General features: G+C 70.0%; 106 protein-coding genes, 3 tRNA genes, 1 other RNA gene and 2 pseudogenes (1 of these 112 only partly in view). 44 read left to right on the forward strand and 68 right to left on the reverse strand.

Going from position 1 to position 109,534, the window contains the following annotated elements:
- Positions 1–1,550 carry the 3' portion of a threonine--tRNA ligase gene (gene thrS, locus ACQUS7_RS10840; protein WP_435146956.1) on the forward strand. Its footprint begins 379 nt before the window's first position, so the window shows 1,550 of its 1,929 coding nt (coding positions 380–1,929); its start codon lies beyond the left edge, outside the window; it ends in the stop codon at positions 1,548–1,550.
- Positions 1,551–1,958: 408 nt separating this feature from the next.
- Here thrS and ACQUS7_RS10845 read toward each other — a convergent pair whose 3' ends face one another.
- Both ACQUS7_RS10845 and ACQUS7_RS10850 read right to left on the reverse strand, forming a co-directional pair.
- The gene (locus tag ACQUS7_RS10845) at positions 1,959–2,153 is read right to left on the reverse strand and encodes a cold-shock protein (protein ID WP_435129525.1); all 195 of its coding nucleotides are present in this window, start codon (positions 2,151–2,153) and stop codon (positions 1,959–1,961) included.
- 51 nt (positions 2,154–2,204) lie between these two features.
- The gene (locus ACQUS7_RS10850; RefSeq protein WP_435129528.1) at positions 2,205–2,831 is read right to left on the reverse strand and encodes a DUF6517 family protein; all 627 of its coding nucleotides are present in this window, start codon (positions 2,829–2,831) and stop codon (positions 2,205–2,207) included.
- Positions 2,832–3,129: 298 nt separating this feature from the next.
- Here ACQUS7_RS10850 and ACQUS7_RS10855 point away from each other — a divergent pair, with 298 nt between their 5' ends.
- Together ACQUS7_RS10855 and ACQUS7_RS10860 are read left to right on the forward strand one after the other, a co-directional pair.
- Positions 3,130–4,113, forward strand: a complete 984-nt coding sequence (locus tag ACQUS7_RS10855) for a transcription initiation factor IIB (RefSeq protein WP_435146960.1) — start codon at positions 3,130–3,132, stop codon at positions 4,111–4,113.
- Between the two features lie 188 nt (positions 4,114–4,301).
- Positions 4,302–4,481, forward strand: coding sequence for a hypothetical protein (locus ACQUS7_RS10860; RefSeq protein ID WP_435129534.1), 180 nt, complete (start codon positions 4,302–4,304; stop codon positions 4,479–4,481).
- A 14-nt stretch (positions 4,482–4,495) separates the two neighbouring features.
- On the opposite strand, the gene ACQUS7_RS10865 is transcribed toward ACQUS7_RS10860, so the two are convergent.
- Complete coding sequence (locus tag ACQUS7_RS10865; RefSeq protein ID WP_435129537.1) at positions 4,496–4,900, reverse strand: translation initiation factor IF-2 subunit beta; 405 nt, start codon at positions 4,898–4,900, stop codon at positions 4,496–4,498.
- A gap of 165 nt (positions 4,901–5,065) precedes the next feature.
- Between ACQUS7_RS10865 and ACQUS7_RS10870 the strand changes: the two genes are divergently transcribed.
- A complete protein-coding gene (locus ACQUS7_RS10870) occupies positions 5,066–5,299 on the forward strand; it encodes a UPF0058 family protein (protein WP_435129540.1) in 234 nt (77 codons plus the stop codon).
- A 126-nt stretch (positions 5,300–5,425) separates the two neighbouring features.
- On the opposite strand, the gene ACQUS7_RS10875 is transcribed toward ACQUS7_RS10870, so the two are convergent.
- The gene (locus ACQUS7_RS10875) at positions 5,426–5,950 is read right to left on the reverse strand and encodes a DUF555 domain-containing protein (RefSeq protein WP_435146963.1); all 525 of its coding nucleotides are present in this window, start codon (positions 5,948–5,950) and stop codon (positions 5,426–5,428) included.
- A 92-nt stretch (positions 5,951–6,042) separates the two neighbouring features.
- Here ACQUS7_RS10875 and ACQUS7_RS10880 point away from each other — a divergent pair, with 92 nt between their 5' ends.
- Entirely contained in the window at positions 6,043–6,972 is a 930-nt protein-coding gene (locus tag ACQUS7_RS10880; protein ID WP_435129546.1) for a sulfide-dependent adenosine diphosphate thiazole synthase, read from the forward strand.
- 48 nt (positions 6,973–7,020) lie between these two features.
- Here the strand turns inward: ACQUS7_RS10880 and ACQUS7_RS10885 are convergent, their stop codons facing one another.
- From ACQUS7_RS10885 to ACQUS7_RS10895, 3 genes are all read right to left on the reverse strand, one after another.
- Complete coding sequence (locus ACQUS7_RS10885) at positions 7,021–7,941, reverse strand: DNA-3-methyladenine glycosylase family protein (RefSeq protein WP_435146965.1); 921 nt, start codon at positions 7,939–7,941, stop codon at positions 7,021–7,023.
- Positions 7,942–7,991: 50 nt separating this feature from the next.
- Positions 7,992–8,219, reverse strand: coding sequence for a hypothetical protein (locus ACQUS7_RS10890; RefSeq protein ID WP_435146967.1), 228 nt, complete (start codon positions 8,217–8,219; stop codon positions 7,992–7,994).
- Positions 8,220–8,316: 97 nt separating this feature from the next.
- Positions 8,317–8,910 (reverse strand): SRPBCC family protein, encoded by a 594-nt coding sequence (locus ACQUS7_RS10895; RefSeq protein ID WP_435146969.1) that lies wholly within the window; start codon positions 8,908–8,910, stop codon positions 8,317–8,319.
- A gap of 117 nt (positions 8,911–9,027) precedes the next feature.
- Here ACQUS7_RS10895 and ACQUS7_RS10900 point away from each other — a divergent pair, with 117 nt between their 5' ends.
- On the forward strand, positions 9,028–10,302 hold the full coding sequence (locus ACQUS7_RS10900) for a hydantoinase/carbamoylase family amidase (RefSeq protein ID WP_435146971.1): 1,275 nt from the start codon (positions 9,028–9,030) through the stop codon (positions 10,300–10,302).
- 29 nt (positions 10,303–10,331) lie between these two features.
- On the opposite strand, the gene ACQUS7_RS10905 is transcribed toward ACQUS7_RS10900, so the two are convergent.
- From ACQUS7_RS10905 to ACQUS7_RS10935, 7 genes are all read right to left on the reverse strand, one after another.
- Complete coding sequence (locus ACQUS7_RS10905) at positions 10,332–11,171, reverse strand: ZIP family metal transporter (protein ID WP_435146973.1); 840 nt, start codon at positions 11,169–11,171, stop codon at positions 10,332–10,334.
- A 365-nt stretch (positions 11,172–11,536) separates the two neighbouring features.
- The gene (locus tag ACQUS7_RS10910) at positions 11,537–13,255 is read right to left on the reverse strand and encodes a tRNA uridine(34) 5-carboxymethylaminomethyl modification radical SAM/GNAT enzyme Elp3 (protein WP_435146975.1); all 1,719 of its coding nucleotides are present in this window, start codon (positions 13,253–13,255) and stop codon (positions 11,537–11,539) included.
- Positions 13,256–13,351: 96 nt separating this feature from the next.
- Complete coding sequence (locus ACQUS7_RS10915) at positions 13,352–14,986, reverse strand: sensor histidine kinase (protein ID WP_435146977.1); 1,635 nt, start codon at positions 14,984–14,986, stop codon at positions 13,352–13,354.
- Positions 14,987–15,161: 175 nt separating this feature from the next.
- Positions 15,162–17,342: a DHH family phosphoesterase gene (locus tag ACQUS7_RS10920; RefSeq protein WP_435146979.1), complete on the reverse strand. Its 2,181-nt coding sequence runs from the start codon at positions 17,340–17,342 to the stop codon at positions 15,162–15,164.
- A 77-nt stretch (positions 17,343–17,419) separates the two neighbouring features.
- Positions 17,420–18,055, reverse strand: a complete 636-nt coding sequence (locus ACQUS7_RS10925; RefSeq protein ID WP_435146981.1) for a YIP1 family protein — start codon at positions 18,053–18,055, stop codon at positions 17,420–17,422.
- A gap of 87 nt (positions 18,056–18,142) precedes the next feature.
- Positions 18,143–18,730, reverse strand: a complete 588-nt coding sequence (locus ACQUS7_RS10930) for a thymidine kinase (protein WP_435129575.1) — start codon at positions 18,728–18,730, stop codon at positions 18,143–18,145.
- Between the two features lie 181 nt (positions 18,731–18,911).
- Positions 18,912–18,996: transfer RNA gene (locus ACQUS7_RS10935), tRNA-Leu, on the reverse strand.
- Between the two features lie 173 nt (positions 18,997–19,169).
- Here ACQUS7_RS10935 and ACQUS7_RS10940 point away from each other — a divergent pair.
- Positions 19,170–19,769 carry a DUF420 domain-containing protein gene (locus ACQUS7_RS10940; RefSeq protein WP_435146984.1) on the forward strand — a complete coding sequence of 200 codons (600 nt, stop codon included), beginning with the start codon at positions 19,170–19,172 and terminating at the stop codon, positions 19,767–19,769.
- 99 nt (positions 19,770–19,868) lie between these two features.
- Here the strand turns inward: ACQUS7_RS10940 and purF are convergent, their stop codons facing one another.
- The 3 genes from purF to ACQUS7_RS10955 all read right to left on the reverse strand — a co-directional run bounded on the left by purF (position 19,869) and on the right by ACQUS7_RS10955 (position 22,037).
- The gene (gene purF, locus ACQUS7_RS10945) at positions 19,869–21,419 is read right to left on the reverse strand and encodes an amidophosphoribosyltransferase (protein ID WP_435146986.1); all 1,551 of its coding nucleotides are present in this window, start codon (positions 21,417–21,419) and stop codon (positions 19,869–19,871) included.
- Between the two features lie 223 nt (positions 21,420–21,642).
- Positions 21,643–21,819, reverse strand: a complete 177-nt coding sequence (locus ACQUS7_RS10950; RefSeq protein WP_435129583.1) for a 50S ribosomal protein L37e — start codon at positions 21,817–21,819, stop codon at positions 21,643–21,645.
- On the reverse strand, positions 21,816–22,037 hold the full coding sequence (locus tag ACQUS7_RS10955) for an LSM domain-containing protein (protein WP_435129585.1): 222 nt from the start codon (positions 22,035–22,037) through the stop codon (positions 21,816–21,818). Before ACQUS7_RS10955 ends, ACQUS7_RS10950 begins: the two co-directional genes overlap by 4 nt.
- 462 nt (positions 22,038–22,499) lie before the next feature.
- Here ACQUS7_RS10955 and ACQUS7_RS10960 point away from each other — a divergent pair, with 462 nt between their 5' ends.
- From ACQUS7_RS10960 to ACQUS7_RS10970, 3 genes are all read left to right on the forward strand, one after another.
- Positions 22,500–23,852: an RNase J family beta-CASP ribonuclease gene (locus ACQUS7_RS10960; RefSeq protein WP_435146989.1), complete on the forward strand. Its 1,353-nt coding sequence runs from the start codon at positions 22,500–22,502 to the stop codon at positions 23,850–23,852.
- A gap of 1 nt (position 23,853) precedes the next feature.
- The gene (gene idsA3, locus ACQUS7_RS10965) at positions 23,854–24,900 is read left to right on the forward strand and encodes a geranylfarnesyl diphosphate synthase (protein ID WP_435129591.1); all 1,047 of its coding nucleotides are present in this window, start codon (positions 23,854–23,856) and stop codon (positions 24,898–24,900) included.
- A gap of 219 nt (positions 24,901–25,119) precedes the next feature.
- On the forward strand, positions 25,120–26,028 hold the full coding sequence (locus ACQUS7_RS10970; protein ID WP_435146991.1) for a DMT family transporter: 909 nt from the start codon (positions 25,120–25,122) through the stop codon (positions 26,026–26,028).
- Here the strand turns inward: ACQUS7_RS10970 and bcp are convergent.
- Genes bcp through priS form a run of 3 tightly spaced genes read right to left on the reverse strand, consistent with a single transcriptional unit; the run spans position 26,019 to position 28,688 of the window.
- On the reverse strand, positions 26,019–26,486 hold the full coding sequence (gene bcp, locus ACQUS7_RS10975; RefSeq protein ID WP_435146993.1) for a thioredoxin-dependent thiol peroxidase: 468 nt from the start codon (positions 26,484–26,486) through the stop codon (positions 26,019–26,021). The genes ACQUS7_RS10970 and bcp overlap by 10 nt on opposite strands.
- A 54-nt stretch (positions 26,487–26,540) precedes the next feature.
- Positions 26,541–27,518, reverse strand: coding sequence for a DNA replication complex subunit Gins51 (locus ACQUS7_RS10980; protein WP_435146995.1), 978 nt, complete (start codon positions 27,516–27,518; stop codon positions 26,541–26,543).
- A 3-nt stretch (positions 27,519–27,521) separates the two neighbouring features.
- Positions 27,522–28,688 (reverse strand): DNA primase small subunit PriS, encoded by a 1,167-nt coding sequence (gene priS, locus ACQUS7_RS10985; protein ID WP_435129603.1) that lies wholly within the window; start codon positions 28,686–28,688, stop codon positions 27,522–27,524.
- A gap of 185 nt (positions 28,689–28,873) precedes the next feature.
- Between priS and ACQUS7_RS10990 the strand changes: the two genes are divergently transcribed.
- Entirely contained in the window at positions 28,874–29,722 is an 849-nt protein-coding gene (locus ACQUS7_RS10990; RefSeq protein WP_435129606.1) for a translation initiation factor eIF-2B, read from the forward strand.
- A 24-nt stretch (positions 29,723–29,746) separates the two neighbouring features.
- On the opposite strand, the gene ACQUS7_RS10995 is transcribed toward ACQUS7_RS10990, so the two are convergent.
- From ACQUS7_RS10995 to ACQUS7_RS11035, 9 genes are all read right to left on the reverse strand, one after another.
- Positions 29,747–30,799, reverse strand: a complete 1,053-nt coding sequence (locus ACQUS7_RS10995; RefSeq protein WP_435146998.1) for a hemolysin family protein — start codon at positions 30,797–30,799, stop codon at positions 29,747–29,749.
- A gap of 85 nt (positions 30,800–30,884) precedes the next feature.
- Positions 30,885–31,862 carry an aldo/keto reductase gene (locus ACQUS7_RS11000; RefSeq protein ID WP_435147000.1) on the reverse strand — a complete coding sequence of 326 codons (978 nt, stop codon included), beginning with the start codon at positions 31,860–31,862 and terminating at the stop codon, positions 30,885–30,887.
- 124 nt (positions 31,863–31,986) lie between these two features.
- On the reverse strand, positions 31,987–32,253 hold the full coding sequence (locus tag ACQUS7_RS11005; RefSeq protein ID WP_435129612.1) for an elongation factor 1-beta: 267 nt from the start codon (positions 32,251–32,253) through the stop codon (positions 31,987–31,989).
- A gap of 2 nt (positions 32,254–32,255) precedes the next feature.
- Positions 32,256–32,435 (reverse strand): HVO_2753 family zinc finger protein, encoded by a 180-nt coding sequence (locus ACQUS7_RS11010; protein ID WP_435129614.1) that lies wholly within the window; start codon positions 32,433–32,435, stop codon positions 32,256–32,258.
- 39 nt (positions 32,436–32,474) lie between these two features.
- Positions 32,475–33,728 (reverse strand): tripartite tricarboxylate transporter permease, encoded by a 1,254-nt coding sequence (locus ACQUS7_RS11015; RefSeq protein WP_435147003.1) that lies wholly within the window; start codon positions 33,726–33,728, stop codon positions 32,475–32,477.
- A 110-nt stretch (positions 33,729–33,838) separates the two neighbouring features.
- The gene (gene rpl12p, locus ACQUS7_RS11020; protein WP_435129620.1) at positions 33,839–34,174 is read right to left on the reverse strand and encodes a 50S ribosomal protein P1; all 336 of its coding nucleotides are present in this window, start codon (positions 34,172–34,174) and stop codon (positions 33,839–33,841) included.
- A 21-nt stretch (positions 34,175–34,195) separates the two neighbouring features.
- On the reverse strand, positions 34,196–35,242 hold the full coding sequence (locus ACQUS7_RS11025; RefSeq protein ID WP_435129623.1) for a 50S ribosomal protein L10: 1,047 nt from the start codon (positions 35,240–35,242) through the stop codon (positions 34,196–34,198).
- On the reverse strand, positions 35,242–35,880 hold the full coding sequence (locus tag ACQUS7_RS11030) for a 50S ribosomal protein L1 (RefSeq protein ID WP_435129626.1): 639 nt from the start codon (positions 35,878–35,880) through the stop codon (positions 35,242–35,244). The genes ACQUS7_RS11025 and ACQUS7_RS11030 overlap by 1 nt, the downstream gene beginning before the upstream one ends.
- A gap of 222 nt (positions 35,881–36,102) precedes the next feature.
- On the reverse strand, positions 36,103–36,591 hold the full coding sequence (locus tag ACQUS7_RS11035) for a 50S ribosomal protein L11 (RefSeq protein ID WP_435129629.1): 489 nt from the start codon (positions 36,589–36,591) through the stop codon (positions 36,103–36,105).
- A 183-nt stretch (positions 36,592–36,774) separates the two neighbouring features.
- Here ACQUS7_RS11035 and ACQUS7_RS11040 point away from each other — a divergent pair, with 183 nt between their 5' ends.
- Positions 36,775–37,221, forward strand: a complete 447-nt coding sequence (locus ACQUS7_RS11040) for a universal stress protein (protein WP_435147008.1) — start codon at positions 36,775–36,777, stop codon at positions 37,219–37,221.
- 50 nt (positions 37,222–37,271) lie between these two features.
- Here ACQUS7_RS11040 and ACQUS7_RS11045 read toward each other — a convergent pair whose 3' ends face one another.
- From ACQUS7_RS11045 to tbsP, 5 genes are all read right to left on the reverse strand, one after another.
- The gene (locus tag ACQUS7_RS11045; RefSeq protein ID WP_435129635.1) at positions 37,272–38,273 is read right to left on the reverse strand and encodes a biotin--[acetyl-CoA-carboxylase] ligase; all 1,002 of its coding nucleotides are present in this window, start codon (positions 38,271–38,273) and stop codon (positions 37,272–37,274) included.
- Complete coding sequence (locus tag ACQUS7_RS11050; RefSeq protein WP_435129638.1) at positions 38,270–38,689, reverse strand: universal stress protein; 420 nt, start codon at positions 38,687–38,689, stop codon at positions 38,270–38,272. The genes ACQUS7_RS11045 and ACQUS7_RS11050 overlap by 4 nt, the downstream gene beginning before the upstream one ends.
- A gap of 79 nt (positions 38,690–38,768) precedes the next feature.
- A complete protein-coding gene (locus ACQUS7_RS11055) occupies positions 38,769–40,277 on the reverse strand; it encodes a bifunctional metallophosphatase/5'-nucleotidase (RefSeq protein WP_435147011.1) in 1,509 nt (502 codons plus the stop codon).
- 102 nt (positions 40,278–40,379) lie between these two features.
- On the reverse strand, positions 40,380–42,071 hold the full coding sequence (locus ACQUS7_RS11060) for a YcaO-like family protein (RefSeq protein ID WP_435147013.1): 1,692 nt from the start codon (positions 42,069–42,071) through the stop codon (positions 40,380–40,382).
- A 111-nt stretch (positions 42,072–42,182) separates the two neighbouring features.
- On the reverse strand, positions 42,183–43,007 hold the full coding sequence (gene tbsP, locus ACQUS7_RS11065; protein ID WP_435147015.1) for a transcriptional regulator TbsP: 825 nt from the start codon (positions 43,005–43,007) through the stop codon (positions 42,183–42,185).
- 179 nt (positions 43,008–43,186) lie between these two features.
- On the opposite strand from tbsP, the gene ACQUS7_RS11070 reads away from it, so the two are divergent.
- Positions 43,187–43,369, forward strand: a complete 183-nt coding sequence (locus tag ACQUS7_RS11070) for a hypothetical protein (protein WP_435147017.1) — start codon at positions 43,187–43,189, stop codon at positions 43,367–43,369.
- 4 nt (positions 43,370–43,373) lie between these two features.
- Here ACQUS7_RS11070 and ACQUS7_RS11075 read toward each other — a convergent pair whose 3' ends face one another.
- The gene (locus ACQUS7_RS11075; protein WP_435147019.1) at positions 43,374–45,455 is read right to left on the reverse strand and encodes a hypothetical protein; all 2,082 of its coding nucleotides are present in this window, start codon (positions 45,453–45,455) and stop codon (positions 43,374–43,376) included.
- Between the two features lie 100 nt (positions 45,456–45,555).
- Here ACQUS7_RS11075 and glyA point away from each other — a divergent pair, with 100 nt between their 5' ends.
- Both glyA and ACQUS7_RS11085 read left to right on the forward strand, forming a co-directional pair.
- Positions 45,556–46,803, forward strand: a complete 1,248-nt coding sequence (glyA, locus tag ACQUS7_RS11080) for a serine hydroxymethyltransferase (RefSeq protein ID WP_435147021.1) — start codon at positions 45,556–45,558, stop codon at positions 46,801–46,803.
- A 278-nt stretch (positions 46,804–47,081) separates the two neighbouring features.
- Complete coding sequence (locus ACQUS7_RS11085; protein WP_435147023.1) at positions 47,082–47,969, forward strand: tetrahydrofolate dehydrogenase/cyclohydrolase catalytic domain-containing protein; 888 nt, start codon at positions 47,082–47,084, stop codon at positions 47,967–47,969.
- Between the two features lie 272 nt (positions 47,970–48,241).
- On the opposite strand, the pseudogene ACQUS7_RS11090 reads toward ACQUS7_RS11085, so the two are convergent.
- Positions 48,242–48,745, reverse strand: a pseudogene (locus ACQUS7_RS11090) (EamA family transporter); the annotation flags it as partial.
- Positions 48,746–48,787: 42 nt separating this feature from the next.
- On the opposite strand from ACQUS7_RS11090, the pseudogene ACQUS7_RS11095 reads away from it, so the two are divergent.
- A pseudogene (locus tag ACQUS7_RS11095) lies at positions 48,788–49,048 on the forward strand (aldehyde dehydrogenase family protein); the annotation flags it as partial.
- A gap of 75 nt (positions 49,049–49,123) precedes the next feature.
- On the opposite strand, the gene ACQUS7_RS11100 reads toward ACQUS7_RS11095, so the two are convergent.
- The 5 genes from ACQUS7_RS11100 to ACQUS7_RS11120 form a co-directional block, all read right to left on the reverse strand.
- A complete protein-coding gene (locus tag ACQUS7_RS11100) occupies positions 49,124–50,359 on the reverse strand; it encodes an ABC transporter ATP-binding protein (RefSeq protein ID WP_435129665.1) in 1,236 nt (411 codons plus the stop codon).
- Positions 50,356–51,117, reverse strand: coding sequence for a carbohydrate ABC transporter permease (locus ACQUS7_RS11105; RefSeq protein WP_435129787.1), 762 nt, complete (start codon positions 51,115–51,117; stop codon positions 50,356–50,358). Before ACQUS7_RS11105 ends, ACQUS7_RS11100 begins: the two co-directional genes overlap by 4 nt.
- Before the next feature lie 125 nt (positions 51,118–51,242).
- Positions 51,243–52,133, reverse strand: coding sequence for a carbohydrate ABC transporter permease (locus ACQUS7_RS11110; RefSeq protein WP_435129668.1), 891 nt, complete (start codon positions 52,131–52,133; stop codon positions 51,243–51,245).
- Between the two features lie 33 nt (positions 52,134–52,166).
- The gene (locus ACQUS7_RS11115) at positions 52,167–53,549 is read right to left on the reverse strand and encodes an ABC transporter substrate-binding protein (protein ID WP_435147026.1); all 1,383 of its coding nucleotides are present in this window, start codon (positions 53,547–53,549) and stop codon (positions 52,167–52,169) included.
- 249 nt (positions 53,550–53,798) lie between these two features.
- Positions 53,799–54,548, reverse strand: a complete 750-nt coding sequence (locus ACQUS7_RS11120) for a DUF7117 family protein (protein ID WP_435129674.1) — start codon at positions 54,546–54,548, stop codon at positions 53,799–53,801.
- Positions 54,549–54,818: 270 nt separating this feature from the next.
- On the opposite strand from ACQUS7_RS11120, the gene ACQUS7_RS11125 reads away from it, so the two are divergent.
- Complete coding sequence (locus ACQUS7_RS11125) at positions 54,819–55,217, forward strand: DUF7528 family protein (RefSeq protein ID WP_435147167.1); 399 nt, start codon at positions 54,819–54,821, stop codon at positions 55,215–55,217.
- 61 nt (positions 55,218–55,278) lie between these two features.
- Here the strand turns inward: ACQUS7_RS11125 and ACQUS7_RS11130 are convergent, their stop codons facing one another.
- Together ACQUS7_RS11130 and ACQUS7_RS11135 are read right to left on the reverse strand one after the other, a co-directional pair.
- Positions 55,279–55,773 (reverse strand): adenylyltransferase/cytidyltransferase family protein, encoded by a 495-nt coding sequence (locus tag ACQUS7_RS11130; RefSeq protein WP_435129677.1) that lies wholly within the window; start codon positions 55,771–55,773, stop codon positions 55,279–55,281.
- A complete protein-coding gene (locus ACQUS7_RS11135) occupies positions 55,770–56,255 on the reverse strand; it encodes a Mov34/MPN/PAD-1 family protein (protein ID WP_435147029.1) in 486 nt (161 codons plus the stop codon). The genes ACQUS7_RS11130 and ACQUS7_RS11135 overlap by 4 nt, the downstream gene beginning before the upstream one ends.
- A gap of 307 nt (positions 56,256–56,562) precedes the next feature.
- Between ACQUS7_RS11135 and ACQUS7_RS11140 the strand changes: the two genes are divergently transcribed.
- On the forward strand, positions 56,563–58,470 hold the full coding sequence (locus ACQUS7_RS11140) for a DHH family phosphoesterase (protein ID WP_435147031.1): 1,908 nt from the start codon (positions 56,563–56,565) through the stop codon (positions 58,468–58,470).
- Positions 58,471–58,503: 33 nt separating this feature from the next.
- On the opposite strand, the gene ACQUS7_RS11145 is transcribed toward ACQUS7_RS11140, so the two are convergent.
- Positions 58,504–60,435, reverse strand: coding sequence for a phospholipase D-like domain-containing protein (locus ACQUS7_RS11145; protein WP_435147033.1), 1,932 nt, complete (start codon positions 60,433–60,435; stop codon positions 58,504–58,506).
- 80 nt (positions 60,436–60,515) lie between these two features.
- Between ACQUS7_RS11145 and ACQUS7_RS11150 the strand changes: the two genes are divergently transcribed.
- Positions 60,516–60,755, forward strand: coding sequence for a hypothetical protein (locus tag ACQUS7_RS11150; RefSeq protein ID WP_435129686.1), 240 nt, complete (start codon positions 60,516–60,518; stop codon positions 60,753–60,755).
- Between the two features lie 179 nt (positions 60,756–60,934).
- Here the strand turns inward: ACQUS7_RS11150 and ACQUS7_RS11155 are convergent, their stop codons facing one another.
- Positions 60,935–62,248: a HEAT repeat domain-containing protein gene (locus ACQUS7_RS11155; protein WP_435147035.1), complete on the reverse strand. Its 1,314-nt coding sequence runs from the start codon at positions 62,246–62,248 to the stop codon at positions 60,935–60,937.
- Between the two features lie 199 nt (positions 62,249–62,447).
- Between ACQUS7_RS11155 and dpsA the strand changes: the two genes are divergently transcribed.
- Positions 62,448–62,996 carry a DNA starvation/stationary phase protection protein DpsA gene (dpsA, locus tag ACQUS7_RS11160; RefSeq protein ID WP_435129692.1) on the forward strand — a complete coding sequence of 183 codons (549 nt, stop codon included), beginning with the start codon at positions 62,448–62,450 and terminating at the stop codon, positions 62,994–62,996.
- A gap of 208 nt (positions 62,997–63,204) precedes the next feature.
- On the opposite strand, the gene ACQUS7_RS11165 is transcribed toward dpsA, so the two are convergent.
- Positions 63,205–63,378: a hypothetical protein gene (locus ACQUS7_RS11165; protein WP_435147038.1), complete on the reverse strand. Its 174-nt coding sequence runs from the start codon at positions 63,376–63,378 to the stop codon at positions 63,205–63,207.
- A 165-nt stretch (positions 63,379–63,543) separates the two neighbouring features.
- On the opposite strand from ACQUS7_RS11165, the gene ACQUS7_RS11170 reads away from it, so the two are divergent.
- From ACQUS7_RS11170 to ACQUS7_RS11185, 4 genes are all read left to right on the forward strand, one after another.
- On the forward strand, positions 63,544–64,644 hold the full coding sequence (locus ACQUS7_RS11170) for an NADH:flavin oxidoreductase/NADH oxidase (RefSeq protein ID WP_435147040.1): 1,101 nt from the start codon (positions 63,544–63,546) through the stop codon (positions 64,642–64,644).
- A 71-nt stretch (positions 64,645–64,715) separates the two neighbouring features.
- Positions 64,716–65,084 carry an AtzH-like domain-containing protein gene (locus ACQUS7_RS11175; RefSeq protein ID WP_435147042.1) on the forward strand — a complete coding sequence of 123 codons (369 nt, stop codon included), beginning with the start codon at positions 64,716–64,718 and terminating at the stop codon, positions 65,082–65,084.
- Complete coding sequence (locus tag ACQUS7_RS11180; protein WP_435147044.1) at positions 65,084–65,332, forward strand: hypothetical protein; 249 nt, start codon at positions 65,084–65,086, stop codon at positions 65,330–65,332. The genes ACQUS7_RS11175 and ACQUS7_RS11180 overlap by 1 nt, the downstream gene beginning before the upstream one ends.
- A gap of 72 nt (positions 65,333–65,404) precedes the next feature.
- Positions 65,405–68,632, forward strand: a complete 3,228-nt coding sequence (locus tag ACQUS7_RS11185) for a glucodextranase DOMON-like domain-containing protein (protein WP_435147046.1) — start codon at positions 65,405–65,407, stop codon at positions 68,630–68,632.
- Positions 68,633–68,671: 39 nt separating this feature from the next.
- On the opposite strand, the gene ACQUS7_RS11190 is transcribed toward ACQUS7_RS11185, so the two are convergent.
- A complete protein-coding gene (locus tag ACQUS7_RS11190; protein ID WP_435147048.1) occupies positions 68,672–69,631 on the reverse strand; it encodes a zinc-dependent metalloprotease in 960 nt (319 codons plus the stop codon).
- Between the two features lie 185 nt (positions 69,632–69,816).
- On the opposite strand from ACQUS7_RS11190, the gene ACQUS7_RS11195 reads away from it, so the two are divergent.
- Positions 69,817–71,211, forward strand: coding sequence for an NAD(P)/FAD-dependent oxidoreductase (locus tag ACQUS7_RS11195; protein ID WP_435147050.1), 1,395 nt, complete (start codon positions 69,817–69,819; stop codon positions 71,209–71,211).
- 73 nt (positions 71,212–71,284) lie between these two features.
- Here the strand turns inward: ACQUS7_RS11195 and ACQUS7_RS11200 are convergent, their stop codons facing one another.
- From ACQUS7_RS11200 to ACQUS7_RS11210, 3 genes are all read right to left on the reverse strand, one after another.
- Positions 71,285–71,554: a DUF7111 family protein gene (locus ACQUS7_RS11200; protein WP_435129712.1), complete on the reverse strand. Its 270-nt coding sequence runs from the start codon at positions 71,552–71,554 to the stop codon at positions 71,285–71,287.
- 115 nt (positions 71,555–71,669) lie between these two features.
- Positions 71,670–71,983, reverse strand: an RNA gene (gene ffs / locus ACQUS7_RS11205) — signal recognition particle sRNA.
- 119 nt (positions 71,984–72,102) lie between these two features.
- Entirely contained in the window at positions 72,103–72,516 is a 414-nt protein-coding gene (locus ACQUS7_RS11210; RefSeq protein WP_435147052.1) for a DUF7548 family protein, read from the reverse strand.
- 181 nt (positions 72,517–72,697) lie between these two features.
- On the opposite strand from ACQUS7_RS11210, the gene ACQUS7_RS11215 reads away from it, so the two are divergent.
- Entirely contained in the window at positions 72,698–73,471 is a 774-nt protein-coding gene (locus tag ACQUS7_RS11215) for a hypothetical protein (protein WP_435147054.1), read from the forward strand.
- Between the two features lie 49 nt (positions 73,472–73,520).
- On the opposite strand, the gene ACQUS7_RS11220 is transcribed toward ACQUS7_RS11215, so the two are convergent.
- The 3 genes from ACQUS7_RS11220 to ACQUS7_RS11230 form a co-directional block, all read right to left on the reverse strand.
- On the reverse strand, positions 73,521–74,984 hold the full coding sequence (locus ACQUS7_RS11220) for an RtcB family protein (RefSeq protein ID WP_435147056.1): 1,464 nt from the start codon (positions 74,982–74,984) through the stop codon (positions 73,521–73,523).
- A 151-nt stretch (positions 74,985–75,135) separates the two neighbouring features.
- The gene (locus ACQUS7_RS11225) at positions 75,136–75,567 is read right to left on the reverse strand and encodes an archease (RefSeq protein WP_435147058.1); all 432 of its coding nucleotides are present in this window, start codon (positions 75,565–75,567) and stop codon (positions 75,136–75,138) included.
- The gene (locus ACQUS7_RS11230; protein ID WP_435147060.1) at positions 75,564–76,913 is read right to left on the reverse strand and encodes a DUF502 domain-containing protein; all 1,350 of its coding nucleotides are present in this window, start codon (positions 76,911–76,913) and stop codon (positions 75,564–75,566) included. The genes ACQUS7_RS11225 and ACQUS7_RS11230 overlap by 4 nt, the downstream gene beginning before the upstream one ends.
- A gap of 184 nt (positions 76,914–77,097) precedes the next feature.
- Here ACQUS7_RS11230 and ACQUS7_RS11235 point away from each other — a divergent pair, with 184 nt between their 5' ends.
- Positions 77,098–77,586, forward strand: coding sequence for a GNAT family N-acetyltransferase (locus ACQUS7_RS11235; RefSeq protein ID WP_435129727.1), 489 nt, complete (start codon positions 77,098–77,100; stop codon positions 77,584–77,586).
- Between the two features lie 408 nt (positions 77,587–77,994).
- Here the strand turns inward: ACQUS7_RS11235 and ACQUS7_RS11240 are convergent, their stop codons facing one another.
- The 5 genes from ACQUS7_RS11240 to ACQUS7_RS11260 all read right to left on the reverse strand — a co-directional run bounded on the left by ACQUS7_RS11240 (position 77,995) and on the right by ACQUS7_RS11260 (position 85,752).
- Positions 77,995–79,689, reverse strand: coding sequence for a histidine kinase N-terminal 7TM domain-containing protein (locus tag ACQUS7_RS11240; RefSeq protein WP_435147062.1), 1,695 nt, complete (start codon positions 79,687–79,689; stop codon positions 77,995–77,997).
- A 98-nt stretch (positions 79,690–79,787) separates the two neighbouring features.
- Entirely contained in the window at positions 79,788–80,738 is a 951-nt protein-coding gene (locus ACQUS7_RS11245) for a D-2-hydroxyacid dehydrogenase (protein ID WP_435129733.1), read from the reverse strand.
- 81 nt (positions 80,739–80,819) lie between these two features.
- Positions 80,820–81,707 (reverse strand): GAF domain-containing protein, encoded by an 888-nt coding sequence (locus ACQUS7_RS11250; protein ID WP_435147065.1) that lies wholly within the window; start codon positions 81,705–81,707, stop codon positions 80,820–80,822.
- Between the two features lie 59 nt (positions 81,708–81,766).
- Positions 81,767–82,474 (reverse strand): fumarylacetoacetate hydrolase family protein, encoded by a 708-nt coding sequence (locus ACQUS7_RS11255; RefSeq protein ID WP_435129739.1) that lies wholly within the window; start codon positions 82,472–82,474, stop codon positions 81,767–81,769.
- Between the two features lie 197 nt (positions 82,475–82,671).
- Entirely contained in the window at positions 82,672–85,752 is a 3,081-nt protein-coding gene (locus tag ACQUS7_RS11260; RefSeq protein WP_435147067.1) for an FAD-binding and (Fe-S)-binding domain-containing protein, read from the reverse strand.
- 216 nt (positions 85,753–85,968) lie between these two features.
- Between ACQUS7_RS11260 and ACQUS7_RS11265 the strand changes: the two genes are divergently transcribed.
- The gene (locus ACQUS7_RS11265; protein WP_435129744.1) at positions 85,969–86,265 is read left to right on the forward strand and encodes a PRC-barrel domain-containing protein; all 297 of its coding nucleotides are present in this window, start codon (positions 85,969–85,971) and stop codon (positions 86,263–86,265) included.
- A gap of 783 nt (positions 86,266–87,048) precedes the next feature.
- Here the strand turns inward: ACQUS7_RS11265 and ACQUS7_RS11270 are convergent.
- Entirely contained in the window at positions 87,049–88,512 is a 1,464-nt protein-coding gene (locus ACQUS7_RS11270) for a DHH family phosphoesterase (RefSeq protein ID WP_435129747.1), read from the reverse strand.
- A gap of 123 nt (positions 88,513–88,635) precedes the next feature.
- On the opposite strand from ACQUS7_RS11270, the gene ACQUS7_RS11275 reads away from it, so the two are divergent.
- Positions 88,636–88,709 (forward strand) — tRNA-Lys (locus ACQUS7_RS11275).
- A 115-nt stretch (positions 88,710–88,824) separates the two neighbouring features.
- Here the strand turns inward: ACQUS7_RS11275 and ACQUS7_RS11280 are convergent.
- Positions 88,825–89,121: a hypothetical protein gene (locus tag ACQUS7_RS11280; RefSeq protein WP_435129750.1), complete on the reverse strand. Its 297-nt coding sequence runs from the start codon at positions 89,119–89,121 to the stop codon at positions 88,825–88,827.
- A 257-nt stretch (positions 89,122–89,378) separates the two neighbouring features.
- Here ACQUS7_RS11280 and ACQUS7_RS11285 point away from each other — a divergent pair, with 257 nt between their 5' ends.
- Entirely contained in the window at positions 89,379–90,644 is a 1,266-nt protein-coding gene (locus ACQUS7_RS11285; protein WP_435129753.1) for an MFS transporter, read from the forward strand.
- 52 nt (positions 90,645–90,696) lie between these two features.
- Here ACQUS7_RS11285 and ACQUS7_RS11290 read toward each other — a convergent pair whose 3' ends face one another.
- Both ACQUS7_RS11290 and ACQUS7_RS11295 read right to left on the reverse strand, forming a co-directional pair.
- Positions 90,697–91,167, reverse strand: a complete 471-nt coding sequence (locus tag ACQUS7_RS11290; RefSeq protein WP_435147071.1) for a universal stress protein — start codon at positions 91,165–91,167, stop codon at positions 90,697–90,699.
- Between the two features lie 147 nt (positions 91,168–91,314).
- On the reverse strand, positions 91,315–92,493 hold the full coding sequence (locus ACQUS7_RS11295; protein ID WP_435129759.1) for a pyridoxal-phosphate-dependent aminotransferase family protein: 1,179 nt from the start codon (positions 92,491–92,493) through the stop codon (positions 91,315–91,317).
- A gap of 111 nt (positions 92,494–92,604) precedes the next feature.
- On the opposite strand from ACQUS7_RS11295, the gene ACQUS7_RS11300 reads away from it, so the two are divergent.
- From ACQUS7_RS11300 to ACQUS7_RS11325, 6 genes are all read left to right on the forward strand, one after another.
- Positions 92,605–93,567, forward strand: coding sequence for an NOP5/NOP56 family protein (locus ACQUS7_RS11300; protein WP_435147074.1), 963 nt, complete (start codon positions 92,605–92,607; stop codon positions 93,565–93,567).
- Entirely contained in the window at positions 93,564–94,226 is a 663-nt protein-coding gene (locus ACQUS7_RS11305) for a fibrillarin-like rRNA/tRNA 2'-O-methyltransferase (RefSeq protein ID WP_435147076.1), read from the forward strand. The genes ACQUS7_RS11300 and ACQUS7_RS11305 overlap by 4 nt, the downstream gene beginning before the upstream one ends.
- A gap of 63 nt (positions 94,227–94,289) precedes the next feature.
- Positions 94,290–95,378, forward strand: coding sequence for a glutamate--cysteine ligase (locus ACQUS7_RS11310; protein WP_435129768.1), 1,089 nt, complete (start codon positions 94,290–94,292; stop codon positions 95,376–95,378).
- Positions 95,379–95,483: 105 nt separating this feature from the next.
- A complete protein-coding gene (locus ACQUS7_RS11315) occupies positions 95,484–96,200 on the forward strand; it encodes a helix-turn-helix domain-containing protein (protein ID WP_435129770.1) in 717 nt (238 codons plus the stop codon).
- 74 nt (positions 96,201–96,274) lie between these two features.
- The gene (locus tag ACQUS7_RS11320; protein ID WP_435129773.1) at positions 96,275–96,769 is read left to right on the forward strand and encodes a phosphopantetheine adenylyltransferase; all 495 of its coding nucleotides are present in this window, start codon (positions 96,275–96,277) and stop codon (positions 96,767–96,769) included.
- Positions 96,770–97,000 (forward strand): hypothetical protein, encoded by a 231-nt coding sequence (locus ACQUS7_RS11325; RefSeq protein WP_435147078.1) that lies wholly within the window; start codon positions 96,770–96,772, stop codon positions 96,998–97,000.
- Positions 97,001–97,048: 48 nt separating this feature from the next.
- On the opposite strand, the gene ACQUS7_RS11330 is transcribed toward ACQUS7_RS11325, so the two are convergent.
- Positions 97,049–97,357, reverse strand: coding sequence for a transcription initiation factor IIB family protein (locus ACQUS7_RS11330; protein ID WP_435129778.1), 309 nt, complete (start codon positions 97,355–97,357; stop codon positions 97,049–97,051).
- A gap of 83 nt (positions 97,358–97,440) precedes the next feature.
- On the opposite strand from ACQUS7_RS11330, the gene ACQUS7_RS11335 reads away from it, so the two are divergent.
- The 3 genes from ACQUS7_RS11335 to ACQUS7_RS11345 all read left to right on the forward strand — a co-directional run bounded on the left by ACQUS7_RS11335 (position 97,441) and on the right by ACQUS7_RS11345 (position 99,311).
- Positions 97,441–97,523, forward strand: a tRNA-Leu gene (locus ACQUS7_RS11335).
- Positions 97,524–97,643: 120 nt separating this feature from the next.
- A complete protein-coding gene (gene dacZ, locus ACQUS7_RS11340) occupies positions 97,644–98,453 on the forward strand; it encodes a diadenylate cyclase DacZ (RefSeq protein WP_435130249.1) in 810 nt (269 codons plus the stop codon).
- 3 nt (positions 98,454–98,456) lie between these two features.
- Entirely contained in the window at positions 98,457–99,311 is an 855-nt protein-coding gene (locus tag ACQUS7_RS11345; RefSeq protein WP_435130246.1) for a mechanosensitive ion channel family protein, read from the forward strand.
- A 33-nt stretch (positions 99,312–99,344) separates the two neighbouring features.
- Here the strand turns inward: ACQUS7_RS11345 and ACQUS7_RS11350 are convergent, their stop codons facing one another.
- A complete protein-coding gene (locus ACQUS7_RS11350) occupies positions 99,345–100,079 on the reverse strand; it encodes an acyltransferase (RefSeq protein WP_435147081.1) in 735 nt (244 codons plus the stop codon).
- Between the two features lie 151 nt (positions 100,080–100,230).
- Complete coding sequence (gene purD, locus ACQUS7_RS11355; protein WP_435147083.1) at positions 100,231–101,526, reverse strand: phosphoribosylamine--glycine ligase; 1,296 nt, start codon at positions 101,524–101,526, stop codon at positions 100,231–100,233.
- Positions 101,527–101,676: 150 nt separating this feature from the next.
- On the opposite strand from purD, the gene ACQUS7_RS11360 reads away from it, so the two are divergent.
- Both ACQUS7_RS11360 and ACQUS7_RS11365 read left to right on the forward strand, forming a co-directional pair.
- The gene (locus ACQUS7_RS11360; RefSeq protein WP_435147085.1) at positions 101,677–103,845 is read left to right on the forward strand and encodes a thioredoxin domain-containing protein; all 2,169 of its coding nucleotides are present in this window, start codon (positions 101,677–101,679) and stop codon (positions 103,843–103,845) included.
- A 179-nt stretch (positions 103,846–104,024) separates the two neighbouring features.
- Positions 104,025–104,480: a DUF5804 family protein gene (locus tag ACQUS7_RS11365; protein ID WP_435130235.1), complete on the forward strand. Its 456-nt coding sequence runs from the start codon at positions 104,025–104,027 to the stop codon at positions 104,478–104,480.
- A gap of 21 nt (positions 104,481–104,501) precedes the next feature.
- On the opposite strand, the gene ACQUS7_RS11370 is transcribed toward ACQUS7_RS11365, so the two are convergent.
- Entirely contained in the window at positions 104,502–105,467 is a 966-nt protein-coding gene (locus tag ACQUS7_RS11370; RefSeq protein ID WP_435130233.1) for a PLP-dependent cysteine synthase family protein, read from the reverse strand.
- Between the two features lie 156 nt (positions 105,468–105,623).
- Here ACQUS7_RS11370 and ACQUS7_RS11375 point away from each other — a divergent pair, with 156 nt between their 5' ends.
- Entirely contained in the window at positions 105,624–106,001 is a 378-nt protein-coding gene (locus ACQUS7_RS11375; protein ID WP_435130230.1) for a thioredoxin family protein, read from the forward strand.
- A gap of 170 nt (positions 106,002–106,171) precedes the next feature.
- Here the strand turns inward: ACQUS7_RS11375 and ACQUS7_RS11380 are convergent, their stop codons facing one another.
- Both ACQUS7_RS11380 and cyaB read right to left on the reverse strand, forming a co-directional pair.
- Entirely contained in the window at positions 106,172–107,371 is a 1,200-nt protein-coding gene (locus ACQUS7_RS11380; RefSeq protein ID WP_435130228.1) for a methionine adenosyltransferase, read from the reverse strand.
- Positions 107,372–107,444: 73 nt separating this feature from the next.
- A complete protein-coding gene (cyaB, locus tag ACQUS7_RS11385; RefSeq protein ID WP_435147088.1) occupies positions 107,445–108,014 on the reverse strand; it encodes a class IV adenylate cyclase in 570 nt (189 codons plus the stop codon).
- A 147-nt stretch (positions 108,015–108,161) separates the two neighbouring features.
- On the opposite strand from cyaB, the gene ACQUS7_RS11390 reads away from it, so the two are divergent.
- The gene (locus ACQUS7_RS11390; RefSeq protein WP_435130222.1) at positions 108,162–109,166 is read left to right on the forward strand and encodes an FKBP-type peptidyl-prolyl cis-trans isomerase; all 1,005 of its coding nucleotides are present in this window, start codon (positions 108,162–108,164) and stop codon (positions 109,164–109,166) included.
- Between the two features lie 23 nt (positions 109,167–109,189).
- A complete protein-coding gene (locus ACQUS7_RS11395) occupies positions 109,190–109,450 on the forward strand; it encodes a hypothetical protein (RefSeq protein WP_435130219.1) in 261 nt (86 codons plus the stop codon).
- The last annotated feature ends 84 nt before the right edge of the window (positions 109,451–109,534 follow it).

Genomic DNA, 109,534 nt, shown 5'->3' on the forward strand with positions numbered 1-109,534 from the left:
ACATCATCGAGGCGGACTACGACATCGAGCGGCGGGACGTGCCGCGCGAGGAGGCGCTGGAGACGTTCGAGGACAACCCGTTCAAGACCGACATCCTCCACGAGGAGGCCGCCGGCGACGACCCGGTGTCGTTCTACGAGCAGGACGACTGGCGGGACCTGTGTCGCGGCCCGCACGTCGAGTCGACCGGCGAAATCGGCGCCGTGAAGCTGCTGAACATCTCGTCGGCGTACTGGCGCGGCGACGAGGAGAACCAGCAGCTCACCCGCGTGTACGGCACGGCGTTCGAGACGGAGTCCGAACTGGAGTCGTTCCTCGAGATGCGCGAGGAGGCGAAAGAGCGCGACCACCGCAAGATCGCCCAGGAGATGGACCTGTTCTCCATCCCGACGGTCACTGGCCCGGGGCTTCCGCTGTACCACCCGCCGGGGAAGACGGTGCTCTCGGAGCTCGAAGGCTACGTGAACGACCTGAACGACGAGGCGGGCTACGGCGAGGTCGAGACGCCGCACGTGTTCCGGACGGAGCTGTGGGAACAGTCGGGCCACTACGAGAACTACGAGGACGACATGTTCCTCTTCGACGTCAACGAGGAGGAGTACGGGCTGAAGCCGATGAACTGCCCGGGGCACGCCACGATATTCGACCAGGGGAGCTGGAGCTACCGCGACCTGCCGGTCCGGTACGCCGAACACGGCAAGGTGTACCGGAAAGAGCAGCGCGGCGAGCTCTCCGGGCTGTCGCGGACGTGGGCGTTCACCATCGACGACGGCCACCTGTTCGTCGAGCCGGACCAGATCGAAGCCGAGGTCCGGAACATCATGCAGATGATCGAGCAGGTGCTCGAGACGTTCGACCTCGACGTCTCCGTCGACCTCGCGACCCGCCCCGAGAAGTCCGTCGGCAGCGACGAGGTGTGGGAGCAAGCCGAAAGCCAGCTCGAAGCCGTGCTCGAAACGTCCAGCCTGGAGTGGGGGCTCGAACCGGGAGACGGCGCCTTCTACGGGCCGAAAATCGACTTCTCGTTCGAGGACGCGCTCGGCCGGTCGTGGGACGGCCCGACGGTCCAGCTCGACTTCAACATGCCCGAGCGGTTCGACCTCACCTACACCGGCGAGGACAACGACGACCACCGCCCGGTGATGATTCACCGCGCGCTGTACGGCAGCTACGAGCGGTTCTTCATGGTGCTCATCGAGCACTTCGCCGGGCGGTTCCCGCTGTGGCTCGCCCCCGAACAGGTCCGCATCCTCCCGATTTCAGACGACAACCTCGGGTACGCCCACCGCATCAAGAACGAGCTCGGCGACTTCCGCGTCGAGGTCGAAGACCGCGACATGACCGTCGGCCGCAAGATTCGGGCCGCCCACGACGACCGCGTCCCGTACATGGTCATCGTCGGCGGCGACGAGGAGGAGAGCGGCACCATCTCGGTCCGCGACCGGTTCGAAAACGAGGCGGACGACGTCGACCCCGCCGCGTTCCGCGAACACCTGGAGTCCGAGCGCGCCGAAAAGCGCACCGAGCCGGACTTCATCGACGCCGAGTAGCGTCCGAACCACACGGCCCGCGCTTTTCTCGCGATTCCTGGAGTAGAGGGCGGGACTCGACAGCGCGTCGGTTCTCTCCGGCGGTCGCCGTCAGCGATGGCTCGCGTTCAGCGGCGGCAGCGTCGGGCGGCACCACCCCTACCCGTGGTAACATTTAACACATCCGGGTGCGATTCTCCGACCGGATGGTGAGACGTTCGTTCGTCTGTGACGAGTGCGGCGAGCCGGTCAGCGTCCTGTCGTACAGAGCCACCTGTCCGGACTGCGGCGGCCCGCTCGCGACGGCAGTTCACGCCTGAAGACGCAGGCGCCTTCTCGGAGTTGCAACTCACGAGCCGCGTCGTCGCCGAAAAATACCGAGTGTCTTGTTCGTGCCCCTGGTCGCGGTGACCGGGGCGGTGTCGTGGATTACAGCCGTTCGAGGTTCTTCGCGCGCGGGCCTTTGTCGGCCTGCTCGATCTCGAACTCCACCTCCTGTCCTTCCTCAAGGTCGGGGCCGCCGACGTCTTCCATGTGGAAGAAGACGTCCTCGTCCGCGTCCTCACTTTCGATGAAGCCGTATCCGCCCGTGTCGTTGAAGAATGCAACCGTTCCTGTCGCCATTCGCACTAACCTCGATTTTGGTAACGGAGCACCCACGTAAATAATTGTGGGTCAGTTCGAGCCGAGCGGGTGAACGACGTTCTTCAGCAGCGTCATCGTGTTCGGCCGCTCCTGCTCGGCGTTCTGCTTGGGGTAGACGCCGATGGGGACGACGAAGTCCGAGCCGTCCTCGATGGCCGGGGCGACGTGGATGTAGACGTCAAGTTCCTGGCCCTGGAACGTCGCCGTCGCCTCGTACCGCGCGACCGTGTGGCTGCTCCCGAGAATCGTGACCTCCGTCTCACCGGCTTTCGTCGGGTTCTGTATCGACTCGTACTGGCTGGCGAGGAGGCCGACGAGCTTCTTCGTGCCGTACGACTCGACAGGGTTGAACGTCTGCCCCGCGAGTTCGACGGCCGGCGTCGACACCGTCGCGAACACGCCCGCCCGAACCGACCCGAGAATCGTGTCGATGGTCTTCTCGTACGTCGTCACCTTGTTCACGACCTTCACTTTCTGGCCCGCGAACGTCCGCGAGATGGTCCGGTCGTTCGTCCCCTTCTTCTCGTAGCCGGTCTCGTTGACGGCGGACTGCTCGACGCCCGCCGGTTTCGCCCGAAACGTCGTCGCCCCGCTACACCCTGCCAGTGCGGCGACCGACGCGCTCCCGACCGTCGCCAGCAACGTTCGACGTCGCATACGGACGGCTTCCGGACACGGCCGCATAAACGACGTGGCCGGTCCCCGAGAGACGTTCATCCACGACTAAGCACCGGTACTTCCACGCGTGGACAAACATTTATATTGTGTGACGGGCCTGACCGGCTCCCGGCGGCGACGGCGAAAGCCGCGATAATCGGCGATATTCAACCACATGAGACAATTCAGGCACCCCATCGGAAGAAAGGTTTAAATACTTTCGACGATTACAGTAGGTAAGGACAGTCTACGTCGGCCGCCGTCGAGCGCGGGACCGCGTCGTCAGTCCGGAGCCACCATGACCGAGACCGAAACCACAATCAGGAGCTACGGGACAGAGCGGGAGGAGACGGAGGCCGCCGGACGCGAGTCCGAACTCGTCTGCCCGGAGTGCGGCGGGACCCTCCGCACCGACGAGGAGCACGGCGAAACCGTCTGTGCGGACTGCGGACTGGTCGTCGAAGCCGACGCCATCGACCACGGGCCGGAGTGGCGGTCGTTCAACGACAGCCGCGGCGACAAGTCGCGGGTCGGCGCCCCGGCGACGAACATGATGCACGACAAGGGGCTGTCGACGAACATCGGCTGGCAGGACAAAGACGCCTACGGCAACGCCCTCTCCTCGGAGCGGCGTCGGCAGATGCAGCGGCTGCGGACGTGGCACGAACGCTTCCGGACGCGCGACTCGAAAGAGCGGAACCTGAAGCAGGCGCTCGGCGAAATCGACCGGATGGCGTCCGCCCTCGGCCTCCCGGACAACGTCCGCGAGACCGCCTCCGTCATCTACCGCCGCGCGCTCGACGAGGACCTCCTCCCCGGACGCAGCATCGAAGGCGTCGCGTCGGCGTCGCTGTACGCCGCGGCCCGACAGGGGAACACGCCGCGGAGCCTCGACGAGTTGACCGCGGTGTCCCGGGTCGACCGCATGGAACTCACCCGGACGTACCGCTACGTCGTCCGCGAACTGAAACTCGAAGTCGCGCCGGCGGATCCGTCGCAGTACGTCGGGCGGTTCGCCTCCGAACTCGGGCTCTCTGACGAGGGCGAGTGGCGGGCGCGCGACCTCATCAAGTCGGCGCAGGAGGCCGGCGTGACCAGCGGGAAGTCGCCGGTCGGCCTCGCGGCCGCCGCGATGTACGCCGCGTCGCTGCTCACGAACGAGCAGCTCACGCAGAGCCAGGTCGGTGCAGTCGCCGGTATCAGCGAAGTCACAATCCGGAACCGGTACAAGGAGCTGCTCGATGCCGCCGAATCCGTCGGGGATCAGGACGCGGATGCCTGAGCCGGGACGAGGACTGATTCGGGACGTGGCTCCCGGACGGACGGATCGACGCGGGCGGAATGCCGACCAGAGGTCGCCCGAACTCTCGGGCGGACCGGCGGCCGGCGCTGCGGGGACGCCCCCGCGGTCAGCTACTTAGTCGTTTTCGCACAACGCTTTATTGGGTGGCCGGAGTACCCGAGTGCAGCATGGTCGACGCATTCGTTCGACTGGTGTGCCCCGAGTGTTCGAAAGACTGGGAGGAGAACCCCACCGAGCTTCCCGAGCACCGCGACGAGTTCACGTGCCCGTCGTGCGGGGAGGAGCGCCGGATGGCGGAGTTCATGCGGACCGAGCGCGATCTCGACACGCTGAAACAGTTCCAGTAGCGGGCGAGGCGTCGTTACTCTTCGATGGCCGACAGCGCGCCGCAGGCGTCGCACTTCAGCATCTCCGTGCCGCGTTCGTCCACGATCCGCGTGTCCGGCAGGCCGCACTCCGGACAGATGACGTAGGTGTCGGTGAACGCCTCGACCGCGTCGCCGACGCGGCGCTGCTTGAAGTCGCCGGTGAGTCGCGCGCGGCCCCGCTCGTCGATGTGAGCGGCCGTCCCCAGTTCGTCCTGCAGGAACTTGAGCAGGTCCGACTCGTCGCGGTCGAGTCGGTCGACGACGTCCTGGAAGTTCTCGAACACCGTGACGTTGCCCTCGGGGCGGACGTCCGGGTCGGGGACTTCGAACCGCGACTCGCCGTTCTCGATGTCGGGCGACTCCTCGATGGCGCGATCGAGCATCTCGTCGTACTGCATACGACCGCGTCCGGGCCGCGTCCATAAAACGTTCGTGGCATTCGGCGGACCGATTCGAGAAGCCGCTAGCCTATCCTGAACGCCGCGTATGAAAGCCTGTCGGGCAGCATGCTAACGACCCTCAAGATAAGTCTTTAACCCTACGGTCGCAACCCGAATTCGTCCATGAAGAAGCAGGAACTCATCCACCTGCACGGCCTCCTCAGTGAAGTACGAAGCGAATGTGCAAACTGGGACACCGAACTCGACCTCTCCGAATACGAGGAACTCGGCGTGAAGCCGACCTCGATTCACCGGTCGAAGACGGACCACAAGGCGGCCGTGTTTAAACTCGCGAAAGGAATCACATCGTCGATGGAAGACGACCAGACCGAGCGCGTCGCTGCGCAGGCTGACTGAACCAACTCTCTACTCCTCGCTGCAGCCAACTTCGGGAGCCACGGCCACGGCGCTCGGCCGGTTCCGACCACCGCGTGTCCCGGCACAGACTCGTCTCCGGCTCGGGATGAGTGACTGTCGCGGCCGCTAGCCGTCGTCGACCATCTCTTCGAACTCCGGCAGGAGGTCGTCCCCGTCCGTGTCGTCGCCGTTCGCCGATTCCTCGTCGTTCCCCATTTCGTCTCTTCCCCCGACTTCGTCGCGTCTCGCTTCGTCTCCGTCCTCCGCTTCGTTCGCCCGGTCCGTCTCGTCGGGCTTCTCGGACGCGTCCTCGTCGTCGGGGACGTCCTCGACGCGGAGGACGGACAGCGGGATGTTCTCGAGTCGCTGGCCGATTTCCTTGCGGGCGATTCGGGAGGCGTGTTCGTCGCGTTCGACGTTGAACACGGTCATCGACAGCTCCAGCGCGACGAGCGCCTCGTCCGCCGCGACGAACGCGGGCGGCAGCTCCTCGCCGGACGGCGACTCCCGGCTGCCCATCGAGATTTCGACGTAGTTGAGGTCCGGATTCAGCATCTCGCCCGTCTTCGAGACGGCGATTCGGAGCGCCTCGTCGGCCGTCTCGACGTCGTAGACGGGGACTGCGGCCTCGACGACCACCCTCCGATCCATGCGCACAAGTAGCATGGCCGGCTGTATGAAGGTTCGGCCGGCCACCCCGGGAGAGCAACGCTTATAATTTAGTAATATTACTAGGTATTCGCATGCGTTTCGACGGATTCAGCGACGCGAGCGAGGCACAGGTCACCCGCGCAATCGCCGACTCGTGGCACGACGAGTTCATGGCCGGCACCGAGACGGACGTCATCGTGGTCGGCGGCGGACCGTCCGGGCTCACGGCCGCGAAAGAGCTCGCGGACCGCGGCGTCGACGTCACCGTCGTCGAGAAGAACAACTACCCCGGCGGCGGCTTCTGGCTCGGCGGCTTCCTGATGAACAAGCTCACCGTCAGGGAACCGGCCCACCGCATCCTCGACGAACTCGGCGTCCCCTACGAGGAGAGCGACGAGGTCGACGGGCTGCAGGTGGCCGATGCGCCGCACGCGGCGTCCGCGCTCATCGAGGCCGCCTGCGCCGCCGGCGTCCGCCTCCAGAACATGACGGAGTTCACGGACGTCGTGGTCCGCGAGAACCACCGCGTCGCCGGCGTCGTCCTGAACTGGACGCCGGTGCACGCGCTGCCGCGCGAACTCACCTGCGTCGACCCGGTCGCCGTGGAGGCCGACCTCGTCATCGACGCGACGGGCCACGAAGCGGTCGTCGTCTCCAAACTGCACGAACGCGGCGTCGTCGACGCTCCCGGCGTCGAACACGCCGAGACGCACGACGCCGGCATGGACGCGACGGCCGGCGACCAGTACGGCGCGCCCGGCCACGACTCGCCCGGCCACGACTCGATGTGGGTGTCCGACAGCGAGGACCGCGTCGTCGAGGAGACCGGCGTCGTCCACGACGGCCTCATCGCCACCGGGCTCGCGACCGCCACTACCCACGGGCTCACCCGGATGGGGCCGACGTTCGGCGCGATGCTGGTCTCCGGGAAGCGCGCCGCGGAGGTCGCGCTCGACGAACTCGGCGTCGACGCCTCCCCGGTCGAACTCCGCGGGCCACAGCCCACCTCGGCCGACGACTGAGTCGGCGGCGTCGAAGATCCAGCGGTTCAGCGGCTCCGTTCCCTGCTCCTATTCACCGTCTTCGCCGACGGTGCGGAGGTAGTGGAACAGGTAGGTCTGCGTGTAGCCGGCGTAGTCGCCGCCGAGTCGCGCTCGAATCGCGCGGGACGTCTCGGCGTAGGCGCCGCGGTCGCAGTCGGGGAAGTGGTCGGCGATGGCGGACCGAATCCAGGTGTCGAGCGGGACGGCTTCGAGGAAGCCGAGCGAGAACAGCAGGACGCAGTCCGAGACCTTGTCGCCGACGCCGACGAACCGGGTCAGGTAGTCGCGCGCGTCCTCGTAGGGGAGCGTCGCGGCGGCCGCCGGGTCCGCGTCGCCGTCAGCGACCATCTCCGCGGTGCGCCGGACGTACGGCGCCCGGTAGCCGAGCGAGAGGCCGCGGAGGTCCGACTCGGTGGTCGCCGCGAGCTGTGCCGGCGTCGGGAACGCCTCGTACTCGTCGCCGTTCATCGTCACGGTGTCGCCGTAGGCGTCCGCCATCGCGCGCTGCATCCGGTGGATGCGCGAGACGCGCATCTGCGCCGAACAGATGAACGAGACGAGGCAGGCGAACGGCGGGTCTCTGACGAGCCGCATCCCGCGGAACTCCTCGATCGCGCGCTCGATGACCGGGTCGTCCGGGGCGGCGTCGAGAATCGCGTCGAGGTCGTCGTCGAGCCTGAGCAGGTGCGTCAGAATCGGGACGGCGTCGGTCGTCGACTCCCACTCAAGCCGGCCGTCGGTCTGCCGCACCCGGACGACGGCGCGCTCGTCGCTGACGCCGTCGAGCGGCGGCACGACGGTTTCGTACCAGTGGTCGCCGCCGTAGGCGGCCGCGGTCTCGTACATGCCGCCGTCGGCGCGGTCCCAGAGGTACGACTGGCCGCTCTCGACGGTCGACTGCAGGTCGAACGCACCGACGTCCGCCAGCGGAATCGCGCCCGTCTCCATCACCGAACCGGAGTCGCCGCGCGGGGTTCCGGTTTACGGTTCGGGTCGGCTCAGCCGGTGAGTTCCGCGAGCGACAGCAGCACCTGCGGGACCACGGCGAGAATCACGCCGGCGACGATGAGGACGGCAGGCACCCACAGCAGCCCGGCCTCCGTGAGCAGCCACAGCCCGAGGCCGCCGAGCACCAGCAGCGCGCCGACGATGCGGAGCAGCCAGACGACCGCGCCTTCGAATCCCGAGTCCGCGACGAGTTCCGCCGCTTCGAGCACTTCGTCCATCAGGAAACCACCGACGACCCGTTTGCGCGCGTCCCTCTTCGGTGCTGTGGCCGCGCCGCGCGGACGACGCGCCGGTTCGACTCGGGCCGCGGCCGAGTCAGTTCCCGCTGACGTCGAGGTCGTCCCGGTCGACGTCGACCGAGTCGGGCGTCTCGTGGACGTGCAGCGCCGGCGTGCGCTCGCGGCCCTCCAGGTCGGCGACGACGCGCCGCAGCACCTGCCCGGCCTGCTGGGCGACGAGCGGCTTCGCCCGTTCGAGCACCCAGTCGAGCGAGACGAACAGCGGCAGGTCCAGCGCGTCGGAGCCGACAGACCCGGCGTCGAACGAGACGTCGATGCTGACCCGCGTCGCCGCCGTCGCGTCCGACGGGACCGGGTCGTCGATTTCGTCGCGGTCGGCGTCGAGGTCCAGCGCCTCCAGCCGCCACTGTCCGTGCGCGTCGACGTCTTTCACGATCTCCCAGCGGATGCTCGACGGCGGGTCGACGTCGACGACGCGCGACCGCGCCGTGTACGTGAGCTTCCACCAGCCGAACGTGATGGCGTACTCGGTGCCGACGTCGCCGTCGCCGTTCACGTCGACGTCGCGGACGTGCTCTGAGTACTTCCCGTACCCCTCGAAGTCCCGCAGGAACTCGAACACCGCTTCCCGGTCGGCGAACACGACCGCGCTCATGCTGACGGCGTCCATCTGCCGGGGAGTCGGTCGGCCGGCTACTTCACGGTTCCCACCGCCTCCCGGGCGGCCGACACCGGTCGTCGCCGCCGGTGCGGAAAGGCCCAAGCGTCCGCCGGCCGGAGACGACGCATGGACATCACAGCCGACGAGGACCGGCTCAGAGCCGACATCGAGGCGAACGGGGGGTTCGGCGACGTCGACGCCGCGGCGGGGCGCGGCCGGACGGTGCTGTGCGGAACGGAACCGAACCGGGCGGCGCGGTCGCGGCTCGTCGACCGGATGGAGGACGCCGGGCTCGACGTCGCGGTCGACGCCGTCGGCAACGTCGCGGGGACGTGGGCGCCGGAGTCGGCGGACGCGGACGCGGCCCCGGTCGCCGCCGGGAGCCACCTGGATTCGGTGCCGGAGGGCGGCATCTTCGACGGGCCGCTCGGCGTCTACGCGGCGCTCGAAGCCGTCCGGGCGATGCAGGCGGCCGGCGCCGAACCGGACCGGCCCGTCGTCGTCGTGTCGTTCACGGAGGAGGAGGGGCAGCGGTTCGCGGACGGCCTGCTCGGGTCGTCGGTCGCCGTCGGTGACCGCAGCGTCGACGACGCGCTCGAACTGACCGACGACGACGGCGTCACGCTCGCGGCGGCGCTCGACGACATCGGGTTCCGCGGCGACGGTCGACTCGACGCCTCCGAGTGGGACGCCTGGTACGAACTCCACGTCGAGCAGGACACGCGGCTCGAAGCCGCCGGCGTCCCGGTCGGCGTCGTCGACACCATCACCGGAATCATGCACTGTGAGGTCGCAATCGAGGGCGAGGCGAACCACGCCGGCGCGACGCCGATGGACGAGCGGACCGACGCGCTCGCGGCCGCGGCCGAACTGGTGTTGGACGTGGAGAGCGCCGCGAACGACGTCGTCGCGACGACGAGCGACTCCGCGGTGGGGACCGTCGGGTCGCTGTCCGTCTCGCCGAACGCGACGAACGTGGTGCCCGGCCGCGTCGACGCGGGCGTCGACGTCCGCGACGTGGAGTACGAGTCGATGCAGACGGTCGTCGGGGCGGTCCGGGAGACGCTCGACCGCCTGGAGCGCGAACGGGGCGTCGAAACGTCGTTGGCGCGGCCGTTCGACCTGGCGCCGACGCCGCTCTCCGAACGGCTCCGGGACGCCGCCCACCGCGCCGGCGTCGCCGCCGGCGTCGACACCATGGACCTGCACAGCGGCGCCGCCCACGACACGATGCACGTCGCGGACGTGACCGACGCCGCGCTGCTGTTCGCGCCGAGCCGCGACGGCGTCAGCCACAACCCCCGCGAGTGGACGGACTGGGCGGACTGCGCGGCGGCGACGACGGTGCTCGCGGGGGCGCTCGCCGACGCGGCCGGCGCAGTCGACACCGGCGAACCGTAGAACGGCTTCGGGCGGCCGCGCCGCGTCGGTCAGGCCGCGAGGGCGACGTCGAGGTACAGCATGACGCAGACGCCGAGCATCGTGCCGGCGGTGGCGAGCCGCTCGTTGCCGCGGGCGTGCGTCTCCGGGACGATTTCGTCCGAGATGACGAACAGCATGCCGCCGGCGGCGAACCCCATCGCGTACGGCAGAATCGGGGCTGCGACGGCGACGGCGTAGGCGCCGAGGACGGTCAGCGGAATCTCGACGAGCCCGGAGCGGACGCCGGTCAGGACGGCGTACCGGGTGCGGTCGAAGCCGGCGTTGACGGCGGCGACCGACACGGCGAGCCCCTCCGGGATGTTCTGGAGGCCGATGGCGAGCATCAGCGCCATCGCGTTCTCGATGTCGCCGGAGCCGAACGCGACGCCGACGGCGAGCCCCTCGGGCATGTTGTGGATGGTGATGGCGACGATGAACAGGATGACGGAGGCGACCTTGGCCTGACTGACGGTCTGGTCGGCGCGCTTCCGGCCCGTGATGAGGACGTGGACGTGCGGCACCCAGTGGTCCGCCTGGTCGAGCAGCAGGACGCCGGCGACGATGCCGACGACGACCGGGAGCGGCTTCAACAGCCCCGTGGCGGCGACGCCCGGGACGACAACCGAGGTCGCGTCGATGCCGGGGACGATGAGGCTGGTGAACGACGCGGCGAGCATGACGCCCGCGGCGAAGCCGAGCGCGCCGTCGAGCGCGCGGTCGGTCGGGTCGCGGAAGACGAGAATCAAGAGCGCCCCGAGCATGTTGAGCGAGGCGATGACGACGCCGCCGGCGAGCCCCTGCACCACCGGGTTCGTCCCGACGAGGTCGACGAACAGCTGTTCGAGCATACCCGACCCACGTAGTACGTCGTATCAAAGTTTCTGATTAGACTTGTCTAAAACTGTTTTGTCCAGCAGTCAGACCGAACGGTTCCGGCGCGCGGACCGGAGGCCTTTTGCGGCGACGGGCCCGAATTTGATTCGGACGGCACGGTCAGGCAGCACCCTTTCAGCACGCGTGGTTTCCACGCGTGTCACCGCTGAATGACCTACCCCGTCTTCTCTACTACTCGCGAGCCGCGGCTGTGGGGTCGCAGCGTCACACAGTGCCGGAGAGCGTCGGCGTCGGGCAGCCGCCGGAAGCCGTCGAGCGTCGGCAAAACCGCCGAGCTGCGGGTGGCATCGGTCGGCGGGAGCGGAGAATCTGGTCGGGGTCAGAGCCGTTTGCTGACGTACGGCCCGTCCTGGTGGTACCCGAACTTGTCGCGGTAGTAGCCGCGGACGCCGATTCCGGAGATGACCGAAAGCTTGTCGAAGCCGGCGTCCGCGGCGAGGTCCTCCGCGGTGCGGAGCAGGCGGCGGCCGTACCCGCGGTGTTGCCAGTCGCCCTCGTCTTCGCCGTCGAACGTCGCCGGCGACCCGTACACGTGGAGTTCGCGGAGCAGCGCGGCGTCGCCGAGTTCGCGGCGCACCGGGTCGTCAGCGGCGGCCGGCGTCCCGGGCGCGGCGTGCGAGTACGACGGGAAGCGAAGCCGGCAGAAGCCGACGAGGAGGTCCTGTTCGGTGTCCTCGAAGCTGATGAAGTGCTCGACCCCGCCGCCGGCCTCGTACTGCATCACGTCGAGTTCGACGTCGCTCGGGTTCGGGTCGGCGTCGTTGTGGCCGACCTCCCGCGCCCGGATGTCGTTCAGCGTGTACCCCTTCTCGTCGGCGCGCTGCTCGGCGAGCTGCCGGAGGTTCGACTTCCAGACGCCGCCGTCGATGAAGTCGGCCGGGATGTCGCGCTGGACGCGCTGGAGCCGGCAGTACTTCGGGATCTCGTTCATCGCGTCCGCGACGAGGTCTGCGGCCTGCTCGTTGTCCAGCGGCTCGAAGTCGCCGTTGTGCCACTGGTCGTACACGCGGGTGCCGCGGACGACGAGCGTCGGGTATATCTTCAGGTAGTCCGGGCGCCAGTCCGGGCTGTCGAACAGCTGCCGGAAGTCCTCGCGGCACATCTCGGCGGTCATCCCGGGCTGGCCCGGCATCATGTGGAAGCCGACCTTGAACGCGGCGTCGCGGAGCCGCCTGTTCGCGTCCTTCGACGCCGCGGTGCCGTGGCCGCGGTGCATCTCGCGGTTCACGCGCTCGTAAGTCGTCTGGACGCCGACCTCGACTTTGGTGCCGCCGAGGTTCAACATCCGGTCGACCTGCTCGGGGTCACACCAGTCCGGCTTCGTCTCGAACGTCATGCTGACACAGCGGACGTCGGCCGACTCGTTCCGCGCTTTCACGTCCTCCAGGTACTCGAACTCGTAGTCGTCGGGGTCTTGCGCGAAGCTGCGGCCCTCCGCCGGGTTCGGCTCGCTGTCGACGTCGTAGTCGTTCATCGCCTGGAGCGCGCGCTTCACGAACCACTCCTGGTAGTCGTGGCTGCGCGCCGTCATCGTCCCCCCCATCACGATGAGCTCCGCCTTCTCGACCGGGTGGCCGATGTGCCGGAGCTGTTCGAGCCGCAGCGTCACCTGGCCGTACGGGTCGTAGTCGTTCTGCTTGCCGCGCGCGGCGGCGGGCTCGTGTCCGGTGTAGCTCTGCGCCGACGAGAACTCGGAGGCCGGGCCGCCGGGGCAGTACAGGCACTTGCCGTGCGGGCACAGCTCCGGCGACGTCATGATCGCGATGGGCGAGACGCCGGAGGCGGTCCGGACCGGCTTGCGCCGCACGACCTCTTTCACCTCCTCGCGGCGGTCCGCCGGAGCGTACTGGAGCAGTTCCGTGTTCTGCGGCACCGACGCTGCCGAGAACGACGAGCAGACGTCGCGTTTGGCGGCTTCGAGGTTGTCGCGGTCGACGTCGCCGGCGAGGATGCGGTCGACCAGCTCCTCGCACACCCGTTCGAAGGTGTCGCTGTCGGCTGTCCCCTCGGCGTCCGACTGCTCGGCGGTGCCGCTCATCACCTGAATCTGGACGGCATCGCCGGGTAAGCGTTTCGTTCGCCGGTATCCGGTTCCGGCTCAGTCGCCTTGCGGACCGCCGAGTCCACCGGTCGGTCAGGCGTCGGAAGCGGGTTCGACGCCGCGGAACTCGAAGCGGGCACCGCCGAGTCCGGATTCGGCGTCGGCCACGTCGACGCGCCAGCCGTGGGCCTCCGCGATGCGGCGGACGATGGCGAGCCCGAGGCCGCTCCCGTCCGCCGTGGAGGTGTAGCCGGGGTCGAAGACGGCGTCGGCGCTGTCCGCGTCGATACCGGGGCCGTCGTCGGCGACGAAGAAGCCCTCGCGGTCGTCGAGTTCGCCGACCGCCACGGACGGCGCGGGTCCGGCGTGTTCGACCGCGTTCCGGAACAGGTTCTCGAACACCTGCATCAGCCGGCTCCGGTCGGCGCGAATCGCCGCGTCGGTCTCCACCGCCAGGTCGCCGTCGCTGCCGACGGTCTGCCACGTCTCGACGGCGACGTGGTCGAGCCGAACCGCGTCGGCGTCGGTGACGTGCCGGCCTTCACGGGCGAGCGCCAGCAGGTCCTCGATGAGCGTCCCGATGCGGTCGTGCGCGGCCGCGACACGGTCGAGCCGCGGGTCGTCGAGGTCCTCCCGGACCAGTTCGAGGTAGCCGGTCGCGGTGCTCAGCGGGTTCCGCAGGTCGTGGCTCACCACCGACGCGAACTCGTCGAGCCGCTCGTTCTCGCGGCGGAGCGCCTCCTCGCGCTCGTACCGCTCGGTGACGTCGCGCGCGACCAGCACGACGGTCGACGGCTCGACCGGCCGGCGTTCGTCACCGCCGGCCCCCTCCGACACCGGGACGACGCGGCCGTCGTAGCGGTACGTCTCACCGCCCGATTCGACGGCGTACTCGACGTGCTGGACGGACGCCGAGTCGATGGCCGCCCGGACGGCCTCCCGGACCGTGCCGGCAGCGTCCGGGTTCAAGATGTCGTCGACGCGCCGGCCGGTCAGGTGGTCGCGGCGGTGGGGCTCGTCGCGCTCCGCTCCGAGTAGCACGTCGAGGTACGTGCCGTCCTCGTCCATGACGTACGCGTAGTCGGGGAACGCCCGCGAGAGCGCGTCGAGGACTCGCTCCGGAGTCGCACCGGCTTCCACCGCGGACTCACAGACGGTGGCGGAGCCGGAGTCCGCGGAAGAACCAGCGCCCGCGTCGGGGACACCCGCATCGGCGACGCCCGCGTCGGCGACGTCTGCGCTCCGCGTCGGGCCGCCCTCCAGCGACCCGAGCGCCGTTTCGGCGCCGCCGGCGAGCAGCGACACCGCCGCGAGGTCGGCAGAGGAGACGGCGGCGCCGGGCTCCGTCCGGAGGACGAGCGCGCCGTCGCCGTTCAGCGGCGTGACGCAGCACTCCGACCCGGTGCCGTCGGGCCACTCGGTGACGGTCGGCTCGGCGCCGCCGTCCGGCTCCCCGACGCCGCCCGCCAGCGGCGGCTCGTCGGGCGACAGCGTCGCCGGCACGTCACCGCGGTCGAACTTCGCGGTGCGCGTCACCGGGCGGTAGCGGTCCCCCTCCCGCTGGAACACCGCGGCCTCGAACTCGAGGCAGTCCGAGGCGGCGTCGACCACGGCCTCGTGGACGGCGCGCTTGGACCCGCAGTCGGTCAGGTCGACCACCGTTCGGCGGAGGCGCGCGAACGGCTCGCCGACCGAGGCCGCGTCGTCGCCCGCCTCGGTTCGTTTCATTCAGCTATCACCTGTGTTGCAAGCGTGTCAGCATGCCGCAACCATATACTTTCCCCTTCGAGTCCCTTGCGGTGAACGTCTGACGGCGCGTCAGCACGGCCGCTGTGAGAGAATCCAGGCGGCGGAGAACAGACCGAGCAGACGAACGGCGACCCGACGAAAATATCGGTCCGGGTCAGTCGAGCTGTGCGGCGACAGCGTCGACGGCGGCGTCGAGCACGGCGTCGCGGCGCCCCGCGAGGAACTCGATGCGCCCCTGCCGAACGCCTTCGGCCGTGACGCCAGCGTCCTCGACGTCGTCGGCGACGTCGGCGGCGACCTGCCGGACGTCCACGTCACCGGTCGCGCGGACGTACAGGTCGTCGGTGTCGAGCACCAGCGTCGCGAACGGGCCGTCGTCGCGCTGATTCCGGTGAAGTTCGTCGGCGAGCAGCGCCGTCGGCGGGAAGTCGTAGCGGTGCGCGTACGCGTCGGCGTCAAGCACCGCGAAGTCGACGCCGTCGGTCTCCCGCGTTTCGAGGTTCGCGACCGCCGTGTCGAGTTCGGTTTCGAGCTTCTCGCGGAACTGGCCCGCGATGTGGCCCGCGAGGTCGCTTCCGTCCGCGCCGAACAGGATGTCCTTGATGAGTTCGCGCTTGTCCTGGTAGCTCTGGTAGAACGCTTCGAGCGCGACCGCTTCGCGGAGCTCCGCGACCAGTTCCTCGTCGAAGCCGGCGTCTGCGGCCAGGTCGACGTAGGCGTCCGGGGTGTCCTCCCAGTAACTCACCGCGGGCAGGTGGGCGACGTCGTCGGCGACGTCGCCGTTGACGGTCGCCGCGAGCGTCGACGCGAGCACGCCGGTCGACAGGTCCGCGGCGGCGACGCCGGCGAGTTCGGGGTTGACGAGCGTGTCGACCGCGTCCGCGATTTCCGGGTCGGCCGCGGCGGCGTCGACGACGACGCGCCGGGCGCCGTAGACGTCGAGCAGGCCGAGGCCGTCCTCGGATTCGACGGTGGAGCCGGTGCCCAGCAGCAGCACCAGCGGCAGCTTCTCGTCGTGCCGGTCGCGGTCCTGGAGCATCCGCGTGACGTCGTTCGTCGCGGCGTCCATCCCGTACACCGCCTCGTCGAGCGGGCGACGCGTGAAGTAGTGGTACTCGGCGTCGCTCTTGGCGTGCTCGTCGCGAATCAGCGGCAGCACGGCGCGTTCGACGGCGGCGCCCGCGACGTAGCCGTCGGCGGTCGCGGCGTGGCGAACCACGATGGGCCGCGATTCGAGGACGGCGCGGCGAATCGCCTCCGCGGCGTCGAGCAGGTCGTCGCTCACCGCGTCGACGGCGTCGTGCGGCGCGAGCGTCTCGACGTCGTCCGGCCGCGCCTCGTCGGTCAGCGCGTCTGCGAGTCGGCGCTCGACCGCCTCGGCGTCGTCGCCTTCGAGCGCCACGAGCGCCTCGGTCTCCACCTGAATCTCGTTGCGGCGAACCTCGACTTCGCCGTCGAGCCGAACCACGTCGCCGACCTCGATCTCCGGGTACGCGCGGACGCCGGCCTCGACGAACGCGGCGCAGTCGACCACGCCGGTCTCGTCGCGGAGTTCGAACACGGTCGGCCCGCCGGTCTGCCGGACGCCGACGACCTCGCCCTCGATGCGGACCTCGTCGCCGACGCGGTTCTCGAGCGACCCGATGCCGACGTGTTCGAGTTCGCCGGTCGGCTCCGCCTGCTCGGCCTCGCGGGCGGCTTCGACGTCCGACTCGGCGGCTTCAGCGGCCTCCGGTTCCGACTCGGTCTCCGCCTCGGCTTCCTCTTCGAACTCGAATCCGGACTCGGCCTCCTCGGCGGCTTCGGCCGCCGCTTCCGCTTCGGCCTCCGCCTCTGCCTCCTCGGTCGGCTCCGGCGTCGTCGTCTCGCCGCGCTGTTCGCTCGTCGTGGTTCCGGCGGGGCCGGACGTCGGTGTGACCTTTACCGGTCCTGACTTCTCTTCGGCTTCCGACTCCGGCTCCGCCTTGCGCTCTTCGGTGCCTTCCTGCACGAGCGACCCGCGGAAGTCACGCTCCTCCTGGCGAATCGACCACGAGAGGTCGACGTCGCCGTTGTCGCGGACGTTCTTCACCTGAACGAACACCTCGTCGCCGGCCTCCCAGTCGAGCGATTCGAGCCGCTGGTCGAGTTCCGAGCGGTGCAGCAGGCCGGTGACGTTCGACGACAGGTCGACGAAGACGCCGAAGTCGGCGTAGCCGTCGACGACGCCGCGGTAGAAGCGGCCGCTGACGAGCTGGTTCGGGTCGTTCCCACGGAAATCGAAGACGACGTCCTCCTCGTGGGAGTCGCAGATGTGCCCGTCCACGGGCGTCCCACAGATGATACACTTACCCATTTGAGCAGAACCAGTATCCCCTGCCTAAAACGGTTGTCGAAACGTTGGCGTGACCGCCCGCTCGGCGGCCGCGCGACTCAGATGATGTACCAGCACGCCAGCAGCGTCGCGACCGCCTCGAACCCGCCGAATCCGACGCCGAACGCCATCGCCGCCGGAATCGCGGTCGCCGCGACCGCCCGGCCGGTCGTCGTCCCGTGGACGGTGCGGACGCCGAGCGCCAACAGCGCGGTCGCGTACAGCGCGCAGGCCGCGCGGAGCGACGGAACTGCGGGACCGGCGAGCGCGCACGGCGCGGCCGCGTACGCGACCACCTGGACGGTCTGACTGATGCCGGCTCGCTCCCGCTGGTACAGCCCTCGCTCGCGGTCGAAATCCAGGGACGCGACGACGAGCAGCACAGTCTGCACCGCCGCCGTGAGGTGGAGCGCGGCGGGCGCGACGAACACCGCGACCGCGACCAGCGCGACCAGCGACGACAGCGCGGGGCCGCCGAGCGTCGTCGGCACCGTCTCCGGCGCCGTGAGGAACCGGCCGACCAGAAAGCAGGTCGCGACCGTCGACGCGAACACCAGGCCGGGCGCCTGGTCGCCGGGCGAGACGCCGTTCCGGAAAAAGCGCGTCGGCCGGACCATCACTTCGACCCACGCGCGAGCGACGCCGCGCGGCCCGCGCGCACGACCGCCCTCCGGATTGTCGACCCACGTCGTCACGCCCCGACGTTTCGAGGCGGCCGCTATCACGGTTGTGGTCGCGGGATAGGCAACCGGACCGACTGGCCAAGCCGAGGCCGAGCCTGGTCAGTCGCTCCGGACGGTGTGACAGCTCCGACAGCGCGCCTCGTAGCTCTCCTCGGCGCCGACCATGATGGTCGGGTCGTCGACGTGCGCCGGGTCGCCCTCGATGAGCCGCTGGTTCCGGGTCGCCGGCTCGCCGCACACCGAGCAGATGGCCTGCAGTTTGTCGACGTACTCCGCGACCGCCATCAGCTCCGGGAGCGGATGGAACGGTTCGCCGCGGAACGTCTGGTCGGTGCCGGAGACGATGACGCGCCGGTCGTCCTCGGCGAGGCGGTGACAGACGTCGAGCAGTTCGCCGGAGAAGAAGTTCGCCTCGTCGACCGCGACCACCTTCTCGCCGTTCAGGTGGTCGAGAATCTCCCACGGCCCGTCGCCCTCGTTTTCGACGACGGTCGCCTCCCACTCCCGGCCGTTGTGCGAACCGATGCTGGTCTCGCCGTACCGGTCGTCGAGCGCCGGCGTGAACACCGCGACCTCCTGGCCCGCGATTTCGGCGCGGCGGAGCCGCCGGAGGAGCTCCTCGGTTTTCCCGGAGAACATCGACCCCGAAATCACCTCGATCCACCCGGAGCCGGTGATGGCGTGCATATCACGTGGGGGCGCCCCCTGCGCTCAAAACGGTTGTCCTCTCGGTCCGCGCCCGGCCGCACTGCCGCCAAAACCGCGGGGCTGCGGCGTCGCTGTCGGACGTTGGTTCCGGAAGGATTGTGCGTGGGTGCTGTCTGTAGGGCGTCCCCGAAGGGACGCACAGCACCTGCATCCTGGTGGATGCGTGGGACCGGATTTGAACCGGCGGACCTCTACAGGACAGCGCCCTCAACGCTGCGCCGTTGGCCTGGCTTGGCTACCCACGCACCGTGCGTCAGTGTGCACTGATTTGTAGCCGGGAGAGGGATAAAGGGCTTTCCATCTTTTCGCTCCCCGACACGCACTCGCAGACGGCGGCGGACTCGGAGCCGCGGCTCCCGGGTGCCGGTTCCGCGCCGTCTCGGAAACCGCTTTACGGTTCCGCGCCGACGCCTCGGGTATGTCCACGGACCCGGCGGGGGAAGACGAGGACGGGGGAGTCCGAGCGTTCGCCCGCGACCACACCGTCGGCGTCGCGGGGACGGTGTCGACGGCGGCGGTCGCGCTGGTGTTCGCGGTCGCGCTCGGCTTCGTCCCGGCGTCGCTGCTGCCGCGGGCGCCGGCCGCCGTCCTCCACGCGATTCCGACGGTCAACGCCGCGGCCTCGGTCGTCGCAATCGGCACCATCGCCGGGGGCGTCGCGGCTGCACGGCGCGGGGATTACCAGCGGCACAGGCGCCTGATGGGCGCGTCGACGGCGCTGTTCGCGACGTTCCTCGTGCTGTACCTCTACCGCGTCGCCGTCGTCGGAACGACGCCGTTCCCCGGCCCGCAGTCGCTGTACACGACCGTCTACCTCCCGCTGCTCGCCGTCCACGTCTCGCTCGCCGTCGTCTGCGTGCCGCTGGTCGTGTACGCGCTGACGCTGGCGACGACGCGGCCGGTGTCGGCGCTAGCGGAGACGCCGCACGCACGAGTCGGGAGGGTCGCTGCGGTGCTGTGGGTCGTCTCGTTCGCGCTCGGCGTCGTCGTCTACCTGCTGCTGTACGTCGTGTTCTGACGTGCGCCCGCGCGACTGAGCCGTCGATGAGGGCGCGACGAACCCCAAAAGCGGAGGAGGAGGCTGTTCCGCGGCGTCCGGTGCGGGAGTAGTCGTGGGTCAGTCGTCGGCGACGGCTTCGCTGTCGCGGGTTGGCGGCGTGACCTCGCGGTCGGTCTCCTCGCCGTCGATGTCGTACGGGTATTCGCCGGTGACGCAGCCGAGACAGAGGTCGTCGCGGCGCTCCGAGAGCGCGTCGGCGACGGCGTCGATGGAGAGATACGACAGCGAGTCGGCGCCGATAGTGTCGCGGATGTCGTCGACGGACTGGTCGCCGGCGATGAGTTCCTCGCGGGTCGCCATGTTGATGCCCATGTAGCAGGGCGCGATGATGGGCGGCGCGCCGATGCGGACGTGAACCGCTTCGGCGCCGGCGTCGTACAGCAGTTCGACGAGCTGGGTCGAGGTGGTGCCGCGGACGATGGAGTCGTCGATGAGCGTCACGGTCTTCCCCTCGACGGTCGACTTGATGGGGTTCAGTTTGAGGCGGACTGCGCGTTCCCGTTCGTCCTGCGTCGGCATGATGAAGGTGCGGCCGACGTAGCGGTTCTTCATCAGCCCCTCCGCGAACTCGACGTCCGCGCCGGCCTCGCTCGCCGCGTCGGCGTAGCCGGAGGCGAACGCGCGGCCCGAGTCGGGCACCGGCATCACGACGTCGGTGTCGATGCCGGATTCGTCCCACAGCGCCCGGCCGAGGTCGCGGCGCGCCTCGTACACGAGCGTGTCGTCGATGACGGAGTCGGGCCGGGCGAAGTAGACGTGCTCGAAAAAGCAGTGCGCCGAATGCTCCTCGTCGTACAGCTGGTAGGAGTCGAAGCCGCTGCCGTCGGCGTCGAGGACGACGAGTTCGCCGGGTTCGACGTCCCGGACGAGTTCGCCGTCGAGGGTGTCGATCGCGGCGGACTCGGAGGCGAGCACGTAGCCGTCGTCGAGTTCGCCGATGCACAGCGGCCGGTTGCCGAGCGGGTCGCGGACGCCGAGGACGGTGTCGTCGTGCATCACGGTCAGCGAGTACGAGCCGTGGATGCGGCCCATGGTCCGCTTGACGGCGCGGACGAGGTCGGCTTCGAGGAGGTTCCGCGCGAGGTCGTGCGCGATGACTTCGGTGTCGCCGTTCGACGTGAACGCGTGGCCGAGCGACTCCAGTTCGTCGCGAATCTCGTCGGCGTTGACGAGGTTCCCGTTGTGTGCGAGTCCGAGCGCGCCGGACTTGAACGACACCGAAAACGGCTGCGCGCAGCAGTCGTTGACGCCGCCGGCGGTCGGGTATCGGACGTGGCCGATGCCGGCCGAGCCGTTCAGGCCGTCGAGGTCGGCGCCGTCGAAGGCGTCGCCGACCAGCCCCATCTCGACGTGGCTGTGCTGCTGGAAGCCGTCGTGCGTGACGATTCCGGCGGAGTCCTGTCCGCGGTGCTGGAGCGCGTACAGCGAGTAGTACAGCGGCCGTGCGGCCGCGCGGTCGGTGAGCGAGACGCCGACGACGCCGCACTTCTCCGTCGGGCCGCCGCCGACCTCGCCGCCCCCGGAGTCGTCCGCGAGCGGCGGTGTCGTCGAGGTAATCGAGGTGCCGGACCGTGGCGCGTCGTCGCCGCCGGAATCCCCGTTCTGCATGGACGAATCTGTGTCCCCAGCCCACAAAAACCCCCGCTATCGTGCCCATCGACTCGCGGGAAAGTCAACAAGTATGCACAAGGATGGATAGGAGGCAGTCGTGGGTCCTGCTGCCGCCGCAGCGGACCGGCGAGGATTCGCGGTGCTCAGGGTGGACGTGGACCGCGACGCGGCGCCGTGCAGCGTCGCTACCGAGACGTCGAGAACGGGGAGAGGAGGAACGTCAGTTGTCGCCGGCCTTCGACTGCCACTCGTAGCTCCGGCGCTTCGCGGACTTCCCGAAGCCGCAGCTCGAGCACTCCTTCTTTTTCACGTGGTACGACTTCTCGCCACAGCGACGGCACTTCACGTGCGTCGTGGTGTTCTTTTTGCCCTGAGTCGGGGTACCTGCACCGGTCATACGTTGATCGAAACGACGTTGTCGCCACGGATAATCGTTGTGTCTTCGACTTCGCTGGCCGCCGACTCCTCGACCGGGACGTCCGTCGCGTCGAGCACGACGTTCATGTGCTGGTCGTAGCCGGCGAGCACGCCGAAGTGTGCGGTTCCGTCTTTGAGGTGGACGGTAACCGGGGTCTCGAGCGCCTCCTCCAGTACGTCGAGCGGTCTGCCACTCATACACCGGCCGTCGGCCGAGCGAGGTTTAAATATACCGGGAGGCGCCGACGAATCGGCGTCGCCCGCCCCGGAAACCGGCTGGTGACGCCGCGATGGTGTTCGGTGACTGACTGGAACGGCGACGGTCGGCGCCCATTCGACCGGGACTCACCTTCTGTGAGGGCACCCGACGGCCACTCGGTGAAGCCGGACTGTCGCTCGGTGGAGTTTGGCCACCGCGCACGCGCTCCCCCGAACCCGAGCAGTTTTAAGAGCGGCCGGTGTACGTCCAGTCAACAGAGCCCGCGGGTAAGTACGTCCGGTCGACGTCGCGTCGACGTGGGGCGTATAGCGGGATTGCGGACCGACGTGCTGTAAGACGCCGGGGTCCACAGCGACCCGTGTTCCGGGGCTTTCCGTACGAGCCTGCCCGCCCTCCGAGCGAGGGCGGTTTCAAACGCTCGCAACAGACAATCGAAACCAATGGAAGTCGAAATCGCAACTATCGGCGGCTACGAGGAAGTCGGCCGCCAGATGACGGCAGTCCGCGCAGGGAGCGACATCGTCGTGTTCGACATGGGCCTCAACCTGAGTCAGGTCCTCGTCCACGACAACGTCGAGACAGAGAAGATGCACAGCCTGGACCTCATCGACATGGGGGCCATTCCGGACGACCGCGTCATGTCCGACCTCGAGGGCGACGTGCAAGCCATCGTGCCGACGCACGGCCACCTCGACCACATCGGCGCCATCTCGAAGCTCGCCCACCGGTACGACGCGCCGGTCGTGGCGTCGCCGTTCACCATCGAACTGGTGAAACAGCAGATCAAAGGCGAGAACAAGTTCAACGTCGACAACGACCTCGTCAAGATGGAGGCCGGCGAGACGATGAGCATCGGTGACTCCGGCAAGGTCGAAATGGAGTTCGTCCACGTCACCCACTCCATCATCGACGCCATCAACCCGGTTCTGCACACGCCCGAGGGCGCGGTCGTCTACGGGCTCGACAAGCGCATGGACCACTCGCCGGTCCTCGAAGACCCCATCGACATGGAGCGGTTCCGCGAAATCGGCCGCGAGGGCGAAGGCGTCCTCTGTTACATCGAAGACTGCACGAACGCCGGCCGGAAGGGCCGGACGCCGTCGGAGTCGGTCGCGCGCCGCCACCTGCGGGACGTGATGGAGTCCGTCGAGGACTACGACGGCGGCATCGTCGCGACGACGTTCTCCAGCCACATCTCGCGCGTGTCGTCGCTCGTCGAGTTCGCGAAGGACATCGGCCGCGAGCCGGTGCTGCTCGGCCGGTCGATGGAGAAATACAGCGGCACCGCCGAACGCCTGAACTACGTCGACTTCCCGGACGACCTCGGCATGTACGGACACCGGAAGTCCGTCGACCGGACGTTCAAGCGGATCATGCAGGAGGGCAAGGAGAACTACCTGCCCATCGTCACTGGCCACCAGGGCGAGCCGCGCGCGATGCTCACCCGGATGGGCCGCGGCGAGACGCCGTACGAACTGGACGACGGCGACAAGGTCATATTCAGCGCCCGGGTCATCCCGGAGCCGACCAACGAGGGGCAGCGCTACCAGTCCGAGCGCCTCCTGAAGATGCAGGGCGCCCGCATCTACGACGAGATTCACGTCTCCGGCCACCTCCGCGAGGAGGGCCACTACCAGATGCTCGACGCGCTCCAGCCGCAGCACGTCATCCCAGCCCACCAGGACATGAAAGGGTTCGCGCCGTACGTGGACCTCGCCAGCAGCATGGGGTACACGCTCGGGCGCGACCTCCACGTGACGCAGAACGGCAACATGATTCAGCTGACCGAGTGAGATGAGCCAGGACGCGACGGAGGAGCGGGTACTCGCCGCGGTCGGCGAGCGACGCGACCTCGTCAACGAGGCGCTCGACGAGGACCTCCCGATGGCGGAGCCGGAACGGCTGTACGAGGCCTCGCGGTACATCCTCGAAGCGGGCGGGAAGCGGCTGCGGCCGACGGTGCTGCTGCTCGCCGCGGAGTCGCTCGCCGACGTCGAGCCGCTGTCGACGCCGTACCGGACGTTCCCGGCGCTCGACGGCGAGCCGTTCGACCTGCTGCGCGCCGCCGTGAGCGTCGAGGTCATCCAGTCGTTCACGCTCATCCACGACGACATCATGGACGAGGACGACCTCCGTCGCGGCGTCCCGGCCGTCCACCGAGAGTACGACACCGAAACCGCGATTCTCGCCGGCGACACGCTGTACGCCAAGGCGTTCGAGCTGCTGTCGGACACCGGTGCGGACCCGTCGGCGGGGCTGCGCGCGGTCCACACGCTCGCGTCCACCTGCACCCGCATCTGCGAGGGACAGACGCTCGACGTCGAGTTCGAGGGCCGCGACGACGTGACGCCCGACGAGTACCTGGACATGGTCGAACTGAAGACCGCGGTGCTGTACGGCGCCTCCGCGTCCATCCCGGCGATACTGATGGGCGCCGACGACGACGTCGTCGACGCGCTCTACCGGTACGGCGTCGACTCGGGCCGCGCCTTCCAGATTCAAGACGACGTGCTCGACCTGACGGTGCCCTCCGACGAACTCGGAAAGCAGCGCGGCTCCGACCTCGTCGAGGACAAGGAGACGCTCATCACGCTGCACGCCCGTCAGCAGGGCGTCGACGTCGACGGCCTCGTCGACGCCGACGACCCCGAGAACGTCACGGAGGCCGCCATCGACGACGCCGTGGCGACGCTCGAAGCCGCCGGCAGCATCGAGTACGCCCGCGAGAAAGCCGAAGAGCTCACGGAGCGCAGCAAAGAGCGCCTCGACGTCCTCCCGGACAACGAGGCGCACGACCTGCTGTGCGACCTCGCGGACTACCTCATCAGCCGCGGCTACTGACCACCCCGAAGCGCCGTCACAGCGCACCCGAACCGCGCTGCCGCCGGCGGCGCCGTCGAGGACTCGTTTTCCGCACCGTCAATCGACCACGGCTGCGGCTACAGTCGCAGTGACGACTCCGCCGATCGACCCGCCGCCGCAGGGCTTCCCGCGGCCGCGGATCGGTACGGCGCGTGCCGGTACGGAAACGCCGAAGGGCGTCGGCGCCGTCGCCCCGGTGTGGTACGGACTCGCGACGCAGCGCTGTTCGCCGTGCTCGGGCTCTGCTGGGGCGGGACGTTCCCGGCCGTCGAGGTGGCGCTGAACGCGGTGCAGCCGGTGCTGCTCGGCGCGCTCCGGTTCGACGTCGGCGCGGTCGTCGCGCTCGGGTACGTCCTGGTCGCTCTCGACGACCCGCTCCCGCGGACCCGCGACGACGGCTGGGCGGTGCTCGTCGGCGCGACGCTGCTCGTCAGCGTCAACGCCGCCTTCCTGTTCGTCGGCCAGCGGTACACGACCGGCGGCGTCGCCTCCATCGTCTACAGCCTGAACCCGATTCTGACGACGGCGTTCGCCGGGCTGCTGCTCGCCGACGAAGGCCTGGACGCCCGCGGCTACGTCGGCGTCCTGCTCGGCGTCGCCGGCGTCGCGGTCGTCGCGAACCCGTCGCCGTCGGCGCTCGCCGGCGAGACAACCGTCGGGGTCGCGCTGGTGTTCGTCGCGGCGGTCTCCGTCTCGCTCGGCGGCGTGTTGACGCGCCGGCTGAACCCGTCGGCGCCCGCGCTCACCCGGACCGCGTGGGCGATGGCGGTCGGCGCGGTCCAGTTGCACGTCGCGTCGGCGCTGCTCGGCGAACCGGTCCCCGCCGCCGCGGCGTTCACGCCGCGGGTCGTGGCCGCGCTGCTGTTCATGGGCGTCTTCGCGAGCGCGGTCGCGTACGGCTGTTACTTCACGCTGCTCGACAGCGTCGGCGCCTTCGAGACGAACCTGGTCTCGTACGTCGTGCCGGTGGTCGCGACGGGGCTCGGCGCCGCGCTGCTCGAAGAGCCGGTGACGCCGCTCACCGTCGCCGGGTTCCTCCTCGTCGTCGCCGGGTTCGCCCTGTTGAAGCGCCGCGCGCTCGCGCGGCTGGTCGGCGGCTACCCCTGAAGGTCGTCGAGGTCCGCGAGAATCTGGTCGGCGTGCTCATCCGGGTCGACGCCCTCGTACGCCTTCGCGATGGTGCCGTCGGGCGCGACGACGTACGTGTTCCGGAACACCCCGGTCACCTCGTTCCCGAAGACGTTCTTCTCGCCGTAGGAGTCGTATGCGGCCGACACGGAGCCGTCCTCGTCCGAGAGCAGGTCGAACGGCAGGTCGTACTTCTCGGCGAAGTCCGCGAGGTCGTCGACCGGGTCGTCGCTGACGCCGAAGACGGGGACGTCGCGGTCGGCGAACTCGTCCCACGAGTCGCGGAAGCTGCACGCCTCGGTCGTACAGCCCGGCGTGTCGGCGCGCGGATAGAAGTACACGACGACGTACTGGTCGTCGTGCGCCGACAGCGACACGGGCTCGCCGTTCTGGTTCGGCAGTTCGAAGTCGGGTGCGTCGTCGCCTGGCTCGAGCATACCGGGAGTGTGGACGCCACCCGAAAAGTCGTTCCTATCGCGGCACCGGCGGCTTCACTCAAGCGGCTCGGCGGCGTCGCGCTCCACCAGCGGCTCCGCGTTCGCCGCCGGCAGCGACACGACGTCCTCGGCGGCGAGGCTGTACTCGCGCTCGTCGACGCCGAGAATCTCGCCGACGTCCCGCGTGATGCGGACCGTCTGTCTGTCGCCTGCGGCGTCGCTGTCCCCGGATTCGTCGCCGGCGTCCGCGGTCTGTTGCCCGCCGGAGCCGTCGACGGCTCCCGGGGGCTCGCCGTTCGCTTCCGGCGGAACCGGCTCGTCGTCGCCAGCGGCGCCAGCGTCATTCGCCGGGGGCTGGTCCGTCACCGCCTCGGCCTCGCCCGTCCGGTCGGCGGCGGCGCGGGGAGCCGCAGCGTCGGCGTCCCCGTCGGCGCCGCCGGCGTCCTCGCCCGCGTCGCCGCCCATGGCGTCCGCGAGCACGCCGCCGGTGTCCTCGCCCGCGCCGGCCGCGTCGGCCTCGAACGTCTCGTCGGGCGGACCGGCGTCAGCGGCCGACTCCGCCGCGTCGACGCTCCCCGTCGGCGCTTCGCCGGCGGCCGTCTCCGCGACCGCGGTGGCGTCGTCGACCCCGATGTCGACGTCGGAGCCGCCGGCGAGCACGTCGAGGACTGCGTCTTTGTTCTGCTCGATGCGGGCGACGAGGTCCTCGAACAGGTCGCGCTCCTGCCGCGTCATCCCCTCCGTGTCCGTCGGGGCGCCCGCCGCGGCGAACGACGCGAGCTTCACGACCTTGCCGACGCGGCGCTCGTACAGCGACTCGATGACCTCCTCGGCCGTCTCGATTTCGTCCGAGAGCTTCCTGACGTCCGAGTCGGAGAAGGGGTCGTCGACGGACGACGCGCGCTCGTCGCGCTGTCGCTTCCGGTCGCCGATGTAGTCGGCGACGTCCTCGTAAAACGAGTCGCGCAGGTGCTGGAGGCTGTCCTTCCTCCGCTCTTTCGACTGTACCGTGCGCAGTTCGTCGAGGTCCATGGGTTACTCCTTCGCCTTCTCCGCGCGTCCGCGCGCCATCAGGAACACGCCGACGTACTCTGGAACGGAGACGACTCCCTCCGACACCTTATCTCTATCGTCGCCGACCTCGACCCGGCCCGGGTCGACCACGTCGACGAGGATGTCCCGGTCCGTGAACCGGCCGGGGACGGCGTCCCGAAGCGGCTCGAAGCCGTCGATGTCGCCGCGTTCGAGCGGCGTCACGACGAGCCCGCTGCCGCCGTGGATGGAGCGCGGCAGCCGGATGAGCCGCCGGAGGTCCGTCGTCACCGGCTCGTCGATGGGCGCGGTCTGCTCGGCGACGACCTCGGAAGCGATGGCGCGAACCAGCGTCGACGCGCCCGGGCCGAGTTCGACGTTCCCGGACTTGACGCCCTCCGGGTTCCGTTCGAGGACGCCGTAGATGGTCGACGCCGTCTTCTCGCCGACGCCGTCGAGTTCCTGCAGTTCGGCGAGCGCCGCCTCCTCGTCCATCTCGCGCAGCCGCTCGGCGTACTCGACGAGCGCCTCGTGGACGCGACGCCCCCAGCCGCCCTCGGCGCGGAGCCGCTTCTGGAGCGCGCCGCGCTCGTTCGGCCGGCGCTCGATGAGCCCGTCGTAGTTCAGGTCGACGGCGCGGACGTAGTCGACGATTTCGCGCCGCGCCGCGGAGTCGAGCCGTCGCATCGCCGGGTCGCGGACGTGGACGTGGTAGCCGCGGCCGCCCGAGAACACGACCGTCAGGTCGTCGTCGCCGAAGCCGAAGTCGGCTTCGAGGAAGTCCAGCAGGTTCAGCAGTTCCTCCTTGCAGGCGGCGAGCATGTCGGCGTAGCCCGTCTTCTCCGGGTCGACGCCCGGGAGGTGGTCGGCGTCCAGGTCGAAGACGAGGTCCGCAGAGCGCCACCCCTTCTCGCTCATCTTCCGGTTGCCGGGGTCGGTGTACCGCGCGGCCGAGAAGTAGGCGTGCCGCGGCGCTTCGCGCGCGAGGAACTCGCCGACGCCGCCGATGTCGAGCAGCGACTGGTGACGGACCATCGTCGTCCCGTCGCCGGCCGTGAACGGGATGTGGCCCCACTCGCGCTCGTTGGCCGCCGGCGGCGGCGAGACGTCCGCGCTCCGGTAGTAGTCGCCGAAGCGCCCCTCGAGGTAGTCGCGCGTGCGCCGATTCATTCGCTCTCCGTCCGTAGCCGCGGTGACGCCAAGAGTGTTGTCGTCTCCGGCCAGCCGTGCCCGGCGAGCCGCTCAACCGCTCCGCTGCTCCGTCGCCCGGACGCGTGGACTGCTGCGGACGAACACGTGAGAGGCGAACGCGGATTCCCGGAACACCTATCCGGCGACTCCCCGACGGGTGAGCCATGATCGACGAGACCGTCGCCGAGATCCGGGAGATGCAGACGCACTCCTCGTCGGTGGTCGCCGTGAAGGCCGCTCGCGCGCTCCGCGACCTGCTCGGGCGCGAGTACGCGACGCTCGACGAGTTCGAGCGCGACCTCGACCACAACGCCGGCGCGCTCCGCCGTGCGAACCCGTCGCACGCGACGCTCCACCAGGCGATGCGGGACGTCGTCGACGACGTCATCGGGAACGCCGAAACCGTGGAGGGCGCGAAGAAGCTGCTCGACACGGCGGTCGAACAGGTGGCCGAACGCGTCGAATCCGGGAAGCGCGAAGCCGCCGTCAACGCCGCCGAGACGTTCTCGGACGGCGAAACGTTCCTGACGCACGACTACTCGTCCACCGTGCTGGAGGCGATCGAGTCGGCGGCGGCCGGCGGCGCGCACCTGACCGCGTACGTTACGGAGGCGCGGCCGCGCTACCTCGGCCGGAAGACCGCGCGGACGCTCGCCGGCATCGACCGCATCGAACCGCACCTCGGCGTCGACAGCGCGGCCGGCGAGTTCCTCCGCGAGTGCGACCGCGTCGTCCTCGGCATGGACTGCATCGTCGGCGACACCCTGTACAACCGCGTCGGGACGTTCCCCATCGCCGCCGCGGCCGACGAACTCGGCGTCCCGGTCGTCGTCGTCGGCTCCGGCGCCAAAGTCATCGAGGACGGCTTCCAGTTCGAAAACGAGTTCCGCGCGCCCAGCGAGGTGCTGCTCGAACCGACGGAGGGCATCGACGTCGAGAACCCGGCGTACGACGCGACGCCGATGCGGCTCGTCGACGAGGTCATCACCGACGACGGCCGCGCGGAGCAGTAGTCGGTCTGCCGGCCGCGAGCGACCTCACTTCTCGGCGTCGAGCGGGTCCTCGATGTCGCCGACGACGGCCTCGAACGCGTCGGTCGCGGTGAGCAGTCCGCGGACCTCCCCGTCGCCGACGACCAGCGCGAGCTCTTGCCCCTCCATCTGGAACCGGTCGATGGCGTCGCTCACCGTCGTCTCGGGCGAGAGCGTCATCGGCGGCGACGCGACGGCTTCGAAGTCGAGTTCGTCGTCGGCGAACTCCCGCAGGTGCTTGACGAACGCCGGCATGTAGACGATGCCGCGGAACTCCTCGAGGGTGTCGCCGACCAGCGGGAACCGAGTGTGCGGGTGCTCCTCCATCACAGCGAGGTTGGACGCCGTCGACGCCGACACCGACAGCGACACGACGTCGTCGCGCGGCACCATGATGTCGGCGACCGGCTGTTCGCCGACCCGGAGCGCGTTCACGACCTCCTCGCGGCGGTCCTCCGGGAGGTCGCCGGCGGCGAGCGTCGAACTCAGTTTCTGCCGGAGGTCGGCCCGCGTCTCGATCGCCTCCTGTTCGGCCTCCAGCCACGCGCCCGTCATTTCGACGCCGAACAGCTGCAGCGTCCACTTCGCCACCGTGTCGCCGACGGCGATTATCGGCCGGATGAGCCGCGTGAACCAGTACAGCGGCCGGGCGCCGTACCGGCAGACGGTCTTGGTGCGTTCGACGCCGAGGTACGTCGGCGTCTGCTCGCCGTGAGTCAGGTGGACGAGGTTGATGATGACGAACGCGACGACGGCGCCGAGTCCGACGCCGGCGACCGCGGACCCCTCGAACACCGGCTCGACGACGGCGGCGAGCGCCGGCTCTGCGACGATACCGACGGCGATGCTCGACGCCGTGATGCCGACCTGGCAGCTGGTGAGGTAGATTTCGAGGTCGTCGGTCATCTCCCACGCCCGGCGCAGCCCGGCGGTGTCGAACTCGGCCTCCTCGAACTGCCGGACCCGGGTCATCGCGAACTCGATGGCGACGAAGAAGCCGTTCGCGAGGATGAGAGCGACACCGGCGGCCAGCCGTGCGGCGAGCTCGACAGGAGTCATCGTCGGCGGTTCGTCCGTCCGCGGCAAAAGTGGTGTGCCCGACGCCCTCCGGCTCTCTGCGCACGGCCGAGTCGCCGCGCCGCGGTCAGGCCTGCGGGTACCGCGGGGTTTTCGGCTCGGCGATGCGGCTCAGCTGTTCGGGGCTCAGCGACACGTCGAGCGCCCCGAGGTTCTCGTGGAGGTGGTCGGCCGATTTCGGCCCGATGATGGGCGCGGTGACGACGTCCCGGTGGAGGAGCCACGCGAGCGCGACCTGGGCGGGGGTCGCGTTCTCCTCGGCGGCGACGGCGCGCACCGCGTCGAGGACGGCCCAGTTCTCCTCGCTGAAGTAGCTGCGGACGGACTCGGAGGCGGCGCCGCGCGTCCCGGCGGGCGGCTCCGCGTCGCGGTCGTACTTGCCGGTGAGGAAGCCGCCGGCGAGCGGCGACCACGGGATGACGCCGACGTCCTCGCCGTCGCAGACGTCGAGCACGTTCGGCTCCTCGTAGCGCGCCACCGCGGAGTACTCGGGCTGCATCGAGACGAACCGGCTGTAGTCTTCGACGTCGCTCGTGTACAGCGCCTTCGTGAACTGGTAGGCCGTCATCGTCGACGCGCCGACGTAGCGGACGCGGCCGGTTTCGACGAGGTGGTCGAGCGCGGCGAGCGTCTCCTCGATGGGCGTGTCGTCGTCCCAGCGGTGAATCTGGTAGAGGTCGACGTAGTCGACGCCGAGTCGGTCGAGGCTCGCCTCGCACTGGTCGATGATGTGTTTCCGCGAGAGCCCGGAGCCGTTCGGGCCGTCGCGCATCTCGCCGAACACCTTGGTGGCGAGCACCAGTTCGTCGCGGTTCGCGGAGGCGACGGCGTCGCCGACGATCTCCTCGGACTCGCCGGTGGAGTAGACGTTCGCGGTGTCGAGGAAGTTGATGCCGGCGTCGAGCGCCTCGTGGATGAGGTCGACGCTGTCGTCGTGGTCGTTCAGCATCCACGGCTGCTCGGTGCCGAAGTTCATGCAGCCGAGACAGAACCGCGAGACCTCCAGGCCGGTCGAGCCGAGCGTCGTGTACTGCATCTCCGCCATGGCAATATTTGCTTCGTCGGCGGTGATAACACTGGGGAAACCGTCGCCGCCGCGACACGGATTCACACGGACGCCGAGCCCGCGGCTGGCGATCTGAAAAACGTCGAAAAGGCGCGTCCGGTCGTTAGATGCGGCCGACGTTCTCGACGGAGACGGACTCGACGCCGTCGACGTCGGAGAACGACTCCTCGACGGCTTCCGTGCCGCCGGCGTCGTCGGGGACGATGACCGTCGGCAGCAGCGCGACGAGGCCGAAGGCGACGTCGTCACGTTCGACGCCGCGAATCTCGGCGCCCTCCGGCAGCGACTCCTCGAGTCGCTCCTGGAGTTCGTCGAGGTCGATGTCGGGGCTCTGCGGCATGACCTTCATCTTGGCTGCGACCTTCCCCATCGTTAGGGCCCCCGGAAGCCGCAGTCAGGACACTCGTAGAGGTTGCTCTGCTTCCGGCACTTCGCACACCGGCTGATCTGCGTCCCGCAGTCGGGGCACTTGAACGTGGCCGCCGCCGTTCCCGCGACGTTGATGCCGCAGGAGACGCAGCGTCGCTCGGTCCGCTGCTCTGCTTCGCTCATACCTGTACGAACCGCCGCGCGGCTTTTAACGGTTGTCTTTCAGCCGCCGACGACGAGCGGGCCGAGCAACACGCCCATCAGGTGGACGCGTCGGCAGCCGAGCCGCGGCGGGACGAGTCCGACCACCGCCGCCGCGGCCAGCACCACGACGCCGGCGGCGCCGGCGAACAGCCACGACAGCGCGACGAGCAGCGCCAGCACCGAGCCGACGAGCCGCCGCTGATTCACCGCGCCGACGACGCGGAACGCCGCGTTGCCGACCACCAGCACGGCGAGAAAGCCGACCGCCGCGGCGACGACGACGACCGGGACGAACGTCGGCAACGCGGCCGGGACGCCGGCGTCGCGCATCGCGACCAGCACCCCGGAGCGCGGCGCGTCGAGCGCGGCGAACGCGAACAGCGCGAACACCGCGGTCGCCGTGTTCGCGCCGCTCGTCGCGACGACGTACTCGCGGGCCGGGTCGCGGCCGCGGGTGAGCGGCAGCGCCAGCGTGGACGCGACGCCCGCCGAGACGCCGGGGAGGTAGCCGACGGCGGCCCCCGCGGCGGTGCCGGCGGCCGTCGTCGCGGCGACGTCGCGTCGGCCGAGTGCGAGCCGCGCGTCCGCCTGCGCCGGCACGCCGCCGCCGTCGAGTGCGTCCAGCAGCACGGGCGCGCCGAACAGCCCGGCGAACAGCGGCGTCAACACGCCGCCCGCGCCGAGCGCCCCACGGACCGGGAGCGAGAGCGCCGCGTGCCCGAGCGACGCGGCGAGGAGGAAGGCGACGGCGCCGCCGACTCGCCGTCTCCACGTCGGCTCGGAGGCGACGAGCGCGACGACGACGCCGAGCAGGAGCAGCGGAAGGGCGGCCCGCAGTTCCCCGTACGCCGCTCGCATCGCGGCCGTGAGCGGGACCGCCGCCGGGACGGCGAGCAGTATCGCGCCGCCGCTACCGAGCGCGGACAGCCGGAGCGCCTCACGGCCGCGGCCCTCGATGACCAGCCGGTGGCCCGGCAACGCCGACACCGCCATCGCGGCGTCGGGGACGCCGAGCGCGAGCGACGGGACGACGTCGAGGAAGGTGTGGACGACGCCCGCCGACAGCATCGCGCAGCCGAGCGGGAGCGGGGGCGCGTCGACGGCGGGGGCGACGGCGGCGAGCAGCATCGCGAAGTTGTTGGCGTGGAGCCCCGGGAGCAGCCCGCTCAGGCAGCCGAGCGCACAGCCCGCGACGGTGTACGCCACGAGCGTCGCCGCTGCGGCCGGCACGACGAGCGGAAGGTGGGCTGCGGGGGGTGGCGCCACGAGCATCGACGCGGAGTGGCCGCGTTCCCGTACTTAGACGTTCGCCGCAGACGCGGCGCTGGCGCTGTCGCGCGGAGCGTCGAAAGAAGCGGTGTGGACTGCGGAGCGTCGCCGAGTTAGCCGAAGAGCTCGCCGAGCCCTTCGCCTTCGTCGCCGTCTTCCTCTTCTTCTTCGGCTTCCTCCGCTTCGGCTTCCTCCGCTTCGGCTTCCTCGGACTCCTCCGCTTCGGCCTCGCCGCCAGCGGCGGCGCCGCCGGCCGCGCCCGCAGCGGGGGCAGCGGCGGCCGTCTCGATGGCCTCCTCGATGTCGACGTCTTCCAGCGCGGCGACGAGCGCCTTGACGCGGGACTCCTCGACGTCGACGCCGGCCGCTTCGAGCACGGCCGTGACGTTGTCCTCGTTGATCTCTTCGCCCGTTTCGTTCAGGATGAGTGCAGCGTAAACGTATTCCATTGGTCTGAAGTTTGTGAGTGGTTATCCGAACATCGCGCCGAGGCCGTCGCCTGCGTCGCCGTCGTCGTCCTCGTCGGACTCGTCGGCGTCGTCGGCGTCCTCAGCGGACTCGGTGTCTTCGTCGCTCGATTCTTCCTCGGTGGCCTCGGCCTCGGCGGCCGGCGCAGCGGCTTCGACGCCGCGGAGCTCCTCCGGGAGCGCCTCCTCGTCGTCGATGGCGGCGGCGAGCGCGCGCAGCTGCGCGTCGGCCTTCGACACGAGGTCCGGCATCAGCTCTTCGTCCTCGATGGCGGCGTAGAGACCGACGGACTTCGCGTTGCCGGCGGCCTTCGCCAGCAGCGTCCCGGCGGTCTGCGCCGTCGGGTAGCTGCTGTTGACCGAGAGGTTGCGTGCGGCGGCCGCGGCGGACTGGATGTCCGCGCGGTACTCGTCCACGTCGATGGCGAGTTCGTCCGGCTCGAACAGGACGCCCTCGGAGTAGACGCCGCGGAGGTCGAGCCCGACCTCCTTCGGCTCGATGCCGAGCTGGTCGAGGACGCCCGCGAGGTCCGCGGACACTTCCTCGCCGGCTTCGAGCACCGTCGAGTCCGAAAGGACCTGAATCGACCCTTCCTGGATGCGCGCGTCAGCGCCGACCTGCTGGAGTTCGCCGACGAACGGACCCGGGTCGACGCCGGTGTCGCCCTCGGGGATGACGATGTCGTTCGGGGCGACCTCGCCGGCGCTGATCGGGGCCGGCGTCTTCGACGCCTCGAGCTGCTTGTACAGCCCGAACGGGTTGTCGTTCGTGCCGATGAGGCCGACCTCGCCGCTCACGTACTCCGTGAGCTGTTCGAGGCCGTCGTCGACGTCTTCGAGCGCCCGAACGACGAGCGTGTTCCGGCTCATCCGGAGCTCGGCGCTGCCGTGCAGGTCACGGCGCATCGCCTGGAGCTGCCGGCTCGGAATGCCGGTGACGCCGACGATACCGACCGAGGCGTAGCTGTCGAGGAAGTCGACGAGCTCGTCGACCTCGTCACGTTTCCACTCGGGGATGGTCTCGGTTTTGCGTGCCTCGCTCGAACTCATCAGACGGGCACCTCCACGGACGGCCCCATCGTCGTCTTGACGTAGATGCCGTCGAGGTTCAGCGGCCCCTTCTCGAGGTCCGCTTCCAGCCGGCGGATGATGACGTCGATGTTGTCCGAAATCTCGTCGGGGGACATGTCCTCCGCGCCGACGCGCGTGTGGAACGTCCGACGGTCACGGGACCGCAGCTGGACGGTGTTTTTCATGCGGTTGACGGTCTCGACGACGTCGTCGTCGGGCTGAAGCGGCGTCGGCATCTTGCCGCGCGGCCCCAGGATCCGCCCGAGGGCGGACGCGACGTTCTGCATCATGTCGGCCTCGGCGATGAAGAAGTCCGTTTCATCGGCGAGATCCTTGGCCTCGCCTTCTTCGTCGGCGAGGTCCTGCAGGTCGTCGCCCGACAGCACTTCGTCGGCGACGTCTTCCGCGCGCAGGGCGGTCTCGCCCTCCGCGATTACGACGATTTGGGTCTCCTGACCGGTTCCGCTCGGCAGGACAACCTCGTCGTCGACTCGATTCGACGGGTCGTTAAGGTCTAAGTCGCGTAGATTAATGGCCAGGTCCACGGTCTCGCGGAAGTTGCGAGCGGGGGCCTCATCTAGCGCTTGGGATACAGCCTCTTCAATCGTATCTGCCATTTTTCACCTCCGTAGTACGCGGTATGCTCCTACGGGTCAGTGAAACAGGCGTACGCCTGTCTCACATCGGGGAACGGTCATGAGCCACTTAAGGGCTCCGAAGCGCTGGGGCCGCGTAACGGGCTCACACGGTCCCGCCGAAGGGCGACGGGTCGACGCGCGACGCAGTCTGCACTCCGGGCGACTGCGTCGACGGAAAGAGAGAGGGAGCCGCCGGGCGGCTTACGCGGCCGCTTCTTCCGCGAGCACGTCGTCGTACTCGCCGGAGTCGACGCGCTGCTTGAAGGTGCGCGCGTCCTCGCCCTCGATGGTGACGCCGAGCGTCACGCACGTCCCGGCGACCTCCTTCGCGGCGTTCTTCACGTCGTACGCGAGCAGGTCGGAGTGTTTCTGCTCGGCGACCTTCTTGAGCTGTTCGACGCTCAGGTCGGCGACGAAGTTCTCCTGCGGCTCGCCGGAGCCGGTGTCGAAGCCGGCTTCGTCCTTGATGAGCTCCGCCGTCGGCGGGACGCCGACTTCGATTTCGAACGAGCCGTCGTCTTCGTAGTCGACGGTGACGGGGACTTCCATGCCGTCGAACGCCTCGGTCTGGTCGTTGATCTCCTGAACGACCGCCTGCACGTCCACCGGGGTCGGGCCGAGCTCCGGCCCGAGCGGCGGGCCAGGGTTCGCCTGGCCACCGGGGACGAGTACTTCGATGGATCCAGCCATAGGTCAATTGTCCGCCGCGCGGCGTTTAAGGGTTGCCTTCCGGAGCCGAAAACCGTGCGGACGGATACCGCAGCACAACGTCCCGGCCGGCCACGCGACGGCTCGCTTCGCGCTCCGCGCTCGCCGCTCGTTCCGAGGCGAACCATTAAGCCGCAGGGCGAATAGGGTCCGACAGACGTTCACATGGGGATGTACGAGCGGATTCTCGTCCCGACTGACGGTTCGGAAGGCGTCGAGCGCGCCGTCCGGCACGCCGTCGATTTAGCCGTCCAGCACGGCGCGACCCTGCACGCGCTGTACGTCGTGAACTCCGCCAGTTACGCCGGGATGCCGATGGAGTCCGCGTGGGAGGGCATCGACGAGATGCTGCGGTCGGACGCGGAGGACGCCATCGCGATGGTGGAGGCCATCGCGGACGACTACGAGGTCCCCGTCGAGTCCGCCATCGTCGACGGGTCGCCGAGCAAGGAAATCGTCCGGTACGCCGAGGAGCACGACTGCGACCTCGTCGTGATGGGGACGCACGGACGGGGCGGCATCGACCGGCTGCTGCTCGGCAGCGTCGCCGAAAAAGTGGTCCGCGGCTCGTCGGTTCCTGTGCTCACGGTCCGGGTCGCCGGCGACGACTGACCGCCGGCGGCGACCCACCACCAGCGGCGGCGGCGACGCGGCCCCGATTCTCACGCCGACCGGAGGTGTTCGCAGTCGCCGGCCGTCACCTGCACCTGCTCGTCGCCGGTGTCGACGACGAGCGCGCCGGGGAACGCGACGCCGACCGCCTCGCCTTCGACGACGCCGCCCGGCGTGTCGACGCGGACGCGCCGGCCGAGCGTGTCGCTCCGGTCGCGCCACGCATCGACGGCCCCGCGGAGGTCGCCGCGCAGTTCCTCGAACCGTTCGAGGACGCGCTGAACGAGGACGCGCCGGTTCACCTCGCCGCCGCGTTCGGCGGCGAGACTCGTGGCGTCCGCGTCCGCCGGGAGGTCGTCCGGGTCGACGTTCGCGTTCAGCCCGACGCCGACGACGAGCCACGACACCCGGTCCGCCTCGCCCTCCATCTCGGTGAGAACGCCGCAGAGCTTCCGACCGCCGCGACCGCCGGCGACGGGGGTCTCCTCGGCGTCCGCGTCGCCGCCTGCATCCGCCTCGTCGCCGACGATAACGTCGTTCGGCCACTTGATTCGGGCGTCGACGCCGACCTCGCGGCAGGCGTCCGCGACGGCGACGGCCATCGCGAGCGTGAACGCCGGCGCGTGCGCCGGCGGGACGTCCGGCCGGAGGACGACGGAGAACCAGACGCCGCCCGGCGGCGACGACCAGTCGCGGTCGAGTCGGCCGCGCGAGGCGGTCTGTTCGTCCGCGACGACCGCGACGTCGGCGGCGCCGTCCTGTGCGAGTTCGCGCGCGCGGTCGTTCGTGGAGCCGATGCTGTCGTGGAACTCGACGGCGTACCGGGCGTCCAGCCCGTACGCGAGCGCCTCGGCCGAGTAGCCGGTGACGTCGCCGACGACGTAGCCGTCGTCGGTCGACGCGACCTCGACGCCGGCGTCCCGGAGCGCCTCGACGTGTTTCCAGACGGCGGCGCGGGAGACGCCGAGCCGGTCGGCGAGCGCCGGACCGGTGACGGGGCCGTCGCCGAGCGCGTCGACCAGCGCGCGCCGCGTCTCGGGGAGCCCGGTCACTGTTCCGTGGCGTCGGCGGCGCCGACGGTGATGACCGTCGCGTCCAGTTTCCCGCGCAGGTACGACTCGATGTCCGGGTCGGACAGCAGCTTCCGGAAGGTGCGGCGCCACCGGCTCGCTTGCTTCGCGCCGATGACGACGACGTCGGCGCGCTCGGCGGCGACCTCGTCGAGGATGGTCTCCTCCACGAGGAACCCCTTGCGGACGACGTACCGGGCGTTGTCGATGGCGCCGAGTTCCCGCTGGACCGCCCGCCGCAGGTCGGCCCTGGTGACGTCGCGGGAGTCCTGATACAGGTCGACGTGGAGAATCGTGAGGTCGGCGTCCCGCTCGTCGGCGATGCGGACGGCCTCCGACAGCGTCGCCTTCGAGTGTTTCGACAGCGGATACCGGACGGGGACGACCACGAGCGTCATCGTCCGGTCGTCGCCCGCCGCGAACTAAACCCTACCTCTCTCCGCCGCCCGCCGAATCCGCGTCGGGCCAGACTCGACGTCACTGCGAGCCGCCGGTGTCGTCGATGTCGCCGGTGTCATCGGCGTCGTCCGCGGCGTCCGCGTCATCGACGTCGCCGCCGCGGTTCACGCGCCGAATCCGGCCTTCGACCGCGACTGACAGCCCGGCCTCCCGGACGTAGTCGGCGATTGCGTCGTGCTGGATGCCGTGTTCCGCGGCGCGGTGGCGCTGCTCGATGGTCGGGAACTCGTGGTCGGAGTGCAGCAGGTACTCGGGGAGCGCCACCTCGTAGACGGCGTCCGGGTCGACCGGGTCGCCGCCGACGGTGGCGGCGACGAGCGCGGCTGCGTCGTCGTCCCAGACGATTTCGGCGCCGCTGACGTGGCCGTGCCACCAGTCGGGCTCGCCGAAGTCCGCGACCGACGCCGACATCTCCCGGAAGGCGTCCAGTAGCTCCGCGCCGGTCAGTTCTACCGTCACGACCGGCTCTTCGAACGGGACGATGGAGATGAGGTCGGCGAGGGTCACGTCGCCGGCGAGCGCGTGGCCGCGCCTGATGCCGCCGGCGTTCTGCAGGCCGACGTCGGCGTCAGCCTCCCGCCGGTACGCGTCGGCGACGAGGTTCCCGACGCGGGACTCGCCGCCGTGAATCGCCGCCTCCGTCCGCTCGATTGGGTCGTCGACGGTGCCGACGACGTCGTCGAGTCCGGCCGACGCGAGGCGTTCGCGGAGCGACGCGACGAGCCGTTCGTTGACCGAGCCGGGTCGGCCGTCGTCGCCGCCGCGGCCGTCCTCGTCGCCGCGGCCGTCGTCTCCGTCGCCGGAGAGCGGCGCTGGTTCGTGCCGCGTGACCGACGCGCCGTCGGCGGTGAGTTCGACTTCGAGCACGACTTCGCCGTTGACGCCGGGGCGGGTGCAGAGCACGCCGTCGACGGTCTCGGCGCGCTCGGAGTGGACGTGTCCGCCGAGGACGAGGTCGACGCCGTCGACGCGTGCGAGGTCGTCGTCGCCGCCGCCGAGATGGGACGCGGCGACGACGTAATCGACGCCTTCGCCCCTGAGGTCGGCGACGGCGGCTTCGGCGGCCTCGTACGGGTCGGTGAAGCCGAGGTCGGCCGCCATCGGGTTCAGCGAGTCCGTCGCCGGGTCGGTGACGCCGAACACGCCGACTCGGGCGCCGTCGACCGACTCGACGGTCCACGGAACGACGCCTTCGGCGCGCCCGAACGGCTCGCCGTTCTCGTCGCGGACGTTCGCGGACACCCACGTCTGCGGCGACGACGCGACGATGTCGCGGGTCGCGTCCGCGCCGAAGTCGAAGTCGTGGTTGCCGAACGTCTCCACGTCGGCCCCGATGGCCTCGAAGAAGTCGATGGCGCCGCGGCCGCGCGACACCGTCGCGACGACGCCCGGCGCGGTGTTGTCGCCGGTGCCGACGACGAGGGCGTCCGGGCCGTCCAGTTCGCTGATGCACGCGGCCAGACGGCCGGCGCGCTCGGGGTCGTCGTAGACGTTCTCGACGTCGGAGTAGTGGATGAACCGCGGCATAGAGGGTCAGCTAGTGACGGTTCCGAGCCCCCGCTGGCGTAAGAACGCGTCGGGTTCGGCCGCCGGGTCGTCGCTTCCGCGGGCCACGCCGCACGGCGCCGGTCAGGGGAACGGGTGGTACGCGCGGTCGGGCGCCGGCTCGAACCCCATCGACTCGGGGACGTCGCGGAGCCGGTCGCCGAAGTAGGCGTCGCCGGTGAACAGCGGCTGCGCCGCCGGGACGAGCACCCGGACGGCCTCGAAGCCGAGGTCGGCGACGTCGCGCGTCGTGAGCCGGGCGGCGTACGCGTCGAGGTCCGCGTCGGCGACGTGGCCGAGCAGCGCGTCCAGTTCCGCCTGCCCCGACGCGGACTCGGCCAGGTCGGCCGCCGGGACCGTGACGTCCGGCTCGACGAACCCGCGGACGCGCTCGGGGAAGTCGGCGTACGCGCCGATGGCGCCCTCCTCGTCGTCCGCCTGTTCCGCCCCCATCGCGCGCAGCTCCATCCAGTTCTGGAGCGCCTCGGCGAGCGCCGACGCCGCGGCGTCGCCGGCGTCGAGGTCCGCGGCGGACCCCATCGCGAACTTCGGCCAGTCGCCGTCGCGGTGGACCGCGACGCCGACCACCGGGACGTCGACGTCCTGCGTGAGCAGCAGCGGCGTCGCCGTCAGCCCTTCGGCGCGGGCGCGCTTCACCAGTTCGCGGTAGCGGTCGTCGTCGACGTCCAGCCCCATCGGCTCGTACGTCGAGTACCACGCCAGCATCGATGCGTCCCGCTCGACGGCCTCGTACAGCCCCGACAGCACCGCGTCGACCGTCGACCCGCCGAGTCCGAGCCCGGTCGTGATGGCGGGCGCGAACCGCTCTTGCGGCGGCGGGAACGCGACGAACTCGGCCGGCAGCGACGCGGAGTCGCCGGTGTGCAGGTCGACGCCGCCCGTCCACGGGATGCGCTCGTCGGGGTCCGGCGTCGGCGCGTCGTCGGGGCGGACGAACCGGTCGACCGGGACCGCGTCGACGACGCCTTCGGTCGGCGCCGGCCTGAAGTTCGACTCGCGGTACGTCCCCGCGCAGTAGCGTTCGAGCGCCTCGCCGACCGCCTTGGCGTAGGCGGCGTCCCAGTCGGCGGCGACGCCGGCGGCGAACTCCGCACACCGGGCGTCCGCGAACGCCGACGTGTCGGTGGTCCGCGCGATGTAGTACGGCGCCGGGAACGACTCCCGCTCGCCGACCTCCGTGACGAGGCCGAACTGGTCGTCGACGGCGCGGTCCATCCGGTCGACGGCGTCCTCCAGCGGGGACTCGCGGTAGCTCAGTTCGAAGCCGGCCGGGTGGCCGCCACAGCGGCAGTCGGGCGACGGGAGGAACGACCGCTCCGTCCCGGGAACCTGCACGACGGTGCCGCCGACGTCGTCGCCGCTGAACTGCTGGATTGCGCGTCGGCCGGCGAGCGCGCCCGCGTACCGCACCGCGCTCTTCGTCCCCTTCGGCGCCGCGTCCGTCTCCGGGAGGTTCGCGTCGACGCGGTCGACGAGACACTCGTAGCAGCCAGAGTCGGCGGTGAACAGCGAGACCGCGGCGTTGACGCCCTCGACGGCGCGGCCGCCGACGCCGCCGATTTCGACGGCGACCCAGTCGTCGACGAGCCGGTTCGCGCCGGCGAAGACGTCGTCGCCGGCGGTGCCGACGACGGCGGCGAAGTCGAAGCCGTCGAGGAGGTCGACGCCGACCTCCATGACGTTCGCGTCGATGTCGGAGAAGGCGTCGCGGAGCGCGGCGGCTGCCGGCTCGGGTCCGACGATGGCGATGTCCATGCGCGGTCCGTGGACCGACGCCGGCAAAAAGGTGTGTAGTGCGCTGGCGCGAACGGTGGCGGGGGCGGTGACGGGAACGGTAGCGGGGGCGGTGGCGGAGTCGCCGGCGGCTCAGTTCAGCATGCTCTGGGCGACGCTCGCGAGCTCGCCGGCGTCGGCGCCGCGGAGCCGGTCGTCGCCGAGTTTGAGGCGGAGGCGCGGCCGGCCGACGTCGATGGGGACCTTCTCGGTGTCGATGAGCCCCATGTCTTCGAGCCGGGTCTTGGTGCGGGAGAACGTCGCCTTCGACGCGATGCCGGCGTCCTCGCCCCACTTGCTGATGTCGTACAGCAGCACGTCGTTCTTCGCGGCGACGAGCAGCGAAATCGTGACTTCGTCGAGGCCGTCGCCGTCGCCGCGGGCGGCTTCGAGCGACTGGAGGACGCCGTCGAAGTCGGCGCGGACCTCGTCGCTGATCTCGTCGGAGAGTGTCTCGCGGACCCGGGAGAGCGCCGGCGTCCGGAGGTTGAACTGGTCGGCGTCCGCCCAGACCTCGCGGTACGTCTCGTGGGCGTCCGCGATGAACGAGTCGTCGTCAGCGGCGAGCGCGGCGACGTAGTCGCCGGCCGTGACGAGCGCGTACAGTTCGTCCTCGCCGACGAGGATGGTGTTGTCGGCGTCCTCGTCGAGGTTCCGGAGGGTGAGGTCGCCGGCGTCGACGAGGTCCGCGGCGTCGGCGGCGACGAGGAAGTCGTCCATGACGTCCTTCAGGAGCCGTTCGTCGGCGACGACGTCGAGCGTCGGCAGGTCGCCGTCGCGGTCGGCGGCGATGTCGATGAGCGCCCGGACGACCTGCGCGGACGGGTCGACGACGACGAGGTCGTTGTCGGTCCGTTCGAGCACGCCGGCGAGCACGTCTTCCGTGTTCCGCTCCAGTAAATTCGAGGTGTTCGACATGGTCAGACAACGGTCAGGTGAGTATTTAATACTAACGGGAATTCCTGGGAATCAAGCCCGCTACCCCCCGAATCGTAGGGGAAGACTCGCCGGTGTCGGGTCGCCGACGTCCGCCCGGTGCCGCCTGCACGGCCGACCCCGCGCAAACTTTTTTCCATCTCCCATCGGAGTGTATAGACATGGTTCGAGGTACCCTCCCGAACCGGTCAGTGGCGTTGAGTGCAGCTAGCTACGCGGCGGCGCACCCGAAGGCCGTGCTGACAGCGGTGCTGCTGGTCGCGTTCCTCGCGACGGCCGGCTCGGCGGCGGCCGAGCCCGGCTACGCGGCGCAGAACGTCATCGAGGCGACGAAGGGCCCCTGACCGGCTAGCCGAGCCGGTCGAGGACCGCGTCCGACCACTGCAGTTCTCCCTCGTACAGGACGGCGCTGTCGGCGTACGACAGGAACGTCTCCAGTTCCCGCCGTGACACCTCGAAGTGGCAGTCCGTGCCGAACAGGTGCGTCGCCTCGCCCTCCTGGAGGTACGGCCGGAAGTAGCCGCCCGTCGACTCCGGGGTTCCGGCGAACACGTCGACGCCGTAGGTGCCGTCGCCCGTCTCCCGGATTTCGACGTCGGTCCCGATGAGGTCGACCGACTGCGTCAGGACGTGCGTCCCGTCGCCGACGACCGCGTAGTCCTTCCCGGTCATGATGCGGCGCCGCGACTTGTCGAGCGCGCGCTCGATGGAGTAGCCGTTCACCATCAGCCGCGCGAACATCGTGCCGACCGTCGCCGCGTGGCTGTCGAGCACGGAGTTGAACGTGACGCCGCCGGCGACGCTGCCTTTCCGGATGAGTTCGATGCCCTCGTGGTACGATCCGCAGGCGTTCAGGAAGAACGTCTGGGCGTTCGACTCGTCGATGCTCGACACGGACAGGTAGCCGTCGGCGCACCGCAGCCCGTCGGCCTCGCAGTGGCCGATGTAGTGGACGAGGTCGTGCCGGGACTCGAACACGTCGGCGAGTTCGTCGGCGGTGAGGTGTTCTTCGACGGTGATGTCGAGGGTGAGTTCCTCGGCGCGCTGCCGGTAGTGTGCGGCCACCTGCGCGTGCTCTTCGGCCATGCCGCTGTCGTTGAGGATGGCGACGATAGACGTCGGTTCGTCGGCGTCGTCCAGGTAGTCGGCGCGGTTCTCGTACGCCTCCGGGACGGTTTTGAACGCGTCGATGGGGACGCCGTCTGCGAGCCACCCCTGCGTCCGTCCCGGGCCGACCGTCGGCCGGACGAGTTCGACGGACGCGACGTCGCCGGCCGCGCCGCGGTAGAAGTCGCCGAGCGACCGGTCGAGCCACTCGTCCTCGTCGAGCCGCGTCGCCTCCGGCAGCGTCACGTGCGGGACGTTCGCGACGAGGTGCGGCAGCGTCCGCACGTGCTCGTACGTCGGTTCGACCGCCATCGCCAGGTGCCACTCCGGGAACCGGTCGCGGACGTCGTCGAACGGGACCGAGAGGTAGGCGTCGAGCCGCCGCGCCATCGGCTCCCGGTACAGGTCGTCCGCGTCGAGCCCGAGTTCGTCGAGCACGGGGCGCCGCGACAGCGACGAGCCGTGCGGGCCGGCCGTCCGGACGAGACAGTCCAGGTAGAAGACGCGTTCGAGCAGCGACCCGACGGTGCGCTGGAACGCCGGGAGGGCGTCGAGTTCCTCCTCGCGGCCCGGAATCGTCAGCGTCGGCGTCGCGTCCGGGTCGACCCGGACGGCCGCGCCGGTGTAGTACGCGAGCGGCGCGAGCGGGAACAGGTAGCGGAGCTCCGGCGGCACCGTCAGTTCGACGTCGGCGTCGTCGGTGCGTTCCCGGATGGACGCCGGGATGGCGCCGTCGGCGGCGACGTCGTCGTCGAACTCGACGTGCGGCGGGTGGCCGCGCATCGTCGCGAACGACCGGTCCGGCGTCGTCGTTCGGCCGCCGGCGGAGAACGCCGAGAGCGCCGCGGCGACCCCGGCCGGCGACTCCGGGACTCGGATGCGGTCCGTCGACTCCAGCACCGTCGTGACGAATCCGACCGACGCCGTCGTCGCCGTCGGGAAGTCCAGCTGGAGGCGCTCGTAGCCGGGGCAGCTCAGCGTGACGGCGCCGCTGAACCGGACGTACGCGACGACGCGGCTGTCGACCTTGAGCAGGTAGTTGCCGGGGGGCAGCGACACCGGGCCCTCGTCGCCGTCGAGGCTGAACGTCTCGCCGGTGTCGACGTCCGTGACCGTCGCGAACACGGGTGGGAACCGGAGCTGCCGCGTCTCGCCCGAGACGACGGTGTCCGGCTGCCGGCTGCCGGCGACGTCGACGGCGTCGACCGCGTCGAGCACTGACGGCGCGCCTCCGGCGGCCTCCCAGCCGTCGGTTTCGACGGTGAGCGCGTTCTTGGCGGCGTCGACCGCGCGGAGGCCGTCGTCAGTCGTCTCGACGTTCATCTAGACGCTCCTACGCAATCACCCCTTTTTATTCCTGTCGGCGAAGCCCGAACGCGCCGGGACTACCTGGGTTTTTGTGTCCGCTCGTCGCAGCGGCGGTATGGAGTACCCCGAGGTTCGCGACACGGATCCGGAACTGGCCGACGCCCTCGTCGGCGAAGTCGACAGGCAGCGCGACACGCTCGCGATGATCGCCTCCGAGAACCACGTCTCGAAGGCGGTCCTCGAAGCGCAGGGGAGCGCGCTCACCAACAAGTACGCTGAGGGCTACCCGGGCAAGCGCTACTACGGCGGCTGCGAGTTCGCCGACGACGTCGAACAGCTCGCAATCGACCGCGCGAAGGAGCTGTGGGGCGCGGACCACGTCAACGTCCAGCCGCACAGCGGCTCGCAGGCCAACATGGGCGTCTACATCGCCGCGCTCGACCCCGGCGACCGCATCCTCAGCCTCGACCTCACCCACGGCGGCCACCTCAGCCACGGCCACTCCGCGAACTTCGTCGGCGAGCACTTCGAGGTCGAACACTACGAGGTGGACGCCGACACCGGCTACATCGACTACGAGGGGCTGCGCGAGAAGGCCGAGTCGTTCGACCCCGACATGGTCGTCTCGGGCTACTCGGCGTACCCCCGCGAGGTCGAGTGGGAGCGCATCCAGGCGGCCGCCGAAGCCGTCGACGCCTACCACCTCGCGGACATCGCCCACATCACGGGGCTCGTCGCCGCCGGCGTCCACGAGTCACCGGTCGGCGTCGCCGACTTCGTCACCGGGTCGACCCACAAGACGATTCGCGCCGGCCGCGGCGGCATGATCATGTGCGACGAGGAGTTCGCCGCCGCCGTCGACAAAGCCGTCATCCCCGGCATGCAGGGCGGCCCGCTGATGCACAACATCGCCGGGAAGGCGGTCGGGTTCAAGGAGGCGCTCCAGCCGGAGTTCGAGACGTACGCACAGCGGGTCGTCTCGAACGCCGAGGCGCTCGCCGAGACGATGACCGACCACGGCCTCGACCTCGTCTCCGGCGGCACCGACACGCACCTCGTGCTCGCGGACCTGCGGCCGAGCCACCCGGACACCACCGGGAAGCAGGTGGAGGAGGCGCTCGAAGACGCCGGCATCGTCCTGAACGCGAACACGGTGCCGGGCGAGACGCGGTCGCCGTTCGAGCCGTCCGGCGTCCGCGCCGGCACCCCGGCGCTCACCACCCGCGGCTTCGACGAGGACGACCTCCGCGAGGTCGGCGACCTCATCTGCCGCGTCGTCGACGCGCCCGACGACGACGCCGTGCTCAGCGACGTCTCCGACCGCGTCGACGAACTCACCGACGCCCACCCGCTGTACGAATAGTCGGCGGAGAGTCACCCGACAGTCGACCGGGAGTCACGCCGGGCGGTCCGGCCCGACTCCGGAGGCCGGTGACACACGCCGCGGACGACTTCTCGTGGACGACTCGACCGCTGCTGCGGATGACCCGACTGCGACTTCTGCGACTGCGGTCGGCCTGGTTTCTGCGGCGGCCGACTCGAACCGTTGATGAGACACGTCTCTGCATACTTCGCTGCGGTTCGCCTCCTCGATATGCACGAATCCGAGGATACTTACGGCTCGCCGCATCGCCTTCAGCCATGACAGACGTCATCGACGGCAACGCGGTGGCCGCAGACATCCGCGACGGCGTCGCCGACTGCGTCGACCGACTCGCCGAGGCCGGCGAACGGCCCGGGCTCGCGACCGTGCTGATGAGCGACGACCCGGCGAGCGAAACGTACGTCTCGATGAAGCAGCGCGACTGCGAGGAGGTCGGCATCGACGGCGTCCACGTCGACGTCGACAACGACGCGCCCGCCGACGAACTGTACGACACCATCGAGGAACTGAACGACGACGACGACGTCCACGGCATCCTCGTCCAGATGCCCCTCGTCGACCACGTCGACACGCGGCGCGTCCTCCGCACCGTCGCCCCCGAGAAGGACGTCGACGGCTTCCACCCCGAAAACGTCGGGCGGCTCGTCGCCGGCAACCCCCGGTTCAAGCCCTGCACGCCCCACGGCGTCCAGCGGCTCCTCGAGTCGGCCGGCGTCGACACCGACGGCGCCGAAGCCGTCGTCGTCGGCCGCTCCGACATCGTCGGCAAACCGATGGCGAACCTCCTGTTCGGCCGCGGCGACGGCGGCAACGCGACCACCACGGTGTGCCACTCGCACACCGACGACCTCGAATCCCACCTCGGCCGCGCCGACATCGTCGTCGCCGCCGCCGGCATCCCCGAGTTCATCACCGGCGACATGCTCCGGGAGGGCGCCACCGTCATCGACGTCGGCATCAACCGCGTCGAACGCGACGGCGACTCCGTCCTCGTCGGCGACGTCGACTACGACTCCGCGAAAGACGTCGCCGGCGCCATCACGCCCGTCCCCGGCGGCGTCGGCCCGATGACCCGCGCCATGCTGCTGTACAACACCGTGAAATCCGCCGCCGAGAAAGCCGACGTCGACGTCCCACTCCCCTGAACTCGGCGGCACGGAAACCGGAACCGCCGACGTCGAGCGGCACAGCAGCGGCCCGGCTCCGTTCGTACGTGGTCAGTTGCTCCCGGCGTCGGCGGCGCGTTCTCGGCTGACGATCCAGACGCCGGCTCCGATGACGAGGCTCCCGACGGCGAACGCGGGGCCGACCTGTTCGCCGAGCAGCACCGAGCCGAGCGAGATGCCGACGACCGGCTGGAGGAAAAGAAGAAGACCGCGACGGTTCCGGCAGGAACGTGCTCCAGGCCCTTGTACCAGAGATACCACGCCGCGGCGGTCGAAGCGAGCCCGAGATACGCGACGGCGAAGAGGAACCCGGCCGACAGCGGGATGGAGCCGACACCCCGGCCGACGACGGCGAGTTCGACGACCGCCAACACGAACAGCATCGGCGTGGCCGCGATGGCGGAGTAGGTTGCGGCGGTCAGCGCCCCGTACTTCCGGACGACCGCCACGCCCCAGACGGTGTAGCCCGCCCAGGCGAGACTAGCGAGGACGAGCAGAGCGACGCCGGCGGCGTTGCCCGCTGCGATGCCGGTCAGGTCGTACTGGCCGGCGAGGACGACGACGGTTCCGACCGCCGCGAGGACGACTCCCGCCGCCTTGGCCCGCGTGACGCGCTCGCCGAGCACGCTCGCGCCGAGCACCACCGCGAAGATCGGCGTCAGCACCGTCAGCAGCGAGCCCTGACTGGCGTTCGTGAGCTCGGTCCCGAGGAACTGCGTGGCGATGGTGACGGCCACCCAGGCGCCGAGCACCACGAACGCCGGCCAGTCCTGCCGGTCGATTCCCCTGTGGACGTCGCCGTCGTCTCAGAGGACTACCGGCAGATCAACTACTACCGCGACCACGCGGAACTCGGACTGGCGTACGCGAACCTCCCCTGCATCGGCGCGGAAGTCCAGTTGCCCTTCGGCGGCGTGAAGAAGTCCGGGAACGGCTACCCCTCGGCCCGCGAGATCATCGAGGCCGTCACGGACCGCACCGCCTGGACGGTCAACAACGACAAGGACATCCAGATGGCACAAGGGCTCTCCGCAGACATCCTCACTGAGGACGACTGAGGCGGACGACCCCCGCCCGCCGCTCTCACGGACGTTCGGGTGGGCAGCAGTCCGTTGCGCGGCACTACTCGCCAGTCATCGCTGCTCCGACGGAGCGTTCACCGCGGCTCCGCTGTCGCGGTCGGAGTAAGTGCTCGCGTCCGCGTCGGATTCGACGGGTGGCGCAGCGTCGGTCGGCGGGCGGCCTTCGTCGTCTCGGGTCGTGGAGTGGTACACTGCCGCCCCCGAAGATCGGTCGAACAGGTGGAGTCGGTCGGGATCGAACCCCAACGTCACCGACTCGCCGACCGAGATGTCGCTGCGGGGCTCGACCTTCACCTGGAGTTCGTCGCCGCCGACTCGGCAGTGGAGCAGTAACTGCTCGCCGAGTGGTTCTGTCACGGTCACTTCGGCGTGGAACGCGCCGGTTCCGTCGGGGAGTTTCGACGCGAGGCCGACGTCCTCGGGGCGGACGCCGAAGAACGCCTGCATGTCGGAGTCGACGTCGAAGTCGGCGGCTGCGCGGTCGACGCCCGGGAGCGCCACGGCGAATCCGTCGTGGACGGCAGTGGCCCCCTCGCCGTCGCGCTGCACCTCGACCGGGAGAACGTTCATCGCCGGCTCACCGATGAACTCGGCGACGAAACGGTTTCGGGGGAAGTCGTACAGCGTCTGCGGCGCGGCGATCTGCTGGAGCTCGCCGTCGTTCAGGACGGCGACGCGGTCGCCGAGCGTCATCGCCTCCGTCTGGTCGTGCGTCACGTACACCGTCGTCGTCTCCAGCGTCCGGTGGAGTTTGAGCAGTTCTGCGCGCATCTGCACCCGGAGTTTCGCGTCGAGGTTCGACAGCGGCTCGTCCAGCAGGAACACCTGCGGTTCGCGGACGAGCGCCCGACCGATCGCGACGCGCTGTCGCTCGCCGCCCGAGAGGTTCTTGGGCTTCCGTTCGAGTAGCTCCTCGATGTCGAGCGTCTCGGCGGCGTCGACGACGCGGTCGTCGATCTGGTCGCGCGTGTAGTCGCTGACCGAGCGCATCCCGAACTTCATGTTCTCCGCCGCGGTCATGTGCGGGTACAGCGCGTAGTTCTGGAAGACCATCGCGATCTCCCGGCCCTTCGGCGGAACGTCGTTGACGACGCGTCCGCCGATCTCGATCGTCCCGTCGGTGACGTCTTCGAGACCGGCGATCGTCCGGAGCGTCGTGGACTTCCCGCAGCCTGACGGCCCGACCAGCACGAGGAACTCGCCCTCCTCGATGGTCAGGTCGATCCCGTTCACGGCCGTGACCGATCCGAAGCGCTTCGTGAGGTCGTTCAGCTGGATGTGTGTCATTTTTGTTGAATCGCGAATGTTTCGAGCAGCGGGCGGTGCAGGGCGTACAGGACGAACAGCGGCGGAAGCAGCGCGATGACCGCGCCGGCCATTATGAGCCCCCACTGAGTCAGTCCGGACTGGCTCGCGCCCTGCAGGTACTTGATGCCGACCTGAATCACCTGCTTCTTCTGGGCGCTGATGACGATGAGCGGCCAGAGATACTGGTTCCACGCGTAGATGAACGTGATGACGGACACGCCCGCGATCATCCCCTTCGACATCGGGATGAGGACGCGAACGAGAAAGCTGAGCGGGCCGACGCCGTCGAGTCGAGCGTTTTCGACCAGCGACTCCGGAATCGAGAGGAAGTGCTGTCTGAACAGGAACACCGCGGTCGCACTCGCGATGTACGGGCCGGTGATGGCCAGCAACGTGTTCGCCCAGCCGAGGTCGGCCATCAACTGAAACAGCGGGACGATCCGAACCGGAACCGGGATGAGAAGCGTGAGCAGGATGAACATGAAGATCGCTCGTTCGTACGGCAGCCGGTAGTAGACGAGTGCGAGCGCGGCGAGCAGCGACAGCGTCACCTTACCGACGACGATCACCGCCGACATCACGAACGAGTTCACCATGTACCGCATCAAGTTGTAGTCGGTGAGGGCGGTTCGGTAGTTCGAGAGTCCGGCGCTACCGAAACCGATCTTCGAGATGTCGTACACTTCCGTCGGCGTCTGCGTGCTCATGAAGATTGCCAGGATGAGCGGGAGCGCCATCAGGAACACCGAGACGAGAAGTCCGAGGTGGATGAACAGCTGGTCGTCGAAGAGATTCGTGACGCCGATCCGCGTCGTCGTCGCGTCGTTCGCGTCGGCCGTCCGCGTGGATTCCGTTGACATCGTTAGGCGTAGTGGGTGTGATTGTCGGTGTACCGAAGCTGGAGGTACATCAGGATCGAGACGATCGCGAACAGGACGACCGACTCGGCCGACGCCTTCCCGAGGCTACTGTAGGCGAACGCGTCGCGGTACAGTTTGAAGATGAGGAGGTTCGTGGCGTTGTTCGGGCCGCCGCTCGTCATCAGGTCCACAATCGGGAACGTACTGAAGAACGCGTAGATCGTGTTCATCACGACCAAGAAGACGAGCGTCGGCGAGATCAGCGGAACGTACACGCGGTAGAGCATCCGTAGTCGACCGACTCCGTCGATCTTCGCGGACTCGGTGAGCGTCTCGGGGACGTTGTTCAGCGCCGCGGTCAAGAAGATGATGTTGTAGCCGAGTTGCTTCCAGATCGCGACGATCGAGACGACGAAAAACGCCTGCGGACCGCTCGTGAACCAGTCGACCGACAGCCCGGTCGTCGACTCGACGGCGCTGGTGATGACGCCCAGATTCGGATGAAGCATGAACATCAGAATCGTCGCAGCCACTGCCGTCGGGAGCGCGTACGGCCAGATCGCGATCAGGAGGTAGCTGGACTCGCCGGCCTCGACCTCGAAGAGCAGGTACGAGACGAACAGCGATGCGGCGAGCGTCCCGACCACGACGACGGCGGCGAAGGCGAAGCTGACCACGACGCTGGTCCGGTACGCCTCCGAGGTCGCGAGCGTGACGTAGTTCTCCAGCCCGACAAACGTCTGTTTCGTCCCGAGCAGCAGCGTCTGGAAGAAGCTCAGCCGCACTGTCTGGAGTGCGGGGTAGTAGAGGAACGCGACGAGCACCACGGCTGTGGGGAGGAGGAGCAGTCCGGCCTGCAGCGTCGAATCGTACGGTTTCGTGAATTCGGCCATCGGATAGGAACTTCTGTGTGCTTGGAGGCCGCGTCAGGTCGCCTTCTGATTGTACGACTTGAGCGCGCTCTCGGCGTCGCTGTCGACTTTCTCGAGCACTTCGGTGACGTTCTGGTTCTCGTTCTGGATCATGCTCACGTACCCCTCCTCGACGATGGTCCGGACCTCCGTGAACGGCCCCATCAGAGCACCGCGCGTCGCCGGCATGTCCTCCGTCGCCCGGAGTTGTTCGATCGCCGTCAGGAAGTTGGGGTTCTGCTCGTAGAATCCCTCGCTCTTCAGCTGAGAGATGGCCTCCTCGCGGACGGGGAAGTAGCCCGTCCCTTTGTGCCACCGCTTCTGCTGTGCCGGCTTCGTCAGCCACGCCAGGAACTCTCCTGCGGCCTCCTTTTTCGCGTCTGAGAGGCTCGCGGGCGTCCACAGCGACGCCCCGCCGATGACGACGCCGTTCCGGACGCCGCCGGGCGTCGGAAGCCGCATCGTCCCGAGCTCGAACCCGTTCTGTTTCGCGCCCTGCTTCATCGGCGCGATACTCGACGTCGAGTAGCCGAGAATCCCTGTTTTCTGGGTCAAGAATGCCTGCTGCGCCTCCGACCACGCCTCGATGCCGGGGTTCAGGTACTGCCCCTGTTCGTAGAGGTCCACCCACCAGTTGAAGATCTTCTTCGAGGCGTCGCTCTGCAAGAAGAGCTCGGTGGCGCGGTCTGCGCGGCCGTTCTCGTGGTTGACGAACACCTCGCCCTGCTCCGCGAACCACTGCTCGACGAGCCAGGAGTGGTTCGGCCAGGTCGTCCCCTTGTCGACGACGCCCGCGTCGGTGAGGGTGTTCGCCGCGTCAGTGATCCCCTGGAACGTCGTCGGCGGGTTCTCCGGGTCGAGACCTGCCTCCTCGAAGGCGTTCTTGTTGTAGTAGAAGATCGCGTTCGAGGAGTTGAACGGCATCGAGTGGAGCTTTCCGTCGATCCGGTAGTAGCTCATCACCGAATCGAGGTAGTTGTCGAAGTTGACAGAGTCAGGGACGATGTTCTCGACCGGCGTGAACACTCCGCTGTCGATCGCCAGTTGCGTCCCGATCTCGAAGATCTGCGCGATCGCGGGCGGATTCCCCGCCTGCACCGCCGAAGTCGTTGCGTTCAGCGTCTCGCGGTAGCTCCCTTTCTGCGTCGCGGTCATCTCGATCCCGTCAGCCTGGCTCACGAAGTCGCTGACGAGCGAGTCGACCAGTTTCCCCAGGTCGCCGCCCATCGCGTGCCAGAACTTGATGCTGACCGCGTTTTCGGAAGCAGACCCGACGGTGGTGCCCGCCGTTCCACCGCTATCGCCCTGGGAGTTCTGCCCTGAACAGCCGGCAAGTCCAGCGACCGCTCCCACACCTGCGCTCTTCAGAAACGTCCGTCGAGAGTTGATCCGATCCATTGAAACTCGTCTGGGTCGACCCCGCGAGGGGTATAGTAAATTGATATTTTTGGTATGCTGTAGTATATCTAGTGACTTCCTCTCCGGTTCAGTACGCCACACTCTGAGGAATATATAGTGATAGTAGCAGCAACCGGATGAGTCTGAGACGGCGACTCCTCGCGTCGCTCGACGACGACTGATCGGCGTGAAGAGCCAACGGGCGCCGGTTTGGCTGTCGCTCGAATTTCGGATGTTCTGCGACGACTGTCAGACCGTGTCGATGCGGTCGCGGGCCGCGTCCAGCGAGTCGTCGTCGCCGGTGACGAGGTAGCGGCCGAGCGCCCGCGTCGCCTCGACGAGCGCGTCCGCCACCGCCGGGTCGACGTCGCCGTGGACGGCTTCGAGCTGTTTCGCGCGGTCGCGGAGCGCGCCGAGCGTCGTCCGCGCCTCGCCGTCGGGGTCGCCGGCGGAGCCGGTGCCGGAGTCGTCGTCAGCGTCGCCTGCGTCGTCGAGGGAGGTCGCGGCGTCGCGGCGGTACTCCAGGGTGGCCTGTGCGGCCGCGAGTCCGCGCGCCTCCCGCATCCGCGGGGGAACCTCGTCAGCGGCGGGCCGGTCGCCGGTGTCGGCGGCGCGGAGCAGCGCGGTCACGTACCACTCCTCGTCGTCGGTGCGGTCGCCGAGCCGCGCGTAGACGTCGGCGGCGTGGACGAGTTCGGCGGCGACGAGGTAGGCGTCGTCCAGCGGGAGGAGGTCGCCGCCGCGGATGAATCCGCGCTTCCGCAGGTAGGCTCTGCACGCGGATTTGACGTCGTCGGTCAGGTCCGCGAGCGGCGCGTCGTCGAGGCGGGAGAGAATCGGGTCCAGATTCAGTTCGGCGGGCGCGTCGGTGTGGCGTTTCCGTTCGCCGGTGCCGACGCTGTGCATGCTGCCGCACTCCGGGCAGGCGACGCTGCCCGTCTCGAAGTACGACCACCGGGCGCCGCAGTCCGTGCACTCGCGCTCGCCGCGAACCTCCATGGCGCGTCGTTGGTCGGCGCGAGAGAAAAAGGGCTCGCACGGCGCGACGCACCGACGGCCGAACGCGCCGGCGGCACCGGGTCGTGCCGGGTCGCACCGGGCATCTGTACGACCGCCTGATTTATCCAGGCCGGCTCGAACTATCGGTCACTATGTCGGTTCATCCGACCCTCGACGAGGATAGACGAAGTCGCCGCAAGGCGGCTGGCTGTGAAATCGGACGGTAACACGCTCACAGCCGCTGGCAGCGACGACGGACGCGGCGTTCTCCTGGAACTCGACGGCGACGAGCACCGGCTCTCCAGAGCGGAGGCGCGGCGGCTCAGGGATTCGCTGGGCGACGCGCTGACGCAGCGCCGGGAGTTCCTGTACACCGCCGGGACGCACCGCGAGGACGGCAGCTACGTCGTGGAGCGGCGCGGCGCGGACTCCGCCGGCCACAGCAAGGTGTTCGAGCGGTACGACGCGCTCGAACGGCTGTACGGCAGACTCCCGGACGCGTTCACGGCGGAGGCCGTCGGACGCACCGGGCTGACCGGCGGCCGGCGACACCTCGTGGTTCGGCACCTCGCGGAGCACCCCGCGTTCGACTGCGAACTCGTCTCGCGCCAGCCGCTCACCGTGCGGAAACGCGACCGGCCCGCCGAAGGCGACGAGGAGGGAGACTAATCCAGGAACCGCCGGCTACCGAGCGGAGAGAGCGGTCGAGAGTAATCGGGAGGGCTGCGGCTCAGTCGTCGGCGTCGACGCGCTCCTCGATGAGCTTGTCGATGATCCGGTTCGTGGAGAGCAGTTCGCCGTCGTACCGCGGTTCGCGGCCGGAGGCGCGCACGACCTCGGCGCCGATGTCGTTGGCGCGCAGCGACCGCCGGATGTCGTCGACGTCGTGGTGCTGGTCGAAGCCGAGTACGACGACGTCCGGGTCGATTTCGCGGACCGGGACGAAGAAGTCCTCCTCGTGGCCGAGGTGGGCCTCATCGACGACTTCGAGCGCCGCGACCATGTCGCGGCGCTGGCGGTCCGGGCACACCGGCGACGGCTTGTGGGTGACGTTGCGGTCGCGGGCGACGATGACGTGGAGTTCGTCGGCGCGGGAAGCGGCCTCCGAGAGGTAGTGGAGGTGGCCGGGGTGCAGCAGGTCGAACGTCCCCTGCGCCAGCGCCTTCGTCGGTGCCGACTCGTCCGCGGCGTCGTCCGCTCCGGCCGCTGTGTCGTCGCCGGTCATTCTCGGAGCTCCGCGTCGATGTCGTCCTGCGTGAAGTCGAAGAACTCGTCCTCGTCGGGGAGCGCCACGTCGATGACGTCGAGGTCGCGCGGCTCGCCGTCGGCGTCGAACGCCTGCCACGTCTCCCGCTCGTACGGCGCGCCGACGATGATGTGGACGTCGCCGGCGTGGAACGTCGCGAGGTCGGCGCTGGACGGCTGGAGGACGCCGTTCGGGTGGGAGTGAATCGACCCGACGGCTTTCGCGCCGTTCGGAATCAGCTGCTCTTGGACCGTCGCGCTCTCCGGCGTCGACGACGTCCCCGGGATGACGAGGACGTCGGTGACGACGACGCCGTCCCGGTCGAGCCCGAGGTCGGCCGCGTTCGTCCCGCGCAGGAAGCCCATGTACTCGTTCGGGTGCGTCTCGCGGGACGCTTCCAGCGCGAACTCCAGGGTGTCGGCTGCGATGCCGAGCACCTGGTCCGACCGGAACAATCGCATACCCGTACTCCGGTCGGTCGCCTTCTAAGCGTGTCGACTGCGATGCCGAGCGAAGCGAGGCATCGACGGTCGCCGGCGAGGTCCCGGGGCCGAGGCGGCACTTGAACCGAGCGGAGCGAGGCATCGACGGTCGCCGGTGAGGTCTCTGGGCCGAGGCGGCACTTGAACCGAGCGGAGCGAGGCATCGACGGTCGCCGGTGAGGTCTCTGGGCCGAGCCGGCACGTGAATCGAGCGAAACAGAACACCGCCAGTCGGCGGCGCGGACGATTAACAACCTTTTCACGGCTCGTCGCCCTACCGGTAGCTATGACTGACTCATCCGCCGGGGATTCCGGCGATGCGGGGGACGCGGATTCGCGTCCCATCGTCTACGACCTCGCGCCCGACTGCACGCTGACCGACGTCGACGTCGGCGCGCGCTACCACGCGACCGTGAACGGCGTCGTGGAGTACGGCGTGTTCGTCGACCTCTCCGAGAACGTTTCGGGGCTGCTCCACGAGTCGAACCTGAACGGCGAGGAGTACGACGTCGGCGACGACGTCGTCGTGAAACTCGAGGAGATCAAGGAGAACGGCGACGTGTCGTTCGCGCTCGCCGACGTCGACGACTACCGGACGCTCGACGTCGAACACGAGCCGGAAATCACGGCGGTCGACGACGCCCGCGTCGGCGAAACCGTCACCGTCGAGGGCGAAATCACGCAGATCAAGCAGACCGGCGGCCCGACCATCTTCCACGTCGCCGACGAGACCGGCATCATCGGCGCCGCGGCGTTCGAGGAGGCCGGCGTCCGCGCGTACCCCGCCGTCGAGGTCGGCGACCTCGTCCGGCTGAACGGGACCGTCGAGGAGCACGAAGGCGAGACGCAGCTCGAAGTCGAGGGCATCACGGTGCTCGAAGGCGACACGGCCGCGACCGCCCGCGAACGGCTGGACGAAGCGACGGCCGAGCGCGCAGAGCCGGCGTCGGTGGAGCCGCTCGTGGAGTGGGAGGCGTTCGAGTCGCTGCGCGAGGAGCTCGCGGAGGTCGCGCGGCTGCTCCGCCGCACCGTGCTCGAGGGCCGACCGATTCGGATTCGGCACCACGCCGACGGCGACGGGATGTGCGCGTCGATTCCGGTGCAGCTCGCCCTGGAGAACTTCATCGACGAGGTGCACGCGGACGACGACGCCGCGCGGCACCACCTGAAGCGGCTGCCGAGCAAGGCGCCGTTCTACGAGATGGAGGACGTCACCCGCGACCTGAACTTCGCGCTGGAGGGGCGCGCCCGCCACGGCCAGAAGCTCCCGTTCCTCCTGATGCTCGACAACGGCTCCACGGAGGAGGACGTTCCGGCGTACAAGAACCTCACGCACTACGACGTCCCCATCGCCGTCGTCGACCACCACCACCCGGACCCGGAGGCGGTGAACGACCTGCTCGACGCCCACGTCAATCCGTACCTGCACGGCGAAGACTACCGCATCACGACCGGGATGATGTGCGTCGAACTCGCCCGGATGATCGACCCGAGCCTCACCGACGAACTCCGGCACGTCCCGGCGGTCGCCGGGCTCTCGGACCGGTCGAAAGCCGAGGTGATGGACGAGTTCGTCGAGCTCGCCGGCACCGCGGGCTACGACCGCGACGAACTTGGCGACATCGGCGAAGCGCTCGACTACGCCGCCCACTGGCTCCGCTACAGCGAGGGGAAGACGCTCGTGAACGACGTGTTGAACGTCGGCTGCGACGACGAGAGCCGGCACCACGAACTCGTGGAGTTCCTCGCGACACGCGCCGCCCGCGACGTCGACGAGCAGCTCGAAATGGTCGAGCCGCACGTCGAACACGAGACGCTCGAGTCCGGCGCGCACCTGTACACCGCCGACCTGGAGAACTTCGCGCAGCGGTTCACGTACCCCGCGCCGGGGAACACGACCGGCGAACTCCACGACCGGAAGGTCCGCGAGCACGGCGAACCAGTCATCACCATCGGCTACGGCCCGGACTTCGCCGTGCTCCGCAGTGACGGCGTCCGGCTCGACATCCCGCAGATGGTGACCGAACTGAACGAGGAGGTCACGGGCGGCGGCGTCTCCGGCGGCGGCCACCTCGTCGTCGGCTCCATCAAGTTCGTGAAGGGCCGCCGCGAGGACGTCATCGACGCGCTCGTCGAGAAGATGGGCGAAGCGGAACTCGACGAGGAACTGTCGAGCACCGCGACGCTGGACTGACCCGCGAGCCGCGCGGCGAGCCGTACGGTAAACTCAGTCCGTTTCGCCTCCTCTGCTCTCTCGATTCGGACCGACACGTTCACCGTCAGCGTCGCCAGCGCTGTTGGTGCCGACGGCGCCGTCGGCGTCAACCCCGAATCCTGACCGACCGGTGTCGGATTGGCCGGTACTGGGCTGGCTGGTGCCGGACCGCCCACCGGTCCACACCGGGTCATCCGCGGCCAGTTCCGATTCCAAGCCTGACCGACGGTTTCGGCCGCCGAGTTCGATTCGGCGGCGGGCGTACAGCACGGCGCCGGCGACGGAGGCGACCGCCACGACGACGAGCAGCGGCGGAACGGGCCGGCCGGCCGTCCAGCCACCGACGCCGCCGTCGGCGCTCGCCGTCCAGTCAGCGGTGAACACCTGCCGGTAGTAGGCCGCGGCGGCTTCGCCGCGGAGCGAGACGAGCACTTCCCTGTTCTCGTGGGCGCTCGTCGGGTTCCAGTTGAGCGACCCGACGACGGCGACGTCGTCGGCGACGACGCCTTTCGCGTGCACCTTCTCGTACCGGCCCGCCGGCGACGCGAGGCGCGCCTCGAACGGGACGCCAGCCCGGTCTGCCCACCGGTTTAGTTGGTCGACGAGCGCCGTGTTCGTCTCCTGGACGTACCACGCGCTCGACAGCAGGAGCCTGACGCGGACGCCGCGCTCCGCGGCGCGTCGACAGGCGGCGAGCAGCGGCCCCGGTTCGACGGTCGGCTGAATCACGTCGACTCGGCGGTCGGCGTCGTCGACGACGTTCACGACTGCCGCCTCGGCGTTCCCCGGCGCAGTCAACACCGTGGCGTTCGGCCGCCCGACGCGGGAGGGCTCGAACCGGGTCGGGAACCGACCGGTGGCGGCGTCGGCGTCGCTGAACGTCCGTCCGCGCCGGTATTGGCGCCACGGAACCGCGTCGCGCCACCCTGCGTCGGCGGCGAACACCGCGGCGAGTTCGTCGGCGGCCGCGGCGGAGTCGAGCCGCACTCCCCAGCCGCGGCTGCTGCGGCCGCCGACGCCAGCCGGCTTCCAGTTCTCGGTGAGGACGACAGCGGTGTCGTCGGCGACGGCGTACTTCGCGTGGTGGAACCGGACCCGCGCGTACGGGCCGGAGACGGCCCGCACGTCGACGCCGGCGGCGACGAGGTCGTCGAGCAGCCGCGCCTGCGTCTTCGTTACGCCGCCGACCGGGGCGCCCTCGACCAGCACCCGGACGGTCGCTCCGCGTTCGGCGGCGTCCGCGAGCACGGCGGCGGTCCGCTCGGATTCGAAGGTGTACGCGGCCAGCAGCAGCCGGTCGTCGGCGCCGCGGAGCGAGTCGACCGCGGCGGACGGCGCGTCCGGCAGAACGAACGCGGTCGCGTCCGCTCGACCGACGACGGCGGGGGCGCGGTGGTCGAGGCCGACCGGTCGCCAGTGACGTTTGCCGCTCCGGAGCCACCGCTCTCCCTCCGGGGCGTCGCGGTACCGAACCGCGTCGACGGCCGCTGACTTCGCTCCGCTCGGCCCGCTGTCGCGGGAGCGGTTCGTCTGCCGACGCACCGTGATTCGTTCGCCGCTGTTCGACAGGTCCAGCCCGCCGTCGACGACTCTGCCGTCCGGGGCGCCGAGGGGGCTACTCCGGTTCGCGGTGAGAACCACGGCCTCGGCCGTCTCCGTGGTGACGGTCGCCGTCGTCTCTCCGTCGGTGACGCTCCAGTTCCCCGGCGGCAGGCGGACGAGCACGTATTCGCCGGCGTCGCCGTCGGCCACCGGGTTCGGGTACAGCTCGATGATTCGCGGCCGCGGTGCGGCCGCGCTGGCATCCGTGGAGGGTTGCGTCGCGGCTGTTCCTGCGGTCGCGGGGGGTCCCGAGGCGGCAACGGCTCCGGGACCGCAGACGGCGACGAGCAGCACCGCGACGGCGACGACGGACTCGGCCGCGGAGACTGACGCGGATGACACAGCCTGTCTGGCCGCGCCTTCTGGTTTGAATCTTCGCCGACCTCCGGAGCGTTTTTGCGTCGCGGCCGCGCCGTTCCTGCATGGTCACGCTCGCCGAAGTGCTGCGGCTCGCCGGCGCCGCGCTGGGCGCGGTCGGCGGTACGCTCCTGTTTCTCGAACTGTTTCAGGTGCCGTCGTACGTCCGGTACAACGAGGAGTTCGGCAGCTACGACATCGACATCGCGCCGAACGAACTCACCGAACACACGAACCTCGGCCGCGCCGGCGCGCTGCTCATCTCCGTCGGCTTCACGCTGCTGTTCCTCGGCGAACTCGCCTGACACGGAGGCAAATCTGACGGCGGCTTCGGCCGGTACCGCTCCGGTTCTGCGCCGTTTTCGTGACCGTCGTCCACCCGTGCCTGTAGCCGAACCGGCGGTGAGGGCCCAGCGACGGAACTGAAAACGAGAACCGGTCGGAGCGACCGAGCCGGAAGGGGACGCGAACGGGGCGAGGAGCGTTACGCTGCTGCTTCGGGCTCGGCGTCGGAGCCGGCGTCGAGGGCGTCGCGCGCCTTCTGCGCCTCGGTCTGGACGATGAACACGGACTCGTCGGTGTACTCCGCGGCGGCTTCGAGCGCCGCCTCGGTACCGATCTGTCTGAGCGCCCACAGCGCGGCCGCGCGGACCGAGTCGCTGTCGTCGTCAGCGGCGGCGTCGGCGAGCGGGTCGACGGCGCGGGTGTCGCCGATGAGGCCGAGCGCGCGGGCGGCGAACGGCCGGACCTCGTCGTTCTCCATGACGAGCTTGTTCGCGAGCGGCTGGACGGCGTCGGAGTCGCCGATTCGGCCGAGCGCCTTGAACACGACTTTCTGGAGCTGCGGGTTCGAGTCGGAGTCGACGTACTCGACGAGCGTCTCGACGGCGTCGTCCGCCGCCATCGTTCCGAGCGCTTCGATTGCGGGCTGGTCGCGCTTCTGTGCGCGCTCGTGCATCGCCTCGAACGCGTCGTCGTCGTTCATCCGGATGAGCGCGTTCAGGCAGTGCTCCTCCATGAACTCCGACTGGAGGGAGTCGAGCGCGAGCAGCACCATCTCGACGTTCCCGCGCGTCTCCCACTCTTTCAGCGCGGCGAGCTCGACCGGGAAGTCCTTGTAGTGGCCGAGCGGGTCGTAAAAGCCCTGTGCGCGGAGCTGCTCGTGCGTTTCGAGGTCGTCCCACTCCTCGGCGGCCTCCAGCCCGTCGGCGAGCGCGTCGGTCGCCTCGACGAGCGCCGCGATGGTGTCGGCGTCGTCGTCGGCGTCCAGGCCGGCGTCTTCGACGGCGTCGACGGCCGCGTCGAGGCTCTCGGCCAGTTCGTCGGAGTCGGTCGTCCCGGGGGCGACGGTGAGGTCGGCGTCGAGCGCGTCGCCGGCGGCGTCGGCGAACTCGGAGACGACGCCGGGCAGGTCGGCCTCGCCGTCCTCGGTCCACCGCGTGTCCCGCAGCGTCGACTGCGCGTCCTCGATGGCAGAGACGACGTCTTCGGCGTACGGGCCGCGCTGGGCGTCGACGTCGTCGCGCAGGTCCGACAGCCGCGACTCCAGTTGCTCGCGCGGGTCCTCCGCGTCCTCGTCCTCCTCGTCCGGTTCGGGGAGGGACGCGGCTTCGAGGTCGGCTTCGACGTCGTCGAGCGTTTCCTCGACGTCGTCGAGGTCTGCCTCGGTTTCGGCTGCCTCGAGCGCGTCGGCGGCCTCGTCGAGCCGCGCGTCGAGGTCCTCGGCGGACACGTCGGGTGCCGGGACGTCCTCCCCCGCCTCCTCGGACTGCTCCTCGGCGGACTCGTCGTCACTCATACTCGTGGGTCGGCGTGACGGCTACAAGGGCGTTTCCCTTCCCGCCGCGGGGAGCCGCCCCGCCTCGGGCCGCGGCGGCGCCGAAGCCGTCAGGGAACTATCCCGAATCCGCGCGACCGGCAACCGATGTTTTTGATTCACAAACCTCTGTTTCCGAAAGTGAATCTTTATGTGGATTCAGATGGAAGTAGGGAGTGCAATGAGTACCCAAAAGAACGTCGTGAAATCCGAAGGCGAAGTGACCGGCTCCGAGGCCCTCCGAGTCGACGCCGACCGCGCGTCTCAGCTCGTCGACGCGCTGAACACCGACCTCGCGGCGACGTACGTCCTGTACCACCAGCTCAAAAAGCACCACTGGAACGTCGAGGGAGCGGAGTTCCGCGACCTCCACCTGTTCCTCGGCGAGGCCGCCGAGGAGGCCGAGGAGTTCGCGGACGAACTCGCAGAGCGGGCGCAGGCGCTCGGCGGCGTCCCGCACGCCTCCGGCGCGACGCTCGAAGAGAAGGCGCCCGTGACCCCCGAAGACGAGGACGTCTACGACATCCGGACGTCGCTCGAACACGACATGGAGATGTACGGCGACATCATCGAGACGCTCCGCGAACACGTCGAACTCGCCGAGAACCTCGGCGACCCGACGACCGCGGAACTGCTCCGCGAGAACCTCGTGGACGTCGAAGACGCCGCCCACCACATCGAACACTACCTCGAAGACGACACGCTGGTCCTCGACGGCGCCACCAAGTAACCGCGCCGACGAACCGGCCGAAACGCCGCTTTTGTCCTATTCTCTCCGAAGAACCCATTTTCGCGTTCGACGCATCCGCCGCCCCGACACCGCCGTCGCTGTCGGTCCCTCGTCAGTGGCAGACGACTCCGTCGAACCGACCGACGGCCGAACCGTGGTCGCTGAGCCGTTCCGTGAGCGGGGTCCGTGCAGTCGGCGAGGCGCCGCGTCAGCGACGCGCCTGAACGGTGAAGTCGGTCGAAATCCAGCCGTCGCGGTTCCCGTCCTCGGTGAACACGGTTCTGTCCGGGCTGGACTGGTGTGCCGAGACGGCACCTGATTCGTCCGCTTCCGGCGTCGGCTCGGCGTCTTCAGCGAGGTGCTCCGGCTCGCGTGCTCCCATTACCTCCCCGTCGCAGCCGGACGGACATATACATTTTGGTCTGCCTAAATCCCTCGGCGCGGCCGCGGCCCGGCCGGCGCCACCGAGGGACGGTTTCGGCTCCGGGGTGGCGGCAAGCCCGTCTGTCGCCGGCAGCAGTTTCAACCCCGCGGCCGAACCGGCGGCATGGTCGAGAGCCTGTTCTCACCGCTGACGCTCCGGGGCACCGAGATTCCGAACCGCGTGTTCGTCTCGCCGATGTGCCAGTACTCCGCGACGGACGGCATGCCGAACGACTGGCACCTGGTCCACCTCGGCAGCCGCGCCGTCGGCGGCGCCGGGCTCGTGCTCTCGGAGGCGACCGCCGTCTCCCCCGAGGGCCGAATCACGCCGAACGACGTCGGCATCTGGACGGACGAACAGCGTGACGCCTGGTCCCGCGTGACGGAGTTCGTGCGGTCACAGGGGTCCGTCCCCGGGATTCAGCTCGCACACGCCGGCCGGAAAGCGTCGACCGCGCAGCCGTGGGAGGGCGGCGACCCGGTGCCGCTCGACGAGGGCGGCTGGGAGGTCGTGGCTCCGAGCGAGAAGCCGTATCCGCGCGACGGCGACGAGCATCCGACGCGGCGACTCTCGACGGACGAAATCGCCGGCGTCGTCGACGACTTCGCCGCCGCCGCCGAGCGCGCGTCCGACGCCGGCTTCGAGGTCGTCGAGGTGCACGCCGCACACGGCTACCTGCTCCACGAGTTCCTCTCGCCGGTCGCGAACGACCGCGACGACGACTACGGCGGCAGCTTCGAGAACCGGACCCGGCTGCTCCGGGAAGTCGTCGGCGCGGTCAGGGCGGCGTGGCCCGACGACGAGCCCGTGTTCGTCCGCATCTCCGCGACCGACTGGCTGGACGAGGAGGCGTCGTGGGACGTCGAACAGTCCGCGCGGCTCGCCCCGCTGCTCGCCGACGCCGGCGCCGACCTCGTCGACGTCAGCTCCGGCGGCATCTCGCCGGCGCAGAACATCACGTACACCGGGCCGAACTACCAGCTCCCGTTCGCCGAGACCATCCGCGAACACGTCCACGACGAGGGCGCCGACATCGCGGTCGCGTCCGTCGGCGGCATCACCAGCCCCGAGCAGGCGGAGGCCATCGTCGCGAACGAGCGCGCCGACGCCGTGCTGATGGCCCGCGAGTTCCTGCGGTCGCCGTACTGGCCGCTGCACGCCGCCCGCGAACTCGGCGAGGACGTCGAGTGGCCGGTGCAGTACCGCCGCGCGAAGCCGCGGTAATCGCCGGTCGGTTACTCGGCCGCGTGCGGAAAAGCGCCGTCTTGAAGCCCTCCGCGGCCCTGCCGTGACGCATGACTCCTGCAGAGGCGGTCCGTGCGTACTACGACGCGCTCCGGGCGGGCGAGGCGCTCGCACCGTTCTTCCTGGAATCGCCGACCGTCGTGAAAGTCGGCGTCACCGAGCGGCTCGTCGGCTACGCGGAAATCGCCCGCGGGCTGCGCGAACAGACGCGGACGACCGACGACTGGGTGGTCGAGAGCCGCGACCTTCGGACCGTCGACCGCGACGGGTTCGCGGCGTTCAGCGACGACGTCCGACTGGAGTGGTACGACACCGAGTCGTTCGAGGAGCACGCCCACGACACCCGGTGGAGCGGGACGCTCGCCGACACCGACGACGGCTGGCGAGTCGCCGGGATGCACGTGTCGGTGGCGGAGTGATGGTCGGCCCGAGCCTCTCGGACGACGAGCAGCGCGACGCGAACCGGCGCATCAAGGCGCTCTCCGTCCTGTTCGTCGGCGGGTCGACCGGCCTGGTCGCGTTCCAGGCGGGCGGCTCGGCCACCGAAATCGCGGCGAGCGTCGCTGTCGGCCTCGTCGCCGGCCTGTTCCTGCTGTGGTTCACCCTCCGGACCCTCGGCGAACTGACCCCGGACCGGAGCCGCGACCGGAGACGGCGAGAGCGGTGACGGACGTACAGGTACTCGTAACCGAATTAACATCCCAAAACAATCATTGAGGTTCGGCCGTTCCACCTCTCCGTGCGACGACGAACCTTCATGAAAGGAATCGGCGCGGCCGGCGTGGTGTCGCTTGGTGCGGCACCGGCGGCGGGCGCGCCGTCAGGGGGGAGCGACGCGACGTGGACGACCGGCGAACAGTACGGTGTGGGGACCGTCGCCGACCACGACGACCCGGACTCGCGGGCGTGGTTCGCGCTCACCGAGGGCGCGCTGGCCGGTCTCCGCTTCCCTCGAATCGACCTCATCAACGTTCGGACGGTGGACTTCCTCGTCGCGGACCCCGACGCGGGCTACGCGGCGCGGACGCACAACGTCAGCCGGACCGACGACGACGAGGACACGGTGCGCCGACGCGTGGAGCCGACGGCCGACGACGCGCTGCTGTTCCGGCACGTGGTCACCGAGACCGCGGACGAGCGCGCCTGGACGCTGACCGCCGAGTACGCCGCCGACCCCGACGGCGACGCGGTTCTCGCGGACGTGACGTTCGAGTCCGACGGCGGCCGCTACGACGTCTACACCGTAGTAGACCCGGCGTGTTCGATGTCCGCCCGCGGCGACGCGGCCCGCGTCGCCGGGTCGGAGCCGACCGGGAACGGCAAGGCGCACGGGAGAGGTGCGCGCGGCTTCGAGCTTCGGGCGTTCGACACCGGCGCGTTCGACGACGAGGCGGTCGTGCTTCACGACGACGGTGAGCCGTACACCGTGGCGCTCGCCGCCGTCGCCGACCGCGGCTTCGAGTGGGCGACCGCAGACGTGGTCGGCGGCGACGCGCTCTCGCCACTCCTCGTCGACGGCGCCGCCGACGCGCGATACGACGCCGCCGAAGGCAACGTCGCGCTCGTGGGGCGACTCGGAGCCGACACCCGACGGCTCTCGGACACCGTCTCCGTCGGCTTTGCCGAGGAGGGCGACGACGACGTCGCGGTCGAGACGGCCGCTGCGGCGCTCGACCGCGGCTTCGGCGGCGTCCGCGCGAGGTACCGGAAGTCGTGGCGCGACTACCTCCGGACGCTCGACCGGCCGGACAGCGTCGGCGACGACGCCCAGTACGACGCCGCGGCGATGACGCTGAAGGCGGCGGACTCCAAGCAGTTCCCGGGCGCCGGACTCGCCAGCCCGTCGGTGCCGTGGGGCGACGCGACGGCGGCGAACCGGCCGTCTGACTACGGCTACAACTTCGTCTGGGCGCGCGACCTGTACCAGGCGTTCACGGCGATGCTCGGCGCGGGTGACCGGCACAGCGCCCGCGAGGCCGTCGAATACATCTACGAGAGACAGCAGGACGTCTCCGGGTTCATCCCGCAGAACACGTACGTGGACGGCCGGACGCGGTGGGGCGGCGAGCAGATGGACAACATCTCGTTCCCGGCGGTCATGACGTACGCGCTCGCCGAGGCTGGCGTCGGATTCGACGACCTGTCGTTCGGCTACGACGACGTCGCCCGGTCCGCGGACTACGTCGCCGCGAACGGTCCCGAGTCCGGGCAGGAACGCTGGGAGGAGGAGTCCGGCTACTCGCCGTCGACGATCGCCGCCGAAATCGCCGGGCTCGCCTGCGCCGCCGCGCTCGCCGACGACGAAGGGGAGCGCGGCGACGCGCTGGCGTACCTAGGTGTCGCCGACGAGTGGCAGGCCGGCGTCACCGACTGGACCGCCACGACCACCGGCTCGCTGTCGGACGACCCGTACTTCGTCCGTATCAGCGACGACGCGGACCCGGACGACGGCGCCCAGCGCGGCCTCGCGAACGGCGGGCCGACGCTCGACGAACGCGTAATCGTCGACGCCGGGTTCCTCGAACTCGTCCGGCTCGGAGTGCTCCCCGCGGACGACGCCGTCGTGGAGAACTCCGTCGACGTCGTCGACGACGAAATCCGCGTGGAGACGCCGAACGGCCCGGCGTTCTACCGGTACACGGGGGACGGCTACGGCGAACAGGGCCGCGACGAGAGCGATAGCCTGCCCGCAGGAGCGCCGTGGGGCGCCGACGGCGACAACGCGGGCCGCGGCCGCCTCTGGCCCATCTTCACCGGAGAACGCGGCGAGTACGAACTGCTCGCCGGCGGCGACGCGGCCGCGCTGCTCGACGCCATGTCGTCGTTCGCCAACGACGGCCGCATGATTCCCGAGCAGGTGTGGGACCGGCCCGAGCCGACCGACTACGGGTGGACGTTCGGTGAAGGCACCGGGAGCGCCACGCCACTCTCGTGGTCGATGGCGCAGTACGTCCGGCTCGCACACGGCGTCGACGCCGGCGAGCCGGTCGAGACCCCCGGAATCACTCGGAGCCGCTACGCCGAGGGCGCGGTGCCGGACGGGCCGTCGCTCGACGTCCAGTTCCCGGCGGACGTGACGGCGGCCGGGACGGCGACCGTCTCCGGGCGGACCGACGGCGAGGAGGTCGTCGTGAAGACCGCGGACGGCACGCAGTACGTCGACGGTGGCGGCGAGTTCTCCGTCGACGTCTCGGTGCCTGACGGCGCGCTCGACGTCACGGTGGTCGCCGGCACCGGCGGCGACGTCTCGTCGCTCGGAACCACGGTCGCCAGAGAGACCGTCACCGGCATCGACGTCGGCGACGCCGTCGGTTCGTTCGCGGACCCGGTCGGCGACGACGCCGGCCCCGGCGGCTACACCTACCCGACCGCGTCCGTGTTCCGAGACGGCGTCTTCGACATCGAGTCGTTCGACGTCTACGAGACGGACGACGAGTGGCAGTTCCTCTACCGGCTCGCCGGGCCGCTCACGAACCCGTGGGGCGGCGACCAGGTGAGCCTCCAGACCTTCCACGTCTACCTGCGGAACCCGGAGCAGTCGGGCGGGGCGACCGCCGCCCGCGAAGGCGTCTACGCGGACTTCGAGGCGCCGTACCACCGGCGCGTCGTCGTCGAGGGATTCGTCCAGCCCCGAGTCGAGGCCGCCGACGGAACGACGGTGACGACGGACGTCGAAGTCACCGGGTACGGCGCGGTCGACGCGGTGAAAATCGCGGTGCCGAAGACCGCCGTGCCGGACGTGACGGCCGCGGAGTTCTCGCCGCTGCTGCTCGGCCAGGACGGCTACAACACGGGGCGGATTCGGCACGTCTACGCCGACAACGGCGGCTACGCGTTCGGCGGCGGCCGCGACGACACCGCGGACCCGAACGTCATCGACCTCGTGACGCCGGACGGCGTCGACAACGCCGACGCGCTCAGCTACACGGCCGACCGCCCGGCGACCATCCCGTACGTCTCGCTGTGAATCGGGGTCCGGGCCGCAGCCACGGACGCGGCCCGCCGCTCACGCGACCCGGCTGAGCCAGCGCCCCGGGTCGTCCAGTTCGGCTTCGCGCGGGAGGTTCTCGGGTCGCTCCCAGACGAGCGACGCCGTGGCGAGGTCGGTTCTGTCGGCGACGGCCGCGAAGAAGTCGGCGCCGCGCTCGTACTGCTGCCGCTTGACGTCGAGGCCGAGCAGCCGCTTGATGAGCCGCGTCAGCGGGTCGCCGCCGCCGCGCTGCTCGTCGAGTTTCTCGCGGAGGTCGGCGTACTCCTCGTCGAACGCGCGGTCCATCAGCAGCTCCGCGTACCCCTCGACCGCCGTCATCGCCGTGTTGAGGTCGTCGAACGACGCCCGGCTCAGCGTCCCGTTCGCGAGGTCTTCGGCGCCCTCCTCGACGCGCGCCTCCAGGTAGTCCGACAGCCACGGCGCCGCGCCGAACTCGGCGGCGTGCGCCACCTCGTGGAACGCGATCCAGCGGCGGAACCGCGGGTAGCCGACGCCGAGTTCGACGGCCGCCGCCCGGATGTTCGGGCGGACGAAGTAGAGGCCGTGGTCGTCGGCGCCGTCGGCGAGCAGCAGCGGGTCGTACTGGCCGAGGACGTTCCGCGCGAGGAACGCGAGCGTCACCGCCATCGTCCCGCTGTTCACCGACCGCGCGACCCCGGGGAGGAACGACGAGCGCTGCGATTTGAGCGGTCGGAGGACGCGCTCGAACGTCTCGACGTTCGCGTCGATCCAGTGGTGCCGGCTCTGCACCTCGACGGAGTCCGGGAGGTCGAAGTCGACGCCGCTCGCCGACCGGAGGCCGTCGCGGGCCGCCCGGACGTCGTCGGCGTAGCCGTTCAGCTCCGCCTCGCCCATCGACAGGTCGCCCGGCTCGCAGCCGCCTTTCGCGGCCTCCGCGACGGCGTCCCAGTCGATGACGCCGTCCGGCTCGTCGGCGGCGCCCGCCAGCGCGCGGACGCTCCGTGAGATATCCATACCGGCCCTCGGGGTGGAGCCGGGATAGGTCTTCTGCGGCGCCGGCTCCGCGCAGTCAGAGCGACGCGTCCGCGGCGCGACGGGGGTGCGGCCTGGGCGGTGCAGTCCGCACTCGGGGCGGTGCAGTCCGTGGCCGGGCGCGCAGTTCGGGGGGTTTAATATCGACTGCGGCCGCCGTTGGAAGCATGGAACGAGTCGACGTCGCCGTCGTCGGCGGCGGCCCGGCCGGGTCGGCGGCGGCGCACGCGGCGGCCTCCCGCGACGCGGACGCGCTCGTCCTGGAGAAGGGCGTGCCGCGCGCGGACCGCGACCGCCTCGGACCGGACTCCACGGACGCCGCCGGCATCCTCGACTACTGGGTCGACATCATGGGGATACACCCGGACGACTTCCCGGAGGGCGTCTTTCAGCAGCGGCTCGACCGCGCCGAGTTCGTCGGGCCGACCGAGTCGTGCACGCTCCGGTCGACCGGTATCGACTCCAGTTACGACAGCTTCGGCTTCACGATGCACCGCGCTCGCTTCGACGACTTCATGCGCGACCGCGCGGAGCAGGCGGGCGCCGAGTACCGCACCGGCGCCTCCGTCAAGGACGTCGAGACGGCGCTGGACGCCGGCGTCGGCGGCGACCAGCCGCGGCACCTCCTGAAGGTCGGCGGCGGCGACGAAATCGGCGCCGACTTCCTGGTGCTCGCCGACGGCCCGCAGCGCACAGTCACGAACCGGGTGCTCGACGGGCTGCTTCCCGACGACCAGGCCGCCTCCGACCGCCTCGCGTCCACGAAGAACAACCACATCGCCTACCAGGAGTACCGGCGGTTCCCCGAGGAGGTGTACGAGGAGGTTTCGGGCGGCATCACGTTCTGGTGGGGAGTCATGCCGGGCCACACCGCCTACCCGTGGGTGTTCCCGAACGCGGACCGCGTCTGCCGCGTCGGGCTCACGATGCCCATCGGGATGGACCTCGACGACGTCGACGACCGCGAGGCGTACGCGCTCATCCGCGAGGACGACGACCGAATCCCGTCCGGCAAGGAGTACGTCAGGCGGCTCCTCGAACGCGAATACGGCGACGAGTACGACGTCGAGGAGGACTTCCCGGTCGTTGAGGACGCCGGGAAGTCGAAGGGCACCGAGACGTACCCGATTTCGTCGACGCGGCCCATCGAGTCCCCGGCTCGGGCCGGCATCGCCGTCGCCGGCGGCGCGATGGGCGCGACCTCAGCGTTCCACGAGGGCGGCGACCACGTCGCGGTCCGGACCGGCGCCATCGCCGGCGAACTCGCAGCGCGCGGCGACATGACCGACTACAACGACCGCTGGCACGACGCCATCGGCGACGAGGTGCTGCGGAACGTGACGATGGCGAAGATGTGCCGGAACTACGGGCCGAGCGACTGGGACAGCGCGTTCCGAACCGGCCGGAAGATGCTGGCTGACGCCGACGGCTACGAAATGTTCGACCAGCGGTTCGCCGCCGGCTTCGGCGCCGCGAAGCTCCTGTTGCAGTACCGCTGGCACAAGTGGGGGTTCCGGAACCGCGGCTACGTCCAGCTCACCGAAGACGAGTACGTCTACTGACCCGCTGCGCCGCGTCCCCTTCGGCTCCTCGGCGCGAATCTCTGGTTCCGTCCCGTTCGTTCTCGAAGGCCGTTCACATCCCCATGTCGGCCGCCTCGTCGGGAATCGGGAGGTCCGTCGGCGCGACGCCGAGCAGTTCGGCGGCGTGGTCGAGCGCCATGTCGAAGCCGTAGTACCGCTCCAGTTCGTCGCCGTCGGCCGACCGCCGAACCTTCAACATCGCGTACCCCTCCGTGTTCTGGGCGATGGCGGCGGTGCGGCCGTCCGCGTCGAACTCCAGCAGCCGCTCCGTGTCGGTCTCTCTGTACGTCGCCTCGACGTCGACTCCGTCCGCGTCGCTCATGCGTGGCCGTTCGGCCGCCCGGTATTCGACGGTTCCGGTGGCGAGTCGCCCCGGCGCCGCGCCGGGTCGAACGCGCGGACGGCGCCGCGGATGGCGAAGGTGAAGTCGGTATGAATAGCGGACGGGTCGGCGTTGCCCGGGAGTCCGCCGTGGGGAATCCCGGTCGCCTCCTCCGCCCCGCGACCCGACGAGCGACATACGTCCGGCGGTGGGCTGCTCGCTTCCGCGCCTGACCCAGTGCCGCCGACGAACCCCGGAACCGCACCCCTGCGGGTGCGTCCCGGCGGACCGCTGTCCCCGGCGGACGAGGCTTCGACGTCGGCTTCCGGGGCCCACGACGGGTGTCCCGGACGCCGCCGACGTTCGGCCCCCGCTAAAGACTCTATCGCGGGTTTCGAGCAGGGCCTAACTGCCCGGCCTAGTCCACGACTTCGGTAGGCGACTCCGACTTAAGGGCCTTGCGGTCCCGACGCAGTCACGCGAAACCGCCGGGTCGACGCGGCGGTCGCGCGACGGTCACGCGGCGCCGACGCGGCTGCGACGCCCGGTTACAGCGCCTCCGACGCGTAGGCCGCGGCGCTCACGGGCACGGTCGCCGCGAGGGCGACGACGACCCAGCGGTGCATCGTAATCCACTGCGCCGACGCCGGGAACGAAAACAGGTTCTGCTGGTCGACCGCGAGCGCCCAGCCGACGGTGGCGGCGAGCAGCGCGACGGCTGCGACGACGGCGATGCCGGCGACCATCACGTCGTCGGTGTGCGACTGCCGCCCGGAGAGGAACACGACGAGCAGCAGGACGGCCAGGAAGACGACGGCGCCGACGCCGACCGGGCCGGACGCGTAGTAGACGCCGAGGCCGGTTCCGGGCTCCGAGATGAGCGCGAACGGCGCGGCGAGCGCAGCCAGCACGGCGAGACAGCCGACCATCCCCGCGGTCAACGCAGCGTCAACACGGTCCATGTTCCGAGTGTCGGGCCGGCGGGCACTTAATCGGTTCTCGTTGTGGCGGAGCGCCGGAGGCGACGCGGAGGCAACGCGGGGGAAGCGACCCGGCGGAGGCTGCGGACAGCCCGCGTCCTGCTGCGCTGTGCGTCGCCGCTCGGCCGACCGCTTTTCAGTCGGCCGGGACAATCGGCCGGACATGGAGACGAGCCCAGCGGACGACGTCCCGCTCACCGGGTCGGAGCTGTCGGCGCTCGCGGACGCGCTCGAATCCGGCGACGACACCGAGGTGGACCTGTCGGACGTCACCGGCGGCGAAATCGAGGCGGTCGCGCGAGCGGTCGCGCTCCGCAGCGCGCTCACCGAGACCGCTGCGCGGGAGGCGCTCGCGGCCGAACTCACGGACCGGACGCGCGACGCACCCACCCTCGACGCCGAGGCCCCGACCGACGACCCGGCGTCGGCGCTCGACGCGCCACCGGTCGACGACAGGACCGCGGAATCGCCGCTGTCGGACGGCCCGGTCGACGAGTCACCGCCCGGTCCGACCGAGCCGCTCCACCGCGCCGTCAGGCCCGAATCTGCGCCGGCGGCGCAGTCAGAGGCGGCCGCGTCGGGAAGCCACGGGCGACCAGCCTCCGCCGGAGGCGACGAAGCCGCGGGCGGGCGGCCGCGCGGAGCGTCGGCGCCGAGGCGGCACCGTCGGGGCGGCGGTGAGACCGATACGTCGCCGGGGGTCGCCGGCGTCGACCACGAATCCGAGGCGGTGTTCAAAGCGACGCTCCGGGAGGACGGCAGCGTGTCGGTCCCCGAACCGGAGCGGTCCGTCCTCGGACTCGACGCGGGCGAGACGGTGCAGGTGCAGGTGCACCGGGTCGCCGACGCGGATGTCGGAGACGGTGGGCGCGGTGGAGACGGCGGGGACGGCGGGATCGACGGGAACGGTGGAGGTCGCGACGGCCCGGCAGAGTAGCAGAACAGTCGAAATCGAGCGGCTCGGCGTGGAACTGCGGTGCGCCGCCCTACCCCTTGATGTTGCAGACCGGGAAGGTGCGGGCGACCTTGTCGCCGATACCGAGTTCGTCGCTGACGCGGACGACCTCGTCGACGTCCTTGTAGACGCCCGGCGCCTCCTCGGCGACCGTGGCGCCCGACTGCGCTTTCACGTAAATCTTCTCCTGGTCGCGGAGCTCGTCCCGGACGGTCTCGCCCCAGTACTCCTGTTTCGCCTGCGTCCGCGACATGACGCGGCCGGCGCCGTGCGCCGTCGACCCGAACGTCTCCGAGAGCGACCGCTCGCCGCCGACGAGGACGTAGCTGCCGGCGCCCATGCTGCCCGGAATGATGACCGGCTGGCCGACGTCGCGGTACGCCGCCGGCACCTCCGACCGGCCGGCCGGGAACGCCCGCGTGGCGCCCTTCCGGTGGACGAACAGGTCGCGCTGTTCGCCGTCGACGTCGTGGGTCTCCCGCTTCGCGATGTTGTGGGCGACGTCGTACAGCAGCTCCATGCCGAGGTCGTCGTGGTCGGCGCCGAACACCCGCTCGAACACGCGGCGCGTCCGGTGCATGATGAGCTGCCGGTTCACCCACGCGAAGTTGATGGCGGCGCACATGGCGCCGTAGTACTCCTCGGCGAGCGCCGACCCGGCCGGCGCGGCGGCCAGCTCCTTGTCCGGAAGCTGGTCGAGGAGGTCGCCGTGATTCGACTCGATGCGGCGGAGGTAGTCCGAGCACACCTGGTGGCCGAGGCCGCGCGACCCGCAGTGGATGAGGACGACGATTTGGTCCTCTTCGAGCCCGAACGCGGCGGCGACGTCGTCGTCGTAGGTGTCGGTGACGCGCTGGACTTCGAGGAAGTGGTTGCCCGAGCCGAGGCTGCCGAGCTGGTTCTTCCCGCGGTCTTTCGCCTTCTGGGAGACGAACGACGGCTCGGCGTCCGGCCGGCGGCCCTCGTCCTCGCAGTGGCGAAGGTCGGCTTCGGTGGCGTACCCCTCCTCGAGCGCCCAGTCCATGCCGCGCTCCAGGACGGCTTCGATGGTGTCGATGTCGCCGGAGACGACGCCGCCGCCGCCGAGCCCCGACGGGACGTTCGCGAACAGCGACTCGACGAGCTCCTCCTCGTGGCCCGCGACGTCGTCGTAGGTGAGGTTCGTCTTCATCATGCGGACGCCGCAGTTGATGTCGTAGCCGACGGCGCCCGGCGAGATGCAGCCGGATTCGGCGTCCGTCGCGCCGACGCCGCCGACCGGGAAGCCGTACCCCTGGTGGCCGTCGGGCATGCAGAGCGCGTGCTTCGTCATGCCGGGGAGGTGCGTCGCGTTCTTGAGCTGCTGGAGCGTGTCGTCGTCCGAAATCTGTTCGAGCAGCGGCTCGCTCGCGAGGACGCGCGCCGGGACGTTCATGTCGCCCTCCTTCGGGATTTCCCAGACGTGCTCTCGCACCCGCTTCAGCCGGATTCCGTCGTATTCGCGGGTCTCGGTCATGTGCGTCCCTCCGCTCCCCCGACGGAATACGGTTACGTTCCCCGCGGCGACCGCCCGTCCACGTCGCTGTCGAACGGAAGAGCCCTGCTGTGCGGGCCGCGTCGCGGCGGCGGTCCGTCCGGTGACGGGCGGCCTGACACCTCCGCGTCGGCTACACGTCGAAGACGACGTAGGCGTGCCAGCCGTCGTCCGTCTCCGTGAGGTCCATCTCGGAGTACGTCACGGCTTTCACGTCGCGGGCGACGACGTCGGCGAGCGGGACGCCGCGGGCGGACGCGGAGACCGTCCACTCGCCGCCGGATTCGGTGACGGTCGCGTCGTTGTCGACCGGGAGGACGCCGCGGACGTCCCGCTCGTAGATGAGTTCGTCGAGGTAGTCGAACAGCGCGGCTTCGGCGCCCTCAGCCGTCACGTCCAGCGAGAACCGGTCGCCGCCCGTCTCCGGGACGTCGTCGCACATCGCCGCGGCGAGTCCGTCGGCGACCGCGGCGAACACGCCGGAAATCGTCGGCGCGGTCGCCTCGACCGCGACGTCGGCGGTGTGCTCTCGGAGCGCGAACTCGGGGGCGTCGGCCGCGGTCACCGGTCGCCCTCCTCCGAGTCGTCGCCGTCCGCATCGCCGCGGTCCGCCGCGTCCGCTGCCGTGTCGGCAGCCGGGTCGGTCCCGGATTCGTCCGGGTCCGCGGTCAGTTCGCTCTGGTCGTGAACCTCGGCCGGCCGGCCGTCGGTGTGTTCGCGCTTCGCGCCGGGGCGGTCGCCCGCCTCCTCGGGCCGCGTGTCGGTGTCCTCGCGGAGCGACGGGTCGCGGTCCGCCTTCTCCGCGGGCCGTTCCTTCTCGGCCGTGCGTTCGGGTTTCGGCCGGTCGGCCTTCTCGGCGGGTCGCTGCGGCTCCGTCGTGCGCTCGTCGGCCGGCCGGTCGGCCTTCTCCGCCGGCCGCTCGTCGGTGTCGGCGGTCTCGGGCTCGTACCGGCCGGCCTCCGTCGCCGGCGTCACCGTCGACTCCCGCTGGCCGTACAGCGAGTACGGCTGCTCGTCGTCGAGCGCCGACGACTGGTCCTCGAAGGTGTCGCGCTGGGCGCGCGTCCGGCGGGCGATGTCGGTCGGCGTCTTCGACCGCTCGGGGGCGACCTGGCGGTCCCACTCGTCGTCGCGCTCCACGTCGACGTCGTCGGCGCGGCGGACGGACGGCGAGTCGGCCGACGGGTCGAACTGCTGGTCGGCGTGTTCGACGCTCGCGAGTTCGCGGAGCGTCTCCTCGGAGACGCCGCCGGCGCCGCCGCTTCCGCCGGAGACGGCGACGCCGCTCGTCACGACCGCCCGAATCCCCTCTTCGACGGTCATGTCGACGTCCATAACTTTCTCGGCGGGCATGTGGACGAGGTGGCCGCCCATCACCGGGTTCGGCGCGAGCGGCAGGAACAGCGTCTGCATCTTCGCGTGACCGGTCGGCTCGCGGAGCGCGTCCGGCGTCTCCGTCGTCAGGAAGCCGAGCGTGTACGCGCCCTCATGCGGGAACTCGACGAGTTTCACTTCGCGGAAGTTCTGTGCGTCCTCCTCCAGCATGACGTCGGACATCTGCCTGAACGACTCGTACACCGAGCCGACGCCCGGGACGGTCGCGATGGCGGAGTCGAAGTAGTCGATGGCGATGGAGCCGAACCGCGTCGAGTTCACGAACAGCCCGACGACGAAAATCAGGTACAGCAGCACCACCGGCGCGATGAGTTCGATGAGCTGCTCTTTGCCGACGACGCCGACGCCCGGGATGGTGAACCGGGTCGCCGCGGAGAAGTCCAACACGAGCGTGGAGAACGCGTCGAGGTACCGGTAGACGTACTGGACGGCGATCGCGAGGACGATGACGGTGATGAGAAGCGGGACGATGACGGCGAGCCCGGTGATGAACGCGCCGCGGATGAGCTGCCGCATGGAGACTCCGACACTCCGCGGCGACAGGTCCGGCATTACTCCATGAGACGTGCAGGGACGTGAAAACAATTCTGCCATCGGCCCCGCTCACCCCCGCCATCGGCTGCGGCCGCACTCCGCTCGGCCGTGCAGGGGCGGCCGCCGACGGTGGAGTTAAATCCGGGGACAGACGTACTCTACGTCAGTGAGCGTCAACGTCGACTGCCGCGTGGACCGGCCGGGCGATGCGACCCACGCGGAGACCGCCTGGGCGCTGAAAGAGCGCATCCGCGAGGACGAAGGCGTCCTCAAGCAGCGACGCGGCTTCTTCATGGACGCGTACCGCCGCGCGACCTGCTACCTACTGTTCGAGGAGACCGCCGACGGCGACGACGAACTCGTCGCGTTCGCCTCGGCCCGCCGCGACGGCTACGTCCTGTTTCTCGCCGTCTCGCCGGACGCCCGCGGCCACGGCCACGGGAAGCGGCTCGTCGCGAAAGTCGCCGACGACAACCGGTCGGTGACGTGTCACGCCCGAACCACGAACCGGCAGGCGCTCGACTTCTACGAACACATCGGCTTCGAGCGCGTCCGCCGCATCGACAACTACTACGAAGACGGTGGCGACGCCTACTACCTGAAACTCGGCGACGGCAAAGGGTTCGCCGAACGGCTCTCCGAGTTCCTCCGGTAGTCGCACGACGCATCCGGTAGCCGTATGTGTCGCCGGCGCCAACGCCGAAGCGCGCGCCCTAGTCCCCGGCCCAGTACACCCACCAGGGTGCGATGACGGCTCGGAGAACCCAGGCGCGCGACACCGGTCGCAGACGCGACCCGACCGGCGGCACGTCACCCCGCCTGCCCGGCACGAGGGTTTACCGGCCGACGCGGCACACCGCCACGGGATGACGCCGGCTCGTTAGTGTTCCGGGCGACATTTCACGCGCCGCCAGCCGCCGCTGTGACCGCCGCGTCGATTCGGTTACGGACGACTGACTCACGCACCCGCCGCACCGGTATCGCCGGTATCGCGGCGCCTTCTGACGCGACACTCGATTTGTTCAGCGGCAGAAACACCGTCTGCGGGCCCTTCTGTGCAGTCTCACTGTTCCGTGTCGGCGTCGGCCGCCGGTAACTCCACGTAGACCGTGGTGCCCTCCCCGGACGGTTCGAACCGGACCGACCCGCCGAGTGAGGTGACGCCCCACTTCACGAGCCAGAGGCCGAGGCCGCTGCCGTGTTCGAGCGCGGACTCCGTCTCGGTGTCGAGCACCGCGAGTTCGTGCTCGGGGATGCCGGCGCCGTCGTCGCGGACCGCGACGGTGAGCGTCGATTCGTCGTCGGCCACCAGTTCCACCTGGACGGACGGACGGTCCGCCGGGTTGTGTTCCAGTGCGTTCTCGACGAGGTTCCGGAGTATCTGGTCGAGAAGCTCGCTGTCCGCCAAGACTTCGCGGTCCTCCGGGACGTCGACGTCGATGGACGCCGCGGGGTACTGCTCGGACAGGTCGTCGCGGATTCGCTCGGCCGTCTCGCGAATCGAGACCGCCGTGGGCGGTTCGCCGTCGGCGGCGACGACCTGCTCGATGCGCCGCGCCTTCTCGCCGAGCGCCATCAGGTCCGCCGTCTTCGACTCGGCGGTCTCCAGGAACCGCCGGGTCTCCTCGTCGTCGACGCGGTCGGCGGCGAGCTGGACGTTGCCGCTCACGACGTTCAGGTCGTTCCGGAGGTTGTGTCTGAGGACGCGGTTGAGCACGGAGAGCCGCTGTTCGCGCCGGCGCTCGGCGGTGATGTCCTGCAGCACGACGGTGTCGCCGACCGCGGCGCCCGAGGAGTCGTTCAGCGACGCCGTCGTGACCGCGTACACGCGTCTGCGGCCGTCGACGACTCGCGTCACGGTCTGGTCGTCGCCCCGGAGGTCGACCTCGGGGAGGACGTCGTCGAGCGGGCGGCCCAGCGCAGAGCCCGAGTCGAGTCCGAGAACGCGTCTCGCCTCGCCGTTGAACTCGATGATTCGCCCGCCGTCGTCGACGATGACGACCGGCGACCCGAGGTTCTCGATGGCGGCGCGGTCCGCGACTCGGCGGGACGCCGGAACCAGTTCGAACATGTCCCGCGAGAAGAACGCGTACATGTCGAACGCGAGGTGAACCGGGAAGACGAGCGGCGTGAGGTTGAGCGGCGGCGACCCGCCGACCTGGACGAGCCAGAGGAGGAACGGGAGCCCGGGGAAGATGGGGGAAACAGCGATTGCGGCGGCCTGCGTGCGGTAGAGCGGCCCGTAGCTGATGACGGTGTCCACGAGCAGGAACGACGCGGCGGCGATCATGAGGATGAAGCCGGCGGCGTTGACGAACAGCCACGGCTGATGGGTGTACGCGACCGTGGCGACGCCGTACACCGGTTCGATGTGGTAGTTGCTCCACGCGACGTGGTGCAGCGGGTTCGTGGCGACGACGAGCGTGTGCGCCGTCTGCAGCAGGACGATACCGGCCATGAGCTTCGAGCGCAGCAGCCGACCGCGGCCCGTGTACTCGAGCGCGAACGCCAGGAAGAACACGCCGATGAAGTTTATCGCGAACCAGATCGGCAGTTCGAACAGCCGCCTGAGCGCCGGGTCGAACACGAGCAGCGCCGCGCCGTACGACAGCGACCACAGCGCCTCGCAGGCGATGGTCGCGATGAAAAACCGGCTGCCGAGCTTCCCGCGGTACGGCCAGAGGTACCGAATGAATCCGACGGAGATGGCGCCGGACAGCAGCGACCCGACCGCCAGCCACGGAACGGCCGAAGACATACTACCGTCACACGGCGCTCCGGTGTAAAAAGGCGCTGACGCCGACGCGCGAGACGACGGCGGCTGGCGAGGCGTCCGTCGGTTGCCCGGCGGCCGACTCAGACGACCTGATTCTTCAGGTCCGCGTCGGCCCCGTCTTCGGCGAGCCGGTCGACGTTCTCCGAGAGGATGTCGACGACGCGCTCGAAGTACCGCGGCGTGTTCCCGGCGTTGTGCGGCGTGACGTGGACGTCGTCGAACCGCCACAGCGGGTGGTCCTGCGGGAGCGGCTCGGGGTCGGTGACGTCGAGGAACGCCCCGCGGAGGTCGCCGCGGCGGAGCGACCGGAGGAGCGCGTCGGTGTCGACGACTTTGCCGCGCGCGATGTTGACGAGCGTCGCCTGGGGCGGCAGCGTCCGGAACGCCTCGGTGTCGATGAGCCGCTCGGTCTCGTCGGTGAGCGGGCACGCCAACACGAGGTGGTCGGTGCGGGCCAGCGGCTCGGGCAGGTCGTCGAACCCTAGCACTTCGTCGGTTGGGCCGCCCTTCTCCGGCGTGTACCGGACGCCGATGGTGTGGACGCCGAACGGCTCCAGCCGCTCTGCGATGGCGGTGCCGATAGCGCCGAGCCCGACGATTGTGACGGTCGAGTCGTACAGCTCCTCGGTCGGGTACGGACGCCACTCGCGGCGGTCCTGCTGACGGGTGGCGCGGCGGAATCCGCGGGTCATCGACACGAGCGCGCCGACGACGTACTCGGAGATGTTGGGCGCGTGGACGCCGGCCGCGTTCGTCACGGCGACGCCGCGGTCGCGGAACGCGTCGAGGTCGAGGTGGCCGGTGCCGGCGTAGACGCCGGCGAACAGCGACAGCTCCTCGGCGCGGTCCAGCAGGTCGCTGATGGAGTGGCCCGGCCCGACGACGACGTCCGCCGACGGAATCACGTCGCGTTCGGCGGCCGGCGTCTCCGCGAGCACGACGTCGTGGTCGGGGAGGCGGTCGCGTAGCTCCGCGGCGAGGTCGCCGGCCGGGAGGCCGTGAATCTTCTGTCGCGTCACGACGATTCGCATACCTACCGCGTCGACTGCCCCCTACTTAGTCGCCGCGGCGACGACGTTCGGCGCGGTTCCACCGCTACACCGTCGTCACCGTCAGTCGGCGGCCGACGGCTGGTCGTCGTCGGCCTTCGCCGCAGCGGCTTCCAGTAGGTCGTCGACGGCGGCGCTGTACCGCTTCAGGGTCTCCAGTTCCTCGGCGCTGTACGAGCGGGGTTCGCCGTGTCGGACGCACAGCGACCCGACGCGGTGCCCGTCCGCGTGGACCGGGACGCCGGCGTAGGACGGATACGCTCGCGGCTCGATGCTCGGGGCGTCGGCGAACTCGGGGTCGGCGGCGAGGTCCGGGACGACGAACGGCCCCTCGTCGAGGACGGTGTGTGCGCAGACGACGGCGGAGCGGTCGAGGTTCGCGGGCGGGTCCCAGCCGTGCGTCGCGACGAAGTGTTCGACGTGCGTGTCGACGAGGCCGACGAACGCGACGTCGACGGCGAGCGCGTCCGCGACTTCCGCGACGACGGCGTCGAGGTCGTCCCCGGCGGCGAGTCCGTCGACGTTGCACGCGCGGACCGCGGCGGCGCGGTCCGCCTCGCCGTCCGGGACCGGGTAGCGGAGGTGCCGGCCGGACTCGACGGCGCGTTCGGCGGCCGCCGCGACCAGCCCCGGCGAGTCGCGGTCGGCGGCGACTTCGACGCGGATGTCCTCGCAGGCGGGCGGGTCGACTGGGTGGTCGGTGCCGGCGACGATGCAGGCCGCGTCCGGGAAGCGGGCGGTGACGGCGGCGAACACGAGCGACGGGTCCGCCCAGGTGCCGGCGGAGTCGACGACGACGCAGTTCACGTAGCCGTCGGCGTCGCTCGCCGCCTGAACGGCCTCGGAGACGGAGTCGGTTCGGGTCACCTCGAAGTCGGCCGCGGCCGTGAACCGTCGACTCCACGCGTCGTCGTCCGAGACGACGAGTGCGTCACCGGCCGAGAGTCGCATGGCTCCTGTAAATGAATCCAGTCAGATAGGAGTTCGGGCTCGGGGAATCGTCGCCGGTGTCAGACGACCTGATTGACGAGGGTGCCGACGCCTTCGTACGTGATTTCGACGGTGTCGCCGCGCTCGACCAGCCCGGGGTTCGCGGGCGACCCGAACGCGACGGCGTCGCCGGCGCGCAGCCGGAAGCGACGCGAGAGGTACGACACGATTTCGTGCGGGTCGAACAGCATCAGTTCGGTGTTCGACTCCTGTCGGCGCTCGCCGGCGACGTCGGTGTGCATGTCGATGCCGGTCGGGTCGACGTCGGTTTCGAGCCACGGCCCGAGCGGCCCGGACGCCGTGAACGCCTTCCGCGCCGTCCGTCCCTGCTGGTCGAGCGCGTCGACGTCGTTCATGACGGTGTAGCCGCGGACGACGTCCGGGACGTCGGCGGCCGGGACGTCCTCGCAGGCCTCGTCGATGACGGCGACGAGCTCGCCGGCGTACGTGAGTTCGTCCGTCCACTCCGGGTACGGAATCGGGTCGCGGTGCCCGACGACGCTGTGCGGCGGCTTGATGAAGAAGTCCGGCTCGTCGGGCCGCTCGTACTCCATCTGGTCGAGCGTCGCCGCGAAGTTCCGGCCGACGCAGAACACCGCGTCCGGGTCGCACGGAGCCAACAGCTCCGACTCGTCGACGTCGTACTCGGCGTCGTCGGCGACGAGCGTCCCGTCTCGGTACTCGCCGGCCCGGACCCCGTCCGGCGTCGCCGCGCGTGCCAGTCGCATGCGGAGGAGACGTGGCGGCGACCGCAAGTAGTTCACGGTTCTACACGGCCGACCGTGCCGACCGGCTCCGCATCGACGAACGGCGAGCGACGAACGGGAGCGGCGAACCGCGAACCGCGAACCGCGAACCGCGACCAGCGAACCGCGAACCGCGAACCGCGACCAGCGAACCGCGAACGGAGAGTAGCGAGCGGGCCTCAGTCGAGTGCGGCGGCCAGTTTCTCGACCGGGTGGGGCGGCTCCTCGGTTTCGCCGTCGCGGTCGCCGAGCTGCGACCGGCAGGAGGCGCCCGGCGCGACGACCTCCTCGCCGCGGCTCTCGTCCACCTGGTCGTAGAGGATGCTGGCGATGGACTTGCTGAGCGAGTGGTGTTCGGCCTCGTAGCCGAAGCTCCCCGCCATGCCGCAGCACGTCGAGTCGAGCGGGTCGACCTCGTAGCCGGCGCGGCGCAGCACGCCGACCGCGTGGTGGTCCTTCTTCGTCGCCTTCTGGTGGCAGTGGCCGTGGTAGGTGAGCGGCCGGAAGTCGTCGGCGTCGCCGCCGGCGGCGTCGGCGTCGCGGAACGACATGTCGTCGTCGAGCCGGAACGTGTCGACGTACTCCAGGACGCCGTAGCTGTTCGCGGCGACCAGCGCGGCGTCCTCGTCGTCGTGGAAGTCCAGCAGGTCCGACTGGAGCATCACGGCCTCGCTCGGCTCGACGACGACGACGTCGCGGTCCTCGCGGATGCGCGGCGCGAGGTCGTCGACGGCGGCGCGGCTCCGGCTCCGCGCGCGGTCGAGAAAGCCCATGCTGTGGGCGGGCCGGCCGGTGTCTTCGACGTCCGCGAGTTCGACGCGGACGCCGGCTGCTTCGAGCGCGCGGACCGCGGCCTTCCCGGCGTCCGGGTGGTTGTAGTTCGTGTAGGTGTCCGGGACCAGAACGGCGACGCGGTCGGCGTCGGCCTCCGGGATGGAGCCGCCGCGGTCGCCGTACCAGTCGCGGAGCGTCTCGCGGTGGAACGTCGGCAGGTTGCGGTCGGCGGCGATGCCGAGCACCTTCTCGCCGACGAACCGGGCGCCGGGGAGCTTCGCGGCCCAGTTCGACACCGGCGCGAACGTCGAGCCGAGCCGGCTCACGAGGTTCACGTCCGCGAACAGTTTGTCGCGGAGGCTCGCGCCGGCTTCCTGGTGGCGCTCGTGGGTGACCTCGGCTTTCAGCTTCGCCATGTCGACGCCGCTCGGGCAGTCCACCTTACAGCCCTTACAGCCGACACAGAGGTCGAGCACCTCGTCGGCGAACTCCTCCTCCGTCGGGTCCGCAGGGAGGTCGCCGGACATGGCGCCGCGGAGCAGGTTCGCGCGGCCGCGCGTGGACTGGATTTCCTCTTCGGCGGCGCGGAACGTCGGGCACATGACGCCGCCGGTCGTCTCCTGTTTGCCGCGGCAGCCGCCGCAGCCGTGACACAGCTCGACCATGCCCTGCATCCCGTTTTCGTTGTCCCAGTTCAGTTCGGGGTCGAAGCCGGCGTCGAACGCGTACTCCGGGTCGAACCGGAGGTGCTCGGTGAGCGAGTGGTCGCCGCAGACGTTCCCCGGGTTCAACAGCCAGTCGGGGTCGAACGCGGTCTTGAGGTCGCGGAACGTCTGCCAGAGGTCGTCGCCGTACAGCTTCCGGTTCCACTGGGTTCGGGCGCGGCCGTCGCCGTGCTCGCCGGAGACGGAGCCGCCGTACTTCACGACGAGGTCGGTGACGCCCTCGGCGATGGCCTCCATCTGTTCGAGGCCGTCGATGGTCTTCGTGTTGACGAGCGGCCGGATGTGGAGGACGCCGGGGCCGGCGTGCGCGTACACGGACGCGAACGCCCCGGTCTCGTCGAGCAGGTCCTGGAACTCGGAGACGTAGTCGGCGAGGTGCTCCGGCGGCACGGCGCAGTCTTCGATGAACGAGATGTGTTTCTCGTCGGTGGTGCGGCCGAGCAGGATGGGGAGGCCGGACTTCCGCATCTTCCAGAACTTCGCGCGGCGCTCCTCGTCGTGCGCCTCCATCGCGGCGGCGGCGTGAATCGGCTCGTCGGTCCGGACGCGCCCGTCGGTCGGCGCCGCGACGGTCTCCGTGTTCGGACAGCGGTCCGCGATGAGGTCTGCGACCTTCTCTTGGCCCTCCTCGTCGCTGTCGGCGTAGAACTCGACGAGCAGCACCGAGTTCGTGCCGTCGGGCAGCATGCCGACGACCTCGCTGAACTCCGGGGTGTCCCGCGCGAGGTCGAGGAGCGTGTCGTCCATCACCTCGACGGCCGCCGGGTCGTGTTCGAGTATCGGGCCGACGTCCTCCATCGCGGAGACGATGTCGTCGTAGGTGAACAGCGCGACCGCCTTCGTCGCCGGGATGTCGACGAGCGAGACGGTCGCCTCGGTGACGGTCGCGAGCGTCCCTTCGCTGCCCGCGAGCAGGCGCGCGAGGTTCACGGTGCCGGGTTCGCCGGTGCCGGGGCCGTCCGCCCACTCGCCGCGCGCCTCCTCGACGAGCACGTCGAGGTTGTACCCGGAGACGTTCCGCTTCAGGTCCGGGTAGCGCTCGGTCACCTCGTCGGCGTCCTCGTCGAGGACCCGGACGACCTCGGCGTAGATGCGTTCGAGCAGGTCCCCCTCCGGGTCGGCCTCCTCCCGGAGCGTGTCGACTTCGACGTCGCCGAACGTCTCGACGCTGCCGTCGGCGAGCACCACTTCGCAGGACTCGACGTAGGCGTCCGTCTTCCCGTACTTGAGCGAGTGCGCGCCGGTGGAGTTGTTGCCGATGGCGCCGGCGACGGCTGACTTGTCGCGCCACGCCGGGTCGGGCGCGAACTTGAGGCCGTGGTCGGCCGCGGCGGCGTTCAGGTCGCCGACGATACAGCCCGCGTCGACGGTGGCTTCGGCAGCCTCCGGGTCGAGGTCGACGATGCCGTCCATGTACCGGGTGAAGTCGAGGACGACCGCCTCGTTGACGGTCTGACCGGCGAGGGATGTGCCGCCGCCGCGCGGCAGCACCGGAATCTCGCGGTCCGCGCAGTAGGACATGACGGCGGCGACGTCGTCGGTGGATTTCGGGAGGACGACGCCGATAGGGGTCTCCTGAAAGGCGGAGGCGTCGGTGGCGTACAGCTGCCGGCTGTAGCTGTCGAACCGGACGTCGCCGTCGACGAGGTCGTCGAGGTCGGAGACGAGTCCGGGGCGGGCGACGTCGTCGGACGTGAAGTCGAAGTCGGCGCCCGGAAGATCCGGGTCGCCGTGCCGCGAATGAGGCGCGTCTGAGGACATGCAGTAGTGTGTGCGACTGTGTCGTGGCGTCACATAAACGCGTGGGCTTCGACAGGACGTGCGGCCCAGCCGAGACCGGAAAACGTCAAGACAGAGTCGGATTCGCCCCCTGTCACGTCAGGCGTTCGACCCGTCGCGCCGCGGACGCGCGGCTTCGTCAGACGGACGTCGGCGCCGGGGGACGCTTTTAAGACCCATCCGTCCCTCTCCAGCGGTATGAACGCAGACGGGACACCCCAGGAGATCACGACGCTCGTCGGGCGGGAGGTGTACTCCAACAACGGGGTCTTCGTCGGCGAGGTCGAAGACGTCAGACTCGACCTTGACGCCGAGACCGTGACGGGGCTCGCACTCGCGGAACTGAACCACGACCTGTTCACCGGCCGGGTCGACCCCGGAAAGGGCGTCTTGGTCCCCTACCGGTGGGTCCGCGCCGTCGGCGACGTCATCCTCATCAACGACGTCGTCGAGCGCCTGAAAGACGACTCCGACCAGGAAGAAGCGCTCGCGTAACCGCCCGTTTTCCCGCCGAATCAGTTCGCGGTCCTCGCCGCCCGCCGAGCCACCGCGTTCGGCGGCCCGTGTGAGACGGACGGACCGCTGTTCGGCGTCAACGTCGATGCTCCCTCAGGAATGAAGCCCGACGAGGTGTCGGGTGGTCGTCCGGCGGTACGGATTCGTCGTGACGATGCAGGCGGTCGCCGCCCTGTTCCGCGACGGTTCGCGGTTTCCCGCGACGATTCGTGGTCGTGAGTCGGTGCGCGTCGAAGCGCCGGGTCCGTGTCCCGCCCGACGCCGGTCGTTCGTGCGATTCTGTTGGTTCGTGCGGTTCCGGTCGTCCGTTCGGTCCCTGTCGTGCGTTCGATTCCGGTCGTCCGTTCGGTCCAGTTCGCGTGCCGATTCTCGGTTTCGCGCCGATTCCGTGTGAGCGAGCGATTCGTCGGTCGGTTCCGCCGTGTTCGTGGTCGATGCGTGGTGTCTCGCTTCGATTCGCGATTTCGTGGTTTCGTTCCGGCTGAAGTCGGCCGAGAGCGTTCACGTGCGGGTCACGTCGGTGCGCCGCGTCTGCCGCGTGGGGTCGGTCGATAGCCTGTGACGGAAACCACCTCGTTTGCTACGTTGTACCACACCACACTTGTACGTTTCGGTGAGACTGGCCGGAGTGGCAAGCGGCCGGGAAACCAGCGACTGGACGTGGTCAACTAGCCGAGAGAGAAGCGACAGCGTCAGTTACGGGTCGAGGCGCGCTCGGGCAGCGCTCGGAGCCTGTCGGACAGGCGGCGTCTGCCCGAGTGCTCAGGTGCCGTTCCCGGACTCGCTTCCGCTGGAGCTTTCGACGCCCATCGCGTCGAACAGCTTCTTCCGAACCGCCTCCTCGGAGAGCTGCCGGAGCGTATCGCGGTTCTCCTCGCTCGTCTCGATGCCGGTGAACAGGCCGAGCGGAATCTCGGCGTTCCCCTGCGTCGAGTGACCGGCCGCCTCGCCGATGTCGGAGAAGGCGTCGTGGAGGACGCTCCCGATGTTGATGCGGATGTCCTTCGACCGGGCGGCGAGGTAGATGTTGTCGTCGGCGATGCCGAACACGGTGGAGGTCGTGATGCCCTCCAGGTCGAGGAGCTGCTGGGCGGCCTGCGCCAGCGCCTCGCGGTCGCGGACGAACCCGGCGTTCGACAGCAGGTGGCTCCCCTGCACCTCCCGGTTCTGAATCGCCTCCGCGAGCACGTCCAGCGTCTCCGGGCTCATGCTCGGCGACTCCACCTCCTCCAGTTTGTCGTGGTCGGCGAACGGGTGGAGGTAGGCGGCCGCGGTCAGGTCCGCGGGGGTCGTATCGCGCTTGAAGTCGACGGTCTCCGCGCGGATGCCGTACAGCAGCGCGGTCGCGACGGTGTCGCTCGGTGACAGGTCGAACTCCTGGATGTACTTCGTGAGGATCGTCGACGTCGCGGAGACGTTCTTCCGGATGTCGACGAAGTCGGCTTCCAGCTCCTCGTCGGCCTCCTCGTGGTCGATGTAGATGTCGACGTCGACGCCGAGGTCCATGCCGCCGGAGTCGCCGTAGTGGATGAGCGCGACCGCGCCGTACTCCGACAACGGCTGCACCTCGTCGCGCGCGTGCAGGTCGATGCCGAGCGTATTCACGAACGCGCGGTTCTCCTGATGCCCGATTTCGCCGTCGTAGATGATGTCCGCGTCGACGTCGAACTCCTCGGCGATGGCGCGCAGCGCGACGGCCGACGCGATGGAGTCCGGGTCCGGGTTGTCGTGAGCGAGCACCGCGAGCTTCCCGTCGGCGGACCGGAGGATGTCCGCGAGCTGCCGCGCCTTGTACTCCAGTTCGCCGGATTCGAGCGCGCGGAGCGCCGAGTCGGCGATGACCGTCGACGGATTGATGACGACGTCGGCGCCGAGTTCGACGAGTTCGTCCTCGCTCACCGGGTCGGAGGCGCGGACGACGACGTACTGTTCGTGGCCGGACTCCCGAATCGCGCGGACGGCCGCCTTGTTCGCGTCGACGTCCGAGGACAGAATCAGGATGACGTCGCGTTCGGCGACCGCGTCGGCGACGCCCTCCTCCGCGATGTCTTGGACCTGCGCGTTCAGGTCCTGGTCGCGGAGCGCCTCCACCCGCGACTCGTCCTTGTCGAGGATGAGAACGTCTTTCCCCTCCTCGGTGAGTTCGTCCGCGACGGCGTGGCCGACGCTGCCACAGCCGAGAATCGCGTAGGTCGACATCGAGGAGACCGTAACCCCAGTACTCATTACGTGACGACTCGGGTTGCGCGACACTTAAGCGGTGATGTTCGTTCATCCGGAGTGACCCCCGGCTCCGTGGCCGGGAAACGGAAGGCCTTTTACGGCGCCTCCGCTTCGGTTGGATGTAGCGGGCCGGTAGCTCAGTCAGGCAGAGCGACGGACTCTTAATCCGTCGGTCGGGGGTTCAATTCCCTCCCGGCCCGTGTTCCTCAACCGAGCAGTGAAACCGCCGGAGAGCGCAGCGGGAGACGAAGCAGCGAGGAGAGCGGAGCGCAGCGGCCGAGGCTCGATTCTTTCGGCACAGTGACGGAGCGGTCGCTACTCGTCGTTGCCGCAGGAGATGTCGACGTCGCAGTCGACCGCGAACTCCTCGCAGTCGAGCAGTTCGGCGATTTCGGGGGCGGTGAGGCTGCCCTGTTCGACGGCGCGGGTGAGGAGTCGCTGGACGCGGCCGGTTCCGGGCTGGAGTCGGTTCTCGCCGCGCATCCGGATGTAGTACTCGGCGGCGACGTCGAGGGCGCCGGACTTCGTCGTCTCGCCGGTGGCGTCCTTGAGCGCGTCGTACACCGATTCGCGTCTGTCGGTCATCCGTATCGTGGTCGTGGAGCTAGACATGTATCCAGTGTCCGTCTCGAACGCCTAAACTGCTGAGTAAACTGAAATCATGGTTTCACCGTTCCGTCGCCGGACAGCGACGCTCCGTCGACTCCGGCGCGTTCGGACCGCCGCTGCCGGCCCTGTCGACCCGGTGGTGAAACCGACCGAGTGGCGGACAGACCAGGAGGCGTGCCGGCCCGGCGGCGGCCCGACCCGAACGGCGTCGGCGCGGACGGATTCGACGCCCATATCACCGGGAGGCGGTATTCCGAGTCGTGACCAGCGACTCGTCTCCTCGGCTCCAGTTTTGGACGCTCTATCTCGTCCGGTTCGCCGGCGGCTTCGGGCTCATCACGCTGACGACGCTGCTCGCGAAGTACGTCAACACGTTCGGCATCACCGGCATCCGCGTCGGCCTGCTGTACACGGCGTTCACGGCCGCGCAGACCGCGGCGGTCGTCCCGCTGTCGTGGGCGGGCGACCGGTACGACAAGCGGGTCGTGCTGCTCGGCTGTCTCGGCCTCGGCGTCGTGACGTACGCCGCGTTCGGCTCCGTCGGCTCCGGGAACCAGTTGATGGCGGTCCGGGCGCTGCAGGGCGTCGTCGCGACCGGGATGGGCCTGATGTCGCTGTCGCTCGTCGGCGAACTGGCGACCCGCGGCACCCGCGCGAACGCCATCGGGAAGTCGAACGCGGCGCGGTTCGCCGCCTCCATCCTCGGGGGTCTCTCCGCCGGCGCGATGTACGACTACTTCGACGGCTTCGACGAGGTGTTCACGCTCATCACCGGGCTGTTCGTCGTCTCGCTCGGCGCGACCGCGCTGCTTCTCGACCCCGACGACACCCGCATCTCCGGGTTCCCGTTCTCAGACCTCGCGGTGAACCGCCGCATCCTCACGCTCACGTCGTTCCGGGCGCAGTACGCCGTCGCGGTCACGCTCGTCCGGTCGTGGGTGCCGCTGTTCGCCGGCGTCGCAGCCACCGGCGGCGCGTCGGCCGGCCTCGGCTACGGCGGCCTCGCCATCGCCGTCGTGACCGTGTCCGAGAAGTTCACCAACATGCTGCTGCAGCCGTTCACCGGGCGGCTTTCGGACGCCGCCGGGCGGAGCCTGTTCGTCTTCGCCGGCGGCGGCGCGTACGGCCTCGTCGCCGTCGCGGTCCCGTTCACGCCGGCCGTCGGCGCCGCGCTCGGCCTCCCGGAGACCTACCCGGTCGTCGGCGACGTCTCCGCGGCGTTCCTGCCGCTGCTCGCGCTGAACGGCGCGCTCGGCGTCGCCGACAGCTTCCGCGAGCCGGCGAGCATGGCGCTGTTCGCCGACGAGGGCAGCGACGGCGCCGGCGTCGCGTCCAGTTTCGGCGTCCGCGAACTCGTCTGGCGGCCCGGCTCCGTCGTCGCGCCGGTGTTCGGCGGCTGGCTCATGGGCAGCGTCGGCATGGCCGCCGTGTTCTACGTCGGCGGCGGCTTCGCGGTCCTCGGCGCCGTGACGTTCCTCGGCGTGCTGTGGCGTTTCCACGGCGCCGGCGCCCTCACCGAGTGGTGACGGCGCGGCTTCGGCTGCGGTGACGAAAACGCGGGTTCGGTTCTGCGGCCGGTCAGGCGTCGAGCGGCTCGCCTTCCTCGTCGACCGGGGTCTTCACGACCATCACCGGGCGGTCGATGAGCCGGACGACGCGCTCGGTGACGCTGCCGAGCAGGCTCCGGTAGGCGTCCGGGCGGCGCTTGCTGCCCGCGATGACGAGGTCGACCGAGAGGTCGTCGGCGACGTCGACGATGGTTTCGTACGGGACGCCGTGGACGAGGTGGCTCTCGAAGTCGACGCCGGCGTCGGCGCAGCGGCGCTTCACCTCGGCGAGCGTGTCCTCGCCGAGTTCCTGGAAGCCGTACTCCGGACCCTCGTGGCCGTCGACGTACTCGTCGCCGCTGTACGCCGAGTAGGCGTCCTCGTCGACGACGAACAGCGCGTGCAGCGTCGCGTCGCGTTCGGCGGCGAGGTCGATTGCGTGCTCGACGGCGCGCTCGGAGGCGACGCCGCCGTTGGTGGCGATGAGAATGTCGTCGTACATGTCGGTCGGTGGTTCGCCGGACGCGATGAAAAAGGAACGGGCCTCTTCTCACCGAGCGACGCGGACCGGAAGCCGGTCGGCCGGCAGTGCGGATGGAAAGGGGTCGGTCCGGGACCGCTGACTTCCCGCCGAGTCGCGCGCCGGGCGCTACAGCCGTTCGGCGACGGCAGCAGTGCCAGCGGCGACGTCGACGTCGGCGCCCTGCTCGGCGAGCGTGTCGCCGAGCGCGGAGACGAGGAACGAGACGTTGCGGGGCGACGCGGAGTAGCCCATGCAGCCGATTCGGAAGATGTCGCCGGCGAGGTCGCCGAGCCCCGACGCGATTTCGAGGTCGTACTCGTCGAGCAGCGCCGAGATGACCGCGTCGTCGTCGACGGCGTCCGGGACGCGGACGGCGTTCAGGCTCGGGAGCCAGTAGTCGTCCGTCGGGTTCAGTTCGAGCCCCATCGCTTCGACGCCGGCCTTGAGCGCGCCGGCGACCTCGCGGTGGCGGCGCCACCGGTCCGTGATTCCCTCCTCGGCGACGAGCCGCAGCGCCTCGCGGAGCGCGTAGACGTTCGTGACCGGCGCGGTGTGGTGGTACGCGCGCTCGTCGCCCCAGTAGCCTTCGAGCAGCGACAGGTCGAGGTACCACGACCGCGGCGACTCCTCGCGGGAGAGCACCTTGTCCATCGCGCGGTCGTTCAGGGTGAGCGGGGAGGCGCCCGGCGGGCACGACAGGCACTTCTGCGGGCCGCTGTAGGCGACGTCGATGCCCCAGTCGTCCACCTTGAGTTCGACGCCGCCGAGCGACGTGACGCAGTCGGCGACGACGTAGGCGTCGTGTTCGTGCGCGATGCTCGTGAGGTCGCGGACGTTCTGCTGGAGCGCCCCGGTGGACGTTTCGGCGTGGACGAAGCCGAACACGTCGGGCTGGTGGGTCGCGAACGCGTCCGCGACGTCCGCCGGGTCGAGCGGTTCGCCCCACGGCGCGTCGACGGTGACGACGTCGCCGCCGGCGCGGCGCGCCATCTCGGCCATCCGGCCGCCGAAGTAGCCGTTCGTCGGGACGAGCATCGTCTCGCCGGGCTCGACGAGGTTCCCGATGGCGGCCTCCATCGACGCGGAGCCGGTGCCGGACACCGGAATCGTCCACTCGTTGTCGGTGCGGAAGGCGTACCGGAGCAGCTCCTGCGTCTCGTCCATGATCTCGACGAACGACGGGTCGAGGTGGCCGACGAGCGGCGTCGCCATCGCGCGGAGGACGCGCGGGTGGACGTCGCTCGGCCCTGGCCCCATCAGCGTTCGGTCCGGCGGCGTGAGTTCGCCGACGTCAGGTCTGTCCATGCCGTCCGGTGTCGCCGCTGCCGTCAAAGGCCGTTCGGTTGCGGGCGGTACGGCCGGTGACGCCGGCCGCGACGGGGAACGCTTAGGGGCGCCGACCGGGAAACTGGAGCCATGACCAACACTGACGCCGGCGACGCCGGCGGCGACGCGGACGGCGCGGACAGCGCCGGCGGCGCGCCGTCGGAGTCGGCGTGGTTCGCGCCCGACGACGAGGCGGCACGCGTGGACCGAATCCGCGAGGGCGCCGCCGACGAGCCGGCCGACTGGCCGTCGCTCGCGGTCGACGCCGACGTCGCCGACGACGAATCCGACTACTACGCGATGCTGCGCGAGGCCACGGTGGCGGCGACCCGCGCCGAGGTCAGAGAGCGCGAACGCGCCGACGACAGGCAGTTACTGCACGCCGTCCGGGCGATGGACGACGCCGACCGCGTCGCGAACGAACTCGCCGAGCGCGCGGCGGAGTGGGCCGGCAGCCTGTACGACGAGTCCGGCTCCGGCGTCGAGTTCTGCCGGGAGGTCGCCGGTCGCGACCCGGACGGCCCGACCGAGGAGCGCGTCGTGTCGCTGGCGCGTCGCGTCGCCGACCTGGCCGACGAGTCCGAGCAGCTGGAGGCGTTCATCGAGGCGAGAGCGCCGGAGGCGGCGCCGAACCTCGCCGCGCTGGCCGGGCCGGTGCTCGCCGCGCGGCTCATCTCGCTGGCCGGCGGGCTGGAGACGCTGGCGAAGAAGCCGTCGGGGACGCTGCAGGTGCTCGGCGCCGAGGACGCGCTGTTCGCGCACCTCCGCGGGCACGCCTCGTCGCCGAAACACGGCGTCATCTACACCCACGAGTACGTCCGCGGGACGCGGCCGGAGGACCGCGGGTCGGCGGCGCGGGCGCTCGCCGGGAAGCTCACCATCGCCGCCCGCGTCGACTACTACAGCGGCGACCGGAAACCGGCGCTCGACGAGGAGCTCGACGAACGCATCCGAACCATCAGGGCGCGGGCAGACGCCGGCGACGACGACACCGACGGCGCGAGCGGCGGGACCGCCGCAGGCAGCGCTGCCGGCGCGGGGGCGGACGAATGAGCGGCGCGGACGACGGCGGCGGCGACGACGGGCTTCCCGCGGGCGTCCAGCGGCGACCCATCGCGGGCGAGGAGCGGCTGTCGACGCGGGGCGAGCCGGTGTACGGCGAGCCGACCGACGGCGACTGGCGCGTCTGGGACGCCGGCCGGTCGAAGCTCGGCGCGATGCTCGAACTCGGGATGGACACCGGGCTGGACGGCGGCGAGACGGTGCTGTACCTCGGCGCGGCGAACGGGACGACGGTGAGCCACGTCGCCGACTTCGCCGGCCCGACGTACGCCGTCGAGTTCGCGGCGCGTCCGGTCCGCGACCTGCTCGACGCCTGCGACCCGCGGCCGAACCTGTTCCCGCTTTTGAAGGACGCGCGGAAGCCGGAGACGTACGCGCACGTCGTCGAGTCCGGCTGTGACGTCGTCGTGCAGGACGTCGCGACGCGCGGGCAGGCCGCGGTGGCGAACCGGAACGCGCAGTTCCTCGCGGACGACGGCCGGCTGCTGCTCGCCGTGAAGGCGCGCTCTGAGGACGTCGCCGCCGACCCGGCGTCGGTGTTCGACGACGTCCGCGCCGAACTCGCCGAGCGGTACGACGTCCTCGAGACGCGGCGGCTCGACCGGTACCACACGGACCACCTCGGCATCGTCGCGACGCCGAGCAGGTAGCGCGGCCGGCCGCCGGCGCCGCTTTCCCGAAATATAAATCACCGCACACCCAACCCCGGTTCGATGGAGACAGGCTCGCCGGAGTCGTTCGCGCGGATGGGTACTCTCGGAGTCGAAGAGGAGTTCTACGTCGTCGACGACGAGGGACGCCCCGTCTCGGGGACCGACGACCTGGTGTACGGCGACCGCGAGCCGCCCGAGCCGCTCGTCGACCGCGTCGACCACGAACTGTTCAAGTGCACGGTCGAGACGCAGACGCCGCTCATCGAGTCGCCCGCCGACGTCCGCGACCACGTCACGGCGGCCCGCGACGCGCTCGTCGACCACGCCGACTCGTACGGCTACCGCGTCGCCGCCGCGGGGCTGCATCCGGCGGCGAAGTGGCGCGAACTCGACCACGCCGAGAAGCCGCGGTACCGGTCGCAGCTCGACCGAATCCAGTACCCGCAGCACCGGAACACGACCGCGGGGCTGCACGTCCACGTCGGCGTCGACGACCCCGACAAGGCGACGTGGGTCGCGAACGAACTCCGGTGGTACCTCCCGCCGCTGCTGGCGCTGTCGGCGAACTCGCCGTTCTGGAACGGCTTCGACACCGGCCTCGCGTCGGCGCGCGCGAAGGTGTTCGAGGCGCTGCCGAACACCGGGATGCCCGGGTCGTTCGAGAGCTTCGAGGCGTACCAGTCGTTCGAGCGCCGAATGGTGGAGCTCGGCTCCATCGAGGACCGCGGCGAACTCTGGTACGACGTCCGGCCGCACACCGGCCACGGCACCGTCGAGGTGCGGACGCCCGACGGCCAGTCCGACCCGGACGTCGTCTGCGCGTTCGTCGAGTTCGTCCACGCGCTGGTCGTCGACCTCGCCGAGCGGTACGAGGACGAGGCGGCGCCGACGTCGACGGCGCTGCGGCGGGAGACGCTCGACGAGAACAAGTGGCGGGCGATGCGGCACGGCCACGACGCGTCGTTCGTCGACCGGGACGGCGACTCGGTCGTGTCGCTCGCTGACGCCGTCGACCGCGTCTGCGACCGCGTCGGCGTCGACGGCCTGCGCGACGTCCTCGACCGGGAGTCCGGCGCGGAACGCCAGCGACGCATCCGGCAGCGGGACGGGCTGGACGCGCTGTGTACGGACCTGCTGCTGTCGGCGTAGACCGGCGTCGTCGGTCGGCGCCGCTCGCGGCGGGTCGGCGCGGGCCGAGACAGTCAGCGGCGACGACGTTTTACGCGCGGAGTTCTGACCTGCGGAGCAGGACACATGGCTTCCGACGACGCCACCGACGACGCGGACGACGCCGGCGACGCCACCGACGGCGGACCGGACGGCGCCGGCGACGCCACCGACGGCGGACCGGACGGCGCCGACGCGGACGCCGGGTCGGCGCGCGAGGAGTTCGACAGCGCCAGGGCCCGCCTCGAAGCGGAGGCGAGCGACGTCGCCGAGGGCTTCGACGAGCGCCTCGTCGACCTGCTGTCGTGGCTGCTCGACACCGAGACCCGCGCCCGCATCTACGTCTTCCTCCGGGAACACCCGGAGTCCACGAGCGAAGAGGTCGCCGAAGGCACCGGGCTGTACCCGAGCACGGTCCGGGAGGCGCTCGCGGAACTCCACGAGGAGGGCCACGTGACGCGCGACAAACGCGAGTCCGTCGGCGCCGGCAACAACCCCTACGAGTACGACGCCATCGCGCCCTCCGAACTCGTCGAGGGCGTCGTCGAGCAGGTGCAGGCCGAACTGAACACCGTGTTCAACCTCGACGACCTGCTCGGCCGCGGCGGCGACGCCGACGGCGACACCGCGGAGCCGGTCACCATCACCGTCGAATCAGGGCAGGGCGCACCCGCAGACGACGACGCTGAAACCGGCGGCGACGACGCCGAATCCGGGTCCGACGGCGACGACGTCGACGGCGGCGAGGCCGACGCCGGAGCCGACGGTAGAGACGCCGACGGAGACGGCGACGAGTCGGCGTAGCCGCGTCGCTTCGGCGGTCCGTCACGAACGAGGAGTAACGTCGCTTTTACGTTCGGCGGTCCCGACGCACGGGTATGAACGTCGCGCTTGGCGGGACATTCGACCCGGTCCACGACGGGCACCGCGCGCTGTTCCGCCGCGCGTTCGAGCTCGGGGACGTCACGGTCGGGCTCACCTCCGACGACCTCGCACCGGAGACCAGACACACCGAACGGTACGTCCGGTCGTACGAGGACCGGAAGGATGACCTCGAATCGGTGCTGTCCGAACTCGCCGACGAGTACGACCGCGACTACGAGATTCGGAGGCTCGACGAGCCGACCGGCATCGCCGTCGAGCCGGAGTTCGACGCGCTGGTCGTCTCGCCGGAGACCCGCGCCGGCGCCGAACGCATCAACGACATCCGCGAGGAGCGCGGGCTCGACCCGCTCCGCATCGAAGTCGTCGACCACGTCGAAGCCGAGGACGGAAACCGCATCTCGTCGACCCGCATCGTCAACGGCGAAATCGACGAGCACGGCAACCTCACGCCCAAACGGGAGGGACGCGGCCCGACGCGACCCGAGTAGATGCCGAACGCCGTCGACGCCGCCGCAGCGTGGCTCGCCCGGCGGTCGCTCGCGACGCGCCTCCTGCTCGGCGGCGCCGCCGCCGCTATCGCCGGCTACCAGTTCGTCGAACTCGGCAGCCGCGACCCCGGAAGCCTCGTCGCGTACGTCGGCGGCGCGCTGCTGCTCGTCGGCCAACTCGGCGTCGTCGCCGGCGCGGTCGGCGTCGCGTGGCTGCTCCTCGCTGAGTGACGCGGCGGTCAGGTCCCGGCTGCGTCGACAGCGGACTCCCTGCGCCCGCTACCACGTCGGCGGCCTGAACCCGGCGTCTTCGAGGACGTCCTTCCAGTGTTGCTGCACTGACAGCCGCGTCACGTCCATCGCCTCGGCGACCGCCGTCTGGCTGCGCTCGTCGCCCGCGATGAGCGCGCCGGCGTACAGCGCCGCCGCCGCCATCGCCGGCTTCGACCGCTCCGACTCCGGGACGTGCGACAGAAACAGGTCGGTGGCGTTCGACCGCGCCTCGCCGGACAGCTCCAGCGACTCCGCCGCGCGGCGAAGCTCGCCGAGCCACTCCTCGTTTTGCACCTCGTCGCTCGCCCGGTACACACCGCTGGCTTCGTCGCCACCGCACATAAGTCATCGGCCGCGTCCGACAGCTACTTACCGCGAATTTCGTAATACGGAGGTGCGCGCGGGTAGCCAAGTGGCCAACGGCGCAGCGCTTAGGACGCTGTCCCATAGGGGTCCGCAGGTTCGAATCCTGTCCCGCGCAGTGAGGCGGAGCGACGACCGAGCAGGCATCGATTCGGTCGCCGTGGTCGTCGTCGCGACCGCATGACGGACGTATGACGTAGCCGCAAGGACTTTGCGTCGTCCGTGGGAGCGTTCACTAATGAGTTCCTCAGCCGACCTGCTGTCTGATCTGGTGGCTGACGTCGACGGCGTGTTCCTGTTCTCGCCGACCGGGTCGACGTTTTCGCAGTTCGCCGAGAGCGACGAGTCGCCCGTCGTCGTCGCGGCGGAGAACGACGTTGACGCCGAGCGGTTCGTCGAACTGCCGGTCGAGTTCGACAACGTGAAAGACCGGATTCGGTTCGGCATCGAGGGCGCGATGGACCAGGGGTTCTGCGACGACGGCGACGCGGTTGCCTGCGCCGTCGGCGTCTTCGACGACGCCATCGACGGCGTCGTCCGCGCGGACGTCTCCGAGTCGATGCACTCCGGCATCTACGACCTGTTCGCGAACTCGCGGGCGGACCCGAGCGTCATTCGCGACGTGTTCGAGGTCGCCATCGAACTCGGGAAGAAGGGGCAGAAGGGGAAGCCGGTGGGCGCGCTGTTCGTCGTCGGCGACGCAGGGAAGGTGATGAACAAGTCGCGGCCGCTCAGCTACAACCCCTTCGAGAAGAGCCACGTCCACGTCGGCGACCCGATCGTGAACGTGATGCTGAAGGAGTTCTCCCGGCTCGACGGCGCGTTCATCATCTCGGACTCCGGGAAAATCGTGTCGGCGTACCGGTACCTGGAGCCGGCCGCAGAGGGCGTCGACATCCCCAAGGGGCTGGGCGCGCGCCACATGGCCGCCGGCGCCATCACGCGTGACACGAACGCCATCGCAATCGTGCTCTCGGAGTCGGACGGGCTCGTCCGGGCATTCAAAGGCGGGACGCTGATACTTGAACTCGACCCGGAGGAGTACTGAGCGATGCTCGGAGTCAGCCCGTTCGGCAGCCTCGCACAGCCCGCCGTCCTCGCGCAGAGCGCCGGGTCGACGGACGTGGCCGGGACGCTCGCGGACGCGCTCGGCTCCGTGTCGAGCAGAATCTGGCTCGCGCTCGGCGTGCTGCTGTTCGGCGCCGTGCTCAGCTACCTCGTCGTCGTCGTGAACCGTCGCATCCTCGTCGGCGCCGGCGTCCCCGGCTCCATCGAGGGGACGGCGTTCGAGCGGACCGCCCGCGAGTTCGGCACGTCGACGGTCGCCATCATCGCGAAACTGAGCGGCTACTTCATCTTCCTGCTGAGCGTCATCGTCGCGCTCACCGTCGTCGACATCGCGTACATCGCGGAGTTCTGGAACCAGGCCACCGGCTTCCTGCCGTCGCTGTTCGTCGCGATTCTCGTGCTCATCATCGGGCTGGTCGTCGGCGACAAGGTCGAGCTGCTGGTCGAAGAGCGGCTCCGCAGCATCAAACTCCCGCAGGCCAGCGTCATCCCGGCCGTCGCGAAGTGGTCCGTGTTCTTCGTCGCGGCGCTCATCGCGCTCGGCCAGGTGAACGTCGACGTCGCCGCGCTCATCGTCCTGCTTGCCGCGTACGTGTTCGCGCTCGTCCTGTTCGGCGCGCTGGCGTTCCGCGACCTGCTGGCGTGCGCCGCCGCCGGCTTCTACCTGCTGCTCGAACAGCCGTACGGCATCGGCGACCGCATCCGCATCGGCGACACCGAAGGCGTCGTCCAGGAGGTGGACGTGTTCGTCACGCACGTCGAAACCGACGGGAAGGAGTACGTGATTCCGAACCGCCGCGCGTTCACGAACGGCATCGTCAGGGTCAGAGACGAGTAGCGACGCGCGGCGTCCGAGCCTGACCGGACCGGCTCAGCGGGCCGCGTCGTCGCCGGCGGCGGAGTCGGCGGCGCTGCGGTCGGCAGTGCCGGCGTCGCCGCGGGCGCTCGGCTCGTCGACGACGTCGCGTTCGACCGGCTCCGCCGGCACGCCGGCGACGGTTTGGCCCGCGGGGACGTCGTCCGCCACCAGCGAGTTCGCGGCGACCTGCGCGTCCTCGCCGATGTGGACGCCGGGCAGCACCGTGACCTTCGCGCCGAGCATCGCGCGGTCGCCGACGACGACGTCGCCGACGCGGTACTCGTCCTGCAGGAACTCGTGACAGAGCAGGACGGCGTCGTAGCCGACGATGGCGTCGGCGCCGACCGTGATTCGCTCCGGCCAGAACACGTCCGGCGTCGCCTCCAGCCCCCACGAGGCGCCGTCGCCGACGTCGACGCCGATGCGGCGCAGCACCCAGTTTTTCAGCCGCAGGCTCGGCGACAGCCTGACGAGCCAGACGAGCAGGTAGTTCCGCGCGACCGCCAGCGGCGACTTCGCGTCCGTCCAGAACCGCAGCGAGTTCCGGGTTCCGGGCGTCTCGTGCCGCTCCAGTCGGTCGTAGCGCGCCGGACGCCCGTCGCCGTTAGCGCCGGCCGAGTCGTTGGCGGCGTCGCCGGCGACGTTCCCGTCCGGGTCGCCGGCGGTACCGTCGTCGGTGTCGTCGCCGGCGCCGCCCGCCGAGCCTGCCACGTCGTCAGTCACGTCGGTACGTCGGTCGCCCGGCATTATCAATCTCGCGCGTCTCGGCCGTCCCGCGCGCCGCTGCCGGTCGACCTGGACTCACGGAGTAATCGGGCGGAGCGAGGCGCGGCGGATGACCGAGGCGGGGAGAAGGAGACGGAGTGAGGCGGAGCGGGGTGCGGAGTCGGCGGTCGCGTTACTCGCCGCGGAGCTCCGCCATGTGGTCGATGCGGCGCTGGACGAGGTCGGCGGTGCCGATGTCGTGGCGGACGTGGAAGCCGTCGCCGGCGGCGTCGAGCGCGGATTCGGCCTGCCGTTCGGCGGCGGCGATGGAGTCGCCGCGGCCGACGACGGCGAACGACCGGGAGGTGGTCGTGTAGAGACCGTCGTCGCGTTCGTCGACGCTGGCGTAAAACAGCAGCGCGTCGCCGGCGGACGACTCGTCGACCTCGATTCGGGCGCCGGCGTCCGGGTCGGTCGGGTAGCCGGCGGGGACGGCGTACTTGCAGACGGTCGCCTCGTCGGCGAACGACAGGTCCGGGAGCGGGTCGCCGTCGCGAGCGGCGGTGAGCACGTCGACGAACGGCGTTTCGAGCACGGGCAGCGTGTTCATCGCCTCCGGGTCGCCGAAGCGGGCGTTGAACTCGACGACCTTCGGGCCGTCCGCGCCGAGCATGAACTGGCCGTACAGCACGCCGGTGTAGCCGTCGAGCGCGTCGACCGTGGCCTCGATGACGTCGACGGCCGCCTCGTAGTCGTCGTCGGTCATGAACGGGAGCGTCCGGCCCGTATCGGAGTAGCTCCCCATGCCGCCGGTGTTCGGGCCTTCGTCGCCCTCGTACGCCCGCTTGTGGTCCTGAATCGCGGGCGTCGTCACGACGTCGCCGTTCGCGACGAACGCCTGCACGGTGAACTCCTCGCCGACGAGTCGCTCCTCGACGACCCAGTCGTCGTAGTCGGACTCGCGGACGTAGTCGGCTGCTTCTGCCTTCGTCACCTGGTCGCCGGTGACGCGGACGCCCTTCCCGCCGGTGAGCCCGACCGGCTTCACGGCGACGTCGCCGTCGTAGTCGGCGACGAACGAGGCGGCCGCCTCCGGGTCGTCGAACGTCTCGAAGTCGGGGCAGCCCGGGACGTCGTTGTCGCGCATGAAGCGGCGCTGGAACGCCTTGTCGGTCTCGATGCGGGCGGCGTCGGCGTCCGGCCCGAACGCGTAGACGCCGGCGGCGCCGAGGGCGTCAGCGACGCCGGCTTCGAGCGCGGACTCCGGCCCGATGACGGCGAGGTCTGCGCCGACCGATTCGGCGTAGTCGACGATGGCGTCGGCGTCGCGTTCGCCGACGGTCTCGAAGCCGGCGGCGAGCGCCGCGATGCCGGGGTTTCGGTTGCTGGCGCAGGCGTACAGGTCGCAGTCGGGGGCGAGCGAGCGGGCGATGGCGTGTTCGCGGCCGCCGCCGCCGACGAGAAGCACCGTCTCCGTGGTCTCGGCCATACCCGGAGCGGGTACGCACGGGAGTGTAAATCTTGCTCTCCCACACCGACGTGATACGCACAGATACGCATATATCGTCGCGGCCGCGGCTCCCGCGGCGTCGCTGTCGGGACCGGCCGCCTTTTCCGGCGGCGCCGCCATCCGGGACACATGAGCGACCCGACGGCGCGGAACCGGCTGGACGAGGAGGCCAGCCCGTATCTGCGCCAGCACGCAGACAACCCGGTGCACTGGCAGCCGTGGGACGACGACGCGCTCGACGCCGCCCGCGACCGCGACATCCCGATTTTCCTGTCGGTCGGCTACTCCGCCTGCCACTGGTGTCACGTCATGGAGGAGGAGTCGTTCGAGGACGACGCCGTCGCCGAGGTACTCAACGACGCGTTCGTCCCCGTCAAGGTCGACCGCGAGGAGCGCCCCGACGTCGACCGCGTCTACCAGACCGCCTGCCAGCTCGTCAACGGCAGCGGCGGGTGGCCGCTGTCCGTCTGGCTCACGCCCGACGGCCGCCCGTTCTACGTCGGCACGTACTTCCCGCGCGACGGCCGCGACGGCATGCCCGGCTTCCTCGAAATCTGCCGGAACATGGCGGCGTCCTGGCGCGACCCCGACCAGCGCAGCGACATCGAAGCCCGCGCCGACCAGTGGACCGACGCCGTCCGCGAGGAACTCGGCGCGCCCGACGCCGGCGCAGCCAGCCCGGACAGCCCGGACGGCCCGACCGGAACCGCCGGCCCGGACAGCCCCGGAACCACCCACAACGGCGCCGACGCCGACGCCGCTCTCGACGGCGCGGTGACCGCGGCGCTCCGGAGCGCGGACCGCGAACACGGCGGGTTCGGCCGCGGCGGCCCGAAGTTCCCGCAGCCCGCCCGCGTCGGCCTGCTGCTCGAAGCCGCGGCGCGGAGCGGCCGCGACGAGCCGCTGAACGTCGCCGTCGAGACGCTCGACGCGATGGCGAGCGGCGGCCTGTACGACCACGTCGGCGGCGGCTTCCACCGGTACTGCACCGACGCCGACTGGACCGTCCCACACTTCGAGAAGATGCTGTACGACAACGCCGCGCTCGCCGAGACGTACCTCGACGCCTACCGGCTGCTCGACAGCCCCCGGTACGCGCTCGCCGCACAGGAGACCCTGCAGTTCGTGAACCGCGAACTCTCCCACCCCGACGGCGGCTTCTACGGCACGCTCGACGCCGACTCCGGCGACGGCGAAGGCTCCTTCTACGTGTGGACGCCCGAAGCGGTCCGCGACGCCGTCGACGACGACGAGACCGCGGAACTGGTCTGCGACCGGTTCGGCGTCACCGACGACGGGAACTTCGAGGGCGGCACCACGGTACTGACGGCGCAGCGGTCGACCGCCGACCTCGCCGACGCGTACGGCCTCGACAAATCCGACGTCGAGCGGCGGCTGCTCGACGCCCGCACCGCGCTGTTCGACGCCCGCGCGACCCGCGACCGGCCGCCGCGCGACGAGAAGGTGCTCGCCGGCTGGAACGGCCTGATGGTGTCCGCGTTCGCCGCGGGCGCGACGACGCTCGACCCGGGACTCGCCGACCGCGGCGCCGACGCCGTCGCGTTCGTCCGCGAGCACCTCTGGGACGGCGACCGGCTCTCCCGCCGCTTCATCGACGGCGACGTCGCCGTCGACGGCTACTTGGAGGACTACGCGTTCCTCGGCCGCGGCGCCTTCGACCTGTACCAGGCGACGGGCGACGTCGAGCACCTCGCGTTCGCCGTCGACCTCGCCCGCGTCGTCATCGACGCCTTCTACGACGCCGACGACGCCACAATCTACTCGACGGCCGACGACGCCGAATCCCTCGTCGCGCGGCCCGAGGAGCCGATGGACCAGTCGACGCCGTCGAGCCTCGGCGTCGCCACGCGGCTCCTGCTCGACCTCGACCTGTTCGCGCCCGACGAAGGGTTCGCCGCGGCCGCCGAGGCCGCGCTCGCGAGCCACCGCGCCACCGTCAGCGCGAGCCCGCTCGAACACGTGACGCTCGCGCTCGCGGACGCCCGGCGCGCCGCCGGCCCGTTCGAACTCACGCTGGCCGCCGACGACCTGCCGGACGACTGGCGCGACGTGCTCGCGGACCGCTACCTCCCGGGCGCCGTCGTCGCCCACCGCCCCGAGACCGACGGCGAACTCGACGACTGGCTCGACCGGCTCGGACTCGACGACGCCCCGCCCATCTGGAAGGGCCGTGACGCCCGCGACGGCGACCCGACCGCGTACGCCTGCCGGAACTACACCTGCTCGCCGCCGAACCACGACCTCGCCGAGGCGCTCGCGTGGACCGCCGAAAACTGACGCGGGCCGAATACTGACCGCGGTCAAGACCCGACCGTGACCCGGAACTGACTGCAGCCCAGACCTTCCCCGCCGCATCGACACGAGACCGATTTTTCGCGTTCCGGGCCGGCGTCCCTGCGGTGGTCGGCGGCCGGCGGAGCGTAACCGCTTTCCGCGGCGGCGGCGACCCGCAGTGTATGACGACGGTGTGTTTCGTCGGAGGGAGCGACGTCGACCTCCGGTACGAACTGCTCTCCCGGGAGACGGCGCGCGACGCGCTGGCGACGTACGACCTGCGCGCGCCGTTCGACAACACCGTCGCCGTCGACACCGTCAGCCTCGGCGCCGCCGTGTCGCTGTGCAACGACCTGAACTGGTATCTCGTCCGGTTCACCGACGCGGTGCTGATTCGGGAGCCGTCCGTGGACGACGACGAGTGGCTGTCGCGGTCGCTCGCGACCGCCGTCCGCAACGACGACGTCCGCGCGACCGAGACCGACCGGCTGCTCAAGGTGTACGGCGTGGACGACGGCCGGCTCGTCGAGCCGATGTACGTCGCGCGCAGCGACGACGCGCCGCTCCCCGAGTACGACCTCCGTGACGTCGAAGAGACGGTCCGGGTTCGCGTCACCGAATCCGAGTTCGAAGCCTGACCGGGGGCGCCGCCGTCGGCGTCAGTCGAACAGCCCGGTCGACATGTAGCGCTCGCCGGAGTCCCAGAACACCGTGAGCACCAGCGGGTCGTCGCCCGACTCGCCGGCGCCGTCGCGGCGCTCCCACCCCGCCACGGCGACGTCCGTGTATTCGGGCGGTTCGTCGGCCGCGAACGCCTCAGCGACCCGGTTCGCGGCGAGGTTCGACGCGCCGCTCGACTGCCCGACCAGGATTCCTTCTTCCCGCGCGAGCCGCCGGCACTCGGCTTCCGCGTCGCCGAGTTCGACCGTGAGGACGCCGTCCAGCAGGTCCGTGTCGAGGTTCGGGCTCACGAACCCCGGGCCCATCCCCTGAAACGAGTCCGATTCGGGCTCTCGGCCGGACAGAACCGCCGAGTCCGCCGGTTCGACGGCGACGACGTCCATCTCGGGGAACTCCTCGCGGAGCCGCCGGCCGTTCCCGGTGATGGTGCCGCCGGTGCCGACGCCCGCGACGAGCGCGTCCGGCTCGCGGCCGTCGAGCTGGTCGAGAATCTCCTCGGCGGTCGTCTCGTAGTGCGCCCGCGGATTCGCCTCGTTCTCGAACTGCCGGAGCTGCACCATCCCGTCGTCGGCGAGTTCGTCGGCGCGCCGCTTCGCGTCCTCGATGTTCCCGTCCACCAGCTCCAGGTCCGCGCCGTACGCCGCCATGATTCGGCGGCGCTCCTCGCTTTTCGACGCCGGCATCACGAGCGTCACGTCGTACCCCTTCGCGGCGCCGACGAGCGCCAGGCCGACGCCGGTGTTCCCGGAGGTCGGCTCGACGATTTCGTCGCCCGGTCCGAGTTCGCCGGCGTCCTCGGCGGCTTCGACCATGTAGCGCGCCGGCCGGTCCTTCGCGGAGCCGCCGGGGTTCCGCGACTCCAGTTTCGCCGCGACCGTCGCGCCGGTCGGCGACGACACGCGGACCAGCGGCGACCCGATGGTGTCGAGAACGGAATCGTCCATGGACAGGCTTGGCGACGCTCGCTTAATGGCTCCCCGGCGGCGGCAAACTCTCGGCGCGACGCTCCCGGAGCCGCCGCGGCGACCGCCGACGGCGACCACCGAGCCGCGGCTGCCGCAGGCGTCGGTGTTAAACCCGGTGCGCGCCACTGTCACGGCATGAACGAACTCGAAACGATGGAGCCGAACCCGGAGTGGGACGCCGACGCCCACGGCGACGTCGTCGACGCGCTGGCGGACGACTCGCTGACGTTCCGCGTCTGGGGCGGCGACTGGTGCCCGGACTGCACCGGCCAGCTCCCGGACTTCGCGGCCGCGCTCGCCGCCGCCGGCGTCCCGGCCGACCGCATCGAGCAGTACCCGGTCGAGAAGGTCGACGGGGAGAAGCAGGGCCCCGGCATGGACGAGTACGGCGTCGACTACATCCCCACCGTCATCGTCGAACGCGACGGCCAGGAAGTCGCGCGGTTCGTCGAGGAGGAGGACGCGCCCATCGCGACGTACCTCGCGCGGAAGCTCGGCGCCGTCGAAGCGTAAGCCGCCACGGGAACAGTCGACGACGGGCGCCGACTACGAACGTTTTTGTCGGATTAGGGGGCCAGACGGCGCGTGACCTGAGAGCGGTCGCGCGTCGGACAGCGAAACTCCGGTGGCGACGACGCGCCGAGGCCGAACAGCGACGCCGCCGGTGTCCGCCCAGCGCTGCCCTAGAACGTCGAGAGGTCGCCGTCGATGACTCGCCGCGTCACGTCCGTCACGTTCGCGAGCTTCGCGTCGATGTGTTCGCTGACCGCTGCTTCGACGTCGCCGAGGTCGACGTCGTCGGCGGTGACGACCTGCGCGTCGGCGACGTGCGGCTGGTCGATGGGTCGGCCGATCTGGCTGAGCAGTCGGACCTGCAGGTCGCGGATGCCGTCCACGTCGGCGACGACCGACTCGGCGATGTCGGTCGACAGGAGGTTGTAGATCTTCCCGATGTGGTTGACCGGGTTCTTGCCGGACGTCGCCTCCATGCTCATCGGCCGGTTCGGCGTGATGAGCCCGTTCGCTCGGTTGCCGCGGCCGACCGAGCCGTCGTCGCCCTGTTCGGCGGACGTCCCGGTGGTCGTCAGGTAGATGGAGCCCTCCTCGACGTCGTCTGCGGTGTTAACGTCGACGTTGACGTCGCGGTCGGTGTGGTCGTGTGCGAGGTCGGCGACGAACTCGCGGACGTCGTCGACGGCGGCGCGGTAGTCGTCCATGTCGTCGACGTAGCTGTCGACCATCGCGGCGGCGACCGTGATGTCGATGGTGTCGCCTTCGCGCTTCCCCATGATTTTGACGTCCGGGCCGAGTTCGGGGTGGTCGTCCGCGTACGGGCCGTTGAGCGCGTGCTCCGCGTCGCGGACGATGCGTTCGGTCTCCGTGAGCGGCGCGTGGCCGACGCCGAACGACGTGTCGTTCGCCATCGGGACCTCGACTTTCTCCTCGCCGAAGACGTCCTGGAGGTCGCCGGAGCCCTCGCCGATGCGGGTGTCGAGGATGATGTCAGTGCCGACGTCGAGCTCCGGGATGTTCTCGTTGAGGTACGACCGTGCGGCCTCGACGGCGGTCTTCTCGACCGGGAGCGCCTGCCCGTCGTACTTCTTCGTCGCGCGGCCGACGATGAGGACGTAGATGGGGTCGAGCACTTCGCCGCCGCCGAACGCCGGAGCGGCACGGCCGGCGACCAGCTGCGTCTCGTCGGTGTTGTAGTGCAGCACCTTGCCGACGCGGTCGAGATACAGCTGTGAGAGGCTCCGCGAAACCGCTTCGGCGATGCCGTCGCAGATGGAGTCAGGGTGGCCGATTCCCTTTCGCTCGACGATCTCCACGTCCTGGTCCTCGACCGCCTTCCGGTCGAGCTCCGAGACCTGAATATTCCTCATTACCGGCGAGTTGCGGCGGCCAGCAGTATAACTTGCGGAAAAGGATTACCGCTGATGCGATAACTGCGGAGTATTACTCGGCAGAGTCTGCGAGCAGCAGGCCGAGATACGACGTCCGAATCTGGTCGGACGCGTCGAGGCCGAGGTCGGAGAGTACTTCGATGGCGCCCTCGCGCGCGGACTCGACGTCGGCCTCGGTCGTCTCGCGTTCGACCTCGACGAACTCGCCGAGCCCGTCGACCGCGTCCAGCGTCACGGTGTAGCCGTCGACCACGTGAAACTCGCGGTGCTTCTCGACGGTCGCGGCGGGCTCGAAGCCGAGTCCGTGCAGGATCCCCTCGAGCGCGTCCGGGTCCGCGACCGACGTCTCGTGCTCCTCGCGGGTCTTCGACGCCGCCTCCAGCAGCGGCCCCTTGTACGTGAGCTTCGTCACGGCGTCGCCCGCGGGCGGCTCGCCGCCGTCCGCTTCTGTCGCTTCTCGGCGCACCCGGAGCGCCTCGTCGGTCTCGGCGAAATCGCGGTGCGGCGCGTCGTAGTACACGTCCGTCTGCGTGACCGCCCGGACGAACTCCGCACCGAGTTCGTCCAGCCGCGGCCGGACCGCGTCGTGGTCGGCGCGCACCTTCACCTCCACTTCGTACATGGACTGGCCGTCGGTCGACACGCCCAAAAACCGACCGGGTCGGGCGTCGTGGACCCGCGGCAGGCCGATTCGGGGCGGCTGCATCCGCGGCGCCGCTGACTCGGTCGAAACGTGACTGTTAAGAAGCGGACGGGCGACGGTGATGACATGAGCGAAGAAGAGCAGGCTGAGGCGGCCGACTCCGCCGACGCCGACGCTGAGGCCGAGGAGACAGAGACGGCGGACGGCGGCATCCAGGACGGCGACTTCGTCAAGCTCGAGTACACGGTCCGGACCGTTCCGGGCGAAGACGAGGAGGAGGGCCGCGTCGTCGACACGACGAGCCAGGAGGTCGCAGAGGAGGCCGGCATCGACGACGAGGAGTACGACTTCTCGCCCCGCACCATCGTCGTCGGCGAGGGCCACGTGTTCGCGTCCGTCGACGAGGACCTCGTCGGCCGCGAGGTCGGCGACGAGAACACCGTGACCGTCCCCGCCGAGGAGGCGTTCGGCGAGTTCGACCCGGACGAGGTCCGGACGGTCGCCGCCGACAAGATCCCCGAGGACGACCGCTACCCCGGTGCGCAGGTCACCATCGACGGCGAACAGGGCTACCTCGAGACGGTCATCGGCGGCCGCGCCCGCGTCGACTTCAACCACCCGCTCGCCGGCGACGACCTCGAATACGAGTACGAGATCGTCGACGTCGTCGAGGACGAGGAGGAGCAGGCAGCGGCGCTCATCGGGATGTACCTCCAGGAGACGCCGGACGTCCGCATCGAAACGGAGACCGTCGAGGAGGAGGTCACCGTCGAGGCCCACGAGGACGAGGAGACCGGCGAGGTCGAACGCGAGAAGGAGACCAAGGAGGTCGAGAAGCGCTCGCTCATCATCGAGGCGTCGCCGATGATGCAGATGAACCAGCAGTGGATGTTCTCGAAACAGCAGATCGCGCAGGACGTCATGGACCGCCTCGACCTCGACCGCGTGGTCATCGAGGAGGTCATCGACGGCTCCGGCGGCGGCATGATGGGCGGCATGGGCGGCATGATGGGCGGTATGGGCGGCATGGGCGGCGGTGACGTCGAGGAGGCGCTCGACGAGGCCGACCTCGACGACGTCGACGTTGACGCCGACGAGCTCGTCGAAGAGCTCGAAGACGCCGACGAGTAACGTAGCCACACCGACTGTTCCGCATGGATTTCGACTCCGCCCGCGACGACCTGCTCGTCGCCGGCGTCGCTGCCGCGTGCGCGCTGGCGCTGACGTTCGGCGTCGACGTGCTCGCGGGCGTCACGGTGCCGACGCTGTTTCGAGCGGCGCCGCTCGGCGTCTACTTCCTCTACCTGTTCAGCCGGAAGGGCGGGCCGTACGGTCCGCTCGACACGACCCGGAACTGGGTCGTCCTGACGGTGGCCGTGACGGTCGCCGCCGCGGCGTACGTCGTCGCGTTCTGACCGCGGGAGCCGGTCTCCGCACTCGCTGACCGCCGGCTACCGCACTCACTGACTGCAGGTCGTGGTCGCGTGACTCGACCGATA

The organism is Halobaculum sp. P14 (genome assembly GCF_051195155.1).
Taxonomy (GTDB): Archaea; Halobacteriota; Halobacteria; order Halobacteriales; family Haloferacaceae; genus JBNTKA01.

Bases quoted from the DNA above. Each gene is read 5' to 3' on its own strand.
- ACQUS7_RS11200 (WP_435129712.1), bottom strand. From the start codon at position 71,554: ATGAGCGACGCGGACGGAGTCGACGTCGAGGCGACGTACAGAGAGACC.
- ACQUS7_RS11300 (WP_435147074.1), top strand. From the start codon at position 92,605: ATGACCAACACTGACGCCGGCGACGCCGGCGGCGACGCGGACGGCGCG.
- ACQUS7_RS11260 (WP_435147067.1), bottom strand. From the start codon at position 85,752: ATGTCCTCAGACGCGCCTCATTCGCGGCACGGCGACCCGGATCTTCCG.
- ACQUS7_RS11165 (WP_435147038.1), bottom strand. From the start codon at position 63,378: ATGGGAGCACGCGAGCCGGAGCACCTCGCTGAAGACGCCGAGCCGACG.
- ACQUS7_RS11085 (WP_435147023.1), top strand. From the start codon at position 47,082: ATGACAGACGTCATCGACGGCAACGCGGTGGCCGCAGACATCCGCGAC.
- ACQUS7_RS11155 (WP_435147035.1), bottom strand. From the start codon at position 62,248: ATGAGTGACGACGAGTCCGCCGAGGAGCAGTCCGAGGAGGCGGGGGAG.
- ACQUS7_RS11280 (WP_435129750.1), bottom strand. From the start codon at position 89,121: ATGTCTAGCTCCACGACCACGATACGGATGACCGACAGACGCGAATCG.
- ACQUS7_RS10900 (WP_435146971.1), top strand. From the start codon at position 9,028: ATGGACATCACAGCCGACGAGGACCGGCTCAGAGCCGACATCGAGGCG.
- ACQUS7_RS10995 (WP_435146998.1), bottom strand. From the start codon at position 30,799: ATGACTCCTGTCGAGCTCGCCGCACGGCTGGCCGCCGGTGTCGCTCTC.
- ACQUS7_RS11390 (WP_435130222.1), top strand. From the start codon at position 108,162: ATGAGCGAAGAAGAGCAGGCTGAGGCGGCCGACTCCGCCGACGCCGAC.
- ACQUS7_RS11255 (WP_435129739.1), bottom strand. From the start codon at position 82,474: ATGCGACTGGCACGCGCGGCGACGCCGGACGGGGTCCGGGCCGGCGAG.
- ACQUS7_RS10905 (WP_435146973.1), bottom strand. From the start codon at position 11,171: ATGCTCGAACAGCTGTTCGTCGACCTCGTCGGGACGAACCCGGTGGTG.
- ACQUS7_RS10855 (WP_435146960.1), top strand. From the start codon at position 3,130: ATGACCGAGACCGAAACCACAATCAGGAGCTACGGGACAGAGCGGGAG.
- ACQUS7_RS11310 (WP_435129768.1), top strand. From the start codon at position 94,290: ATGGAGACAGGCTCGCCGGAGTCGTTCGCGCGGATGGGTACTCTCGGA.
- ACQUS7_RS10895 (WP_435146969.1), bottom strand. From the start codon at position 8,910: ATGGACGCCGTCAGCATGAGCGCGGTCGTGTTCGCCGACCGGGAAGCG.
- ACQUS7_RS11150 (WP_435129686.1), top strand. From the start codon at position 60,516: ATGGTCACGCTCGCCGAAGTGCTGCGGCTCGCCGGCGCCGCGCTGGGC.
- cyaB (WP_435147088.1), bottom strand. From the start codon at position 108,014: ATGTACGAAGTGGAGGTGAAGGTGCGCGCCGACCACGACGCGGTCCGG.
- ACQUS7_RS11010 (WP_435129614.1), bottom strand. From the start codon at position 32,435: ATGAGCGAAGCAGAGCAGCGGACCGAGCGACGCTGCGTCTCCTGCGGC.
- glyA (WP_435147021.1), top strand. From the start codon at position 45,556: ATGGAGTACCCCGAGGTTCGCGACACGGATCCGGAACTGGCCGACGCC.
- ACQUS7_RS11295 (WP_435129759.1), bottom strand. From the start codon at position 92,493: ATGGACAGACCTGACGTCGGCGAACTCACGCCGCCGGACCGAACGCTG.
- ACQUS7_RS11375 (WP_435130230.1), top strand. From the start codon at position 105,624: ATGAACGAACTCGAAACGATGGAGCCGAACCCGGAGTGGGACGCCGAC.
- dpsA (WP_435129692.1), top strand. From the start codon at position 62,448: ATGAGTACCCAAAAGAACGTCGTGAAATCCGAAGGCGAAGTGACCGGC.
- ACQUS7_RS11380 (WP_435130228.1), bottom strand. From the start codon at position 107,371: ATGAGGAATATTCAGGTCTCGGAGCTCGACCGGAAGGCGGTCGAGGAC.
- ACQUS7_RS11360 (WP_435147085.1), top strand. From the start codon at position 101,677: ATGAGCGACCCGACGGCGCGGAACCGGCTGGACGAGGAGGCCAGCCCG.
- ACQUS7_RS10990 (WP_435129606.1), top strand. From the start codon at position 28,874: ATGATCGACGAGACCGTCGCCGAGATCCGGGAGATGCAGACGCACTCC.
- ACQUS7_RS11240 (WP_435147062.1), bottom strand. From the start codon at position 79,689: ATGTCTTCGGCCGTTCCGTGGCTGGCGGTCGGGTCGCTGCTGTCCGGC.
- ACQUS7_RS10955 (WP_435129585.1), bottom strand. From the start codon at position 22,037: ATGAGTGGCAGACCGCTCGACGTACTGGAGGAGGCGCTCGAGACCCCG.
- idsA3 (WP_435129591.1), top strand. From the start codon at position 23,854: ATGAGCCAGGACGCGACGGAGGAGCGGGTACTCGCCGCGGTCGGCGAG.
- dacZ (WP_435130249.1), top strand. From the start codon at position 97,644: ATGAGTTCCTCAGCCGACCTGCTGTCTGATCTGGTGGCTGACGTCGAC.
- ACQUS7_RS11040 (WP_435147008.1), top strand. From the start codon at position 36,775: ATGGGGATGTACGAGCGGATTCTCGTCCCGACTGACGGTTCGGAAGGC.
- ACQUS7_RS11070 (WP_435147017.1), top strand. From the start codon at position 43,187: ATGGTTCGAGGTACCCTCCCGAACCGGTCAGTGGCGTTGAGTGCAGCT.
- ACQUS7_RS11140 (WP_435147031.1), top strand. From the start codon at position 56,563: ATGACTGACTCATCCGCCGGGGATTCCGGCGATGCGGGGGACGCGGAT.
- ACQUS7_RS10950 (WP_435129583.1), bottom strand. From the start codon at position 21,819: ATGACCGGTGCAGGTACCCCGACTCAGGGCAAAAAGAACACCACGACG.
- ACQUS7_RS11230 (WP_435147060.1), bottom strand. From the start codon at position 76,913: ATGCGGCAGCTCATCCGCGGCGCGTTCATCACCGGGCTCGCCGTCATC.
- ACQUS7_RS11345 (WP_435130246.1), top strand. From the start codon at position 98,457: ATGCTCGGAGTCAGCCCGTTCGGCAGCCTCGCACAGCCCGCCGTCCTC.
- ACQUS7_RS11190 (WP_435147048.1), bottom strand. From the start codon at position 69,631: ATGGATATCTCACGGAGCGTCCGCGCGCTGGCGGGCGCCGCCGACGAG.
- ACQUS7_RS10940 (WP_435146984.1), top strand. From the start codon at position 19,170: ATGTCCACGGACCCGGCGGGGGAAGACGAGGACGGGGGAGTCCGAGCG.
- purF (WP_435146986.1), bottom strand. From the start codon at position 21,419: ATGCAGAACGGGGATTCCGGCGGCGACGACGCGCCACGGTCCGGCACC.
- ACQUS7_RS10930 (WP_435129575.1), bottom strand. From the start codon at position 18,730: ATGCACGCCATCACCGGCTCCGGGTGGATCGAGGTGATTTCGGGGTCG.
- priS (WP_435129603.1), bottom strand. From the start codon at position 28,688: ATGAATCGGCGCACGCGCGACTACCTCGAGGGGCGCTTCGGCGACTAC.
- ACQUS7_RS10910 (WP_435146975.1), bottom strand. From the start codon at position 13,255: ATGAGCGGCACCGCCGAGCAGTCGGACGCCGAGGGGACAGCCGACAGC.
- purD (WP_435147083.1), bottom strand. From the start codon at position 101,526: ATGGCCGAGACCACGGAGACGGTGCTTCTCGTCGGCGGCGGCGGCCGC.
- ACQUS7_RS11050 (WP_435129638.1), bottom strand. From the start codon at position 38,689: ATGACGCTCGTGGTCGTCCCCGTCCGGTATCCGCTGTCGAAACACTCG.
- ACQUS7_RS11060 (WP_435147013.1), bottom strand. From the start codon at position 42,071: ATGGACATCGCCATCGTCGGACCCGAGCCGGCAGCCGCCGCGCTCCGC.
- tbsP (WP_435147015.1), bottom strand. From the start codon at position 43,007: ATGTCGAACACCTCGAATTTACTGGAGCGGAACACGGAAGACGTGCTC.
- rpl12p (WP_435129620.1), bottom strand. From the start codon at position 34,174: ATGGAATACGTTTACGCTGCACTCATCCTGAACGAAACGGGCGAAGAG.
- ACQUS7_RS11170 (WP_435147040.1), top strand. From the start codon at position 63,544: ATGGTCGAGAGCCTGTTCTCACCGCTGACGCTCCGGGGCACCGAGATT.
- ACQUS7_RS11290 (WP_435147071.1), bottom strand. From the start codon at position 91,167: ATGTACGACGACATTCTCATCGCCACCAACGGCGGCGTCGCCTCCGAG.
- ACQUS7_RS10890 (WP_435146967.1), bottom strand. From the start codon at position 8,219: ATGGACGAAGTGCTCGAAGCGGCGGAACTCGTCGCGGACTCGGGATTC.
- ACQUS7_RS10880 (WP_435129546.1), top strand. From the start codon at position 6,043: ATGCGTTTCGACGGATTCAGCGACGCGAGCGAGGCACAGGTCACCCGC.
- ACQUS7_RS11325 (WP_435147078.1), top strand. From the start codon at position 96,770: ATGCCGAACGCCGTCGACGCCGCCGCAGCGTGGCTCGCCCGGCGGTCG.
- ACQUS7_RS11120 (WP_435129674.1), bottom strand. From the start codon at position 54,548: ATGGAGGTTCGCGGCGAGCGCGAGTGCACGGACTGCGGCGCCCGGTGG.
- ACQUS7_RS10915 (WP_435146977.1), bottom strand. From the start codon at position 14,986: ATGAAACGAACCGAGGCGGGCGACGACGCGGCCTCGGTCGGCGAGCCG.
- ACQUS7_RS11115 (WP_435147026.1), bottom strand. From the start codon at position 53,549: ATGGATCGGATCAACTCTCGACGGACGTTTCTGAAGAGCGCAGGTGTG.
- ACQUS7_RS11245 (WP_435129733.1), bottom strand. From the start codon at position 80,738: ATGCGAATCGTCGTGACGCGACAGAAGATTCACGGCCTCCCGGCCGGC.
- ACQUS7_RS11110 (WP_435129668.1), bottom strand. From the start codon at position 52,133: ATGGCCGAATTCACGAAACCGTACGATTCGACGCTGCAGGCCGGACTG.
- ACQUS7_RS11370 (WP_435130233.1), bottom strand. From the start codon at position 105,467: ATGGACGATTCCGTTCTCGACACCATCGGGTCGCCGCTGGTCCGCGTG.
- ACQUS7_RS11105 (WP_435129787.1), bottom strand. From the start codon at position 51,117: ATGGCGCTCCCGCTCATCCTGGCAATCTTCATGAGCACGCAGACGCCG.
- ACQUS7_RS10885 (WP_435146965.1), bottom strand. From the start codon at position 7,941: ATGGAGACGGGCGCGATTCCGCTGGCGGACGTCGGTGCGTTCGACCTG.
- ACQUS7_RS10865 (WP_435129537.1), bottom strand. From the start codon at position 4,900: ATGCAGTACGACGAGATGCTCGATCGCGCCATCGAGGAGTCGCCCGAC.
- ACQUS7_RS11220 (WP_435147056.1), bottom strand. From the start codon at position 74,984: ATGACCGAGACCCGCGAATACGACGGAATCCGGCTGAAGCGGGTGCGA.
- ACQUS7_RS11175 (WP_435147042.1), top strand. From the start codon at position 64,716: ATGACTCCTGCAGAGGCGGTCCGTGCGTACTACGACGCGCTCCGGGCG.
- ACQUS7_RS10845 (WP_435129525.1), bottom strand. From the start codon at position 2,153: ATGGCGACAGGAACGGTTGCATTCTTCAACGACACGGGCGGATACGGC.
- ACQUS7_RS11180 (WP_435147044.1), top strand. From the start codon at position 65,084: ATGGTCGGCCCGAGCCTCTCGGACGACGAGCAGCGCGACGCGAACCGG.
- ACQUS7_RS11055 (WP_435147011.1), bottom strand. From the start codon at position 40,277: ATGCCGCGGTTCATCCACTACTCCGACGTCGAGAACGTCTACGACGAC.
- ACQUS7_RS11210 (WP_435147052.1), bottom strand. From the start codon at position 72,516: ATGGACCGTGTTGACGCTGCGTTGACCGCGGGGATGGTCGGCTGTCTC.
- ACQUS7_RS11250 (WP_435147065.1), bottom strand. From the start codon at position 81,707: ATGCGACTCTCGGCCGGTGACGCACTCGTCGTCTCGGACGACGACGCG.
- ACQUS7_RS11025 (WP_435129623.1), bottom strand. From the start codon at position 35,242: ATGAGTTCGAGCGAGGCACGCAAAACCGAGACCATCCCCGAGTGGAAA.
- ACQUS7_RS11315 (WP_435129770.1), top strand. From the start codon at position 95,484: ATGGCTTCCGACGACGCCACCGACGACGCGGACGACGCCGGCGACGCC.
- ACQUS7_RS11365 (WP_435130235.1), top strand. From the start codon at position 104,025: ATGACGACGGTGTGTTTCGTCGGAGGGAGCGACGTCGACCTCCGGTAC.
- ACQUS7_RS10960 (WP_435146989.1), top strand. From the start codon at position 22,500: ATGGAAGTCGAAATCGCAACTATCGGCGGCTACGAGGAAGTCGGCCGC.
- ACQUS7_RS11265 (WP_435129744.1), top strand. From the start codon at position 85,969: ATGAACGCAGACGGGACACCCCAGGAGATCACGACGCTCGTCGGGCGG.
- ACQUS7_RS11320 (WP_435129773.1), top strand. From the start codon at position 96,275: ATGAACGTCGCGCTTGGCGGGACATTCGACCCGGTCCACGACGGGCAC.
- ACQUS7_RS10920 (WP_435146979.1), bottom strand. From the start codon at position 17,342: ATGGGTAAGTGTATCATCTGTGGGACGCCCGTGGACGGGCACATCTGC.
- ACQUS7_RS11100 (WP_435129665.1), bottom strand. From the start codon at position 50,359: ATGACACACATCCAGCTGAACGACCTCACGAAGCGCTTCGGATCGGTC.
- ACQUS7_RS11195 (WP_435147050.1), top strand. From the start codon at position 69,817: ATGGAACGAGTCGACGTCGCCGTCGTCGGCGGCGGCCCGGCCGGGTCG.
- ACQUS7_RS11270 (WP_435129747.1), bottom strand. From the start codon at position 88,512: ATGAGTACTGGGGTTACGGTCTCCTCGATGTCGACCTACGCGATTCTC.
- ACQUS7_RS11015 (WP_435147003.1), bottom strand. From the start codon at position 33,728: ATGCTCGTGGCGCCACCCCCCGCAGCCCACCTTCCGCTCGTCGTGCCG.
- ACQUS7_RS11075 (WP_435147019.1), bottom strand. From the start codon at position 45,455: ATGAACGTCGAGACGACTGACGACGGCCTCCGCGCGGTCGACGCCGCC.
- ACQUS7_RS11130 (WP_435129677.1), bottom strand. From the start codon at position 55,773: ATGACCGGCGACGACACAGCGGCCGGAGCGGACGACGCCGCGGACGAG.
- ACQUS7_RS11215 (WP_435147054.1), top strand. From the start codon at position 72,698: ATGGAGACGAGCCCAGCGGACGACGTCCCGCTCACCGGGTCGGAGCTG.
- ACQUS7_RS10860 (WP_435129534.1), top strand. From the start codon at position 4,302: ATGGTCGACGCATTCGTTCGACTGGTGTGCCCCGAGTGTTCGAAAGAC.
- ACQUS7_RS11005 (WP_435129612.1), bottom strand. From the start codon at position 32,253: ATGGGGAAGGTCGCAGCCAAGATGAAGGTCATGCCGCAGAGCCCCGAC.
- ACQUS7_RS11030 (WP_435129626.1), bottom strand. From the start codon at position 35,880: ATGGCAGATACGATTGAAGAGGCTGTATCCCAAGCGCTAGATGAGGCC.
- ACQUS7_RS11305 (WP_435147076.1), top strand. From the start codon at position 93,564: ATGAGCGGCGCGGACGACGGCGGCGGCGACGACGGGCTTCCCGCGGGC.
- ACQUS7_RS10875 (WP_435146963.1), bottom strand. From the start codon at position 5,950: ATGGATCGGAGGGTGGTCGTCGAGGCCGCAGTCCCCGTCTACGACGTC.
- ACQUS7_RS11000 (WP_435147000.1), bottom strand. From the start codon at position 31,862: ATGGCGGAGATGCAGTACACGACGCTCGGCTCGACCGGCCTGGAGGTC.
- ACQUS7_RS11350 (WP_435147081.1), bottom strand. From the start codon at position 100,079: ATGCCGGGCGACCGACGTACCGACGTGACTGACGACGTGGCAGGCTCG.
- ACQUS7_RS11395 (WP_435130219.1), top strand. From the start codon at position 109,190: ATGGATTTCGACTCCGCCCGCGACGACCTGCTCGTCGCCGGCGTCGCT.
- ACQUS7_RS11135 (WP_435147029.1), bottom strand. From the start codon at position 56,255: ATGCGATTGTTCCGGTCGGACCAGGTGCTCGGCATCGCAGCCGACACC.
- ACQUS7_RS10870 (WP_435129540.1), top strand. From the start codon at position 5,066: ATGAAGAAGCAGGAACTCATCCACCTGCACGGCCTCCTCAGTGAAGTA.
- ACQUS7_RS10850 (WP_435129528.1), bottom strand. From the start codon at position 2,831: ATGCGACGTCGAACGTTGCTGGCGACGGTCGGGAGCGCGTCGGTCGCC.
- bcp (WP_435146993.1), bottom strand. From the start codon at position 26,486: ATGCTCGAGCCAGGCGACGACGCACCCGACTTCGAACTGCCGAACCAG.
- ACQUS7_RS11035 (WP_435129629.1), bottom strand. From the start codon at position 36,591: ATGGCTGGATCCATCGAAGTACTCGTCCCCGGTGGCCAGGCGAACCCT.
- ACQUS7_RS10980 (WP_435146995.1), bottom strand. From the start codon at position 27,518: ATGGACCTCGACGAACTGCGCACGGTACAGTCGAAAGAGCGGAGGAAG.